This window comes from Gammaproteobacteria bacterium (assembly GCA_016712635.1).
Classification (GTDB): domain Bacteria; phylum Pseudomonadota; class Gammaproteobacteria; order SZUA-140; family SZUA-140; genus JADJWH01.
In genome coordinates this window covers 56754-172096 of record JADJQS010000007.1, presented here as the reverse complement: position 1 = coordinate 172096, position 115343 = coordinate 56754, and the positions used below count along the sequence as shown (strand labels likewise).

The window sequence follows — 115343 nt, the reverse complement described above, 5'->3', positions numbered from 1 at the left end:
GACGTTCGGCGCGCGCGAATGGTTCATGTACTTGCCCATGGTCGATTCGTAGTACAGATCGCCGCCCTCTTCCGGCTGGTACAGATGGATTTCGATCTCCGCCCGGCTGGACGGCGGCAGCGCCTCGAATTCCTCCTCGGAGAGCACGATGTCGAAGATCGGGTTGAACTCCCACACCCTGGTGCCCTTCGGGATGAACTCCTTGGCGAAAACGCCGAAACCGTGAATCGGACTCTTTTCGAGATAAGTCGGTACGATCAGCATGGGTCTCCTCGTGAACAGATGCCGGACACAAACGGCGTCATTGTGGCAGCGTCGCGCCCGGTTGTGAAGGCGTTCCCGGCGGCGCTTGACAAAAATCCGGGCGCGTCGATATATAGCGCGCCATGTCCCACCGTTATTCCAAGGATCCCCGTGTCGACAGCGCGCTGCGGCATTCGATCAAGGACGGGGTGTCCTACTCGGTGATGACCGGCGCCGGCGAGAGCTACTTCGCCGCCTTCGCCCTCTATCTCAAGGCCAGTACGGCGCAGATCGGCGTGCTGGCGAGCCTCCCGCCGCTGCTCGCCTCCTTCGCGCAACTGCTCTCCTCCTGGCTCGGCCGCCGCTGGGGCAGGCGCAGGAACATCATCGTGCTGGGGGCGAGCGTGCAGGGGGCGGCCCTGATCCCGCTCGGCGTGCTGCCGCTGCTGTTCCCGGATCAGGCGCTGCCCATCCTGGTGGCCTGCGCCGTGCTCTATCTCGCCGGCTCGAACCTCGCCGTCCCGCAGTGGGGCAGCCTGATGGGCGACCTGGTGCCGGAACGCCGGCGCGGGCGCTACTTCGCCCGCCGCACCCGCCTGTGCAGCGTCGCATCCTTCTGCGGCCTGATCGGCGCCGGCGTGATCCTCGACCTCTTCGACCGCAACGCCTGGACCATGGCCGGCTACCTCGTCATCTTCGGCATCGCGACCGCGGCGCGTGCGGTGTCGATCTACCATCTCCTGCAGATGCATGACCCGCCCGGCCATGTCGCCGCGCTCGAATCGCCCTTTGGCGTCGGCTTCTGGCGCCGCGTGCGCGGCTCCTCCTTCGTCCGCTTCTCGGCCTTCTTCGCCGCCATTTCCTTCGCGGTCTCCATCTGCTCGCCGTTCTTCGTGGTCTACCAGCTGCGCGACCTGCAGTTCAGCTACCTGGAATACACCGTCAGCATCGCCGTCGTGGTGCTGGCACAGTTCCTCACGCTGAACCGCTGGGGCCGCATCAGCGACGCCTTCGGTAACCGTTTCATCCTGGTCGCGACCGGCCTCATCATCCCGTTCCTTCCCTCGCTGTGGCTGGTATCAACCAACTACCTGTACATCCTGCTGCTGCAGGCGCTCGGGGGGCTGTTCTGGGCGGGGTTCTCGCTCAGCGCCGGCAATTATCTCTACGACCTGATCCCGGGCAACAAGCGCGCGATGTATCTGGCTTTCCACAATGTGCTGGCGAGCGTCGCAGTGTTCTGCGGGGCGATGGTCGGGGCCTACCTCGGCACCCACCTGCCGCGCGAGGCGGTGCTGTTCGGGACGCACTACGAATGGCTGAGCGTACTGTACGGCGTATTCCTGATCTCGACGCTGGCGCGCCTGCTGGTGGCCGTACTGTTCCTGCCGCAGCTGAAGGAGATGCGCACGGCGCGGGCGGCCTCGGTGGGCGGGGTGATCTTCCGCGTGGCGCGCCTGCAGCCGCTGTCGGAACTGATCTTCGATATCATCAGTCCGCGCAGGCGCAGGAAGACACCGTCGGAGGCTATGATCCCGGAGCGGCAGAAAGACGGGGACTAGGGCAGAGATTCATCGTAGCCCGGATGAAGCGGCAGCGGAATCCGGGGAGCGTGGAGTACTCCCGGATTCCGGCGCTGCGCGCCTGCATCCGGGCTACATGCCATGGACCGCATGGATAGCGCGGGTTGGGCTGAGCACAGCGAAAACCAACGTTTCTCCGTTCAATCCAATTGGGCTTCGCGGCGGCGTCAGCCCGCCGCGCGCGAGGTACGCTTGCGCTCGTGTTCCTTGAGCGCCTTCTTGCGCAGGCGGATGTGGTTGGGGGTGACCTCGACCAGCTCGTCGTCGTCGATGAACTCGAGCGCCTGCTCGAGCGTCATGCGGATCGGCGGGGTGAGCAGCAGGTCCTCGTCGGTGCCGGCGGCACGGATGTTGGTGAGCTGCTTGGCCTTGAGCGCGTTGACGACAAGATCGTTGTCGCGCGAATGGATGCCGACGATCATGCCCTCGTACACCATGTCGCCGTGGCCGATGAAGAGGCGGCCGCGCTCCTGCAGGTTGAACAGCGCGTAGGCGAGCGCCTTGCCCGGCGCGTTGGCGATCAGCACGCCGTTGATGCGCTGGCCGAACGTGCCGGTCTTCATCGGACCGTAGTGGTCGAATACGTGATAGAGCAGGCCGGTGCCCTGGGTGGAGGTGAGGAACTCGGTGCGGAAACCGATCAGGCCGCGCGCCGGCACGACGTAGTCGATGCGCACCCGGCCCTTGCCGTCCGGCATCATGTTGCGCAGCTCCGCGCCGCGTGCGCCGAGCTTCTCCATCACGGCGCCCTGGTGCTGTTCCTCGACGTCGACGGTGAGCTGCTCGAAGGGTTCGTGCTTCTCGCCGTCGACCTCGCGCAGGATGACCTCGGGGCGCGACACGCCGAGCTCATAGCCTTCGCGCCGCATGTTCTCGATCAGGATCGACAGGTGCAGCTCGCCGCGGCCGGAGACCAGGAACTTGTCGGGTGCCCCGGTATCCTCGACGCGCAGCGCGACGTTGTGGATCAGCTCCTTCTGCAGGCGCTCGCGGATCTGGCGCGAGGTGACGAACTTGCCGTCCTGCCCGGCGAAGGGCGAGTTGTTGACCTGGAAGGTCATGCTGACGGTGGGCTCGTCCACGCTGAGCGGGGCGAGCGCGTCGACCGCGGCGGGGTCGCACAGCGTATCGGAGATGCGCAGACCGTCGATGCCGGTGAAGGCGATAATATCGCCCGCCTGCGCCTCGGGGATCTCTGTGCGCTCCAGCCCCATGAAGCCCAGGATCTGCAGCACGCGCGCGTTGCGGCGCTGGCCGTCATGGTCCACCACCACCACCGGGGTGTTGGTCTTGATGCGACCGCGCACGATGCGCCCGATGCCGATGACACCGACATAGTTGTTGTAATCGAGCGAACTGACCTGCAATTGCAGCGGGCCGTTGCGGTCGACCTCGGGCGGAGCGACGCGGTCGACGACGGTCTGGAACAGCGGCGTCATGTCGCCGGAGCGCACGTCGGGGGTGAGCCCGGCGTAGCCGTTGAGCGCCGAGGCGTAGATGACCGGGAAGTCGAGCTGCTCGTCGGTTGCGCCGAGACGGTCGAACAGGTCGAAGGTCTGGTTCAGCACCCACTCCGGACGCGCGCCGGGGCGGTCGATCTTGTTGATCACGACGATCGGGTGCAGCCCGCGCGCGAAGGCCTTCTGGGTGACGAAGCGCGTCTGCGGCATCGGGCCGTCGACGGCGTCGACCAGCAGCAGCACCGAGTCCACCATCGACAGCACGCGCTCGACCTCGCCGCCGAAGTCGGCGTGGCCGGGGGTGTCGACGATGTTGATGCGGTAGCCGTTCCATTCGATGGCGGTGTTCTTCGCCAGGATGGTGATGCCGCGCTCCATCTCGATGTCGTTGGAGTCCATCACGCGTTCCTGCACCTCGCCGCGCGTCTTGAGCGTGCCGGACTGCTGCAGCAGCTTGTCGACCAGCGTGGTCTTGCCATGGTCGACGTGGGCAATGATTGCGATATTACGTATCTTCTCGATCACAGAGTGTCACCGGCTGAATGAAAACGGACCATTGTACAGGATATGCACGGAATTTGTATGTCGTCCTCCCGCGCCGGGAACCGTACATGGGGTTGGATGGCGGAAATGCTCGGGAAATTAGGCGGTAGGAAGATTGGTGCCTACGATTGAAAAGGCGTAAAATGCCCCCTTGCAGTCCCGCCCGGGCGATTCCCGGGCTACAGTACTAGACGGTCCCGGCGGGCCGGACACACCGTGCGGACCCCATCCCATCCACCCTATCGCCAGGAGTCGCAACCATGACCCAGCAAACCCTCATCGCCGGCCTGCTCGGCGCCCTGCTCATCACCGCCTGGCCGCTCGGCGCCAGCGCGCACACCCACCTGGAAAAATCCGATCCCGCCGACAAGGCCTCCCTGTCGGCGGCGCCGGCATCTGTGCAACTGTGGTTCTCCGACAAGGTGGCGGCGGAATGGAGCAAGATCGTGGTGACCGACGCCGCCGGCAAGCGCGTCGATCAGGAGAAGGTCGCCGTAGACGAGACCGACCCGAAACACATCCGCGTGGACCTGAACCCGATCACCTCCGGCAAGTACAAGGTCGACTGGAACGTGATCTCGGGCGATGGCCACCGCGTCAAGGGCAGCTTCTCCTTCAGCGTGCAGTGACCGCGCGCCCTTGACGTTCGAACTGTTTCCCTTCGCGGTCACCGCCCTCGACCGCGCTGCGCTCGCGCTGGTGGCCGGCGCGGCAGCAGTCTGGATCTACCTGCTGCCGGCGCAAGCCGGGCGCGGCGGCGCGGGCGAACCTCTGCCCCTGCTGTTCCTGGCGCTCGCGCTGCTCGCCGTAACGGGCGCCGGCGATCTGCTGTCACGCACCGCCTCCCTCGCGGACGTCAGTCTCGGCGAGGCCTGGCCTTACCTGGGCCGCGCCCTCACGAACAGCGATTACGGCGCCTTCTGGCAACTGCGCGCGGCGGCCTGGGCGGTACTGCTGGTGCTTGCACTGATCATCGCGCGCCGCGGCGCAGGGCCCCCCGCGGCCTGTGGGCTTGCGGCCGGCGCTGCGGCGATCATCTTCGCGGCAAGCGCCACCGGCCATGCCGGCGACGGCGGCGCCTTCACCCTGCCCAACCTGGTCAATGTCGTGCATGTCGCCGCCGCCTGCCTGTGGGGCGGCAGCGTCGCTGTCTACGCCCTGCGCGTGCTGCCTGGCCTGTGCCGGCCCGGTACACCTGCGCAGACCCTCGCTGGCAGCGCCGCGCGACTGTCCATGCTCGCCGGCGCGGCGCTCGCCGCGGTGCTGGCAAGCGGCGTCTACAATGCCTGGCGCCAGCTGCCGGACTGGCCGGCGCTGTGGGAAAGCGATTACGGGCGTGCGCTGCTGATCAAGCTCGCGGCGGTCGGCGTGATGATGGCGATCGGGGCCTGGAACCGCTTCCGCATCGTGCCCGCGATCGAGGCGCGGGCGCGGCGGCCGGAGGCTGGACCGGACGACGGCGCCATCCCCGCGTTCCGCTTCCTGCGCGTGCTGCGTATCGACACGGTGGTGTTCCTCTGCGTGCTGGCCGGGGCCGCGCTGCTGGGCATGCAGACGCCGCCGGCGCATTGACCTGCGCGGCTGTCCCGGCCGCGCGCGCATACGCATGATTCTGGAGATACCGGAGACCGCGGCGCAGCGCGGTTATCCCGCAAACAAAAACCCCCGCTTGCGCAGCGGGGGTTTTTAAAGGACTACATACAACACATTTTAATTATTTATCTAGCTTGACCTGCGTCGCCTGCAGTCCCTTGGGTCCCTTCTCCACCTCATACGTCACCGCCTGACCTTCGGCGAGTGTACGAAATCCATCGCCGACAATCGCGGAAAAATGCACGAACACATCCGCACTGCCGTCCGAAGGAGTGATGAAACCGAAACCCTTGGATTCATTGAACCACTTCACTGTTCCTGTAGCCATGCAAATATCCCCTATCACTATCAACCATATAATTTACAAATCATGCGAGGTAGTTGACAGAAAGACCACGAAAACGCGCCTCTGAACCGAACCTGGATGAATTGTAATGCCGGGCAATATATCCCTTTTATTATTTGGAGCACTACCAAATATACGCGATAGAAACCGCTAGGACAAACACCCGAGATGAAAAAATTCGAGTGCACGGCGCATCGAGTCTGCATTTTGACACCCGGCGCGATACCCCTGCACGCGCTAGTCCGCGCGCGCGCCGGGCCGTCCGCGCAATAACTTGGTTTTCCCACGAAGTTTTTTCTGGTCCAGGCGCCTTTCCCGGGCGCCCCGGGTAGGCTTGGTAGGCACACGTTTCCTGCGCGGCGCGGCGACGCTGCGGATGAGTTCGCCCAGGCGGGCGAGCGCCGCCTCACGGTTGCGCTCCAGACTGCGATGCTGCTGGGCCTTGATCACCACCGTGCCCGCATTGCTGATGCGGCTGTCGTCCAGCTGCAGCAGGCGCTGCTTGTAGCTGTCCGGCAGCGACGATGCCGCGATGTCGAAGCGCAGGTGCACGGCGCTCGCCACCTTGTTGACGTTCTGCCCGCCGGCGCCCTGCGCACGGATCGCGCTGATCTCGATCTCGTGCGCGGGGATGGTCACCTGGGCGGAGATCCGCAGACCCGCGTCCATCCGCCTCGTCCGCAGTCCCGCGGATCCCGATCAGGCCTGCCTTAGCATGGCGTAGAGCTTGTCCTTGAGCAGCAGACGCTTCTTTTTCAGGTCCTCCGTGTAACCGTCGGATGGCGTCTCGATCTCCTCCTCGATCCGGTAGATCTCCTTGTCGATGTTGACGTATTCATCGAACAGCTTGGCGAAACGGTGATCGTTCAGCTTGAGCTGGTGGATCTGCTGTTTGAATTCGGGAAACTCTTCGTCAAGCCGATGGTGCTCACCAAACATAACTCTCCTCCTGTGCGGAATCATAAACCTTATGAAGCCTGATGATATCGCTTCCGGGGCCAAAGCAAAACCGGGCGCTCGCCATGCGGCCTGCGGCGGCGTTCATTGACAGCGGAATCCGGCGGGTGTCACACTGCCTTTCATGAGGTTCCGCGCCGGCACATCCGCTCTACAAACCCCCGCCCTCCCGCTGTGGGTCGTACGATGCGCCGCGGCTGCACGCCGGAGGTGCGGACTGACGTCTTGATGCATTAGCAGATACACAGCCACATGATCAGGGCCGCAGTTCCGCAGGGAACCGCGGCCTTTTTCGTTTTGCCAGGAGCGCATGCGGACATGTCGATACACGCCGCCTATCTCGGGATCATACTGATCTGGTCAACAACGCCGCTCGCGATCAAGTGGAGCGGCGAGGGTCCGGGCTTCCTGTTCGGGGCGTCCGCGCGCATGGTGATCGGAGCGGTGCTGTGCCTGCTGATCCTGCGCCTGCTGCGCATGCGGCTGCCCTGGCACGGCGCCGCGGTGCGCAGCTACCTGGCGGCCACCGTCGGCATCTACGGTGCGATGGTCTGCGTCTACTGGGGCGCCCAGTATGTGTCCTCGGGAATGATTTCCGTACTGTTCGGGCTGACGCCGATCGTGACCGGCGTCCTCGCCGCCTGCTGGCTCAGGGAACGGGCGCTGACGCCGGCGAAGATCGCCGGCAGCATGATCGGCCTCGGCGGTCTGTGGCTGATCTTCGGCGGCGAACGTATCGGCGCCGAAGCGGGCCCCGGCCTCGCCGCGGTGCTGGCCTCGGTATTCCTGCATTCCCTCAGCACGGTGTGGGTCAAGCGCGCCGGCGCCGGGCTGCCCGCGTTGACGCTGACCACCGGCGCGCTGCTGTTCGCCCTGCCATGCTATCTGCTGACCTGGCTGCTGCTCGACGGCCACCCGCCGCCCGAGCTGCCGCGGCGGGCCGTCCTCTCGATCACCTACCTCGGCGTGTTCGGATCGGTGGCGGGTTTCATCTTGTATTACTACGCGCTGCAACGCGTCACGGCGGCCCGCATGGCGCTGCTCCTGCTGGTGACGCCGGTGATCGCGCTGCTGTTCGGCCATTTCCTCAACGGCGAGACCTTCGGCGCAAGGGAGATCGCCGGCGCGGCACTGATCCTGTCCGGACTGCTGTTCTATGAGACGGGAGAGCGGTGGATCAGGCGCCCGGCAACAACGGACCCTGACTGACGGCGAACAGAAAGCTGGGCGACAGGACCAGCAGATAGAGGTGAACCGGTTGTTTGACCATGGCCTGCTCCTCGCGACATCTTCTGTTATTTACCCTCTGATGCGGGGTTGAATATCCGCCCCCGGCCTCCCCCCTCGGAGGGGGAAGAGGAGAGGTGGGGGGGAAGCCGGGACGGATAACCGGTACGCGACCCGCCCCGCCGGAGGCGGGCCGCGGAATTACGTGTTGTGCTGCGCGATACTGCTCACTCCTCCGCGGCGGATTCCGCCGCAGCGACGATGATGTCCGAGGCGGCGAGACAGCCGGTCAGTTCAAAGCGGCCGTAGACGTCCGCCGCCAGGCCGTCGCTCAGTTCGTCGAGGGCGACGGCATCGCTGGTCTGGGCCCCGCCGCCGTCAGTGCCGGTCAGGAAGATGTCCGCATTGTCCTTCACGCGCACGCACACGTCGCCCTGGGCGGTGCCGAGCAGGGTGAAGGTGCCGTTCGCGCCGTCGAGCGCGCCCAGGGTGCCGCTGAGTTCAGTCTCGGCGCTCGCGGTGTCGTTGACGAAGACCACCGCGGCCTGCAGCTCCGGCGTCGCACCGGTCGGCACGCCGAACACCTTCACGCCGAAACCGGCATTGATGTCGTCCAGCGCCAGCTCCGTGCCCGAACGGGTGAACACGCGGGCGCCGTCCAGCGCCGTGACCGTGATGTTGGCGCCCGTATCGAATCCGCCGCCGCGCGTGACGTCGAGGGCGAATTCTCCGGTGCCGGCGTCGTACTCCGCGGTGACCGCGCCCCTGACGCTGGCGAAGTCCTCGTCTGCGCCGACCGCGATGACCTGCGCCTGCATCGTGAAGGCGTCGTCACCGGCGCCCCGCACCAGGCGGCCGAACACGGTAACCTCGGCGGCGTCGGCCACAGCGGCGAAAGTCGCCGCGCCGAGCGCGGTGAACACCGCGGCATCCGTCGCAGCGGCCACGTCGATGCAGCGCGACTCGTCATCCACCCCGACTGCGTTGTTGCCGTTCGACCGGTCGCCCCGGCCCCATTGGCCCCAGCGGCCGTTGCGATGGTGGCGGAAGGTGGTGCGCGTGCCGCACAGGCTGAAGGTCTGCGCGTCGGAATCGACCGCGGCGATCGTGCCCTCGAGCCGCGCATAGCGGCCGCGCACCGCGCCCGAGACGATCTCGACGAATACCACCGGGCGGAAGCGGTACCTGCCGTTGCCGAGCCGGATGGCCTGGATGGATTTGTCCGCGTCGAGGTCGAGCTGCAGCACCAGCGGTTCATCGCCCGAGACGATGAAGTCCATGCGCGGATTGAGGTCTACCGTGCCGTTGGCGGGCAGTTCGGGTTCGACCGTCTCGACGACCGCGCCCGACTCGTCCAGCCTGACCAGTTCGAGCGCGGTGATCGTGAAACGGATTTTGTGGTAGATGCCGGCCGGGGCGTCGACCAGGCTGAATACCTCGGCATCGTCGCTCAGGTCGAGCAGGTCGACGGTGCGCTCACCGGAGAACACCACCGCGGAGGCGCCGTTGTCGCCGATCAGTTCGATCTGCGTAATGGTCAGATTGACCTGGTCGTAGTTCGAGGCCGGCCCGTCGGTCAACAGGACCGCGACGCTGCCGACGCCGTTGCTGGACGCCGCATCCTCATCCGATCCGCCGCCGCAGGAGGTGATGAACATCCCCGCCAGCAGTGCCAGCACGGAGATCCACGCCAGCGTCCACCATTGTTTTGCCCTGATGCGCATGTAGCTGTACAACCCCTTGAAATTTATTGGCTATGTCCCGGCCGGCGGCCGCCCCGCCCTGCGTCATCGGCAGTTCGTGCGGCGCGTCACTCTCTGGGTATAACGCAACGCGCCGGAAAAGGGTTCCCGGCGCGCGACGGGTGGAATGCGCGGGCCGCAGGGCCGGGTGTACGGGCAGGCTACGCCAGGCGCCGGGCGCCCGGGCGCGAGGGAAGGCGATCAGTCCGCGCCGGAAAAGGACAACAGGGTGGTGAACAGCTCCCGGTCGAGCAGGTTTTCGATTTCGTCCAGCGCGCGCTGGTGGGCGATCCCGGGATCCTGCGCCGAGGACTTGATATCCCAGCGGTGCGAACCGCGCACCCGGCCTTCCGGATCGCCAAGGACGATCTCGAGACTGCCGGTGATCCAGTACCATCCTTCCCGCAGTCCGAGGTCTTCGAGTTCGAGCACGGCCGCCAGCGCATAGTCGGCCGCACCCTCTTCCACCACGGTGAAGCCGGCCTCGCCGAGGGCGCCGGAGAGGGCGACCGTGACCGCCTGTGTCTCGTCACCCGCCGCGCCGGGACGGATGCGCAGCCGGGCGATGAGGGCGTTGCGGTCGTTGCGCAGCAGCGCGAATGACCGCTGCGCCGGCATGCCGTGCCCGGCGGGATCGACCGTCTGCAGCAGCCGCTGCACGGCATCGCGCTCGAGCTGGCTGCGCATGGCGCGGTCGGCGGCCGCGATCGCCGCGAGCGGGTCGCCGGCCGCGCGCGCGTGCGCGATCCCGGCACCGACGGCATCGTCGAGCATCCGGAGATCCGACTGCAGGGACTGCATGGCGGAGGCGCGCGGCAGCACCGCGAGGGCGTGGTCGACGGCGCCCGCGGGGTCGCGCCAGGTCTCCGCGATCTGCACCCCGCGCACGATCTGATCGGCGCGCGTCGTGATGCTGCGCGTGACGTCGAGCCGCATGCGCTCCTCCGCGGCGCCGGGCGCGCGCGCATCCGGACGGTCGAGGGCAAAGGTCTGCACGTCCGAGGTCTCGACCCTGATCTCGACCGCGAGACCCTTGGCGAGGTCGGCGCGCGCGCGGTCGATGGCGTCGTTCAGGTTGTCCGCCGATCCGCGACCGAGCAGGTAGGCGTCTGCGGGATAACGCGCCGCCGCGCCGCTCACCCAGTCGGGTGGCGCCACGGGCGCGGGCGGCGTCGACGCGCACGCGACGAGCGCGGCCAGTCCGAGCGCCGTTAGTGTCTTCATCACGGTAGTCATTGCACTCTTCTCCGTTCGATTCGGTAGGGCGGCGGGTCGAGATCGCCTGTGCTCACCCGGTGCAGCGAGATGAAACGCTTCTCCCCCGGCGCCAGGTCGACCGCGAAGTCGCGCGCCGCGGCGGCGCCCGCGCCGTCGAGTTCGACGCGCACCTCGTGGCGACCGGGGGCGAGCGGCAGGCGCGCCAGGTAGATGCGGTTGGGCAGCGTCGACCAGCTGCGCGTATCGGCACGCTCGCTCACCACGCCGGCGATGTTCACCATCACGCCGAGGGCGTCGTTTTCCTTGTCCGCCTTTTCGCTCGCCTCGTGCTTGAGGGCCGCGCGGGCGACGGCACGCGCGAGCATGAGCGGCTGCTCGCGCTCCAGCGCGGCCGTCGCGGCGGCGGCGACGTCCACGCCGAGCGCGGTCACGGCGGCGCGGCCGTCCGCGCTCAGACGCGCCCCGGTCACGCGTGGCGCCCGGTATTCGTAATAGGGCATGGAGACCGTTACCAGCAATCCATCTCTCGTCGTCGCGCCGACCAGGGTATCGCGCTTGACCGGCGCGAGCCCGCTGTGGAGCAGGAAGATCAGCTCGCCATCATCGTCCCGCGGACCCGGCGACTCCTCCGCCAACCCGAACTCGGCGCGGTATCGCCGCAGCTCGTCCGCCATGCCGCCCACGCGGGCGGCCATCCGCACCAGGTCGCGGCCAAGCGGGGCCGGGACCGTGCCGCCGTCGCGGTGGTAGGCGGCATAGGCCTGGCGGTAGGCGATCATGGCATCATCATACTGCCGCAGCGATTCGAAGATCATCCCGCTCAGATAGCGCGCGAACCCGGCGCAGCCGCGGTCCTCATCCTGTCCCAGCAGGACATCGAGCTGGAGGATCTCCACGCGGGCATCCTCGGGCCGGCCCAGCTCCAGGTAATCGAGTGCGGCATAGACGTGCAGCAGGACACGCTCGTAGGGCGCGCCCGTGTAGCTGCGCATCATGTCGTTGACGGCAAGGGCGCCGGCCTGCTCGCTGACGCTCACCGCTTCCATGCGCTCGATCGCTGCCTTGGCGCGCTCAAAGGCGGCGCTGCTGCCCGCGAAGTCGCCCGCCATGCGCTGCAGCATCGCACGGTTGAGATCGTACAGCACCGCATCCCGCGCATTCCCGCCCGCGCGCTCCCCCAGCGTCCGCAGGGCCCCCGACAGATCGCTCGCCGCGATCTGCCGCTCCATCTCCCCGACCCAGTCGCCGTAGGTGGCGCAGCCGCTTAATGCGGCAATCAGCAAAACCGTTGGCAGACGGAGCAGGAAAGACATGTCTTTGGAAAATCCGGAAAATGGTGAAGGGTGAGGCGTTAGGCGTGAAGCGGGAGAACCCCGGCCGCGTCCTTAACTCCTCACACCTCACGCCTCGCTCCTCACGGATCTTTTCAGAGGCGCAGCCCCGGCTTCGTCACCAGCTTCTTGATCTTCTTCTGCCCCACCCACACCTTGCGGTTGTCGGCGAGGCTGATCAGGGTGAGGTCGACCTGGTAGTAACGCACCTGCTGCTTGCCCTCGGTGTCGAGGATGGTGCTGATGTCTCCCTTGAGCATGAAGTCCGCGCCGAGCTCCTGGCCCATGGGCTTGCGGGTCTCCTCGCTGGCGTTCAGATCCTGGTCCTTGCGCTCCGCGCGGATGTCCGCGCGCTCATCGCGCGAGGCGACGAAATCGACCCTCCCGGAATTGATGATCTCGCGCTCGAGGTCGTTGACGAAGGTCACCACGCTGATGTGCTCGTGGCTGAGGTTGCGGATCTCGCCGACGATGACGGCGGGACGCGCGCCCGCGTGGCCCTGGCTGAAATCCCCCACCCAGCGGTGCGACAACACGTCGCGGATCATCTCCTCCGACACCAGGCGCGAATCGGTGTCGTTCCATTTACCGCTCAGGTCAACCGCCTCGCCGGGTTCCATGCGCTCCACCTTGGTGGCACACCCTCCCAGCACCAGCGCCGCCAGCAGCGCCGGCCCCATCGTTCTGAACATCGCCTTCATGGTTTCTCCTTCGCCATGCCGTCAAAAATATTGTCGCCCCGCTCCTGGATATGATCCCGCAGGCCGGCGTTCATGTCTTCCACCCGCCCCAGGGTGTCCTTCACCTGCCCGATGTCAAGCTCGGCGAGCGCGTAGATAACGCCGGTCTTCTCGTCGCGCCAGCGGCCGATGATGCGGCTGCCGGCGAGGTTGACGCGGGTGATGTTCTCGATCTGACGCGAGATGCTGGCGGCGAGCAGCGCCTGGTCGCCGCTGCCGCTCGCCGCCGTGTAATCGTGCGACGCCACGTCCATGTAGGAACTCAGCACGCGCGCCAGTTCCGCCCGGGCGCGGTCATCGGCGGCCGAGGTCTGCAGTGAACGGTCTCCCATCGGCGGCGCGGATCCGACCCCGTGGAACAGGCGCCCGTCGCGCGTCTTCAGGATCGCGGTCCCCTCGTTGACCCAGTCCGGGGCGCCCTTGATGCCGAGGTCACTCTCGACCTGGGTCGGGCCGGTACCGGCGCAGCCGGCAAGCAGCGCGGCACCGAGCACCGCGACCGCCAGGAATATTTTCTGTCCCGCTTTCATCACCTTCTCCTCAGTCGCGCCGACGTCTCCGACGCACACCCGACACTATGGGCGGACGCCTGCAAATATTCAAGCCGTGGCGGGGCGCGCAAGGGACTAGATCAGGTTGCGCAACATCAGTTCGCGCGGATGGGGATCGAGGTAATACTGGCGCTCGATGTAGCCGTCGGGATGCCGCCGCAGGTGGTGCCGCAGCAGGGTCAGCGGAACGATCAGCGGGATCCTCCCGCACCGGTACTCCTCGAACACCTCCAGCAGCTCACGCCTGTCCTCCGCGTCGAGCTTGTCCTTGACGAAGCCGTAGATGTGCTGCAGCACGTTGGTGTGACTCCCGGCGCGCGCGGGTTTTTTCAGCGCCGCCATTATGGCGCCGAGGTATTCCCGCCCCAGACCCGGTATGGGGCGCGCGCCGGCCTGTGCGACGAGTCGCCCGAGCGCGCGGTAGGCCGGCTCGTCGTGGGCCAGCAGGATGAATTTGTGGCGGGTGTGGAAATCCACCAGCCCGGCCGCGGTGAGGCCTCCACGGCCGAGCTGCTGCCAGCGGTGATAGACGAACACCCGCTCGACGAAATTCTCCCGCAGCACCGGGTCCATCAGGCGTCCCTCCTCCTCCGCCGGCAGCTCCGGGCACTGCGCCATCAGAGTGCGGGCGAAGATCCCCGCCCCGTCGCCCGGGACAGGCTGGCCCTCCTCACTGTATCGCCGCACCCGTTCCATGCCGCAGCTCGGCGAGCCCTTCTTGAACAGGTAGCCGCTGATGCCGTCCAGCTGCGCGGCGAACCGCAAGCCGCAGTCGGTCAGCGCCGCGGTCACATCTCGCGTCGGATCATCGACACCGCGCGCGCGGGTGCCGTCCGGCGTCGCCACCAGACGGATCGGGGGACGGGGTACACCGAGCCCGATCGCCACCTCGGGACAATAGGGACGGAACTCGAATACCTGTCCCAGGGTCTCGGCGATGTAGCCGTTGTACTTGTGGTTGCCGTCGAAGCGCACCGTCTCCCCGAGCAGACAGCTGCTGATGCCGAGGGTGATGCGGGGGACATCCGGCGCCGGCGTATCCCGATTGTGTTCCATGCGCATATCATGGCCGTTTCCGGCCCCGGCCGACAAGCGATGCCCGCGCAACGCTGCGCCCTGGCGCGCGCCGCGGTCGAGGCATTTTGGGCTATGATGTCGCCATGGGACAGCCGCCATTTCATCCCGCCGTCACGCGCTGGTTCGCGCGCACACTCGGGGAGCCGACCCCGGTGCAGGCGCTGGCCTGGCCCGCGGCCCGGTCCGGACGGCACACCCTGATCGCGGCGCCGACCGGTTCGGGCAAGACGCTGGCCGCCTTCCTGGCGGCGATCGATGCGCTGGTGCGCGAAGGTCTGGAACGCGGGCTGCCGGACGAAACCCGCGTGCTCTACGTCTCGCCTCTGAAGGCGCTGTCGAACGACATCCGGAAAAATCTCGAGCAGCCGCTCGCCGGCATCCGCGACGCTCTGCTCGAGAGCGGCCTGCCCGACGTGCCGGTGCGCGCGTGGGTGCGCACCGGCGACACGCCGCAGGGCGAGCGCGAGCGCATGCGCCGTACGCCGCCGCACATCCTCGTCACGACGCCGGAATCGCTGTTCATCCTGCTGACGTCCGAGTCGGGGCGCGCCATGCTCGCCACCGTACGCACGGTGATCGTCGACGAGATCCACGCCCTCGCCGGCAACAAGCGCGGCGCCCATCTCGCGCTGTCGCTGGAACGGCTGGCCGCCTTGTGCGACAAACCGCCGGTGCGGATCGGGCTGTCCGCCACGCAGAAGCCGATCGAACGCATGGCGGAATTCCTCACCGGCGAACCGGCGACCGCCTGCGCCATCGTCGATACCGGCCACGTACGCCGGCGCGACCTCGCGCTCGAAATCCCGGGGTCGCCGCTGGAGGCGGTGATGGCGGCCGAGGTGTGGACGGAGATCTACGACCGTCTGGCGGAGCTGGTGCGGGCGCACCGCACCACGCTGATCTTCGTCAACACGCGCCGCCTCGCCGAGCGCGCGGCGCGCCACCTCGCCGAGCGCCTGGGCGAGGACGCGGTCACCGCCCATCACGGCAGCCTCGCGCGCGAGCACCGCCTCGACGCCGAGCAGCGCCTGAAGGGCGGCCACCTGCGCGCGCTGGTCGCGACCGCCTCGCTCGAGCTCGGTATCGACATCGGCGAGGTTGACCTGGTATGCCAGCTCGGCTCGCCGCGCTCGATCGCCACTTTGCTGCAGCGCGTCGGCCGTTCCGGACACGCCGTCGGCGGCCTGCCCAAGGGACGCCTGTTTCCGCTCTCGCGCGATGACCTCGCCGAATGCGCCGCCCTGCTCGACGCGGTGCGGCGGGACGAGCTTGACCGGATCAACATCCCGCGCGCGCCACTCGACGTGCTCGCGCAGCACATCGTCGCCGAGGTGGCGAGCCGGGAATGGGAGGAGGCGGCGCTGTATGAACTGGTGCGGCACGCGCAGTCTTATCATGACATGACGCGCGCGGATTACACCGCCGTGGTGCGCATGCTGGCCGACGGCTATACCACGCGGCGCGGCCGGCGCGGCGCCTACCTGCATCGCGACGCGGTCAACGGCCGCCTGCGCGCACGGCCGGGCGCGCGCCTGACCGCCGTCACCAACGCCGGCGCGATACCGGACCAGTTCGACTACGACGTGATCCTGCAGCCGCAGGGCCAGTTCATCGGCACCCTGAACGAGGACTTCGCCTTCGAGAGCCTGCCGGGCGACATCTTCCAGCTCGGCAGCACGTCGTATCGCATGCTCAGGATCGAGCAGGGCAAGGTGCATGCGGAGGACGCCAGGGGACAGCCGCCGAACATCCCGTTCTGGTTCGGCGAGGCGCCCGGTCGCACCGACGAACTCTCGCACGCGGTGTCGCGCCTGCGCGCGGCGCTGGCGGAAAAATTCGATGAAGGAATCGATTCCGCGCGGCACTGGCTGATCGATACACTGCGGCTGGAACCCGCCGCGGGGCAACAGCTCGCCGATTACCTCGCCACTGCACATGCGGCCCTCGGCGCGCTGCCGACACAGCGACAGGTGATCCTCGAGCGCTTCTTCGACGAGGCGGGCGACATGCACCTCGTCATCCACGCGCCGTTCGGCGCACGCATCAACCGCGCGTGGGGGCTCGCGCTGCGCAAGCGCTTCTGCCGCAAGTTCAACTTCGAGCTGCAGGCCGCCGCCACCGAGGACAGCATCGTGCTGTCGCTCGGCCCGACGCACAGTTTTCCGCTCGCCGAGGTCGCCGGCTATCTGCGCGCGCACAACGCACGCGAGATATTGGTCCAGGCGCTGCTCGCGGCGCCGATGTTCGGTACGCGCTGGCGCTGGGTGGCCAACACCGCGCTCGCGGTGCCGCGCAACCGCAACGGCAAGCGCGTACCGGCGCCGTTCCAGCGCGCGGATGCCGAGGACCTGGTCGCGCTGGTGTTCCCGGACCAGCTCGCCTGCCTGGAGAACATCGCAGGTGACCGCGAGGTACCGGATCACCCTCTGGTGACCCAGACCCTGAACGACTGCCTGCACGAGCTGATGGACGTCGACGGCCTGGTGCGCGTGCTGGCCGGGATCGAAGGGGGAGAGATCCGCGTGCTGGCGCGCGACCTCGCCGCGCCCTCGCCGCTCGCGGCGGAGATACTGACCGCGCGCGCCTACGCCTTTCTCGACGACGCGCCCGCCGAGGAACGCCGCACGCTCGCGGTGCAGCAGCGCCGTTTCATCGACCCCGCCGACGCCGCCGATCTCGGCCGGCTCGACGCCGCCGCCATCGCGCGCGTGCGCGCCGAGGCCTGGCCGGAGGCGGCGACACCGGACGAGCTGCACGACGGCCTGGTGCTGCTCGGTTTCCTGCGCGAAGAAGAAACCGTGCACGAACCCGCCTGGCCCGCCCTGTTCGCCCGCCTGGCGGAGGATCGCCGCGCGACGCGCGCGACCGGCGCCGACGGCGCGGTGCGCTGGGTCGCCGCGGAGCGCCTGGCAGAACTGCTCGCGCTGCATCCCGATCCCGCACGCAACTCGCCCCCGCCATCGCTCCCGTGATCGAGGACGGCGAGCAGGCACCGACGCCGGAACAGGCGCGGCTCTCGCTGCTGCGCAGCCGGCTGGAGGGCTGCGGGCCGGTCACCGCGGCCGCCCTCGCGCGGGACCTGGGCCTTCGCGAACCCGATCTGCACGCCGCGCTCGCCGAACTGGAGCAGCAGGGCTTCGCGTTGCAGGGACGTTTCACCCCCGGCGTCCTGGAAACGGAATGGTGCGAACGGCGCCTGCTCGCGCGCATCCATCGCTATACCCTGAAACAGCTGCGCAGCGAAATCGAGGCGGTGGCGCCGGCGGACTTCATGCGCTTCCTGTTCCACTGGCAGCGTCTCGACGATCCCGGTGAAGGCATTGAGGCGCTCGCCGCGGCGCTGATGCAGCTCGAAGGCTGCGCCGCGCCGGCCTCTGCCTGGGAGGCGCACATCCTGCCCTCGCGCATGAAGGGATACACGCCGGATGAGCTCGACCGGCTGTGCGCCAGCGGACGATTCGCCTGGTTCCGCCCGCTCGCGGCGCGGCAGGCTGCGAAGGAAGGCAGGCCCGTCGCGCCGACGCTGCGCGCCGCGCCGATCGCCCTGGTACCGCGTTCGAGCCTGCCCTTCTGGCGCAGGGCGGAACCGGTCGACGGGGCGGCGATCGAACTGTCCGCGTACGCGCGCGCCGTGGCGGAGGTATTCGCGCGTCACCCGGCGGCGTTCTTCGAAGACCTGCTGCAGCACAGCGGACTGCTGCACACCCAGCTCGAGGCGGCGCTGGCCGAACTCGCGGCCGCCGGCCTCGTGAACTGCGACAGCTTCGCCGGGCTGCGCGCCCTGCTCGCACCGCAGCACCTGCGCCCCGGGTACAACAGCGGTCGGCGCCGCCGCCGCGCCCACGCCCCCGGGGTAGAGCACGCCGGACGCTGGGTATGGCTGCCACCGGTGCGTCTGCAGCCAGGCAACATCAAGGAAACGGCGGCATGCGAGCATATCGCCCGTGCGCTGCTCCGGCGTTACGGCGTGGTCTTCCGCCGTCTGGTCGCGCGCGAGGCCGGCGCGCCGGCCTGGCGCGAACTGATCCAGGTCTACCGCCGGCTGGAGGCGCGCGGCGAGATCCGGGGCGGCCGTTTCGTCGACGGTTTCAGCGGCGAGCAGTACGCCCTGCCCGAGGCCGTCGGCGCCCTCCGGGAGGTCCGCCGGCAGGGACGCAACGGCCTCATGATCAGCCTCTCCGGGGCCGATCCATTGAATATGACCGGGATAATCACCCCCGGGGACCGTGTCCCGGCACAGACGGCCAATCGGGTGCTGTATCGTGACGGCATGGTGATTGCAGGCGCAACGGGCGGGAAAGCCGTATATACAGAGCAATTCACGGAGGGGTTGGAGGCGCTAGCACCCCGCTCGCGTGAACCCCGTGTTTTGTAGTACACTTCAGGTGCTTGCGTGGCCCAGGGTGGACGACGTGCATCAGCCGCAGAATCGGGTACCGAAGATCGCGTTAACGCTCGGATTGTCCGCACTATTTCTTTGTGCTGCGCCGGTCAGGGCCGAGTTCACTCTGAACTGGAACGCCGACACCGCGAATCCCGTTTTCAGCGGCACCACCGTCTTCCAGACGGATGAGGGCGGAAATGATGCGCTCTTTGCCGATCAAACCCCATTTGTCTATGAACGCGTGCTGGATGGCACCACGCCGTATTATCATCTGATCGTCGGCGATCCGGCATCCGGGTTTGCGCAGGAAGTCTACATCCAGGCAGGCTTTTTCGGCCAGACGGGCGGTTCGTGCCGCGGGCCGATCAACTGCAGCGGCACTGCCAGCCCGATCGGCCCGGACCATTCAGCCAGCGTCGGTGATACCGCCGTCGCTTTCGGATTTGAAGGTAACGGATTCGACCCCCTGGCTTCAGACGCGGTCTCCAGCGGAAACAGCAGCGGCAATCCCTCACGGGTCCAGATGCGCCAGCTCGTCACCGACGGTGATCTGACCGTCGATTTCGTCAAGGACAGGTACGCGGAAAAACCCTCGATTACGAACATCATCGATGCCGCCGACCTGAACGCTACGCTCATCATCGATTCCACCGGCAACCCCCTGAGCAGCGCGGCGACCGCCTCCGCCGTCACCAACACGGTGGAGTTGCGCGGACCGAACCTGCCGGAGGATGTGAGCCCACCTGGCGGAGGGCCGTCGTCGGTGCGCTTCGACATGTCCACCGACGCACAGAATTCCTCGGTCACCGCCGGCATGTATTCCTATACCGCGGGCAGCGGCGCGGGGGGCAGCAGCGGCACCTACAATTATGCCGACCCCACCCACAACAGCGCCAACATCAACCCCGACTGGAGCAGCTACTTCGATCACGGCGAGGCCAATCCCTGGGCCTATCCGGACAACCGTCCTGCGCCGTAGGCATCGCCCCACCCGCGGTTCAACCGAACAAACTCCCCCGCACCCGCCGCAGATCGGGCAAAGGGTAATTTCCCAGATTCTCGACCCGGCGCCGGATCAGCTCCTCAAGTCCGCGCTGTGCCAGTTCATGCCCGCCGGACGCCGCCCGGCGCAGCCAGAGCTCCGCCTTGGCATCCTGCCGCATGACGCCGATGCCCTGCGCGTACATCATGCCGATGTGGTACTGGGCGTCGCCGTGGCCCTGGCGCGCCGCGTGAAAAAACCATTCCATCGCCGCATAATAATCGCGCGGCACGCCGATACCCTCCATGTATAAGGTGCCGAGCAGATATTGCGCATCGGCGTATTCGGCTGCGGCGGCGGTAAGCAGCCACTCGACGGCCTGCTCCATGTCACGCCCGACACCGCGGCCATTCAGATAGGCTAGCCCAAGCTCATACTGCGCCTCGACGACGCCGCCCGCCGCGGCCCCGGCATACCATCCGGCCGCCGCCGCGGCATCCACCGTGACGCCGGCGCCATAGGCGTACATCCGCGCGAGCTTGTATTGGGCACCAGGCAGCCCTGCCTGCGCCGACATCAGGATCCAGTCGATCGACCGCACGACGTCCTGTTCCACTCCCACACCCGACTCATACATCAGGCCGAGCGTAAGCTGGGCTTCGGTATGTCCATTCTCCGCGGCAAGGCGGAACCAGCGGGCCGAATCGGTGAAATTCTGCGCGACCCCGTCGCCGTTCAGATAGCGGTTGCCGAGCTGGTACTGTGCGCTGGCAGAACCATGCACCGCCTCGGCCAACGCGGCCTCGACAGACAATGTCGCGTGTTCGGCCGCGGACGCCCGTATCGTTATCAGGAAGATCACTGCACATTGGATGAACAGAACCGAACGCCGCATAACCATGCCCCTGCCGCGACAGCCGGACGGACGATTCATTAGAAGGGACGAAAGACCGGCCGGCTGACGGCCGCCCCTGATCGAGATATCGGCACTATCGAGGCAATGTTTACCCGGCGCCGAGCCGATCAGGATGGATCCGCGGCGCGATCATGCCCGGCGGGAACGGAGGTGACTGCGCGGGACATCTGCCGCGTACCAGTGGCGGGAAAATCAGCCGGTGGCTGTGCGGATGTGATCCAGCTTGTGCCGGTGTGTCAGGCGATAGAAGCGGCGCAGATCCTTCATCAGGCCGGCGCCCCGGTTCACCAGATAGCGCCGGCGCAGCCGACCGCAATAAAGGCCGGCGAAATGATTCGCATGGCGGTAGCGGCGTTGCTCGCCTTCGTCCAGCCTGACGTCGAACACCGGACTCGCGAAGAGCCGCTCATGGATCTCGCGCGGCACGTGCAAACGGCGCTGTTGCGCCAGCAGGAACAGCGCGGCAACGAATTTGTCTACCTCCGCCTGCAGCTCCAGCTCGAACAGACTGATGCTGCGCCCGTGGCGGGCGTTCCAGATCAGGTAGAGGAAGTGACTCACCCCTTCCAGCGCCGACCAGAATGCGGCCAGGTTGCCGTCGTTCAGGCTGCGGATAGGGTCGTTGGAGGACAGCACCTCGATGACGGCGGGATCCAGATAAAGCGACACATGCAGCTCGTCCGCCTGCTCCTGCACCAGCAGCTTTTCAGGTATCCCGCGCGCGCGGGGTCCGTTGTCCAGCGTAACCGCCAGCTCGGAATCGGTGATGAGGAAACGGTCGACATCGCAGTCGCCGGAGACGTCGATCTCGTAGATACGCTCGAGATGACGTTGCAGGCTGTGCAGGCACGATGCCGGCATGGCGCGCTCAGTGCCGCACGGCTTCCGTCACCAGCGCATGTCCGCCAATACCCAGCTGGCGCAGCCGCCGTTCGGCGCTCCGGCTGCCGGTGCGCAGCCACAGGTCGTAGATTTTCAGGATATCCGCGTTACTGCGCGGCTCGGCGCCGTCGCGCACGTGCGCGAGCGCGAGGACGAATTCGGAAAAGTTGCGCGACAGCTCGGTGAAGATCTCGCAGAACACCTCCCCCCGGGTCGTTCCGCGCATGGAGTCGGAGAGATAGCCGTAGGCATTGCTGCCCATGGCGATGTAGTAATCGACGTCGACCAGCCTGCGCTGCAGGCTCTCCGAAAATACCCCGGCAATGAACAGCGCGATGTCACCCAGGCGCTGCACCACCCGGTTGCGCTGCTCGGGATGCGGGAGTTCGAGCGCCTCGGCGTACATGACAGCGAGCGGCTTGAGCTCCAGTCCGTCGGGAGTTTGCTCGTAGAGGCGGTCGGCGCGCTGATAGACGGTCAGCAGGTTGACGATGTAATAGACCGTCTCCACTGCCGCATCGACACCCTGGGTGGTCAGTGCGTCGTCGATGGAGTGTTGAAAATATTCTCGCAGATCCGTCCCGGTGATGAGACGCTCGGAATGCGGGTGACCAGCCATCAGCACACCTCCCAACAGCCATAACGATGCAGCCTGATCCTATATCGGTCGCCCTGCGTCCGTACTCGAATGCGCAACGGCCGCATAGTTATATATAACTCAAATCAAACTCCCGGGTAAGCTGACCAAACCGCTGATTAACTGGTATAATTCGCCGACTTTCTGCCTGGGCAAACGCTGAAACAACAAAGGGGACGGAGCCAGGCTCCATCCCCTTTTGACTTCCCGCATACCGGCGCGGAGCGGATCAGAATTCGTACACCAGGGTGGTGGACGTTTCGGTGTCCGTCATGTCGATGTCGGGCGGAACATCGGAAGTATGGGTGATCCTGACGCCAAGCTTGGCCGCGAGATTCCCCACGACCTGCGCCGAGAGGGTGGACAGGGAGCGGGTCACGGTGAGCCCGCCGCCGCCTTCGCCTTCCAGCTCCTGGGTAAACGTGGCGGAAGGACTGATGCGCCACTCGAGCAGACCGGCGAGACGTACGATGCCGTCATCCTCGCTCCCGCCCGTAGCGCTCAACTTGTCCTGGCGCGCACCCAGACCGGCTTCGGCGTTCAGCGTAACGGTCTCGCCCCGCAGCAGGCGACGGCCATAACCGAGCGTTTCACTGGCGCGATAGTCGTACCCGCTGAACTCATCGTCTTCGTAGTTGATCAGGCCGAACAGATAACTCGCCTCGCTCAGGTTGCGCTCTGACTTTCCGGAAACGGTCACACGATCGGCATTGGTCTCGTCATTGTCGCTGCCTTTCAGAAGATCGAGTTTCGCCGTGTTTTTCCAGGGTGCGGCCCCGTAGACCAGCGTGGTTTTGGCACTGATCGTCTCGGTCTCGGTGTTGCCCGTCGTGGAAACGAAACCCAGGCCGGCGTCACCGCTCCACCCCGGCGGCGTCTCGTCCTCGGCGTGCGCCGGGGAAATGCCCGCCGCCGAAACCATCACTGTCATCATCGTCACCGCTGCAGCTGCAAGCTTCATCACATACTCCTGTTTGTTTCATATACCCGGAATCCCCGGACACAGGGGGAGGCACGTGCGCCGCGAACCGCTCTGCGGACACGAGCATGGGTTCAGTGCCCGGAGGATCCCGTTCGCGGGGAAACGCTGCGCTCAGGCATCGCCCCTTGCGGTGCGCCGGCTCGGGGGTGGCGCCGTTGACCAGCTGCAGCGCGAACGGTTTGCTCATCTCTCCGAAGTAGATTGAGCGGTGCGGGAAAGGAATCTCGATGCCTTCGCGATCGAAGGCTTTCTTGACGCGGCGCAGGTACTCCCTTCCCACATCCCACTGCTTGATGGGCAGGGTCTTGATGCGGCCCTTGATATTGACGGCGGAATCGGCGAATTCGTCCACGCCGAAGATCTCGATGTCCTCCACCATGAGCGGACCGAAAGCTTCATCCTGTTTCAGATCCGCTCCGACGCGGCGCATCACGTCCACCACCCTGTCGGTGTCCTCCTTGTAGGCGACGCCGACCGTAAACACATAGGCCGACCATTCCCGCGTCACGTTGGCGAGTGTATTGATGGTGCCGTTGGGAAACACGTGGACGACACCGGACAGGTCGCGCAGCACGATGGTGCGCAGGTTGATCCTCTCCACCAGCCCACCGGTCCCGTTGACTATCGCGACGTCCCCCACGCGCACCTGATTCTCAAGGATCATGAAGAACCCCGTGATCAGGTCACGCACCAGATTCTGTGCGCCGAAGCCGACGGCCAGGCCGACGACGCCGGCGCTCGCCAGGATCGGCGCGATCTCCACGCCGACCTCGCGCAGTATCATCAGGATCAGCATGACCCATATCACGATGATGGCTGCCTGGCGGACCAGCTTGGCGAGCGTCTCCGCGCGCTTGACCGCCTCGCCCATGAACTCGCCCTCGCCCTTCGCCCGCTCAATCAGCATGGCCTCCATGCGGCGCAGCCCGATCTTGACCGCAGTGAGCGCGATCCAGCCGATGACCAGGATCAGGGTGATCCGGAATGACGAAAACAGCATCGTCTCCCAGCGCACCTGACTGATCAGTTCCATGATTTTCTCCATCGCCTTCCTCCCCGGGCGAAACCAGTGCCCGTCACGGTGCGCGATCTTGCGGGAACGCGCAACTGCGGTTCATATTACGCGATGGTGGCGGGAGATTGAACCCTAGCGGGGAATACAGCCCGGCACGCGGACACAGTATGATAGTCGCGATCAGGTGTCCGCGGCTGATCCACACCGGTAATAATGCGGGAACGCCGCGAGACGGACGATACGGGAGGCATGATGGCGACACTGCAGTTTCTGGGCGCGACCGGACAGGTAACGGGCTCCTGTTACCTGATCGAGACCGCGCGCTCGCGCATCCTGCTCGAATGCGGCATGTTCCAGGGCGACGCACAGACCGAGGAGGCCAACCGGCGCGCATTCGCCTTCGACCCGTGCGACATCGACGCGGTGATCCTGTCGCACGCACATCTCGACCATTCGGGCCTGCTGCCGCGGCTCACGCGGGAAGGCTTCCGCGGACCGGTCTACGCGACGCCCGCGACACACGACCTGGTGGCCCTGATGCTGAAGGACGCGGCCCATCTGGAGGAAAAGGACACCGAGTGGGAGAACAAGATCCGCCGCCGCGCCGGCAGGCAGGCCATCGCCCCGCTTTATACGCTCGCCGACGTGGAGACGGTGCTCGGCCTGCGCCACCCTGTCTCCTACGATATCCGCCACCGGCTGTCCCCCGACCTGGAGTTCCGGTTCCGCGACGCCGGGCACATCCTCGGCTCGGCCATCGTCGAATTGTGGATCAGGACGGATGGCGACACGAAGAAACTGGTCTTTTCCGGCGACCTCGGCAACAGGGATTCCTTCCTGCTGCGCGATCCGGCCAAGGTCGACGAGGCCGACATCGTGCTGATGGAGTCAACCTACGGCGACCGCGATCACCGCCCGACGGCCGAAACCGTGGAGGAATTCAAACAGGCACTGAAGGCCGCCGCGCACAGCGGAGGCAACGTGCTGATACCCGCGTTCGCAGTGGGTCGCACGCAGGAGATCCTCTACCTGCTCGGGCAGTTCTATCAGGCGGACGAACTGCCGCAGCGCGCGGTATTCCTCGACAGCCCGATGGCGATCGCGGCGACCGAGATCTACCACGACCATATGACGCTGTTCAACCGGGAAGAGATCGCCGAACTGCACCGCGCCGATGCCGCCAACCTGCATGCCTGGCTGCCGGTGCTGCGCACCTCGCGCTCGGCCGAGGAATCCATGGCGATCAATCAGATCACCGGGGGTGCCATCATCATCGCCGGCAGCGGGATGTGCAATGGCGGACGCATCCGCCATCACCTCAAGTACAATCTGTGGCGCGCCGAGGCGCACGTGATCTTCGTCGGTTTCCAGGCCCGGGGCACGCCGGGGCGCGCACTGGTCGACGGCTCGCAGCAGATACGCCTGCTGGGAAACGAGATCGCGGTGAAGGCGCGCATCCACACCCTCGGAGGATTCTCCGCCCACGCGGGTCAGCGGCAGTTGCTCGACTGGACGCGCGGCTTCGCGGCGCAGCGGCCGCGCATGTACCTGGTACACGGGGAAACGGAAAAGGCCGCCATATTGCGCGACCGCATCCGCGAGGAGACCGGGCTGGAGGCGCGCCTGCCGGAACCGGGCGAGCGCATCGACATATAAGGCGCCGCCCCGCCGCGGCGGGCAGAGCGGCGCCAGGCTGCCGGCCCAGACTATTTCAGGCGTTCGATCCCGAGCGCCTTCAGCATGTACTTCTCGTATATGGGCTCCGAGGTCCCCTTCTTCATCTTGCGGATGAAATATTTCTCGAAGGCAATCTTGGCTACATGCACCCACTTTCCCTTCTTAAACCAGTTGACGTTGCGCGGCGGAATCTGCGGCAGCGCCACGAAGGCGGCGCCGGTATCGCCCATGTCGGCCAGGCAGATGGCGTTCCAGGTGCCCGTATGCGTGGGAGAACGGCCCGTCAGCTCCTCCTCGATGTTGTGCACGATGGCGGTGACCATCGACTCGATCATGTACCCGGTCTTGGGCGTGCCGGTCGGCACCGGCGTCTGCTCGACCGGAGGGATCGCGATGCACACGCCGGCGGAGTAGATGTTCTGGTACTTGGGGCTGCGCTGGTGCTTGTCGACGATGACGAAGCCACGCGGATTGCACAGCCCTTCAACCCTGGCCACCGCGTCGACGCCCTTGAAGGCCGGAAGCAGCATGGAGAACTTGAAGTCAAGCTCATGTTGCTTGATAACCTGGCCCGCGTCGTTGTGCTCGTCGATGAACATCTTGCCCGCCTCAACCCGCGTCACCTTGGCGTTGGTGATCCATTTGATGTGACGCTCGCGCATCTCGCTCTCAAGCATGCCCTTGGAATCGCCGACGCCGCCCAGCCCCAGGTGCCCGATGTAGGGCTCGCTGGTGACGTAGGTCATCGGCACCCTGTCGCGCTGCTTCCGCTTGCGCAGGTCAGCATCGACGATGAAGGCGAACTCGTAGGCCGGACCGAAACAGCTTGCCCCCTGTACCGCGCCGATCACGGCATGGCCTGGGTTCCGGAGGAACTCCTGATAGGCGCCGTAGGCCTTCTCGGCGTGGTCGACGGTGCACACGGATTGGGTATGACCCTCGGGTCCGATGCCGGGAATCTCGTCGAAGGACAGCTTGGGACCGGTGGCGATGATCAGGTAGTCGTACTTTACGGTCTCCCCGCGCGAGAGCCTGACCGTGCTGCCAGCGGCATCGATCTCGGTGACGGAGTCGGCGATGAAATCGATGCCCTTGCGTTCAAGGTATGGACGGATCGGAAACGTGATATCGGGGCGCTTGCGCCAGCCGACGGCGATCCACGGATTGGAAGGGACGAACTGGAAGTAATCCGTCGCGTTGATTACGGTGATCTTGTGCGACTTGTCCAGCGCCTCGCGCGCCTCGTATGCTGCCGGCATGCCGCCGGTCCCCGCACCCAGAATGACGATATGCGCCATGTGTCAGTCCTCCTTCGTCTCAGTTGCAACCATGATGCCGCCGTAACCGGCGCCTTCCGTCAGTCGAGCTTGCACGTCGATTCCAGCCACATCGCGTTGATGACGCCCAGCGCAACGGCGAGACTGACCCCCAGTATCCATGTGAAATACCACATACGAAGACCTCCTTCAATAAAGCGAATGTCCCTTTTCCTCGATCGAGCGTTCCGTCACCTTGCCGCGCATCACCCGGTAGACCCAGCTCGTGTAGGCGATCACGATCGGCAGAAAGAGCAGCGTCGCCCAGAACATCCAGGTCAGGGTCAGGTGGCTCGAGGTGGCGTCCCAGGCCGTCAGGCTGTGTCCGGGCCGGGTCGAGGACGGCAGGATGAACGGAAACATGGATAATCCTGCGGTGAGTATCACACCGGCGAGCGACAGGCCGCTGAAGACGAAGGCGGTACCGGGCCTGTCCCTGGCGGACAGCACCAGCGCCAGGACTGCACCGGCCACCCCGAGCACGGGCGCAAGCATCATCCACGGATAGCGCGCGTAGTTCTCGAACCAGGCGCCTGCCGTGCGCTCTACTGTCTTGCCGAGGATGCCGGGCATGGCGTCCGCTGCCGGCATGGCCACCAGGCGGTAGCCCTCCACGCCCATATAGAGCCAGACGCCGGCGAGCAGGAACGCCGCGATCATCACGCCGCCCGCGAGGCGCGCGGCCGTCTTGGCGCGCGCATAGATCGTCCCCTCGGTGCGCAGCTGAAGGTAGACGGCGCCGTGCATGATCAGCATACTCAGGCTGACGACGCCGGCCAGCAGTGCGAAGGGATTGAGCAACCCGAAGAACGAACCGGTATAACTCGAGCGCAGCATGTCATCGTAATGAAACGGCACCCCCTGCAGCAGGTTGCCGAAGGCGACACCGAAGACAAGAGCCGGGACCGCCCCGCCGGCGAACAGCGCCCAGTCCCATGCGCTCCGCCAGCGCGGATCCTCCAGCTTGCTGCGGTAATCGAATCCAACCGGCCGGAAGAAGAGCGCGAACAGGACCAGCAGCAGCGCAACGTAAAACCCGGAGAACGCCGCGGCGTAGACGGCCGGCCATGCGGCGAACACCGCGCCGCCCGCGGTAATGAACCACACCTGGTTGCCGTCCCAGGTGGGGCCGATGGAATTGATGATGACGCGGCGCTCCGTATCGGTCCTGCCGAGGAACGGCAGCAGGGTGCCGACCCCGAGATCGAAGCCGTCGGTGAGTGCAAAACCGATCAGCAGCACGCCGACGAACAGCCACCAGATCAGCTTGAGCGTTTCATAGTCGAATATCATTGCCGTATCCCTCAGATGTCCCGCTGCGCCTGCGGCTGGTAGGCCATGGCCGCCCCCCCGCCGCCTGCTTCTTCATGGTAGCGGCCGGTCTTCAGCGAGCTCGGGCCCAGCCGCGCATACTTGAACATCAGATAGAGCTCGACGATCAGCAGCAGCGTGTAGAACCCTATGAACCCGGACAGGCTGAAGATCAGGTCCCCGGTCTCGAGGGTCGATGTCGCAAGGTGCGTCGGCAGCACCTCACCGATCGCCCAGGGCTGGCGGCCGTATTCCGCGACGAACCAGCCCGCCTCGGCGGCGAGCCAGGGCAGGGGGATACTGTACAGCGCCGCGCGCAGTATCCAGCGCTTCTGCTGCACCTGGCGCCGCGCACAGTAGTAAAAGGTGACCACGAACAGCAACAGCATCAGGAACCCCACCGCCACCATGAACCTGAAGACCCAGAACATTGGCGCGACGCGCGGGATGGACTCGAGGGCCGCCTGTTGGATCTGCGCGTCGTCCGCCCCGACTACATCCGCATGATACCGCTTGAGCAGCAGCCCGTAGCCAAGGTCGGCCTTGTATTCCTCGAAGGTATCCTTGACCGCGGCGGAATCGTCGCCGGCGCGCAGTTTCTGCAAGGCGTCATAGGCGATAATGCCACCGCGGATGCGCTGCTCGTTGGCGGCGATGATGTCCTTGATGCCCGTGATCTCCTCATCCACCGACCGCGTGGCAATCAGGCCGAGGGCATAGGGTATTTTCACGGCGTAATCGGTGGTCTGCCGTTCCTGGTCCGGAAAACCGAACAGGGTGAACGCGGCGGGAGGCTCGTGCGTCTCCCATTCGGCCTCGATCACCGCAAGCTTGGTCTTCTGCACCGCGCCGATCTCGTAGCCGCTTTCGTCGCCCAGCACGATCACGGAGAGAACCGACGCAAGGCCGAACGCCGAGGCGATGGCGAATGAGCGCCGCGCGAAGGGCAGGTCGCGCCCTTTCAGCATGTAATAGGCGCTGATGCCGAGCACGAACATGGCGCCGGTCACGTACCCCGCGGCGACCGTATGTACGAACTTCACCTGTGCCACCGGATTGAAGAAGATGTCCGCGAAGCTCGTCATCTCCATGCGCATGGTCTGATAGTTGAATTCCGCGCCCGTGGGAAACTGCATCCAGCCGTTCGCGATCAGGATCCACAGCGCGGACAGGTTCGAGCCCAGCGCGACCAGCACCGTCACGGCCAGGTGCCCGCGTTTGCTCAGGCGGTCCCAGCCGAAGAAGAACAGGCCGACAAAGGTCGATTCGAGAAAGAAGGCCATCAGACCTTCGATCGCGAGCGGTACGCCGAAGATATCGCCGACGTAGTGTGAGTAATACGCCCAGTTGGTACCGAACTGGAATTCCATTGTGATGCCGGTGGTGACACCGAGGGCAAAATTGATGCCGAAGAGCTTGCCCCAGAAGCGGGTCATGTCCTTGTAGATCTCCTTGCCGGTCATGACGTACACCGACTCCATGATCACCAGGATCCAGGCCAGCCCGAGAGTGAGGGGCACGAACAGGAAGTGATACATCGCGGTTATGGCGAATTGCAGGCGGGAGAGATCAACTACCGTTTCACTTATCATGGCTGGGCGCCCCTGTGCGCTGAAGATTCAAGGTCCGGATGGACGCCGATGAGCGCCGCGGACACACCTTTGTCGTCGAGATGCTCGTCCAGGGGATGACTGAAGAAGAACCACAGCGCCCAGATAAACAGCAGCTTCACGATCAACGTGGCGGTGATTTCAACGGCGAGGGTAAACCCGCGCGACGGTGCGCCCTGCGTGGCACGCGGGCGATGCGTAACTAGGCTGGTGCGCTCCACTCCCGTCTCCTTGTCCATCGCCGGCACTATCAAACGTCGGCGCGGAGTCCTGTTCCCCAAGACTGGTATTCGTTCCCTTGCAAGGAGAGCAATCGGCGAGCCAACACTAGCACATGACCCGACAAAACGAAGGCTTTATCCGGTTGAAAATGTCTACTATATGATTTTACTAATATAAATTTAGCGCCATCAGATCCGCGCTCCGCGAGGGCACGCCGCGAGGGGCGAATTTCGAGCTGGATCACGCATCAATAATCTGCCAGAATCGTCATTTGACACATATTGCACTGACAAAATTGTCACACCATGGTTCGCGCGACCCGCAAGCTTCCGGACATCAACGCACTGCTCGACGGCTTCGCCGAACCTGCCGTGCTGATCGGCCGCGATTACCGCATCCTGGCGGCCAACCAGCGCTACCAGGCCCATTACGGGGTCCCGCAGCGGCACGGCCCAGGTTCGCACTGCTACGAGGTATCACATCACTTCTCCCGCCCGTGCGACGAGGCGGGGGAAACCTGTCCGCTGCGCAACAGCCTCGCCACCGGGCAGACGCAGCGCGTGTTGCACCTGCATTACACCCAGAAGGGCGAGGAACGCGTCGCGGTGGAGACCATGCCGATACGCGACGCGCACGGTGAGGTCGCCTATTTCCTCGAGATCCTGCGCGAAAGCGGCGTCGGCGGCGCGCCAGCTGGCGAACAGCGCCTGGTGGGTAGGTCGCCCGCTTTCCTGCGCATGCTCGGGCTGGTCGAGCGCGCCGCCCCGAGCGACACGGCGGTGCTGCTGCTGGGAGAGTCCGGCACCGGCAAGGAGATGGTCGCGCTGGCGCTGCACGAGGCAAGCCGGCGCGCGGGCGGACCTTTCGTCCCGGTGGAGTGCTCGGGCCTGACCGAATCGCTGTTCGAAAGCGAGTTGTTTGGCCATGAAAAGGGCTCTTTCACCGGCGCCCACGCGCGCAAGACCGGGCTGGTGGAAGCCGCCCACGGCGGCACCCTGTTCCTCGACGAGGTGGCCGACATCCCGCTGTCCCTGCAGGTCAAACTGCTGCGCCTGCTGGAGACGCAATCCTACCGCCGCGTCGGCGGCACCGAGGCACGGCAGGCGGAGTTCCGCCTGATCTGCGCGACCCACGCGGATCTGCGGCAGGCCGTGCGCGAGGGTCGTTTCCGCCAGGATCTCTATTACCGCATCAGCACCTTCCCGATCGCGCTGCCGCCGTTGCGCGATCGGGGCGAGGACCTGGAACTGATCGCGCGCTCCCTGCTCGACCGCCTGAATCGCAAGCGGCACCGTCTGTCCAAAACAGCGCTGGCCTGCCTGAGAAATTACGACTTCCCGGGCAACGTGCGCGAGCTGCGCAATATCCTCGAACGCGCAGCCCTCCTGTGCGACGGCGAGGCGATCGGGCCGGAACATCTGCCAGAGGAGTGCCGCTGCAGCGAATCCGGGGAGAGGGGCGGCCGGGCGTCATCGTTCAGCGGGCCGGTGCTGCCGCTGGAACAGATTGAACAACAGTATCTGCACTGGGCGCTGGCGCAGCACGACGTCGACAAACGCGCGCTGGCGAAGCTGCTAGGCCTGAGCGAACGCTCCCTCTACCGCAGGCTGAAAGAACTGAAAGGGAATCCCCGGGAATGAAGTCCCGCCGGGACGCGGGACGGTCGTGCCAGATGCCTCACCCCCGGCCAGCCGTCAGTAGCGCCCACCAGCGGACCGGCGCAGTCGTCATTCAACCTTGATCTGAACTACGCCCCCGACGACCCGTACCGGATGGGTTCCGAGCGGCTCGTAGGCGGGCGGCGCCTCGACAGCGCCGGTGCGGATATTGAACTGGGCACCGTGCAGCGGACACTGGATGCGGTCGCCGAGAATCATGCCGTCGCACAACTCGGCGTAGTCGTGCGTGCAGACGTTATCGATGGCGTAGTAGCTCCCGTCGAGGTTGACGACTGCGAGCAGCCGGTCGTCGACGATCACCGCCTTGCACTGCCCGGCCGGAATCTCGCCCGCCTGGGCGACGTCACTCCACTCGCTCATCCGCCGGTCTTAGCCCCATCACAGCAACCCCAGCTGCAGGCGGGCAGCCTCGGTCATGCGGTCCTGCGTCCAGGTCGGCTCCCACACCAGCTTGACGGTGACCTCTTCCACGCCTTCGACCTCGCGCAGGCGCGCCTCCACCGTGCCGGGGAAGGTCTGCGCCACCGGACATCCCGGCGCGGTCAGGGTCATCTCGACGTACAGCGTGCCGTCCGCCTCGTTGACGTCGAGGGTATAGATCAGGCCGAGCTCGTAGATGTTGACCGGGATCTCGGGGTCGTAGATGGTGCGCAAGGCCGCGATCGCGCGCTCGCGCAACGCACCGCTCGACGCCGCATGCGTTTCTGACGCCGATGTGGCGGGGTCAACCTGCCGCCTGTCCGCGCTGAACGGATTGACGGCCTTAATCTTGATGTCCTTGAGAAGATCGCTCATGGTTCATTCGGTGGAGATGCCGCCCTTCTCCTCCTTCAGCGCAGCGAGCAGCGTGTGCCACGCCAGCGTGGCGCACTTGATGCGCGAGGGAAATTCCTTGACTCCGGACAGCACCTCCAGCTTGCCGAGCGCCGCCGCATCCTTCTTGGCCTCCTCACCCATCATCATGGAATGAAAGCGTTCGAACAGGGCCTCGGCCTCCGCGCGTGTCTTGCCCACCAGCGTCTCGCTCATCAGCGACGCGGTCGCGACCGAGATGGCGCAACCGGAACCGTCGAAGCTGACGTCCTCGATCTCCCCCTTATCGCTGAATTTCAGGTAGACCGTGACCTTGTCGCCGCATAGCGGATTGAAACCCTCCGCGTGGCAGCTCGCGTGCGCCAGCTTCCCGAAATGCCGCGGATTGCGGTTGTGATCGAAAATGACTTCCTGGTAAAGATCCTTCAGTTCGTTCATCACCTGAACATCTCCCGCACCTGCTGGATCGCCTCGAGGAGGGCGTCGACCTCGGCACGCGTATTATAGAGCGCAAACGATGCGCGCGTCGTGCCGTTCAGGCCGAGGCGCGTCATCAGCGGCATCGCGCAGTGATGACCCGCGCGCACCGCCACCCCGTGGCGGTCGAGGATGGTGCCCACATCGTGGGTATGCACGCCGTCGAGCAGGAACGAGGCGATACCGGCCTTGTCGGCGGCGGTGCCCACCAGCCTCAGGCCAGGGACCTCGCGCAGGCGGGCCGTCGCATAGGCCAGCAGATCCTCCTCGTGGCGTGCGACGGACTCCAGGCCGACCCCCTGCAGATAATCGATCGCCGCGCCGAGTCCGATCGCGCCCACGATGTGGGGGGTGCCGGCCTCGAACTTGTGCGGCAGATCGGCATACGTGCTGCGCATGAAACTGACCTCGCGGATCATCTCGCCTCCGCCCTGGTACGGCGGCATCGATTCCAGCAGCTCCGCCTTGCCGTACAGCACGCCGATGCCGGTGGGTCCATAGAGCTTGTGGCCGGAAAAGGCGTAGAAATCGCAATCCAGTGACCGCACATCCACTGCCGCATGCGGAATCGCCTGGGCGCCATCGATCAGTACACGTGCGCCACGGGCATGGGCCAACTCTACGATGCGTGCGACCGGGTTGATCGAGCCCAGCGCATTCGAGACATGGGTCACCGCCACCAGGCGGGTGCGCGGACCCAGCATGCGCTCGAACTCGTCAAGACGCAGTTCGCCCGCATCGTTCACTGGCGCGACCTTCAGTACCGTGCCAAGGCGCTCGCCCAGCAGCTGCCACGGGACAATATTCGAATGGTGCTCCAGCTCGGTGATCAGGATCTCATCGCCCGCCTTCAGATGGGCCTGGCCGAAGGAGGCGGCGACTAGGTTGATCGCCTCGGTGGTGCCCCGCACGAATACGATCTCGCGATCCTCGCGTGCGTTGATGAAGCCGCGCACCTTGCCGCGCGCCGCCTCGAAGGCGTCGCTCGCGCGCTCGCTGAGATAATGCAGCCCGCGATGAACGTTCGCGTAGTCATCGGTGTAATGGCCGCGGATGGCATCGATCACCGCTGCCGGTTTCTGCGCCGAGGCGGCGTTGTCCAGATAGACCAGCGGGCGACCGTACACCTGCTGCTGCAGGGCGGGAAAGTCGCGCCGGACCCTTTCCACGTCGTAGGCGGCGTTTGCTGTATTCATTCTCTGCGGGTTGCTGCTCATCCTGGTCACCAGCGGCGGATCACACGGTTCCGGCGGATACGATCAATGCATCAGGCGGGTAGCGAGCAGCTTCTCCGCCCACTCGCGTACCGGCGCCGACCCCATCCTGCCCACGACGTCCTGCGCAAACGCCGCGACCAGCAGCCGGCGCGCCAGCGGCTCGCCGATGCCGCGCGCGCGCAGGTAAAACAGGACATCGGGGTTGAGCTGGCCGACTGTCGAACCGTGACTGCATTTGACATCGTCGGCGTAGATCTCAAGCTGCGGCCGCGTATCGACCTCGGCATCGTCGGACAGCAGCAGGTTATGGTTCATCTGCTGGGCATCTGTCTTCTGCGCGTCCTGCCGCACCACGACATGCCCGCTGAACACTCCGCGTGACTGACCGTCGAGCACACCCTTGTACAGCTCGCGGCTGATGCAGCGCGGCACCCGGTGCTCGACGAAGGTGTGGTTGTCGATATGCTGGCGTCCGCGTCCCAGGTACAGGCCGTTCAATACGCATTCACTGCCCTCGCCGCCAAGTACGCCGCGCAGGTCGTTGCGGATCAGACGGCCGCCCGCGGCAATGTTGTGCGATACATAGCGGCTGCCCTCCGCCTGTTCGACGTGCAGGCCGGCGAAATGGTACGCGCCGCCGCCCTCTGCGTTCAGCTTGTAATGCTCGAGCGCGGCGTTGCGCCCGAGCACGCAGCGGGTGGCGACATTGCACAGGGAGGGCGCGTCACCCACACTGACATAATGCTCGACGACGGCTCCGCGGCTGCCGCGCTCCGCGACCACCGAGTTGCGCAGATAGGTCGCCGTCGGCTCCGTCCCGCTCGATATGAAGAGCAGATGCACCGGATGATCGATCTGCGCATCCGGGGCAAAACGGACATAGGCGCCGTCGGACATGAACACGGTGTTAAGCTCGATGAACCCGCGCGGCTCCTGCAGCGGCTGGGTCGAAAGCATCCCCTCCACCGCAGCACCGTCCTGTTCCAGCACCTCGCGCAGGCTGCGCACCACGACGCCGTCCGGCAACCCGGACAGGTCGGACAGCGCGGCGCTGAAGCGACCGTTGACGAACACCGCCAGCGGCAGACCAGGGACATCGAACAGGTGCGCGGCGATGTCCGCGCGCTTCAGTCCGTCCTGCCGGCCGGAAGCCGATGCCGGCACGAAGACCTGCCTGAGCAGCGGCGCCACGTTGGTGTATTTCCAGTCTTCGTCGCGCGGCGTGGGATAACCGCGCTCGGCAAAACGCTGCAAGGCAGCCTGACGCAATTCGCGCAGCCAACCCAGCCCCTGCCCGGGCAGCTCGCTGTGCAGGCGCTGGTAATCTTCACGATATCTGGCGGCGGTTTCCGGCATGGCCTGTCCCGGCATTAGCTTGCGGCAAGCGACCGGTTGCTGGCGGGTTCGCGCTCAAGCCAGGCATAGCCCTGCTGTTCGATCTCCAGCGCCAGCTCCCGACCACCCGATTTTGCGATCTGGCCCGCGGACAGGATGTGTACATGATCCGGCACGATATACTCGAGCAGGCGCTGGTAATGCGTGATGACGATGAACGAGCGCTCCGGCCCGCGCAGGGTGTTCACACCGTCAGCCAGCAGCTTCAGCGCATCGATATCGAGCCCCGAGTCAGTCTCGTCGAGGATCGCCAGGCGCGGTTCCAGCACGGCCATCTGCAGGATCTCGTTGCGCTTCTTCTCGCCGCCCGAGAACGACTCGTTGACCGAGCGGTAGAGGAACTCCTCACGCATGTCCACCAGCGCGATCTTCTTCTTGACCAGCGTAAGGAAATCCATCGCATCGAACTCGGGTTCGCCGCGGTGGCGCCGGATCGCATTCAGGGATTCCTTCAGCAGGGTGACGGTGCTGACGCCCGGAATCTCCACCGGATACTGGAACGCCAGGAAGATGCCTTCCCGAGCGCGCTCCTCCGGCTCCATGGCCAGCAGGTCCTTGCCGCCGTAGCTGAATTCATCGGCGCTGACGCCGTATAATTCGCGTCCGGCGAGCACCTGGGCGAGCGTGCTCTTGCCGGAACCGTTCGGGCCCATGATGGCGTGCACCTCGCCCGGACGAATCTCGAGGTCGATGCCGTTCAGGATCTGCTTGTCGCCGACGGACGCCCGCAGGTTTCTGATCCGCAGCACCTTCGCACCGGTAACCGTTGCGGCATGTTCGCGCTTGTTCATCCCACCGCCCCTTCGAGACTGATATTCAGCAGCTTTTGCGCCTCGACGGCAAATTCCATCGGCAGCTTCTTGAACACCTGTTTGCAGAACCCGTTGACTATCATTGAAATCGCGTCCTCGCGCGACAGCCCGCGCTGCATGCAGTAAAACAGCTGGTCGTCGCTGATCTTGGAAGTGGTGGCCTCGTGCTCGACCTGGGCGGTGCGGTTCTTGACCTCGATGTACGGAAAGGTGTGCGCGCCGCAGCGGTCGCCGAACAGCAGCGAATCACACTCGGTATAGTTGCGCGCACCGTCCGCGCCCTTGAGGATCTTGACCAGGCCGCGGTAGGCGTTCTGGCCGTGACCGGCCGAGATACCCTTGGAGATGATGGTGCTGCGCGTGTTGCGGCCGATGTGGATCATCTTGGTGCCGGTGTCGGCCTGCTGGTAGTTGTTGGTCAGCGCCACGGAGTAGAACTCGCCCACCGAGTTGTCCCCTTGCAGCACCACGCTCGGGTACTTCCAGGTGATCGCGGAGCCCGTCTCGACCTGGGTCCAGGAGATATGCGAATTGACGCCGCGGCACAGGCCGCGCTTGGTGACGAAGTTGTAGATCCCTCCACGGCCGTTTTCGTCGCCCGGATACCAGTTCTGCACGGTGGAATACTTGATCGTCGCGTTGTCCAGGGCGACCAGCTCCACCACCGCCGCGTGCAACTGGTTCTCGTCGCGCATCGGCGCCGTGCAGCCTTCGAGATAGCTGACGTAGGCGCCTTCGTCGGCGATGATCAGCGTGCGCTCGAACTGGCCGGTGTTGGCCGCGTTGATGCGGAAATAGGTGGACAGTTCCATCGGGCAGCGCACGCCGGGAGGCACGTAGACAAAGGAGCCATCGCTGAACACCGCGGAGTTCAGGCTGGCAAAGAAATTATCCCCGGTCGGCACTACTGTCCCGAGATATTTCTGCACCAGCTCGGGGTGCTCGCGCACCGCTTCGGAGAACGAGCAGAAGATGATACCCAGCTCGGCCAGTTTTTCCCGATAGGTGGTGGCGATCGACACGCTGTCGAACACTGCATCCACGGCCACGCCCGCCAGCATCTCCTGCTCGCGCAGCGGGATGCCGAGCTTTTCATAGGTCTCGAGCAGCTTGGGATCGATCTCGTCCAGGCTCTTGGGGCGATCCTTGTCCTGCTTCGGCTGCGAGAAATAGCTGATACTCTGATAATCGACCGCGGCATAACGCACATGTGCCCAGTCCGGTTCCTTCATGGTCAGCCAGTGACGATAGGCATTGAGGCGCCATTCCAGCATGAACGCGGGCTCGCCCTTCTTGGCCGAAATCCGGCGCACGACCTCCTCGCTCAATCCGGGCGGGAAGCTGTCCTGCTCGACATCGGTGACGAACCCGGCGGTATACTCCCGGTCGATCAGATGTTCGAGATTCCGGCTTGTCTCAGCCATGGGGCTCCGCTATTCCAAAAGAAAATCAATGATTAGAGTGAAAATATAATTCAAATCAGAAAGATATTTCGCGCAACCTGAACGTCACAATATAATACTTGACTGAATTGGTCAAGTATTTAACCCGCGCACCAGTATTGTACCGATAATATACCGCTTTTATAGCCTGTGTTTCGACGCCGGCCTGACCCGTCAGACCCGGGAGCCCGATGGGAAAGCCCGGGAGCTATACCAAAGCAACGCTTTTGATCTGGGCGTACAGCCGCATGCCGGGATGTAGCGCCAGTTGATGCGCGGAGAATGCGGATATCCGCGCCAGCACGGCGATCGATTCATCCACCTCGAGCCTGACCAGTCGCTGTGCCGGGGCGGATCCCGCGGCCTGAACGGCGCCGACGCGCGCCGGCAGGACATTCAGGATGCTGGTGCGGTCCGGCCTGTCCAGACACAGACTGACGTCGCGTGCCTGGACCTTCACGCGCACGATCTGCCCGGCGGGGACGGACATCAGGGGGATGCGCAACCGCTGGCGCGCCACCCTCAGGGTGGTGAGGTGATGTTCGCGGTCGTGATCGATCACCTCCCCTTCCAGCAGGGTGGCGGCATCATCGCGCGCGCTTAGCGGCAGATCGAGCCTGGCCAGCAGGTCGTTGATCGGACCGGCGGCCACAATCCTCCCCGCGTCCAGCAGCAGCATGTGGTCACCGAGGGTGAGCACCTCGTCCAGATGGTGGGTCACATACAGCATCGGAATGGCCAATGTCCGGTTGAGCAGCTCAAGGTACGGAAGGATGTCCCGCTTGCTCGTCGCATCCAGCGCGGACAGCGGCTCATCCAGCAGCAGCATGCGCGGCCTGCTCAACACCGCCCGCGCGATCGCGACGCGCTGACGTTCTCCGCCGGACAGGCCGTCGACATTCCTGGCGAGCAGCGCCGCGATCCCGAGCAGCTCTACGACACGCGCCGTCTCGTCCGTTCCCGCGCCGCTGCGCACGGCGGCATAGCGCAGGTTGCCCCGCACATCGAGGTGCGGAAACAGCTGCGCGTGCTGAAACACCATGCCGACGCGGCGCATGTGCGGCGGCACGAATACGCCGCGCCGGTCATCGAGCCAGACTTCGCCGGCCAGGCTCAATGCGCCGCGCGCGCGCTCCAGGCCGGCGAGGCAGCGCAGCAGGGTGGTCTTGCCGCTGCCGGACGCGCCGAATACCACGGTGACACGATCCGCCGGAAGTTCGAACGCGGCGTCCAGACGGAATCCCCCGACGTCGAACCCGAGCCGCGCCAGCAGGGTCATGGCAGCCGGACCGGCAGGGAGCCCCTGACACGGTACACCAGCAGCAGCAACAGGAAAGATACGAGCAGCAGACCAGCGGAGAGGTAATTGGCGTTGGCGTATTCCAGGGCCTCCACATGGTCATAGATGGCGATGGACAGCACCTGCGTCTCGCCCGGGATATTGCCTCCCGATCATCAGGACCACGCCGAATTCTCCCAGGGTATGGGCGAAGGTCAGTGAGGCCGCGGTGACGAAGCCGGGAACAGCCTGCGGCAGCACCACGGTGACAAAGCGGTCGAGCGGTCCCGCGTGCAAGGTCGCCGCCGCCTCGATCGATTCCCTGCTGACCGAGATGAAGGCCTGTTGCAGGGGCTGGATCATGAAGGGCAGCGAATAGATCATGGACCCGATGACCAGACCGGCAAAGGTGAACGCGAGGGAATATCCGCCGAACAGACGCGCCACCTGCCCGCCGGGGCCGTCGGGCCCCAGCAGCAGCAAGCAGTAGAAGCCCAGCACCGTGGGCGGCAGTACCAATGGGAGGGCGACCAGGGCATCGACCACCGGCCTGAAGCGCGTCCGGGTGCGCACCAGCCACCAGGCCAGGGGCGTGCCCAGCGCCAGCAGCAGGAACGTGGACAGCGCCGCGAGCCTGAGGGTCACCCACAGGGCTGCGATATCGGCGGAGCTCGGCGTCGGAAAGTCCGCGATCATAAGTCCGTTTCACCGTTCCGGATGCGGGCGGTGTGGAGGCGAGTCAACGCGCATACACCACCCGGGGTGGCCGCCCGCTCTGTCAACGGGAATCCTCGACAAAGCCACGGTCGCCCGTACGGGTCTCCACCAGCTCGCCGTTCTCGAACACGAGGATGCGAAGAAACTGCGTCGGACCGAGATTGTAGGTCCACTCCTCGATGCGCTTGCGAACGAGCCGGGCGGGTCCGTGTCTGAACGCCTGCAGAACTTCCTTGTGGCGGGTGTCTACCAGCAACGGAGCGCCGCACCTCATCTGCACCGAGAAATCGCTGGTGCCGGCGCTGAAGCGGTCCAGTTCGCACGCGCCAGGGTCGCCGCTCTCAGGGAGGCCGCGCTCGCCCGAGGTCACTGCCGTCAGTCTGCCGTCTTCGAACAGCAGGATGCGCATGAAGCGCTGCGGGCCGAGGTTGTACAACCAGCGTTCCTTCTCGCTCGTCACATGATAGGACGAGTAGGTGTCCGCTCCGTCCATGTATCCCTCCGACCAATTCGTCTTCCAGTCGGGCGCGCCGCATTTGATCAGGACCTCGGCCTTTGAATCGCCTTCGTCAACGAGGGAGCCGCCGCACCTGAACGCGTGGACTGGGGATGAAACCGGCAGCAACAGCGCGGCGGCGAACGCCGCACCGGCGAGGCGTGAAAGTTTGATCGCATACACCGACATGCCGTGTCTCCCATGCGCGGACAGGCCGCCGCACGCGCCATTTGATCCCGACGCGGAAACGGAACACTGTCTATTATAGGCCCGAACCGAGACGGCGCAGCGGATCCTGCCGGTAAAAGGATCTGAGCTGCGCATACACCTCGGGATACATATCCTGCACCAGCCCCGGCGTCTCAAAAAAATATTCGCTCAGCACGGCGAAAAATTCCGCGGGATGCTCCGCCGCATAGGGATCGATCGCGGTATCCCCTCCCGCGTCCAGGCGACCGTTCATGTCCTCGAACGCGGCGCTGAACACCCGGTTCCACTGGTCTGCATCCACTCCGCGCGGCAGCGGCGGGAACCCGTTGGGCTGCCCGTTCAGCATGTCGAGCTTGTGCACGAGCTCGTGGATCACCACATTGTAGCCGTCGCAGCGGCCCGAGGCCTCGACGTCGGCCCAGGACAGGATCACCGGACCGTATTCCCAGGACTCGCCGCTGCGCACCTCGTCCCATTCGTGCACGATCCCCGCTTCGTCCACATCCTCGCGCCGGTGGACAAACTCGCCCGGGTAGACGATGACGGTCGACCAGCCGTCATACCAGCCCAGACCCAGGCGCAGGATCGGCAGGCACGCCTGCGCGGCAATGCACAGACGCATCGAAGGCGTGAGCACCAGCCCATGCGTGGTCTCAAACGATTTTTCGTGAAGAAAGAGCGTGGCCAGTTCACGCAGGCCGGCCAGCTCGTCGATATCGAGTCCGTCCAGCACGGGCAGGCGCGCAATCGTCGCGGACCACAGCCCGTCATCAAGGGGGGATTGCCGGAGTACCCGGCGCCGGCGCCAGTCACGCAGCGAGAACATGCTTCATACACCAGCCAGGAATGTGCGGGGCGACTTCATGAGATCAACAGCGACCGCGGCGGTTTACGCACGGCGTACCCGCGTTCTCAACATAGCAGCTCATCCGGGCATACGCCACCGCCCCGGGGACGCCGCGTGATCGTGAAGTATATGCAGGCGCGGGAGTAACGTCAGTCGGGTGCCGAGGCGGCGGAGCTGAAAACCTCAACGGCGGAACGCCGTACCAGAAAGACCACCGGTAGCAGACCGGCGAGCACCAGGGTAATGGCGGGCAGCGCCGCCCGCTCCCACTCCCCTTCCGAAGTCATCTCGAAGATGCGCACCGCAAGGGTGTCCCAGCCGAAGGGGCGCAGCAGCAGTGTCGCCGGCATTTCCTTCATCACTTCAACGACCACCAGCAGAGCGGCAGTCAGCAGGCCGGGCCGCAGCAAGGGGAGATAGACTCGCCGCATCAGCTCCGGCGGGGTGGCGCCCAGGTTGCGCGCGGCCTCAAACATACTGGGGCGGATGCGCGCGAATCCGCTTTCGATGGGACCGAACGCCACCGCGAGAAAACGGACCAGATAGGCCAGCAGCAGGACAATCACGGTGCCGGAAAAAATGCGCAGCGAGAAATCGCCGCCGGCGGCCTGCCACAGGGCGCTCACGATGCGGTCGACCCCGGTGAAGGTGAGCATGATGCCGACGGCAAGCACCGTGCCCGGCAGCGCATACCCCAGGGTCGCGACCGATACCAGCGATCTTGACAGGCGATCGCGATGGAAGCGGCGGACGTAGGCCAGCAACAGGGCACCGGCGACCGTGATGACGGCCGCCATGCCGCCGAGGGCCAGGGTGTGCAGCAAAAGTTCAAGATAGCGCGCGGTGAAGTCCGTCCCGATAACTTCCCAGGCCCAGCTCAGGAGCTGTAACACCGGGACCAGGAACGCGATCGTGAAGACCGTGCCCGCGGCCGCCAGCGCCAGCCAGCGGCGCACCCCGGCAAGTTCATAGCGCTGTGCGCGGGCGTTCGGCGCGGCCGCGTGATAATGAGCACGCCCGCGCAGGCGGCGCTCGCCCAGCAGGACCAGCGCCACGAACAGGAGCAGCAGGGTGGACAGTTGCGACGCAGCCTGCAGGCTGAAAAGGCCGAACCAGGATTTGTAGATGGCGGTGGTAAAGGTGTCATAGTTGAAAACCGCCACCGTGCCAAAATCGGCGAGGGCCTCCATCAGGGCGAGCGATACGCCGGCGACGATCGCCGGGCGCGCCATCGGAAGTACGGCGCGGGAAAAGCCGCCCCACGGACCGAGGCCAAGCACGCGCGCGGCCTCCATCGTCGTCCGGCCCTGGGTGAGGAAAGCCGCGCGGGCGAGCATGTAGACATACGGATAGAGCACCAGCACCATGACGGCGATCACGCCGCCGCCCGTCCGGACCTCGGGGAACCAGTATCCATGCGGGCCGAAGGCCTCGCGCAGAAAGGCCTGCAGCGGCCCGGAAAAATCGAACAGGCCCAGCATAACAAAGGCGGATACATAGGCGGGGATGGCCAGCGGCAACATCAGGGCCCACTCGAAGAACCTCCGTCCGGGGAACTCGCACATGGCGGTCAGCCAGGCCAAGCCGACACCGATGATCAGGACACCGGTGGAAACGCCGAGGGCAAGGATCACTGTGTTGCGCACGAGCCTGCCGAGCACTGTTTCCGTCAGGTGGCGCCATACCTCTGGCTGCGGATCGAGCCATGAGGCCAGGATCACCAGCATCGGGATGGCCACCAGCGTGGCCAGTGCCACGGCATACAGATACCAGGGTCTGAATCGAGCCCCGCGCTCCGCACGCTGCGGGGCGAAGACGGACGGCAGCGGCGATGAACCGGTGTCCGCCACAGCAGGTCAGCGATACCCTGCGCGGTCCATCAGCATGACGGCCTCCGCCTGCCGGCTGCCGGCGACGGTCACGTTGATGGAGTCCTGCTTGAAGCTGCCCCAGGCGGCTACCGCGGGATCCGGTTGCACCGCCGGGTTGGCGGGATACTCGAGATTCAGGTCGGCGAACGCCCCCTGGGCCTCCCCGGTCGACAGCCATTCCAGCAGCCTGACCGCCTCTGCTCGGTGCTTGGCATGGCGGGTGACCCCGGCGCCGGAGATGTTCACGTGCACGCCGCTGCTGTCCTGGTTCGGCCAGAACAGGGCCAGCTTGATGGCGGGTTGCTCGCGCTGCAGGCGCCCGAAATAATAGGTGTTGACAATACCCACATCGCACTGCCCGGCGGCGATGGCCTCCATCAGCTTGGTGTCATTCGCGAACGGACTCGTGGCAAGGTTGCCCACCCACCCGCGCACCACCTGCTCGGTCTCCCTGGGGCCAAGTCGCTCAAGCATCATCGCGACGAGGGACTGGTTGTATACCTTCTTAGAGGTCCGCAGGCACAGGCGGTCCTTCCACTTGGGGGACGCGAGATCCTCGTAGCTCGTCAGCTCTGAAGGTTTTACCCGCTCGGTGCTGTAAACGATCGTGCGTGCCCGCACCGACAGGCCGAACCAGCGGTTCTCCGTGTCGCGCAGGTGCGCGGGTATGTTGGCGTTGAGCACGGCAGAGTCTACCGGCGCCAGCACGCCCTCACGGGCGGCCAGCCAGAGGTTGCCTGCGTCGACGGTGATCAGCAGGTCGGCCGGGGTGTTCTCGCCCTCGACCTTGAGCCTCTCCAGCAGCGGACCGGCCTGATCGGTGATGAAGCGGATCTCGACGCCGGTCTCCTTGGTGTAGGCGTCGAACAGCGGCTTGATCAGGCTTTCATTACGCTCTGAATATACGATCAGTTCGACGGCACGGGCCGGCGCCGCCGCCAAGAAGACCAGCATGAGAACGAACGCGGATGCCGCCGTACGTCTCATCCGGCTGAACAGCCTGCCCGATGCGAGCGCGGACTTGTCGTCGCACGGATTCAAAGGGTCAGCCAGAGGGTGATTCAGACATGCCTTCATTAATACCTCGCCTGTTATAGCCAGATTATACGGTTTATACGGTAACGATAGCGCGGAACACCCGCATGCGTGCGACGGCGCCCCGCAGAGCGCCGAGGCGAGACGGATTGAATGCAGGCATTGGAGGAATAAATGAAACTGCAATCGCCATTATCCGATCGAATCACTCGGGATAGTGCCCGCCGGTTCGGATTCGTGCGGTGCTATGCAAGCGCTCAGACGCCCAGGCGCGGACTCCCGCCCCCATCCGATATCGCCTGCTGGAGCACCTTGCTGGCGTGATCCAGGCATCGCCCGCAACAGGTGGCCACCTTCAGCTGGTTCCCGAGGGCCTCCATGGAGCAGATGCCCCTGCCGGCGGCCTCCTTGATGTCACGATCGCTTACCGCGTTGCAAACGCATACGTACATCTGTTCCCCTTACCCCGAACTCATAAGATCTGAATGATTGTGCAACAATAATACAAATGATAATGGTTTTCAATAATTTCGTTATCGCCGCGGAGTAACAATAAATATTATTAATTATCAATATGATACATACGAACAGGCGTCGACGAGGCGTAGACACACTGTTATAATTCTGCGGAAGAAGTGTATAACTCAAACTGCCCGGTTCAACCAGGCATTTCCGGGAGAAAGGCTATGCAAGGCGACACCAAGGTAATTCAGCACCTGAACGCGGTTCTGAAGGAACAGCTCACAGCCATCAACCAGTTCTTCCTGCACGCGAGGATGCTCGGCAACTGGGGACTGGACGATCTCAATGAGCGTGAGTACAAGCAGTCCATCAAGGCGATGAAACTCGCCGACGGTCTGGTTGGACGCGTACTGTTTCTGGAAGGCCTGCCCAATCTGCAGGATCTGGGCAAGCTGCTGATCGGGGAAGACGTTCCCGAGATACTCGCCAACGATCTCACGCTGCAGGCGGGGCTCCGCGCGAGCATGCAGGGCGCCATCGCCTATTGCGAATCGATCCAGGATTACATCAGCCGCCAGCTGCTGGAAGAGCAACTGGACGAAACCGAGGAACATATCGACTGGATCGAGACCCAGCTCCGACTCATCGACAGCGTCGGGCGGGAAAACTACCTGCAATCGATGATGTGATGCCGGCATAATTCAACGAGGGGAATATCGTGTCATGAAGGGTAACAACAAGGTCATCACGCAACTCCAGAAGCTGCTGCGGGGCGAACTCGCGGCGCGCGATCAGTACTTCATCCACTCACGCATGTGCCAGGACTGGGGGTTCGCCAAGCTCTACGAGCACATCAATCACGAGATGGAGGAAGAGACCCAGCATGCCGACGCCCTGATCAGGCGCCTGCTGTTCCTGGAAGCCACGCCGGACCTGTCCAAGCAGGATGCCCTGAACGTCGGCCAGGACGTGCCGCAGATACTGAAAAACGACCTGCAGCTGGAATACGACGTGATCAAGGCGCTGCGCAAGGCCATGTCGGTCTGCGAAGCGGAGCAGGACTACCAGACGCGGGATATCCTCAAGGGCATGCTGGCCGACACCGAGGAAGACCATGCCTACTGGCTGGAACGGCAACTCGGCCTGATCGAGAAGATCGGCCTGGAAAACTTCCTGCAGAACCAGATCTAGCCGGCTGCGTGCAGGCTTCCTAGCCGGAGCGGACCGGGGCCGCGCTGCATGTGGTTATCCCAGTGCGCGTCGGACGGACCCGCGCCTTCCAGCGCCGTCATGACGGCGCCCGTCACGTCGTAGAGATACAGCCCGCCGCGGCCGCTGCTTAACAGGAACTCCCCCGCCCGCATGCCCGCCGCAATGCCGCAGCCGTCCATGACGCGCGCCTCGCCGGCGTATTCCCCGCCCTCCGCCGACCAGAACGTCACCACATTGCCCTGCGGCGAAGACACCGCTATCCAGCGGCCGGAGGCATCGGCGCAGACGCTGCCGCAGTAGTTCCGCATCTGGTCGAGCACCGCGGGCGGGGCTTGCAGCAGGCGCATCCCCCCCTCTCCCGCGCGGTGCATCGCCACCAGGGGTGGCCGGTCCCCGGGCGACCCCTGGTACTGCATGGCAACAAACACCAGATCCGGCGCCGGCACGGCCAGATGGCGCAGGCTGAGCTGGTGCATGGCGGGGGGCAGGCGGTGCTCCGACAGCATCCGGCCCGTCCCGGCGTCGAGATAGATCAGCGACGACGTCATCGTGTCCAGGTTGAGTTTGGCGCGGCCAAAATCGGGATGGGTGAGGATGCCGCCGTTGGCGACCACCAGCACCTGCCCGCCGCGGCAAAGACGGAGGTCATGCGGCTCGATGCCACAGGTGCCGAATTCATCGACCTGGCGGTAGCCGTCCGCGACATCGCGCACACCGATGACGCCGCGCTCCCCGTCGTAATCGATCTCGCTGGTGTACAGCCGGCGGCCGTCCGCCGAGAACAGTCCGTGGCCGGAGAAATGGCGATCCTGCCGGCTGTTCAGGCTATGGATCACCTCACCGGTGGCAGCATCAAACACGACGAGGAAACGCCCGGGACGGCGCGCAACGAGAACCGCCTGCGCGGAATCGGGCCGCAGCGCTATGCCGTGCCCGCGCCCGGGCAGCGGAAGATCATAGGCCAGCTTCCCGGCGGAATCGAACGCACTCAGGAAATACTGTTCCAGCCCGCCGGAACGGGCGCTGATATACAACCCGGTGGACGACACCGCAGCGGGTGAAACGGCGGCCAGGCCGCGTCTGGCGACTGGGAGCAGTAATGTGCCCGCCAACGTTCTCAGAAAGACGCGCCGTTTCATTCCGCTCAATCTCCGTCCAGGCTGTTGAATCCGAGCGACAGGCCAAGGGCGGACGGCAGGGGGCCACCCAGGAGGCGCTTCAGCTCGCTCGCCGCGGCCAGCAACTGCTCCACCGACTGGCGCTGTCCCGGGGACTGCAACGCATCGTAGAGCGGCTGCTTGATGTCCCGGGCTGCGTGCAGCGTACGATCAAAGGCCCGCCGGATCTCCCGATCCAGCGCCGCATTCTCCTTGTGCGCCTTGAGAGGCGCGGAATACGCGGTCAGGTACAGCGACTCCGCCGCCTCCAGGTTGAGGACGATATTGCGCAGGGAACGGCGGCTGCGCCAGGATTCGGCGCGCCGGGGATTCGCCTCGGCGGGCGTCGACCCCAGCGGCGCCAGCAGCTTCTGATCTACGATGAACTGCAGCGAGGTGTACAGATTGTTCAGCATCCGGGCGCTGAATTCCTCGCTGGATTCGAAATGGCTGCTGCCCTGCTCGGCCTCCAGCACGTTATCCCGGTAGGATGGTTTCGCCATCGTCCACTCCTGATAGACGTCCGCAGACATCCGCGCCAGGTTGTGGGCAATGGCCTCGAGCAGCAGGCAGGGATACGAATCCTGGCCCTCGCCGCCAAAGCGGGTGGCGTCGGCGTCGCCGCCGTACAGGAGACGCTCGAATGCGCTCAGTCCCTGCAGGGCGACGCTCGCGTAGGGGAATTTGTCCTCCGCCAGCTGTGCCGTATCCCGCTCCGCCAGCGCCTTGCTCAACTGCCGCTCCGCGGTATTGTGCTTGTCCGGCCAGAGCTGGAAGCGGTTGTAGCGCAGGTAGAGCTCCACCGGCCCGAAACGGACATGCTGGATTTCCATCCAGGCATCCATCGTGTCCTGGTATGCGGCGCGGACATCGGCGAGGCCCGCGTCATCCGGAGCCGCGCAGAATTTACGACTGTGTTCTTCGAGCTCCGCCGTCGCTGCGGCCAGATGCTGATAACGGGGAACGATGTGTTCATCCACGAGGACGCGGTTGAGCGCCGGCCACGGCGAATCCGCCAGCACGACGGCGGGCAGCAGGAGGCACAACGCCGTCTGCATCAGGAGGATTATTCCGCGCGCTGTCACCGGCATGTTCAGAGCGATTCCACGAAGCGGATGAGGCGTTCGCGCTCGCCGCGAGAGAGGGCCGCCGCCGCGTCGCGCGAACGTTGCGCCTCACCCCCGTGCCAGAGCACGGCCTCGATGAGGGTTCGCGCGCGGCCGTCGTGGAGATAATTGGCACGCTCGCTGACCACCGGCGTCAGGCCGATTCCCCACAGCGGGGCCGTGCGCCATTCGCGGCCGTCGGCATCGGCTTCCGGGCGGTTGTCCGCGAGCCCTTCACCCATGTCGTGCAGCAGCATGTCGGTATAAGGCCAGATGAGCTGGTTCGACTGCTCGGGAAACGCGGCGTCGGTCCGCGTGCGGTACTGCGGACTGTGGCAGTCCGCGCATCCGCTCTGATAAAAGATCCGCTTTCCTTCCAGTACGTCGGGGTGAGCGTGATCGCGCCGCGCCGGCACCGCCAGATTGCGCGAATAGAACGCGACCAAGTCTGTGACCTGGCGGCCGGCCTCGAGGTTGTCGTACTGCGGGCTGTTGCCGTTCGGCGCCGCGAGGCACGCGGCCTGGCGTTCGGTGCATTCGCCCGCGCCCGCCGGGAAGAGCGGCACCGAGATGCCGATATCGCCGTTGAATGCCGCCTGTCCCTGTTCATTGACGGTCGCGGCGCCGGCCTTCCAGCCGAAGCGGCCGAGCATCACCTCCCCGCGCTCCGCGCTCCAGACGCGGTTCGGCCGGCCCGAAATGCCGTCGCCGTCGCCATCTTCAGGGTCGGCGGCGGCAAGGATGTCGCGCTCGTCGATCATCTCCAGCAAGCCGAGCCCGATCATGGGCGGGGCCACGCGCGGCGACAGCATCGTTACGGGATGGAGCGGGCCGTACGCCAGATCGGCCACACTGTACGTCGGCTTGCGCAGTGACACCACGGTACCGTCCTTCAGCGTCACCGGCACCTCTTCGTACTCTATGTGCATCTGCCCTTCGGGTTTTACGCCCTGCACGGCGAAGTTCTGCAGCTGGGTGCCGTACGTCGGTTCCGGAATCACACTGACCCTGTGTTCCTCCAGCAGGCGCCGGTCCGCCTCCGTCTGCGGCGGAATGCTGAGGCGGAGAAACATTGAAACGGCCGCCTCGCCGGGACCGACGGGCGGATGACCGCGACCGTCCTTTACATGGCAGTTCTGGCAGGCGCGCGCGTTGAACAGTGGCCCCAGCCCGTCCGCAGCCTGGGTGGATGACGGCGACGTGACCCATAAGCGCCGGAAAAATCCGTTGCCGATCTTGAAATCCAGTTCGCGCTCGAAGCTCATGTTGGCCGAGGCGTGGGAGAACGCGTTCCGGTTGACCATCTTGTGGTGAGTGGCCTCACCCCCGGGTATGTCCTCACCCGGTTCCACGCGGGTGAAATCCATCGGAGGGGCCTCCGGCTCAAAGCCGGCGGTAACCACTGAATGCATGACCAGCAATCCGGCCAGCAGATAATACTTGAGGCGATTCATCGGATATCCCTGCTCCTGAACGGCATGGGCCGGCCACGATGGCCGGCCCATTTCAGACTGGAGAGTATTACTGCCCGATTGTCTCCGGATTGTCCAGACTGTCGGAACCCTCGAACTCGATCGGGGTGATGTCCAGGGCGGTCACCGCCTTCTCGATCAGCTTCGTCTGGTCCAGCAACGCGTCGATCGCGGCCATCACCATGGCGTTGCCCTCCTTGTTGCCCTCGCCGATCAGCTGGTCGTAATGCACACCCTTCTTCTCGGCGCTGTCGACCAGCACCTGCATCCTGGCCAGGGTCGCGTCCAGCCCCTTGCGCAGGGCCTTGTCCGCGTCCGGGTTCTTTGCAGCCACCAGCTCGGCGATGCTCGGTCCGCTCAGCCTGGAGCCGTCGACGCGGACATAGCTGCCGGTATAGACGTTGCGGATGCCCATGGCATCGTAATAATGCGAGAAATGCGTGTTGTCGCTGAAGCAGTCGTGTTCCTCTTCAGGATCGTGCAGCATCAGGCCAAGCTTCATACGCTCGCCGGCCAGCTCGCCGTACGACAGGCTGCCCATGCCGGTGAGGATGGCGGCCACGCCCTGGGCGCCGCCGTCGACCACCGCCGCGCGGCCCTCGCCGCCCTTGGCCCACTGCTTTGCCATCCAGTCCAGGTCATCCACCAGCAGGTCTGTCGCGGCCTTGAGGTATGCGGCGCGGCGGTCACAATTCCCGTGGGTGCAGTTCTTCGGATCGAAATCCGTGGCGGGACGCATCCCGGCGCCGGGCCCGGTGCCGTTCAGGTCCTGGCCCCAGAGGAGGAACTCGATGGCGTGATAGCCGATCGCCACATTGGACTCGATCCCGCCCGCCTCCTGCAGGCTGCCGATGACATCCTTGGTGATCTTGCCCGCGTCGATATGCTCGCCGCCCACCATCAGCATCTTGCTGGCGACCACGTTCGCGGCGTAGAAGGGATTCTCGTCCGATTCAGTGCCGTAGTTCGCGTCCACATAATCGATCAGGCCCTCGTCCAGCGGCCAGGCGTTGACCTTGCCCTCCCAGTCGTCGACGATTGCGTTACCGAAGCGATAGGCCTCCGTTTGCTGGTACGGCACCCGGGCCGCCTTCCACGCCGCGCGGGCGGCCACCAGGTTCTTCTCGGTCGGCTGCCCGATGAACTTCCCTACCGCCTTCTGCAGGGTCTGCGCCGTCGCGAGCGAATCCTGGTACATCGCATGCGCCAGATCGGCGTAATGTTCCAGCACCGCCTGCTGTGTAGTCATGGCCGAGGCCTGCCCGCCAAGGCACAGACCGGCAAGCAACACTAAGGTCCTCTTCATGTATGTTCCTCCTGGTTCGACAGCCGATTGTTAGAGAAATCCGCGCGCCGTACGGCCGCGCGCGGCGGGAACCTGGCCATAGCCAGCAACCATGGCGCCAGTATTGACGCCGCCGACGCGGCGGCTAGGCATGAAAATAATAATACGAACAATTATCAAACACAAAGGATTCTTTTTTCCGCCGGACACGTTACGGCGAACGGAAGGATGCGGACGGAGCGGGATACCGGCGCGGCGGTGCGGATGCGCCGCGGAAGGAAAAAACCGGAAATGGCCGGATGAAACGGGGGCGGCGAGGACACCGGCAACAGCCGCGACAGGCCCGGGAATGGCCTATCGCGGCATGCGGGCGGGGTTTACTGCAGCAAACTGCGCAGCATCCATGCGGTCTTCTCGTGAACCTGCATGCGCTGCGTCAACAAATCGGCGGTCGGTTCGTCGTTGGCCTTGTCGACGATGGGAAAGATCTCGCGGGCGGTACGTGCCACCGTTTCCTGGTCAGCGACCAGCTGGCGAATCATGTCTGTCGCCTCCGGCTGGCCGGTCTCCTCCCGGATCCGGGTCAGCTCCGCGAATTGCTTGTAGCTTCCCGGCGCGGGAACCCCGAGGGCGCGGATACGCTCGGCGATGGCATCGACCGCCAGCGCGAGCTCGTTGTATTCCTGCTCGAACATCAGGTGCAGCGTATTGAACATGGGCCCGGTGACATTCCAGTGGAAATTGTGCGTCTTCAGGTACAGGGTATAGGTATCCGCCAGCAGTTTTGATAGCCCGTTGGCAATGGCCTTGCGGTCATTATCGTTGATGCCGATGTTGATCTGCATCGATTTTGCGTTCATAAAGACTCCTCCAGAGGTTATTGCCTGATCAGTCCGTTCTCACGCATGCCTGAGACCTTGCGTCCAACATAAGACCTATTTAGACATATAACAAGCCTCGCCACGAACGAAGCATGCTCCCATCGCCACACAAATGACCCGGGCGACCGGTTGACATTTTAATGATAATGATTATCATTTGTCTCATGCCGTACCGTCGTACCGAGACCGAACATGCGCTACCAGATCGACGCCTGGCTGGATAAAGGGGATCCGCATCTCTGCATCACCGACGCCGATTCGGGCGTGGTGCGCCTGCAGTGGATCTACCATCGCGACAAGCATACGGAACCCGATTGTCCCGAGGGACCGGCCTGCGCGGGCTGCTCTGCCCTGCACTGCCTCATCAACCACCTGTTCCTGCTCGCCTGCGCCGACAAACTTTCCGATTCGTGCAAGATCGCGCCTGCGAGTGAAACGGAGGCGGACCCGGACACGCCGGTCCCGCGCCTCCGCGCCGCATCGGGCCACCACCCGAACGGCTGACGGGCAGCGCGATAGCCGGCCGGCGATGCCGCGGGTTCTCCGCGGTCCCCGGCCACAGTCCGGCCGGACGCGGCATGACGCGTGCCGCATCGCCCGCCTCCTTGGGAAGCACAATGCCGATGTGATATATATCCCGGGATGATCCGGAGCTTACACGTTTATCGTAGTCACATGACGAGAACAAAGGCGGTCCCGTGAGCCGAAATCAACCGGCGGCCATTGCGGAGAGCCTGCGCTATGCGCAGATGATCCACCAGGGGGGGCAACTGGATCAGGCGGCACTCCTCTACCGGGAGATCCTGAAATCCAGCCCCTCCCACTTCGACACGCTCTGCATGCTGGCCCTGCTCGAGTTTCAAAGCGGGCGCAGCGATGAATCCCTCCGCCTGCTCGACCGGGCGCTGAAGGTCAATCCGCGGTCCGCCGTCGTGGTCACCAACCGTGGCAACGTGTTGCTGGCGATGAAGCGGTACGCGGAGGCGTTGTCGAGCTACGATCGTGCGCTCGCGCTCAATGCCGGTTCCGCCGAGGTTCATTTCAACCGCGGGGTGGTGCTGCGGGAACTCGCGCGCGACAAGGAGGCGCTGGCCAGCTACAACCGCGCCGTGGCGCTGAAACCCGAGTATGCCGAGGCGTACAATAATCGCGGCATCGTGCTGGAACTCCTGTCGCGCCCGGAAGACGCCATTGCCAGCTATGACCAGGCTCTGGCGCGCAAAAACGGGTTTTATCAGGCCCTCTACAATCGCGGAAACGCCTTGCGCACGCTCGAACGCTACGAGGAGGCGCTGACGAGCTACGATCGCGCGCTCGGATACTATCCCAATTACACAGAGGCCTGCATCAACCGCGGCAATGTGTTGCGCGAGCTGCGAAGACTGGAAGAAGCCCTGGCAAGCTATGATCGCGCGCTCACACTCAACCCGTCCTATGGCGAGGCACTGCTCAACCGCGGCATCGTCCTGAATGCGCTGAACCGGCACGAAGAAGCGCTGGCAAGCCTCGACCGCGCCCTGGCGCTCACCCCGGACCACGTCGACGCGCTCTACAACCGGGGCATAACGCTCAGGTGCCTGAACAGGCTGCCGGAGTCGCTGCTCGCGTTCAACCGTGCCCTGGAACTCAGGCCGGACTATACCGAGGCATTCATAGACCGCAGCGTACTGATGATGCACCTGAGACGTTTCGAGGATGCATACGCGGACACCTCCCGTGCCCTGGCGCTCGATCCCGGGTATCCGGAAGCGCACTTCTGCGAGGCGGTATACCGCCTCGTCAGCGCGGACTTCGCGCGCGGCTGGGAAGAATATGAATGGCGCTGGAAGGTGAAGGAGGCTGGCGTGGCGCGGACATTTGAGCAGCCACTGTGGCTGGGCAGGGAGGATCTCGACGGCAAGACCATTCTCATCCACGCCGAACAGGGCCTCGGCGACACCCTGCAGTTCAGCCGCTATGTCCCCCTCGTCGCCGGACTGGGGGCCCGCGTGATCCTGGAAGTACAAGCGCCGCTGGAATCCCTGCTCGCGCGGCTGCCGGGTGCGGCACAGGTCATCTCCGCAGGCGACCTGCCGCCCGCCGCTGATTTCCACTGCCCGCTCATGAGCCTGCCGCTCGCATTCAACACTGATCTCCGTACGATCCCGGCCGCGATCCCGTATCTGCACGCCGACCAGGTACGCGTCGAGGCCTGGCGGGCCCGGCTCGGCCGGCCGGAGAAAATTCGGATCGGGCTCGCGTGGTCCGGCCGACCCGCGTTCAGAAACGACTACAACCGCTCCATCCGACCGACTGACCTCCTGCCGCTTCTCGAGGGGGACGGCACGTTCGTCAGCCTGCACAAGGAACTGCGGGATCGTGACCGGGATCTCTTCGCGTCCTGTCCGCAGATCAAGCATTACGGTGCTGAGCTGAACGATTTCGACGACACCGCCGCGCTGATCGAAAGCCTGGACCTGGTAATCTCGGTCGACACTTCCGTTGCCCATCTGGCGGGTGCGCTGGGAAAACCGACGTGGATCCTGCTGCCCTATACGCCGGACTGGCGCTGGCTGCTGGATCGAGAGGACAGCCCTTGGTATCCCGGTGTCAGACTGTTCAGGCAAACCCGGCCGGGCGACTGGGACAGCGTGATCCGGCGCATCACCGGGGAACTGAGCAGGCTGTAGTCGATGTCATCCGGCGGGATCACTGCTGATGCCCCTCCTCCAATCGATCTCCGGCATGGCTCATGTTATTCTGCGCACAGCACATGCATTACACCCCGCAATCCCCGGCGCAGGCAGGAGCACAAAACCATCATGACACCGACAAGACGCCCGATCGCCTTCATCCTCGTCTCCTCCAATCACGGCACGCTGATCGTCAACCGCCATGATTACAGGATGATCAACCCGAAGCAGGGCTTCGGCGTGGGCTACCAGGTCCTCACTACCTCAAGCTTCGACCATGACGAAGTCAATTTCGCACTCGCGCTGCTGCTGAAGCGCAGGACGCACTTCGGCGACGGGGTCGTGGCGCTGGATTGCGGGGCCAACATCGGCGTGCATACCGTCGAGTGGGCGCGCCTGCTCCATGGCTGGGGCACCGTGCTGGCGTTCGAGGCGCAGGAAAGGATCTACTATGCCCTGGCCGGCAACGTCGCCATCAACAACTGCCTGAACGCGACCGCCACACTCGCGGCGGTCGGCGCCGAAAACGGAAGGATCAGGATTCCGGCCCCCAATTACCTGATGCCGTCCAGCTTCGGCAGCCTTGAGCTGAGGCAGAGAGAGAACAATGAATTCATCGGGCAGGAGATCGACTACTCCGATGCGGGAACGACGACGGTTGAACTGATCACCCTGGATTCCCTCAATCTTTCCCGCGTCGACTTCATCAAACTGGACATCGAGGGTATGGAGCTGGAGGCGCTGGCCGGCGCGGCAGACACGATCAGGCGGTTCAGACCGCAGATGATGATCGAAACGATAAAGACCGACAGGGAGAAACTGTTGCTGCTGCTCCAGCAGATGGGCTACGTGATCTATCCGATGGGGATCAACGTCCTGGCCATCCACGAATCGGATCCGACCAGCAAGGAATTATCTATCGAGGGAGGCGGCCTCCGCCTGCGGTAAATCCGCGGCCAGCCCTTTCGTTCACGGCGCGGGATCCGGTGACACAATCGGGAGATCCAGGCTGGAACACGCACGCACGACCGTCCGTATCGCCTCCGCACGGGGGAAAACCTGGCGGCATGCCAGCACCACGCGCCGCGTGGGCCGGGGCGCGGCGAAATCGAGCGCCTTGATAAGCGGATTCGAATACTTCGGGGTCAGTGCCGTGGCCGGGAGGACCGAGATCCCCATGCCCGAGGCCACCATGTTGCGTATCGTCTCCAGCGAATTACCCTGTTTACCCGAAGCGGGCGCGCGCGCGAATTCGTGGCACGCACCCAGGACCTGGTCGCGGAAACAGTGGCCGATGCTGAGCAGCAGGAGGTTCTGCGCCGCCAGCTCTTCGGGTCCGATCACGCGGCGTCGCGCCCAGGGATGCCCGGCCGGCACGATGACGCGGAACTCCTCATCGTAGAGCGGGGCGATATCGATGCCCGCGGCCTCGTACGGCAGGGCGAGGATGGCGGCGTCGATGAGCCCGCTCTTCAGCATCTGGTCCAGATTGGCGGTCAGGTTCTCCTCGATATCGAGCGGCATCTGCGGCGCGAGCCGGCGCAATCCGACCACCAGGTCGGGCAGCAGGTAGGGCGCGACGGTGTGGATGATGCCGAGGCGGAAGGTGCCGGCCAGGGGATTCTTCCCCTGCTTCGCCACCGCCTTGATGCGTTCCGCCTCCTCCAGCGCGCGGCGCGCCTGGGCAACCACCTGCGCGCCGATCTGGGTCACCAGGATCTCGTGCTTGCCGCGTTCGAAGATCAGCACTCCGAGCTCGTCCTCGAGCTTCTTGACTGCCGCACTCAGGCTCGGCTGGCTCACGAAGCAGCGCTGCGCCGCGCGCCCGAAGTGGCGTTCTGCGGCGACCGCGATGATGTATTTCAGCTCCGTCAGCGTCATGGCCCGATGATCCCGCCCGAATCAATCGATAGGTAATGTCTATCGAAGCAATCCTAACATAGTATTAGCCGCGTTTGCGACGGCCTCCTATAGTGGACCGCGAGCACCGAATTTCGGGCCTGTATCACTTAACCATTACCGCTTACAAAGGAGATTGTCTGATGTTACAGAATCATGAAGGCCAGCGCGTCCCCCAGGTCAGCTTCCGCGTGCGCGAAAACAACGAGTGGAAGACCGTGACGACGGACGATATATTCAAGGGCAGGACGGTGGTAGTGTTCTCGCTGCCGGGGGCATTCACCCCCACCTGTTCGTCCACCCACCTGCCGAGATTCAACGAGCTGGCGCCGGCATTCTTCGCCAACGGCGTCGACACGATCGCGTGCATCTCGGTCAACGACACGTTCGTGATGAACGAGTGGGCCAAGGACCAGGAATCGGAGAACGTAACGCTGATTCCGGACGGCAACGGCGAGTTCACCGCAGGCATGGGCATGCTGGTGGACAAGTCGGATCTGGGCTTCGGCAAGCGCTCCTGGCGCTACTCGATGCTGGTGAAGGACGGCGTCGTGGTGAAGATGTTCATCGAACCGGAGAAGCCCGGCGACCCGTTCGAGGTGTCGGATGCGGACACCATGCTCGGCTACATCAACCCGAAGGCGAAGAAGCCCGACCAGGTGGCGGTCTTCACGCGGGAAGGATGCCAGTACTGCGCCAAGGCCAAGGCCATGCTGACAGACCTCGGCTATGATTACACCGAGATCCCGCTGGCCCACAACGTGCGCAGCAAGGTGATCGGCGCGGTCACCGGCCAGAAGACCGTACCGCAGGTGTTCATCAACGGCGAACTCATCGGCGGCCACGAGGAACTCGAGCGCTGGGCGAAGCGGGCAGCGTGACGGAGGAGGTTACGGCGGCCGCGAATGTGGCCGCCGCAACTCCTGAACCATTTCAGACGAGAGGGAGTTACATGAAGGAAATTGAAGTCGACGTCGCCGTCATCGGCGCGGGGACAGCCGGTCTCGCCGCCTACAGGGCCGCAGTCGCCGCAGTCAGGCGCGCCGTCGTCATCGAGGGCGGCCCCTACGGCACCACGTGCGCCCGTGTCGGCTGCATGCCGAGCAAGCTGCTGATCGCGGCCGCCGAGGCGGCGCACATTCCGGCCCGGTGGCCCGAGTTCGGCATCCGGCTGGAGGGAACCGTCGCCGTCGACGGACCCGCTGTCATGGCGCGGGTGAAGCGCGAGCGCGACCGCTTTGTCGGCTTCGTCCTGCAGGGAGTCGCGGGCATCCCCGACGCGGACAAGGTCCGCGGTTACGCCCGCTTCGAGGACGACCACACACTGAAGGTGGACGACCATACGCGCATCCGCTGTGCGCGGGCCGTCATCGCCACCGGCTCGTCACCCGCCGTCCCGCAGATGTTTCGCGGGCTGGGAAGTCGCGCCGTCGTCAACGACGACATATTCGCCTGGGACGATCTGCCGAAATCGGCGGCGGTATTCGGACCGGGCGTCATCGGGCTTGAACTCGGACAGGCGCTGCACCGGCTCGGCGTGAAGGTGCTCATGTTCGGCAAGGATCACCTGGTGGGACCCTTCACCGATCCCGAGATACGCGCCTATGCGACGCGCGCCTTCCAGGACGAGTTTTACCTCGACGCCGACGCAACGATACACGCGCTGGACGCGGTCGAGGGCGGCGTGGCCGTGCAGTATGACGACCGCGCGGGCGAGACGCGCCGTGACATCGTGGAGTACGTCGTCGTCGCCACCGGGCGCGCGCCGAACGTGCGCAATCTCGGCCTGGAGAATACCTCGCTCGCCCTCGACGCACGCGGCGTGCCGCTGTTCGACCGGCAGACGATGCAGTGCGGCGCCAGCCATATCTTTATCGCCGGCGACGCTGACAACGATCTTCCGCTCCTGCACGAGGCCGCCGACGAGGGGCGCATCGCGGGCGCCAACGCCGCGAGCCATCCCGCGGTCCGGCCGGGCCTGCGCCGCGCGCCGCTGTCCATCGTGTTCTCGGATCCGCAGCTCGCGGTGGCGGGCGCCCGCCATGCCGATCTCGCGCCGGGCAGTTTCGTCACCGGGCGCGTGTCGTTCGAAGACCAGGGCAGGAGTCGCGTGATGCTGCGCAACAAGGGATTGCTGCACGTCTACGCCGACGCACACAGCGGCCGTCTGCGCGGGGCGGAGATGATGGGGCCGGACGCGGAACATCTGGGGCACCTGCTCGCCTGGGCGATCCAGGCCGGCCTCACGGTCGAACAGACGCTCGAGATGCCGTTCTATCATCCGGTGATCGAGGAAGGTCTGCGTACCGCCCTGCGGGACGCCCAGGCGAGGCTGCAGGAGGCCGGCGATCAGGCGCGGCGGCGCACCGCCTGAGCCTCGCGCCCCGTGTTCACTCGCCGGCCGGCGCCGGTGGCATTATGATGCGACAGCGGCGCCGTGTCCACCGCAGTGCGGCTAGCGCGGACACACCCCTTCGCGCAGCCAGACGCCGCGTCCCTCGCAGCGCAGCAGTCCGTCCCCGCTGCACACATACTCCCCGAGGGCGTACTTCACGTCGTTGAAAAAGCAGAAGCCTTCCTCCAGCTCCAGATCGGGCGACATGAACTGCTCGGGTGAACGGACGAAGATGGGGGAAGTGCGCGCCTCGGGATCGGGCGCCCCCACCTGCTCGGGTTTATGTGTCTTCGTCATGGCTGGCTCCTGTGCTGCGCCTGCAAGAAACCCCGGCAGACAGCCCGCGCAGCGGGACGCCCGGAGTACACAGTACCTGCCCGGACTAATAGCGCCCGTGAATCTTTGAAACGTAGTTGACCAGCTCCTGGCTTTCATCCCGCATGCGCAGCAGATTGGAATGGGTGATGCGGAACAGCGCGCGCATGACCTTGTAGACGATGTGCGGATGCCGGTCGAGCAAGGACTCGAAGGCGGCCGGGGTCATGGTATACACCAGCGTCTCACCGCTGGCGCGCAGCGTGGCCTTGCGCGGGGTGCGGTCCACGAAGGCGCGCGTGCCCGCGCATTCGCCGGTTTTCATGGTGTATACCACCAGCTCCTGCCCGAGGATGGATCCGATGACGGAAAGCCTCCCCTCCATCAGCACGAACAGCGTGTTCTCCATCTGCCCCTCGGATACCAGGAGCTCCTGGTCATGCAGGCGACGCACCCCCATGACGCCGGCCAGGACGCGGCACTCCTGCTCGTCAAGTTCCTCGCCGATGGTTGATGCGGCGAGAAGCCTGGCGTCCGCTGCTTCATTCGTCATATACGTTATCTCCCCCACGATGGTTACCCAGAGCGGGAGATTCTAGATGAAATCCAGGCGCCGCAGTACTGCCAGTGATGCAAGGGGCGCCGGAACGCCAATACCCAAGCGGAGGGGTCAGGAATCGAGCCGCCCATGCGCGGCAAGGCGCAACGCTCAGTGGCTCACGCGCGTCGTGCCGCCGACTGTGAGCACACGCACGCGTTCACCTACGGTGAAGGTCTCCTTCGGCGTCTCCTCCTGCACCACGGCGATCACCTTGCCGCTCTCGAGACGCACGGTGACCTCCACGCCCTGGCGCTTGGTCGCCTGCTCCTCCACCGCCGCGCCGGCGATGCCGCCGGCCACCGAACCCAGCACTGAACCTATGGCGCTGCCGCGGCCCTCTCCTACCGCACCGCCGGCGATGCCGCCGACGATGGCGCCCGCGCCCGCGCCGATCGGCGTCTTGGTGCCCTCGATGACCACGGGCCGCACGAATTCGATCACACCGATCTGCACCTGCTGCGGCCGGCGCGCCTCGTCGCGGGAATACGACTCACCGGACAGCGTCGATGCACAACCCCCCGTGAGCAAGGCGATAAGCGCCAGAGCGACACAGGTAAATCCGGATTGAATATTCATGGCCTCGACCTTCCCGACAGATTGTCGCTAAAGTTTTCAATGCATCCCTGGCCGCCAACGGCCTTCTGTCATTTTATCAGGCATCACCGGCTGGACCTACACAACGCGAAGCCGGCAGGAGCGGGACTCAACCGCCGCCCGCATGCACGGCGTATCCCATCCTTCTCATCATGTCTCCATTGATCTTCTCGAACAGATCGAGCTGCGGCTCGCTGATGCACTGGCGCCAGTCGGTAGGCTTCCGCACCCAGATCAGGGCGATGTCCGCGATCCGGTCCCGGTCGGGCACCTTGCGCGCGAGGATCCTCAGGCCCAGATACCGGCTGATCTCCTCCAGCACGAGCGGCAGATTTTCCGCCATATCCTCGTACCGCAGCAGCAGGGTACCGGCGCGCTCCCACGGCCGCCACGCCGCGAGGTGATCGGCCCAGGTACCGTACTGATGCCTGCCCTCGATCAGCTCGTCCAGGGTGATCTTCCGGTGGGTAAACTCCCACAGGCTGATGCTGGCGGCCCTTCCGTCCCGCACCACATAGATCGCCGGCGTATCGTCCGCCGGGTATTTGTGGGTCTTGACCGCCTGTATCCCCTTTTTCCCGGACCAGTTCTGCAGCCCCCCGGGGGCGATCTCGACATGGCCGACATACTTTTCCAGGGTCTTGGCGCCGAGCAGGTCCTGCTGGTAGACGCTGGCGGAAGGCAGCTTGAAGCAATGCCAGAGGATCGTGCGCAGATAGGTGTTTCCGCTGCGGGGATACGACGCCAGCATGATGAGCCGTTTTTGCATGACCGTTCCCGCTGCTGCCGTGGATCAAAACCTGATCACAAGGGTAACACGGGCGATGCTGGCGAGGAGACGGAAAATTTGCTTAAATGGCGCCTGCATGTGCACCGGCAAGACACCGCTTCTTCGCGGACCGCGCATCGGAGCCCGTGTCGCCTTGACCAGCCTCCCGCAGCCATAGAGCCCGCCAGCCATCATGGAACAGACGCGTCACTCGCTGTTGTCCTCCTGGTTTCTGTTCATCGTCTCGTTCGTCGAAGGCGGCGCCGTCATGGCCGTCGAGATCACCGGCGCCAAGCTCGTCGGCCCCTACTACGGCAGTTCGCTCTACGTCTGGGCGGCGGTGCTGGCGCTGACCCTGGGCGGCCTCACGACGGGGTATTTCCTCGGTGGAATGGTGTCGCGGCGTTTCCCCTGCAAGCGGACCCTCTACCTCATCATGCTGGTGTCCGCGCTGCTGGTACTGCTCATGCCGTGGAGCGCGCGCCTCGTCATGACGGCGACACTGGGTCTCGACCTGCGGCTGGGCATCACGCTGTCATGCCTGGCGTTCCTGTTTCCGCCGCTGATCTGCTTCGGCATGGTCTCGCCCCTGATCATCCGCCTGGTGACGCCCCACGACAGCCGGGTCGGCCACGCCGCCGGAACGGTCTACGCGGTGTCCACCGTCGGCGGCATCATCGCCACCTATGTGGTCGCCTTCTACGCCATCCCCGACGTCGGCATGCGGGAAAGCCTGCTGTTCACGGCGGCGATGCTCGGGCTGTTCCCCCTGCTCTATTTCTCCGGCGTCGAGCGGCGGATCACGGGCGGGTGAGGACGGCGCCGCGGCGCCCTACTCGAACAGCGGGATGCCCATCTCGAGAAAGGGCCGGGTGAAGATCCGGTGATAGCTCGCGCGCCAGATGGCCGCCGCCTCCAGGTTGAGCTTCTCCAGGATCGGCTGGTTGTCGCGCAGCACCATGGCCTGTTCCAGGTCGAGCAGCGCCGGATCGATGAACAGCTCGGGCAGCGATCGCACCTGGCCCCCGATTACCAGCGGCGCGCGCGGCCGGGTGAAATCGACCGCGCCGAGCGTCGCGATGTAGATGTTGTTGCGCGTATCCTCGTTGGCGCCCGTCGGGACCAGACTCACCTCGTAGCCGGCCGCGAGCAGGGTCTTGTAGATGGATCTCGCCCCGTAACCGGTCGGCCCGGTCAGGAAACCGGTATAGCTGATCACGACGAAGCCTCCGGGATTCAGCCGCTGCTGCAATTCGCGGAACGTCTCCAAGGTCAGCATGTGCGCCGGCGGAATCTCGGCCTGGTAGACGTCGAAGATGATCAGGTCATAGCGCTCGCGCGTGTTGCGGAGGTAGTGGCGCCCGTCGTCGACAATGACCTTGCTGTCGCCCGCGAGACCGAAATAGCGGCGGGCGATGTCGGGGACGCGCTCGTCGAGCTCGACGCTGTCAACGCTGTGCCCGATGGCCTGCATATTGCGCGCGGTCATGCCGCCGCCCAGCCCCAGCAGCAGTACGCGCGCGCCCGGCGGCAGCACGCTGCCGATGGTCTTCAGGTAATGCACGTACTCCCACACCGCCTGTCCCGTGTCGAGGTTGACCCAGGTCTGGCCGGCGCGGTTGACGAACAGGATCCGGTCGTTCTTGTGGGAGCGGCCGTCGGGTGTGGTGTACGAAACGTCCACCACCTTGAGCTGGCCGAGCAGTCCCTCGGACTGATAGAGCACCCTGACGCCGGGGTGGGGTTTGTCCGCCGCGCCGGGCATCAACAGCAGCACCAGCGCCAGCGGATACAGCAACGCGGGGTAATGCCGCAGGCGCAGCAGCAGGACGAAGGGCAGGATCGCGAGCACGATGCCGGCGGCGACCGCCGTCCGCGTCAGGCCGAAATCCGGGATGAGGTAAAACCCCGCGGCGAAGGTGCCCAGGATGCCGCCCACGGTTGATGTCGCGTAGACCATGCCCGTTACCCCGCCGGCATCGGCGACGTCGCGGGACAGGATCGAGATGATCAGCGGCGTCGTCGCACCGAGGAGCAACAGCGGTGGCAGGAGATAGAGCGAGGTCGCGAGCAGTATCGCCCTGACCGCTCCCATCCCGTCGAGGGCGACCATCAGCGTATGCGCAAGGGTCGGCATGAGCGCGATCAGGAACGCCGCGACCAGCAGGAACCAGTACACGAGCTCCGTGCGCCGGCGGCGGTACGACAGCAGGCCGCCCAGGTAATAACCGAGTGTCAGGCTGATGAGCGTGACGCCGATGATCGCGCCCCACACATAGAGGGAATTTCCGTATTGGGGTGCGAGCATCCTGGCACCGACGAGTTCGGCGACCATCACGGCCGCGCCCTCGGTGAACGCCAGCGTCAGCAGCAGCCGCGGCGCAGCGGACGCCCCTCCACCGCTCACGGAGAGCCACCGCCGCCTGGAAACCGCCTTCGATTCGACGCCTTCGCGCATCATGCCGCAACCATCGCCTCGCCCGCCGGACGCGCCCCTCGACGGGACGGACCACCCGCAAATCCAGTGGCTATACTAGCACAGCAGCCCGTAAAATATGGACGTGCAGACACAACAATCACGGCGGTCCCGGCACCGCGATGCCGCCCTGACCGACTGCGCCGCCCGACCCACAGGATCATGCTGAACGTCACGCAAACCGCCGTTTCCGATTCCGCCGCGACGACCTCGCGCAGTGTCCCGAGGCGATGCGGGTCCGGATGGCGCCCCGGCTCCGGCAGACCCCGCCCGTGAATACCGTCGAGGCATTCCGGCAGGCGCAGGCGCTGCATCGCGCAGGCCAACTGCCCCAGGCGGCCGCATTGTACCGCGGGATCGTTCAGGCCGAACCGCATAACTTCGATGCGCTGTGCATGCTCGCGCTGCTGGAATACCAGTTCGGCCGCGGCGAGGAATCCCTGCGCCTGCTCGACCGCGCGCTCGCCGTAGATCCGTCCTCCGTCAACGCGATCTGCAATCGCGGCAATGTTCTGATGGCCATGCGCCGGCATGAGGAGGCCCTGGCCAGCATGGATCGCGCACTCGCATTGCAGCCCGGCATCGCCGAGGTCCACTTCAACCGCGGCGTGATCCTGCAGGCGCTGATGCGGCAGCAGGAGGCGCTGGCCGCATACGAACGGGCGCTCGCGCTGAAACCCGGCTACGCCGAGGCCTGGCTCAACCGCGGCAACGCGCTCGAGACCCTGTCGCGCACAGACGAGGCGCTCGCCTCCTATGAGCGCGCCGCGGCGCTCAGGCCCGAACTCGCACCGGTGCATTTCAATCGCGGCAACATCCTGCGCAAACTCGGCCGCAAGGAAGAAGCCCTGGAGAGTTATGGCCGGGTCCTCGCGCTCAAACCCGATTATGCCGAGGCATGGAACAATCGCGGCAACGTCCTGCGCGAGCTGAACTGTCCGGAAGCGGCGCTGCCGGACATCGAGCGTGCGCTGGCGCTCAGACCGGAATACGCCGATGCCTGGCTCAATCGCGGCATCATCCTCGACGTCCTGTCCCGGCGCGAAGAGGCGCTGGACTGTTTCAGGCGCGTCATCGCGCTGCAACCGGATCACGCCGAGGCGCATTATTGCATCAGCCTGCAGCGCCTGCTGAACGGGGACTTCAGGCAGGGCTGGGCGGAATACGAGTGGCGCTGGAAGGTGGCTGACACGGGAATCCCGCCCGACTACCCGCAGCCGCTGTGGCTGGGACGCGAGGACCTTGACGGCAGGGGCATCCTGCTCCATGCCGAGCAGGGATTTGGCGATACGCTCCAGTTCTGTCGCTACGCGCGGCTCGTCGCGGATCGGGGCGCGCGGGTGATCCTGCAGGTGCAACCCTCGCTGGCATCGCTGCTGGCCCGCCTGGCCGGGCCGGCACAGATCGTCGCGCAGGGCGCGCCGCTGCCGCCGTTCGATCTCCATTGCCCGCTGATGAGCCTGCCGCTCGCCCTGGGTACGGACCTGCAGTCAATACCCGCCGGCATTCCCTACCTGAGCGCCGACACTGCGAAGGTCGCCGCATGGCGCACGCGGCTCGGGACTGGAAACACGCCGCGCGTCGGACTCGCATGGTCCGGTCGCCCAACGCACAGGAACGACACGAACCGCTCCATCCGCCTCCAAGAGCTCGCCCCGCTGCTCGATGCCGGAGCGACCTTCGTCAGCCTGCAGAAGGAAGTACGGGAGGAGGATCGCGCAAGCCTTGCGTCCATGCCCGGGATCAGGCATTTCGGCGACGCGCTGCAGGATTACGACGATACCGCCGCGCTGATCGAATGCCTCGACCTGGTCGTCACGGTCGATACCTCCGTCGCCCATCTCGCCGGCGCGCTCGGCAAGCCGGTATGGATCCTGCTGCCGTCGAATCCGGATTGGCGCTGGCTGCTGCAGCGCGAGGACAGCCCGTGGTACCCGACCGCGCGGCTGTTCCGGCAGGCGCGTATTAACGACTGGAACAATCCGATATCGAACGTCGCCTCGGCACTGGTTGAGTTTCTTCGGCACGTTCGGCCACGGCGCGTACCACCTTCCTGATCTGGCGGGGATGTATTCAGCAGCCCGGAACCGCTGAACCCCGGCTTATCACTCGAACAAGGCGTCGTATTTCCGCCCGTCAAAGAACGCCTTCATCGTGATGATCCTGCCGTCCTCGATGGAAGCCCACAATGCCACGTCGATGGAACTCAGCTCCGCCATGCGCACCTCGAAGTTGACGATGACGCACACCTCGGCGCCATCGGCAAACATTCGCCTCGTTTCGAGTTTTTCCAGTATGCAGCCCAGGCGGGAGATGTCGACGATGAACGCATCGGGATCGCTGAACACGGAAAGCGGGCTGGAATAGACAAAGCCATGGTCAGACAGGCAGGCGCGCGCCCGCGAGAAATCACGCCCGGCCAGGGCATCGAGAAATTCCCGCAGGATCGAGGATGCGTCGGCCTGACTCATGAATATCTCCCGAGATGGCTAAACCTGTTCCTATTATCACGCCGAAGAAGCGCCGCGCCAATCATCGAACAAAATACGCCACATTGTGATACGTCTGATGATCAGACAATTACTGATCCCGCCTGCTCACTGCAAAGGTGGCTTGCGGTGAAATATCAGACGCTATCTCACTGGACGGAACGGCAGATCACCACAGCACGGCGGTACGAACAGACACTATCGACGACACGATCGATGCGATCCGTCGCCGAGCGGGTATATTTCAAGACAATAACTCCGGCGCACATAAATACTCTTCCTCAGTACAGATAGAGCGCGCCGGCCTCAGGGGCGCCGTTATCAGCCTGTTCGCCGTCGGGTCCGGTTGACGCACCATCTTCCGAAGTAGCCGCGACCGCCAGTGTCGCACCGTCGCCGGAGATCGCCAGCACATTCCCGAAGCCGTCCGACGCTTCGGTGTTTGAGGCCTTGACATAGGCCTGCTGGGACCATCGACGCCGCCGCGGGTAAATACATAAACGGCGCCCGCATCGGCCGCCGCGTTGCTCGATTGATCTCCATTGATACCCACAGACGCACTGTCCTCGCCCGGAGCTCCCACGGCGAGAATATCACCGTCAGCATTCAGTGCGACCGAGCTGCCAAAGTTGTCGTTTATGTTTGTATTCGACGCCTTGATATAGGCCTCCTGAGACCAGTCCGTAACGGCACGGGTGAAGACATAGACCGCGCCGGATAACTGGGCAAAAGCACCTAACTGGGCATCCACGACGTTGATCCCTGTCGCCTCGCTGTCTTCATAGATCGCCCCTACCGCCAGCGTATTACCATCAGCGGCGAGCGCCACCGCTGACCCGAAGCTGTCTCCCAATTCTGCATTGGAGGCCTTGATGTAGGCCTCCTGATCCCAGACCGTAACCGCACGGGTAAAGACATAGACAGCGCCGGAAAAATCCGCGTCGTATGTGGGTGGAGTCTGGTTGATACCCGTGACTTTGCCGGACTCACGCCATGCGCCGACCGCCAGGGTATCGCCGTTTTCGGAAAGCGCGAGAGCGTTCCCGAAATTTTCCCCCGTGGAAGCCACCTCACCTATCTCGTTAAATGTCGACGGGCGCGTATTCGAGGCCTTGATGTAGGACTGATGGGACCAGGTATTGACCAGGCGCGTAAACACGTACACCGCGCCGCTTCCATCGGCACAGTTGGTATGGACACCCACTGTGGTACAGTTCTCCGTATCGTTCAGCGAATCAATACCGGTAGCCGCACTGTCTTCCCCGATTGCGGCGACAGCCAGGGTGTCTCCATCGTCTGAAAGCGCCAGCTCGGCCCCGAATCTGTCCCCGGCCTCGGTGTTCGAGGCCTTCAGATAGGCCTGCTGCGACCAGACGCCGGCCGTGCGTGTGAAAACGTAGGCCGCGCCGCTGTTTGTGGCGCAATTGATCGGAACGCCGGCACTGCAGTCATCGATCTCGTTCCCGCCGACGTCGGTCGCCGCGCTGCCTTCCCCCGGCGCGCCCACGGCCAGGGTGTCACCATCGCCGGAAAGCACGAGCGCACTGCCGAACAAGTCCGAGGCCTGGGCATTCGACGCCTTGATGTACGCCTGCTGTGACCAGGTACCGCCCGCTTTGGTAAAGACATACACCGCGCCCGCGCTGGCCGCCGTGTTGTCTGTTTCAACACCACCAATTACCGCTGCCGCGCTGTCCTCGCCGGGCGCGCCCACGGCGAGCGTGGCGCCGTCGGCGGACATCGCAAGCGCGGATCCGAAACTATCTAACGTGTTCGTGTTCGATGCCTTGATATAGCCGACCGCCGCCTCCAGCGTCCCGCTCACGTTCACTGGCGCCGAATCCACGCAATCCCCGCCATTACAGGCCTGCAGGATATAGCGGGCGTTGACCCGCCCCGGCAGGAAGACCACCAGGTCGTGGCTGACGGTATCGGCGGCGAGGGTGTCGATCTGGGTATAGCCCGAGATGCCGTCAGGATCCTCCAGCAGTTGATACCCGGTCTCGCCGGTGGTATCCGTCCAGGTGAAGCGGAAGGTCTTGATGCCCTCGAGTTCCAGATTCAGAACGGGCGCACAGTCGACGATGACGCCGGAGACATCGGCACCGCTGAGCACACCGGTGTTATTCGAAACGGCGCAGACCTGGCCGACGGGCTGGAACAGCACGGCCACGCTGTAGCCGGCGCCGTCGGCGAGCGCCGTGGCAAAAACGAAGGCGCCGTTGGCGGAAACCGACAGGGTATCTCCGCCATTGTTCTGCAACTGGACGGTTCCGATCAGGCCGCTGACCGTGCCGCCGACGGCGTAGCTGTTGATGCAAACCACGGCCACAGCGTCGACGTCCGCCCCGCCGAGCGTGCCGCTGCCGTTGGACACCGAGCAGATCTGCTCATCGGGCTGGGTGAACACCGTGACGGCGTAAACAGTGCCGTCGGTGATCTCCACCGGAAAGGCGAAACTGCCGTCAGCGCTGATTGTCAGATTGTCGCCGCCGTTGTTCTGCAGGACCACCGTGCCGCTGAGGCCGCTGACCGTGCCGCCCACCGCGTAGGTGTTGGTAGTGCAGGCAATACTGATGCCGGTGACATTCGCCCCGTTGACCGTGCCGGTGTTGCCGGCCGGGACACAGGTCTGATTGGGGCCGGTCGGCTGCGTCAGCACGGTGGCGTTGTACGCGCCGCCGTCGGCGACCCTCGTCGCAAAGGCGAAGCCGCCGTTGATCGAGACCGGGAGATCGTCCACGCCGTTGTTCTGCAGGGTAACCGTGCCGTCGAGCCCGCTGATCGTGCCGCCGACCGTGTAGGCCGTGAGACAGGTGACGCCCACGTTCGAGACCCCCGACCCGCCGAGCGTGCCGGAGCCGTTCGACACCGAACAGACCTGCCCTGCCGGCTGGGTCTGCACCGTGACGTTGTAGGCGGAGCCGTCGGGAACGGCCGTCGGGAAGGTGAATCCGCCGTTGGCGGAGCGGGACAGGGCGTCACCGCCGTTATTCTGCAGCACGATCGTCGTGCTGGCGGCGAGGCCGCTGATCGTGCCGCCGATCGTGTAGGTATTGGTGACGCAGGTAATGCTGATGTCCGTGACGGCGGAACCGCTGACCGTGCCCGTGGCATTGGCGGCGACACAGGTCTGGCCCGGTCCGCCTGGCTGGGTGACCACGGTGACGTCGTAGGCGGCGCCGTCGGCGACGCCCGTCGCAAACGTGAAATCCCCGTTGGCGGAACGCGCCAGGGTGTCGCCGCCGCTGTTCTGCAATTCCACCGTGCCGACAAGCCCGCTGATCGTGCCGCCGATCGTGTAGGTGTTGGTGGTGCAGCTGACCGTGATGCTGGTGATGTCGGCGCCATCGACCGTACCCGAACCGTTGCCGACGACACAGGTCTGGTTGGGATTGACGGGATGTGCAAGCACCGTGACATCAAAGTCCGCGTCATCGGCGAGTTCCGTTGCAAAGGTGAAAGCGCCGTTGGCGGAGCGCGACAGGGTATCGCCGCCGTTGTTCTGCAATTGCACCGTGCCGGCCAGTCCGCTGATCGTGCCGCCGATGGAGAAAGACGTTTCCTCACCGCCGCCGCCACCTCCTCCGCCGCCGCCGCCGCAGGCCGCCAGGGAGAGCAGGGACATCACCGCAACACATCGGATGAGCAGGCTGGTCATAGGAGGCCGTCTTTCTTGAGAAGCTGTTGTAAACGTCAGCGCTAACTTCACGTCTTACCGGAAGAATCGACTGAAGTATCGAGATCCGTGTTCCATATTACACGATAAACACGGACCGCCGTTCCGATGATCTACGCCACTGGATCTACGGCCATTTTTCCTCCGGGCACGCCCCGTCCGGACTGCGCCCCGGCTTCCGGATCCGATGGCGCCTTGGATCCGCCACCCCCGGCCATGACGAAAGGGTCAGACGTGGGCGATGATCGATACCCCGGTGTCGATGGATTCGCCGGCATCCCCGCGATCGCACCCGGGCGCGATCTCTCCGGTGACCGGCCGACTCGCCGCAGGCCACCACAGGGAATCTGACCGCGGATGACCGGGCCGAGTTCCGGCGTCGGGAATGTACGGGCACAATTCGTTTGAGCGGCGCCTGGGTCGCCGGCAAGGAACTCAACCGGGATCGTCGGATAAAAAGACTGCAGGAGGATGCGCGCGCACCGGCGCGTCAGCACAAATCAGCCCGGTGTGACGACCGTGATTGGTATCAACCTGACCGGGATCGACAGCGGCCCGGATCGAAATCAAGGAGTGGCGTCCCCAAGGGGATTCGAACCCCTGTTACCGCCGTGAAAGGGCGATGTCCTAGGCCGGCTAGACGATGGGGACCTGAGGCAAGAATTTACGCGTTGCGCGGGAGGCCGGCCGGTTTTACCCGGGTGGCCGGATTGGTGGAGCTAGGCGGGATCGAACCGCCGACCTCTTGCATGCCATGCAAGCGCTCTCCCAGCTGAGCTATAGCCCCGCCCGCGAACAAGACGCGGACTTTAAGGCATCGCCTCCCGTCCTGTCAAGGAAAGAAACGCCGCCGGAAAACTCCCGGCCGCTACGATCACGCTTGCCGATCAAGGTGTTAAGGAGGACACCTCAGTCCGGGAGCGCACAGGATGATGGCGGTCCGCGGTACGCCGTTCAGTCCGCCTGGCCGGCGATCTTCGCCCAGGTGTCGCGCAGTGTCACGGTGCGGTTGAACACCGGCTGCGCGCCGTGGATATGGGCCGGGTCGAGGCAGAAGTAGCCCTCGCGCTCGAACTGGAAGGCGTCGCCGGGGCGGGCCGCGCCCAGGGCCGGCTCGACCAGGCTGCGGGTCAGGGTGTGCAGCGAATCGGGGTTGAGGAAGTCGGTGAACTCCTTGCCCTCCTCCCGCGCCGCGTCGGGCAGCGGGTGCGTGAACAGGCGGTCATAGAGCCGCACCTCGGCCGGGATGCCGTGGCGCGCCGACACCCAGTGGATGACGCCCTTGACCTTGCGCCCGGCGGGATCGGCGCCGAGCGTCGCCGCGTCGTAGCTGCAATGCAGCTCGACCACCTCGCCGCCGTCCTTGATCACCTGCTCGCAGCGGATCACGTAGCCGTAGCGCAGCCGCACCTCGCCGCCCGCGACCAGGCGCTTGAACTTGCCGGAGGCCTGCTCCATGAAGTCGTTGCGGTCAATGACGATCTCGCGGCAGAACGGCACGCGGCGCGTCCCCATGGCCGGATTCTGCGGATGGTTCAGCGCCTCGAGCTCCTCGACCCGGTCCCCGGGGTAGTTCAGGATCACCACCTTGAGCGGGCGCAGCACCGCCATGCGGCGCGGCGCATTCGCGTTGAGGTCGTCGCGGATGCAGTCCTCCAGCAGGCCCATCTCGACGATGTTGTCCGCGCGCGTCACGCCGATGCGGGCGCAGAATTCGCGGATCGAGGCCGGCGTGTAACCGCGCCGGCGCAGGCCGGCGATGGTCGGCATGCGGGGATCGTCCCAGCCCTCGACGAAACCCTCGTCGACCAGCCGCGTCAGGCGGCGCTTGCTCATCACCGTGTACTGCAGGTTCAGGCGCGAGAACTCGATCTGCTGCGGGTGGCACGGGATGGTGATGTTGTCCAGCACCCAGTCGTAGAGCGGGCGGTGGTCCTCGAACTCCAGCGTGCACAGCGAATGGGTGATGCCCTCCAGCGCATCCGAGATCGGATGGGTGTAATCGTAGGTCGGATAGATCACCCAGGACTGGCCGATGTGGTGGTGCGTCACGCCGTGACGGATGCGGTACAGCGTCGGGTCGCGCAGGTTGATGTTGGGCGCGGTCATGTCGATCTTCGCGCGCAGCGTGCGCGCGCCGTCCGGGAACTCGCCGGCGCGCATACGCGCGAACAGGTCGAGATTTTCCGTTACCGAACGGTTGCGCCACGGGCTGTCCTTGCCGGGCTCGGTCAGCGTGCCGCGGTAGGCGCGGATCTCCTCGGCGCTGAGGTCGCACACATAGGCCTTGCCCTGCCCGATCAGCTCGACCGCGAAGCCGTACAGCTTCTCGAAGTAGTCGGAGGCGAACAGCGGCTGCGCGTTCCAGCGAAAGCCCAGCCACTGCACGTCGCGCTGGATCGCCTCGACGAATTCGACGTCCTCCTTGCTCGGATTGGTGTCATCGAAGCGCAGGTTGCAGGTGCCGCGGTAATCCTCCGCCACGCCGAAGTTGAGGCAGATCGACTTGGCGTGCCCGATGTGCAGGTAACCGTTCGGCTCGGGCGGAAAGCGCGTGGCGACCTTGCCGCCGTGCTTGCCGGCCTGGATGTCCGCCTCGATGATCTGGCGGATGAAATTGACGGGACGCGGTGTTTCGCCCTCGCTCATGTCAGTGCGCACCTTCTGTTGATTCGGAACCGTGGTGGTCGATCCAGGCGATAGCGCGGTCGATGCGGCGCAGCACCGCCTCGCGGCCGATCAGCCACAGGGTCTGGTCGATACCCGGCGTCGCGCCGCGGCCGCTGACCGCGACGCGCAGCGGCTGCGCCAGCTTGCCGAGCTTGATCGCCAGCGCCTCGGCCGTCGCGATCACCGCCTGATGCAGCGGCTCGGGCGTCCAGGACTCCAGCGCGGCGAGCGCCGCACGCACCTGGGCCAGCGGCGCGCGCGCCGCGGCCGTCAGGTGTTTCTTCGCGGCGTCCGCCTCGTAGTGGGCGAAGTCCTGGTAGAAATAGGCGCTGATCTCGGCCATCTCCTTCAGCGTCCTGGCGCGTTCGCGCTGGACCATGACCACGTCGCCGAGGTCCGGGCCGCCCTGCGCCGGGTCGATCCCGAGGCGGCCGAGCTGCCAGGCCAGCTGCGGGGCGATGTGCCCGGGGGGGCTCTCCTTTATATAATGCTGGTTGAGCCAGAGCAGCTTGCCCGTGTTGAAGGCGGTGGCGGAGTTGTTCACGTCCGTGATGTCGAACAGGCGGATCATCTCGTCCAGGGTGAAGACCTCCTGGTCCCCGTGCGACCAGCCGAGGCGCACCAGGTAGTTGAGCAGGGCCTCGGGCAGGAAGCCTTCCTCGTGATAGGCCATCACGCTCACCGCACCGTGGCGCTTCGACAGGCGCTTGCCGTCCTCGCCGAGGATCATCGGTACGTGGGCGTACAGCGGCGGCTCGGCGCCGAGCGCGCGCAGGATGTTCATCTGGCGCGGCGTGTTGTTCAGGTGGTCGTCGCCGCGGATCACGTGGGTGATCTTCATGTCGTAGTCGTCGACCACCACGGTGAAGTTGTAGGTCGGCGTGCCGTCCGAACGGGCGATGATGAGGTCGTCGAGCTCGCTGTTGGCGAACACCACGCGGCCGCGGATCCGGTCCTCGACCACCACGGCGCCGTCGAGCGGGTTGCAGAAGCGGACCACCGGGCTGATGCCTTCCGGCGGCGGTCCCTTGCGGTGGCGGCACAGGCCGTCATAGCGCGGCTTCTCCTTGCGCGCCATCTGCTCCTCGCGCAGCGCCTCGAGGCGCTCCTTCGAACAATAGCAGTGATAGGCCTTGCCGGCGGCGAGCAGTTGCCCGATCACCTCTCTATAGCGATCCATGCGCTCGCTCTGCGCGAACGGGCCCTCGTCCCAGGCCAGCCCCAGCCACGCCATGCCCTCGAGGATGGCGTTCACCGAGGCAGCGGTCGAGCGCTCGATGTCGGTATCCTCGATGCGCAGGATGAAGGTCCCGCCGTGGCGGCGGGCATAGAGCCAGCTGAACAGCGCGGTGCGGGCGCCGCCGATGTGCAGGTAGCCCGTGGGACTGGGTGCGAAGCGTGTGCGAACGGTCATCTTGGCCAAGGACCCCGAATAAACGGGGTATTCTAGCAGGACTGCGCGATTTGTGGACCCGGCCCGGGGAATTTGACGCCCGCCCGCCGGAGCCCGTAAAATCCCCGTTCCCCTCGGCGGGCGATTAGCTCAGCGGTAGAGCACTGCCTTCACACGGCAGGGGTCGCAAGTTCGAACCTTGCATCGCCCACCATATAGATTATTCAGAACTTTTCATGCGTTATAACTAGCCTGACACGGGCATCCCGCCCGGAAATCCTCATTGTCACAGGACCTGGCGCAATGAGGACACAATCATGGCAACAATCCGGACGCGTCTAGAGGCGCTCCATGCCCGGATCCGCCGCCAAGGTCAGGGATACCCTCCATCCTCTACTTTCAATTGGGTCATCCAGGTCTGATAATCCATCGGACACATAAGCATTCAGCAGATCAACGGAATAATGTCTTTATACATACAATAAAAATCGATGAAAAATTTTGTACAAAGAATAAAGAAACTCAAGGCGCTTTTAGTCAAGGCTTCCGACCATAAAAGTTATCCGCGCCAGATCTACGAAATCATCCAGCACAAGCTGGTCATCAACGTCAATCCGATTGATTACTACCTCAACGAGTTTTATCGGGAAGGTAAAACGCTTGAGGAAAAAAGCCGCTACGTCATATTGGGCGGCTCGCGCTATTGGCCTTATGAGAACACACCCTTCAAGTTCACCATCACATTGAGCAATAAATACATACAAAAGACCCTGCTCAAAGGTTTTAACTTACCAACGCCCGCGATATTGGCAATCGTCGGTGACGATCATGCCATTAAAACCCGGGATCAATTGAATGATTTTCTTGATGCCAACGAGCAGGATATTGTTATCAAGCCTGTTTCTGGCGCACAGGGGAAGAACATCCTCGTCGCCACCAAAAAAGAAAAACAGTATTTCCTGGCGGATCGGCCTGTCACATACGATGATCTATGGGGCCATCTTAAAGGGAATCTGAAAAATGATTACCTGATTGAAGAGAAGGTAAACAACCATCCCTCGATGGCACGAATCAATCCGTCCTGCCTCAACACTTATCGCGTCATAACCATCAAAACCAATGACAACAAATGGCATTTCGCCGCCTGTTCTGCAAAATTCGGCCAAGGGGGGAGTTTCGTCGACAATGCCATGTCGGGGGGAATATTAGTGGGGCTGGATCACAACGGGATCTCGACCAATGCCTATGATGCATTGCGCAATCAAAACATAACGCATCATCCGGATACTGGCGCATGCCTGACAGGCATCAGGTTTGAAGGTTATCAGCAGGTCAAAGAACTCGCCCTGCATGCATCAGAGAAATTTTTCTTCATGGGGACTATCGGATGGGACATTGCCTATACCGATAAAGGCGCCATGATCATCGAGGGCAATACCTCATATTCGGGCCAGTTGATGCAGTCAGGCAGAGACGGAATGATCACCGATGAAATCGCAAAGGGATTAAGGCAACATCACGCCTTCGGCCGCTGGGACAAGACGAAACTGTATCCCAGGTGGTCTCGCAAACCCTGGTGGTCATGGAAAAGATAAAATGATTATGAAGTTTTGTAATCGGTAAACTACTGCCTTTATCCGGCCGCGGCCGCAAGTTCGAACCTTGCATCGCCCACCAGTAGAATTACCTGCATAGACTTGTACCTGTCCTGGCGTTTTGTACGGAACGGATATCGAAATCCTCGACGAGGACATCGTCCACGCCGTAAAGCCCTGCCTCACTATCGTTCTATACCCGCTTCTTTCCGAACAGATATTTCATGAACCCGAACGGAAACGCCAGGGCGTACAACGCCCGGTCTTCCATATCGGAAATCTGTCGCCCCAATGGCGTGCCACACATAAACGAAAGATATACATAGCGCCTGGCGCAGGACAAACGCTTGGGAAAGGCATAGTACGCCTTCTGGTCGTTCAGTATTTCCAGATAGTACTGGCGATAGCCGCAGGGATTCCGGCTCTTTTTGTCCCCCCACGATTGGGTGATGCCATCAGCCCGATACTCCTTGAGCTGCAGCACTTGATTGACATGCATGAAGCGGTAACGAAGGGCGATGCGGCTCCACACCGTGGAGGGCGGCACGTGCTTCTCGCCCGGGAAGCGGGGAAAGGGAAATTGTTTCAGCACGGAGGTCCTGATCACATTGAACTTGTCGCCGGTAACCCCGTGGCGCTGCCGCATTTCAATGAAATTCCCCAGCATCTCGTCGCGCGGATAGCGCGTACCCAGCAACCGTCCCGTCGCCAGATCCGCGCTCAGGCCTTCGATGCCGGCACAATCGGGGATCGAGGCGACGGCCTGCCAGTGTCGGCGGACGATCGATAAGGCGTTTTCCGCAAGCAGGTCGTCCGAATTGAGCAGGACCGTCAATTCACCTTCGGCGTGGTCGAGCATGGTATTGTGCGCCGCGGTCTTGCCCTGGTTTTCCTGATAGATGTACTTGACGGGGAATGGAACCTGCCCGCGCCATCGCTCGACCAGCTCCCGGGTGTCGTCCGCAGAGCCGTCGTCCACGATCACCACCTCGAGATCGGTCTCGCCCTGCAAGACGATGCTGTCGAGCGTGCGCAGCAGGACATCCGCGCGATTATAGGTAGGAATGAAGACGGTAAAAAATGGCATGCCTAGCGTTCCCTGAGCAGAGCTTCGAATAATTCCAGGTAATCATTCACGCGCAGGTTCACCGAAAAGGAGCGGGAGCGTTCTTTCAGGATCTCTTCCGGCAGCGGGGCATCGAGGATGCGGCGCATGCCATCGGCCAGCGCATGCGCATCCCCCACCGGGACGAGCGGGCCGTATTTTCCGTTGTCGAGGATCTCCGCCGGCCCGCTCGGGCAGTCAGTCGAAACAATCGGCGTCCCCTGCGCCAATGCCTCGGCCAGCACGTTGCCGAACCCTTCCCACAGGGAAGACAGAACGACCCCGTCCGCCCGCCGCATGTAGCTGAAGGGGTTGGATGAGAACCCCGCAAGATCGATGTAGTCAATCAATGCGGCTTCTTCGATCAATGCCTGCAGCCGGTCCCTGAGGCTGCCCTCGCCCAGGATGATCAGACGGACGCGATGCGTGCTGCGGAGCTCGGCGAACGCCTTGAACAGCGTCGGGTAGTCCTTCTGAGGCTCCAGGCGCCCGACCGCCACCAGGACCTTGTCGCCCGACGAAAAGAAGGGGTGGTCCACCGGCTCGCGGCCGCGCTCGACGATCCGGTCGTCTACCACGGCGTTATGTATCGAACCCGCCTTGCGCGGATCGAGTCCCCAGCGTTCGACCATGTCACGCGTCAGGTCGGCCGAGACGCCGACGACCTGGTCGGCAATCCCCAGGCAAAGCCGCAGGGCCAGCGATCGCCGCAGGCGGCCGCCGGCCGGCATGCTGGAAACGGCCTGGGTCAGATTCTCCCTCATCGTCATCACCCAGCGGGTATCGACGCGCGCGACCGGCAGGACCAGGGCGATGGCGGAATTGTAGCGATACCCGGCGCTGAGGATGATATCGGGGCGCTCGCCGCGCAGGTAGCGATGAAGATTTCGGTAGAGCGCCGTGGTTCGATTGCCCAGATTGACGATCCGGATCGCGGCATCGAGCCGGGGATGCGCCAGGGCGCGCGCAGCGGGCGCACTGACCAGCAATTCGACCGTGTGTCCCCTGCGAAAAAACTCGGCGCTGACATTCAGCAGCCAGGTCGTGATTCCGCCATGCCCGCCTTCCCTGTGCAAAAAAGGTGTAAGTATCGCGATCTTCAAACCGGATTCCGTCTACTGGATAACGACCATGTGCTCATCCCTGTTTTCCGGGCCGCGAGAACAAACCGCTAGCTCGCCCCGCACTAGCCGCGCATCGGCATGGCGCCCGGCGTCGGCACATCGTGCACCTTCGGCACGCCGCGGATCGCAGCCCAGCTGACAATGGCATAGCGGATCCCGGACAGTACCGGTTCCGCACTGTGGTAGTAACGATTGTCGGAAGGGAAGAAGACCAGCATCCCCGGCTTCGGGCGGAGCAGGTACCGGAACCTCGGAAAGCTGAGGGCGCCACCCGAATACTCATCGTTGAGATACAACAGCAGGCTGACGTCACGATCAAGAACCTTCTTCCAGGTGGTCGACGACACATCCAGCTGTTCACTGTCCGCGTGCCCCTTGTAAAAACCGCCCGTGCGGTAACGCAGGAGCTGGGGGCTCTCGAACCACTCGATCACGGCCTGTATCTCCGGCTCGACCTTGTCCATCAAGGCCTTGCGTACGAGCTCGTTCAGTTGCGCCTGCTCCGGACCCAGATCGACCTGTTCCGTGACCCTGCCCGGGTCGAGTTTCTTGACCACATTGTTCGTGGTGGTCGCCGCCGTGTCCACGATCATCAGGGGCTCGGCACTCCGCGTATTAGCGTATTCCGTCAGGCGCCGGCATCGGTCGGCATCGAGGTAGTTCTCGATTACGTGCAATCCGTGCGGGGGACGGCGATCCTCCGCCAATGACCCGCAGCATTCCTTGAAACGGAGCCCGCTCCCGCAGAAACACGGGCCGTTTCGTCCCTGATCGAATCCCGAGACGGCGCTCACTTTGACGGCTCAGTGGTTCTTGTCCATGGGAGCTCCGTCTCCGTGCCCCATGCCTTCCTTGCCGTGGCCGGCGTCTTTCTCATCCATCTTGTGCTGCATCTCTTTCGTGCGCTCGACGCATCTCTTCATCCAGTCGTCCAGCTTCTCGCCGGTGACGCCGTGGGATTCGGCGATCGCGCGGCACTCGGACTCGATCGTGGGCTTGTCATCGGCGAACGCAGGCGACGAAAGCGCGAACAGCATCGTAACGGCAAAGATGGATGTCTTCATGGCGAACTCCTCATGGTTATGGTGTCCGCTCACCGCTGGCGGCGGAACTCCCGCTATTCTATCCCGTCCGCCCCGCAGTCCCTAGTGCACCTATTGCAGCCCGAGCGGTCTATCCGTACCATCATCCCAGGCATGGGCAGATGCAGCCTTTCTACCGCGCATTCTAGGAGACGCGAGACGCATGATTCCGTGCTACGTCAGCGGCAAGGGGATGCACGCCACGACGACGACCTGGACGTTCAAGACGCTGGTGATCGAGGCGCTGGAATCCTCGGGCCTCGGTTACGACACCCGCTTCCGCTACTACCGGAAGCAGTTTCCCGACATGGAGCGCGGCGCGCTGGCGCGCCTGATCTGCGATCCCATTGAATACTACGACAGGGACTGGCCGGGCTATCTCGCGGCGCGCGGGGACCGCAGCGACGGGGTCACGGCGGCGACGGAGTTCATGCTGGAACGCGACGAGCGGTTCCGCGCCGGGGCGCGGGCGGCTATCTACTGCTACGACGAGGCGGGTTTCGGCTCCGGCGTCAACACGATGCGGTTCCTCACCGCAGGCAAACCGGTACTGGGTTTCTACAGCGAGGAACGCCTGAGCGGCACGCTCAATCTGTCCAACGTCCTGCAACTCGGCATGGAATACCCGCGCCTGTTCACGCTGCGAAGCTACCGGCGGCCGGAGGAAATCCCTGCCGCGGCACTCGAATGGCTGCGAGGATTCGCGTAGGACGGAGACTTCCGGCCGGGCGGTACCCTTGGACGGGATCGATCCGCCCCCGCATCAGCCGCGTTTCGAGACGTGCTTGCGCTTGAGCTTTTCCAGATGGGCGACGGCCTCTTCGCGGCGCACGAACGGGCCCTGTATGCCCTCCCGCGTCTCCACGTACCACTTGCCGTCCTTATGGTAGTACCGGTTCAGCGTCTGTCTGCGGGTACTCCTGACCGTCCCACTCATTAAGCAGCCCTCTCGTAGACAAAGACGCTGGGATCCCGAAGATCGCGCAACGTATTATTATTGTTATTAGTTGTATATATAACCGCAAAATGCGCGCGCATGCACCGCCTCCTGCGCATGAATGTCGACTTCCTGTCGATTGATCTGCCTCCCCTTCACAACCGCCCCGCCCCGGAACGCGACGGAGCGGATGATTGGGTGCGGGAAGGCGGGGCGTACCGCGGGCGTTCAGCTTCCGTAGATGTTGTCGGCGCCGAGCAGGGAGAAATTGAGCTCGGTCACCGGCTGGTCATTCACCCGCACCGTCTCGAGCAGGGCACCGGCCCCGTCCAGGATCGACAGCGTGCCGTCGGTCGGATTGGGGATAAAGATGCGCGCAATCTCCTGCTGCCGCCGCAGGAAGGCGATCGGCCGCCGGCTGCAGTCAGCAAGGCCGACCTTCAGTTCACCCACGAGGCGCAGCTCGGGCAGGGCCGAGCTGTCGTAGACCAGCACCGAGGACTTCTTCAGGTTCGCATGCTGAACCCCCTTGCCGGTCGCCGCGGTGGTGACGTAGAGACGGCTGCCATCGGGGCTGAAGCGGTAGGTGCTGGGATAGACGTCCGGCAGGTCGAGCCTGGCCACGACTTTCCCCGCGGCGGCGTCGAGCACGATGAGTCGCCCGATGACGTGACCAGGATCCGTCTTGCGATCCGCCCCCTTGCCGATGACGAAGCGGCCGTCGGGCGAGATCAGCAGGTTGCTGCAACCCTTGAACTCGACGCGCGCATCGATCTCGTTGCGCAGCGGATCGATGGCCGCCACGGTGCCGTAGCCGTTGTTGAGGTTGTAGACGCGGCCGCTGACCGGGGAGTACACATTGCCGTGCGGGAAGGCATTGTTCGGGGCCTGCATCGCGCCGTCCTTCTCATGCGCCGGCTCGCACAGGTTGATCGTGCCGTCCACCGCAAGATAGCCGGCCTTGTCCGCCGGGTCGTTGCCGAGGACCGAGATCGTGCCGTCCTGCAGGTTGCTGACGTAGACGCGGCGCGGCATCGCCGGATGGCGCGCGCTCGGCGCGGTAAAACTGGGCACGTGGTGGCCGCGGCCGACGCAAATGGATTTGAGGATCTCGGCCGCGCCGTTCGCGCCCGCCGCCACCACCGTCATGGTCGCACCGCCGCCGGCGCACAGCGGATCGCTGCCGGTCTCCTCGTCGCCGTCGCTGGTGTACCACCAGCGATTGGTGCCGGTCTCGGGATAGGCGTAATGCGCGGCGGTGTCAGGCGGCATCGCATCCGCCGCGCTGACCGCCTTGCTCACCGGATCCATCAGCAGTACGCGCCTGCCGTCCTGCGCAACGCCGAGGTACACCGGCCGGTATCCGGAGGCCTTGCCGCTCGGCGGCGCGGACGGCACCGCATACACCGAAGTCTTGCCGTCCCGGTGCCCGACCACCACGACCTTGCCCGCGCCGCCGCAGTCCAGATGGCAGGCCAGGGACCATTTACCGGCTTCGTTCTGCATGTCCACACACCTCATGATGAAAAACCGGGAGCGCACGCCCCCTGGATGCCGAAGGGCTAGTATAGAAGCAGAATCGGCGGATTTGCAAAGCGGGGAGCCGCCCGGCGCGGACGGCTCACGGTATGTTGTAGCGCCGGCGGATGTTGTGCTCCTCGGCCTCGACCTGGGCGCGGCTCAGCACGATCCTGCGCTTGTCCTCCAGCTCGAGGACGTGATAGTCGCCGTGATTCTCCGCGATCGCGTCCGCGACGTCCTCGAGCCGGCGGATGCCGCGCCCGTTGACCATCGCGACACGGGTGTTCTCCACCAGGCCTCCGTAACCGGCATTGACCTCCGCCTCGAACACGTCGCTGATCACCACGAGTTCCTCGATGCCGTCCGCATCGTTGCGCGGGGTGTCGAAATACCTGCGGATGGTGAACGGGATATCCACCATCGTATTCTGCGGATCGGCGGGTATGTAGTATCTCGGTTCCACGGCCCGGAAGACCAGTCCGCCCAAGACGTAATAGCGCGGCTGGGTGTCGTACTGCGGCAGCGTGGGAATCACCTTGAATTCATGGCTCGCGAGCGTGACCGACGTCTTGATCACCTTGCCGTCGCGCAACACGGTCAGGGGCAGCGACTCGCCCACCTGGCGGCTGGCGATCTCGTAGCCCACGCCGATCCGGCTGTTGTCGCGCAGGGTGATCCTGCCGTCGTTGAAGACGCGGGTGCCCGCGACGGACAGCAGCACGTCGCTGACCTGCAGTATGCCGTCGGCGCCGCCTTCCTGCGCCACCTTGGTCACCATCAGGCCGCTCTGCTCCGGCGCCATGCCGAGAGAGGCGCGCAGGGTCGGGTTCTCCAGCGACTGCGTGCTCACGCCGATGAACGGGACGCCGTCGACCTTGCCGTCCTTCAGGTCGGCGAGAAAGTGCTCGATCACCATGCCCGGCACGAAATACCCGATCGTGCCGGAGAAACGCTGCGTGGCGACGCCGACGCAGTCCCCCGTCTCGTCCGAGAACACCGGCCCGCCGGAATTTCCCATGTTGATCGCCGCGTCCGTCTGCACCAGCAGGTTCTCGAACCCGCTGTGCGCGTAGGACATGATGTCGATGCGCGAGACCACGCCCTCGGTGTATGAGACCTGGCGGCCGCCGATGGCGTAACCCACGGTCACCACCTTGTCGCGCGGCTCGGGCAGCTTGCCGAAACGGATCGGAACGATGCCCTTCGGCAGCGCGCCGGGATTCCTGGGTTTGAGCAGCGCCAGATCGCTCTGATGATTGACTGCGACGCGCTCGGCCTCGATCTTGTCCGCCAGTCCGGGCACCTCGATCTGGATGAAGGTGGCATCCATCACGCAATGCGCGTTGGTCAGAATGCCCTGTCTGATGAAGAAGCCCGAACACGTGCGGCGGTTCGCCTGCTCACGCGCCCAGGGCTGGCGGATGTCCCAGCCCTGGCGCGTGACATAGAGTTTGACGACGGCATTTGAAACGGTGTTGAGATCCACCGCGCGGGCGGGCGCCGCGGGCAGCAGCAGGAATAATGCGAACAGGCCGGGCAGCCAGGCCGCGGCGCCGATCCGGCGGCGGACATTAAGGTATGCGGGCGGATCTTGCGGATGTTTCATGGCGTCCCCTTGCGGTCAGAATGCGGACAGTGGATACAACTCTCCCCGGTGCGGGCCGGGACGCGCCTGCAAATCATGCAGAACATCAATATAGACGGTTGGAGATCGCGGGAAACACACCGCACGGCCGGCAAATTGTAGTGAATAACCGCTGTAGAGACAACGCCGGCATGCTTCGGCCGCGCGATTCCGGCGGCGCGCTGGACCACGTCGACTCATCGTGGGAGAATCCGCCATCCGCTGCACGTGATCCAGACCATGACCAACCGATCGTCGGAAACCGCCGTCGCTGCGCCGGCAAGACACGCCGTATCCCGCGCCTGGCGCGTGTTCGCGGTGCTGCTGCTGTCGTGCTGGCCGCTGCTGTCGCACGCGGAAACCTCGACCGACACCGCACGCACCCTGCTCGACCTCACCGGCAGCTGGGTCGGCTATTCCTGCCTTGCCCTGTTCGTGCTCGCGTATGGCGTCGTCGTGCTGGAGGAGTTCATCCACCTGCGCAAGTCCAAGCCGGTGATGCTCGCCGCCGGCCTCATCTGGATCCTGATCGCCATCGCCTACAGGCAGCAGGGCGATACCGAAGTGGTCGGCGACACGGTCCGGCACCACATCCTGGAATACGCCGAGCTTATGCTGTTCCTGCTCGCCGCGATGACGTATATCAACACCCTGACCGAGCGCAATGTGTTCCTCGCGCTGCGCTCGAAGCTGGTCAACTCCGGTTATTCCCTCCGCACCATCTTCTGGCTGACCGGCATACTGGCCTTCTTCATCTCACCCGTCGCCGACAATATGACCACAGCGCTGGTCATGGCCGCGGTGGTCATCGCCGTGGGCGGCAACGACCGCGCGTTCATCTCGGTGTCCTGCATCAGCATCGTGGTGGCGGCCAACGCCGGCGGCGCCTTCAGCCCGTTCGGCGATATCACGACGCTGATGGTATGGCAGAAGGGGGTGGTGGACTTTTTTGAATTCTTCGACCTGTTCATCCCGTCCGTGGTCAACTGGCTGGTACCCGCCCTGTTCATGTCATTCGCGGTGTCCACACAGCGGCCCGAGGGGCAAGGCGAAGTAACACGCGTCAAGCAGGGTGGCTTCATCATAATCGGCTTGTTCTTCTTCACCATCACGATCACCGTGCTGATGCACAATTTCCTCCACCTGCCGCCGGTAGTGGGCATGATGATGGGACTCGGCATACTCAAGCTGTATGGCTACCGGCTCAGGCGCAGCGAACTGAATATCCCCCACATCGGCGGCCCGGAGGAAGGCGATCTGGACATCACGTCCGGCCGCCCGCGCAAGCCGTTCGACATCTTCATCAGCATGAAACGGGCCGAGTGGGATACTCTCATGTTCTTCTACGGCGTCGTCCTCTGCGTTGGCGGCCTCGGCACGATCGGCTACCTGGCGCTGGCGTCGGAGTTCCTCTATGTCGATCTCGGGCCGACCTGGGCCAATGTACTGATCGGCCTTCTGTCCGCCGTGGTGGACAACATACCGGTGATGTTTGCCGTGCTCACCATGAACCCCGACATGTCGCACGGGCAATGGCTGCTCGTCACGCTGACGGCCGGCGTCGGCGGCTCACTGCTGTCGATCGGCTCGGCCGCCGGCGTGGCCCTGATGGGACAGGCGCGCGGAACCTACACGTTCTTCTCGCACCTGCGCTGGTCCTGGGCGGTTGCGCTGGGCTACGCGGCCAGCATCGCCACTCACTTATATCTCAACACGCACCTGATGTAGCGGTACGCGCGGGCATCAGCGCCCCGCCCCGGACGCGGCCCGCTCGCGCGCCCGGATGAAGGCGGAGTGCGGCACGTGCAGCAGATCCGCGACCTTGCGTACCAGGTGTTCCTCGTGGTGGTCCTTCCCGGCGTCAGCATAGGCGACGCGCCACATCAGCTCGACGATGGCGATCTTCTGCTCGAGCGCGAAGTGCTTGTCGATGAGGTGGGTGAACTGGAACAGCGAGGCGCTCGTCCTCACCTCCAGCTCGGCAAGCTCGATCAGTTCATCCGCCTCGGCGTCGTCCAGCTCGAAGTGCTCGCGCAGCAGTCTATCCACCGCCTCACGCTCGGCGTCCGTCACGCTGAAATCGGCGCGCGTCATCTCGATCAGCAGCGCGGCCGTGGCGAGGCGGAACCGATGTTCGTGGCCGCCCCGGCTGTCGTCGTCCGGCCGGATGCGTTCCTGAAAGAATCGGCTGATCCCCTTGATCATGGTGCCCGCGCCTCAGGCCGGGGCGTCCAGCCGCAGCCACACGCACCTGCCGCCGCTCGCCTTTTCAATCGACTCCAGCCGCTGCGCGTGCATCTCGCACTCCACCGCATTGGCGCGTATTACCGGGAGCGGTGCACGATCCACCGACAGGCGGACGACCGGAGCGTGGCTGACCGTGACCGCCTCGGGCTCCGCCTCCAGCAGCAGGCGGCTCTGCCCGCCGGTCATCGCGAGATATACGTCGGCGAGGATCTCGGCGTCGAGCAGCGCGCCGTGCAGCGTGCGCTCGGAATTATCGATGCCGTAGCGCTTGCACAGGGCGTCCAGGTTGTTCTTCTGGCCCGGATGGCGGCCGCGCGCGAGGGCGAGCGTGTCGACCACGGCGCAGTCCGCCGCGGCCTCGTCCCATGACTGGCCGAGCAGCCCGAACTCGTGGCGGAGGAACCCGAGATCGAACGGCGCGTTGTGAATGATCAGTTCGGCGCCGCGCACGAAGTCGACCAGCTCCTCCGCCACATCGGCGAAGCGCGGCTTGTCGCGCAGGAATTCGCCGGTGATCCCGTGCACCTCGGCGGCGCCGGCGTCGATCTCGCGATCCGGCTGCAGGTACTGGTGGTAATGCCGCCCCGTCAGGCGCCGGCCGACCATCTCCACGCAGCCGATCTCGATGATGCGGTGCCCCTGCGAGGTCTCCAGACCCGTGGTTTCCGTATCGAGCACTATCTGTCGCATCTGGATACTCCGTGTAAATCGATCGCGGGCTGCGCGGCGGGACTCATTCCTCCGCCGCTCCGTCCCGGCTGAGCAGTTCGTCGATCGCCTGATTGGCCAGCGAGTCGGCCAGTTCGTTTTCCGGATGCCCGGTATGCCCGCGCACCCAGTGCCATTCTATGGTGTGGCGTGCGACGGCCTCGTCCAGCCTCTGCCACAGGTCGACGTTCTTCACCGGCTTCTTGTCGGCCGTCTTCCAGCCGCGCCGCTTCCAGTCCGTCATCCACTCATTCATGCCCTTTTTCACATATTGCGAATCCGTGGTCAAGCTGACATGGCAGGGGCGCTTCAGCGACGCCAGGGCCTCGATCGCCGCCATCAGTTCCATGCGATTGTTGGTGGTATGGGGCTCGGCGCCGCGGATATGCTTCTCCTTGCCCTTGTAGCGCAGCAGGGCGCCCCATCCGCCCGGCCCGGGGTTGCCGCGGCAGGCGCCGTCGGTGAATATCTCCACGAGGTCCGTCATGTCGGCCCGCGTCATGTGGTCGGCTTGGCCACGTCCGGCTGCAGCAGGCTGCGCCGCGGCCGCCAGCGCGGCTTGATCGGCGTCAGCGTCGTCACGCGCTTCCTGGCCACAATGACATAGGCGCCGCCGAGATACGGCCACCAGCGATGTCCCAGCCGTTCGAGCCATTCCAGCCGCCGCATCATGACCTCGTGCTGCAAGGGCGGACGGAAAAAATACGAGCGCGCCTGCACGATGTCGAAGCCGAGCAGCGAGAGCCAGTCCTTAATGCGGTAGATGCCGCGAAAGGCGCCGTGCCAGGGCGGCTGCCGGCGCCGGCGCAACAGACGCCAGAATCCCCACAGGCTCCAGGGATTGAAACCCAGGATCACCACATGGCCTTCGGCCACCAGCACGCGCTCGACCTCGCGCAGCACTTCGTGCGCGGACGCGTCGAACTCCAGCGTGTGCGGCAGCACCACCACGTCCACGCTGTCGCTCTGCACCGGAAGCCTGTGCGGATCGGCGTACATCCTGGTGACATGCGCAGGATAGACGCCGCCGGGCTCCACCGGCCAGAGATTGTCGAGGATGACCTGATGGCGTATGCGGCTCGATTCCAGCAGATAGGCGTCCATCGCAGCACCCACCTGCAGCAGGTAGTAGCCGAACAGGTTGGCGAGGATGCCGTCCAGCTCACGCCTCTCCTGCCCGAGCAGGAGTTGGCCGAGCTGCCGCTCATGCCACGCCCGCAGCCCGCGCCCGTCCCGCGCCGGGGACGCCGTATCCTGCTCCTGTTTCATTGGCCTGCTTTCCGCGTCATCCGGGTTGGGCTATCCTAGCCTGCATCTCACCGATCGCTGTCTCACCGGCATGCTCTGAATGCGGACATGATACAGGTAATCCCTGTCCCCGCCCTGCGCGATAATTATATCTGGATGATCCGGACCGCAGGAGACCGCGTGCTGGCACAGGCTGTCATCGTCGACCCGGGCGAGGCGGCCCCGGTGCTCGCCGCCCTCGCCTCGCACAGTCTGCGGCCCGCCGCCATCCTGTTCACACACCATCACCCCGATCACACGGGCGGCATTCCGGATCTGCTGCGACAGTATTCTGTCCCCGTCTACGGGCCGGCTGATCTGCACTTCGGTCCCTCGCACCATCCCGTGCGCGAGGGCGACGAGATCTCTCCGGGCGGGGTGCAGTTGCACGTGATCGAGGTGCCCGGTCATACCCTCGACCACGTGGCCTACTACGGAAACGGCCTGCTCTTCTGCGGCGACACCCTGTTCACCGGCGGCTGCGGGCGTCTGTTCGAGGGCTCCCCGCGGCTGATGCTCGCGGCATTGCAGAGACTGGCCAGCCTGCCGGACGACACGCGCATCTATTGCGGACATGAATACACCCTGGCCAACCTCACCTTTGCCCTGCGGGTAGAACCGGGGAACCGCCGGCTTGCCGCGCGTCTCGCGGAGACCTCGCGAATGCGCAGTCAGAATCTCGTCACCGCCTCCGCCACCCTCGCAGAAGAGAAGGCCACCAATCCGTTCCTGCGCTGCCACACAGCCTCCGTCAGGCAGGCCGCCGAACGGTTTTGCGACCGAACCCTCAGCACGGAGCTCGATGTTTTTGCAATGATCCGCTACTGGAAAGACACACAGTGACGCGCCGCCCGCCGGCGGCCGCACAAGCTGCGAAGGATTTCATCACGCATTGCGCGCCTCTCGGCCGGGACACAGTACGGTCGCCTCCGCCCTGGACTAAGGTTAACTTTGATCAGGCCGATTACCTGTTATACTCCGGGCTCGTTAAAATAATCGCCATCATGAAAAACATCGTCTGCGCGCCAATCCGGAACGGCCTGTTCGCAATCCTGCTTCCTGTCATGACAGGGTGCGCGGCGATGCACCAGAATTCCCTCCGTTCCGCCGATGATTCCGCGCGGGGCAAAACATCCGTGCAGACGGGCGCCGAGGACTTCACGGAAGCGGCGCCCGACGCGTGGAACGCCGTCGACGGTGCCGTGTTCCCGCCCGACCCGGATCACAGCACGCTCGAGACCGATCCGGCACTGGCGGGAGCCGACGGCGCACTGGACGCGGCGGAGGCCTTCGCCCAGGACGCCGGACGGGAGACGCCGGATCCCGCAGACGCGGTGGATCTGTGGGACCGCGTACGCGGGGGCTTCGACTTCCCCCGTCATGACAACCCGCGCGTGCGCGCAGAACTCGAGTGGTACGCCCGCCACCCCGATTACCTCGACCGCACGGTGGACCGAGCGCGCCCCTATCTGCATCTCATCGTCGAAGACCTGGAACAGCGCGGCATGCCGCTGGAGATCGCGCTGCTGCCGATCGTCGAGAGCGCCTATCAGCCGTTCGCCTATTCGCACGGCCGCGCCGCGGGCATCTGGCAGTTCATTCCGTCGACCGCACGCCATTACGGACTCAAGCTGAACTGGTGGTACGACGGCCGGCGCGACATCCTCGCCTCGACGCGCGCCGCGCTCGACTTCCTGCAGTCCCTGCATGATGATCTCGACAACGACTGGCTGCTCGCGCTCGCTGCCTACAATTCCGGCGCCGGCACGGTGAAGCGCGCCATCCTGGCGAATCAGCGCCGCGGCAAACCGACCGATTTCTGGTCCCTGCAACTGCCGGCCGAGACGCGCGCCTATGTGCCCAAGCTGCTCGCCCTGGCCGAGCTCTTCGCCAATCCGGATGAGTATTCGATCGAAATAAAGACGATCCCCGACGCTCCGGTCGTGCGCACGGTGCAGACCGGCTCCCAGATCGACCTGGCCAAGGCTGCGGAGCTGGCCGACACCAGCCTGGACGAGCTCTACCGCCTGAATCCCGGCTTCAACCGCTGGGCGACCGATCCGGACGGACCGCACGCGCTGCTGCTCCCGCTCGACAAGGCGGAGCTGTTCGAGACCAATCTCGCCGCGCTGGACGATGCGGAACGCCTCACCTGGCAGCGCTACGTCATCCGCTCGGGGGATTCCCTCGGGAGCATCGCCGAACGCCATCACACCACGGTCGAGGTGCTGCGCCAATTGAACGACATCAGGGGCAATATGATCCGCGCCGGCAACGCCCTGCTCATCCCGGTCTCGTCGCGCAGCCTGTCCGGTTACGCCCTGAGCCAGGACGAACGCACCAGGAGCGTGCAGAACAGCCCGCGCGAGGGGCGTAAACTCGAGTACGCGGTGCGCAGCGGCGATACGCTGTGGGACATCGCGCGCGCGCACAATGTCGCCGTGGCGCGACTCGCGCAGTGGAACGGCATCTCGCCGCGCGACCCGCTGCGCATCGGCCAGCGCCTGATCATCTGGCAAAAGGGCGGCGCTGATGCGAGCGCTGCCGCCGGCCCGAACGCCCAGCATCCCCTCGGCAATGCCACCCAGCGCATCAATTACGTGGTGCGCAAGGGAGATTCGCTGGCGCGCATCTCGCAGCGCTTCAACGTAAAGGTCTCCGAGCTGCTGAACTGGAACTCCCTGCGCAGGAATGAATACCTGCAACCGGGCCAGAAGCTGACACTCTTCATCGACATCATCAACCAGACCGAAAACATCTGACCCCGCCCCGGCCCCTGCGCCGGGATCCACCGCCCGTCGTTCCGCGTGTTACTTCAAAGGCCCGCACCGGAGTGCGGCGCCGCCCCTCCGGCGCGACCGCGCCCTGTATCCAAGGAACAATACAACCTGTTGTTCCTGAAATAATATTCGCCAGAAACTGGTATTCCATAAATAAGGAACACCCGGATCCGGCCGATACCAAGCTGGAGCAAGCGAAATTCCCCGGAACCTCACGGAATACTGTCCCGAGTGGCCATGCTCCTGCCCGGCCGCAGCCCAAGGTGCGCAAGAAGATCATGGTTGAATTCACACAGGAAAGGGTCAATGTGCAGGATCTCGTGATCGGCATGTACGTCACCCGCCTCGACCGGCCCTGGATCGGCACCCCGTTCCCGATCCAGGGCTTCCACATCAAGAATTTCAACGAGATCCGCACGCTCGGCAGCTATTGCAGATACGTCTACATCGACGTGGTCAAAAGCAAGGTCGAGGTGGCGACGAACCCGAAGCGCAAACCCGCCCGATCGGGACCCAGGGAACCGCGTGCCTACGTCAACCTCAAGACCAACGAGTCAAGCTATCCCAGGACCAGAAGCATCAAGCAGGAAATCTCCACTGCCGGCAATCTCCATCGCGACGTGGCCGCCGCAGTCGACAGCGTGATGAATCAGATCGCAAGCGGCAGGCCCGCGAACATCCCGGCGACGCGCAAGGTGGCAAACAGGATGGTGGACAGCATCCTGCGCAATCCCGATGCATCGGTCTGGATCGCCCGCGTCCGGGACAAGGACACCTACACCTACGGCCACTGCGTGCGCTCTTCAGTCTGGGCGATCTCCTTCGGCCGCCACCTCGGCCTGCGCAAGGAACGCCTGGAGAATCTCGCCATGGGCGTGCTGCTGTCGGAAGTCGGCTATACGCGCCTGCCGACCGAGATCCTGACCAAAAAGGAACGCCTGACGGCGGAAGAACTCGAAGTCATGAAGAAGCACGTCGAGTATAGCGTGGAGATACTGAAGGGCATTCAGGGAATCAACGAGGATACCCTGTGGACCGTGCGCACGCATCACGAGCGCTACAACGGCAGCGGCTTCCCCAAGGGGCTGCGCGGCAACCAGATCCCCCTGCTCGGCAAGATCGCCGGCATCGTCGACTTCTACGACTCCGTCACCGCCCCGCGCTATGACGAAGAGGCGCTGTCGCCGGCGGCGGCCATGGCCCTGCTGCACAATATGCGCGACGAGGAATTCCAGACCGAACTGGTCGAGGAGTTCATCCAGGCCATCGGCATCTATCCCACCGGCACGCTGATCGAACTCAGCACCGGCGAGATCGGCATCATCACCGAGCAGAACGCTGACCGCCGCCTGCGCCCCAAGATCATGCTGATCCTCGACCGTGACAAGCAGCCGGTGAAGAAGGCGGCCGAGATCGACCTCCTGGTCTACACCTCGGACGGCGACGGCAATCCCGTCGACATCCGCCAAAGCCTGCCGGACGGCGCCTACGGCATCGACCTGACCCAGTTCCGCGGAAACATCGTGTCGCGCCTGCTCGGACTCGGCAATACCCTGTTCAGACATTGAGCCGGAATTACGGGTTCGCGGCCGCCGTATTCACCGCGATGACGGCGCACGCGCGATTTACCCCGAGGTTTTATCTCTACTCCCCTCCTGCCGATACAAAAGTCGTAGCCCGAGAACCTGTGCCGACCCGCTGCCCATGCGGACCCGCAGGAAGACGGAATATTTATTAATAACAATAGGATGCTGAACGATGAGCAGCCCCAGCCATGTGATCGACCTCCCTGTTTCTCCGCTGCGTTCCACGGTGGCGGAAGGCAATCTGCTGAACGCGCCGGTGGCGGCTACCCTGATGAACGGCAAGACCATCACCGGGCGCCTGGTCACCCTCGACGGTCCGCAGGCGGTCCTCACCCTGCAAGGCAGTGAAAAGGGGCGCTCCATCATCAAATTTTCCGACCTGCGCCAGCTGAACTTCATCAACAAACATCCGACCAACACCGCCAAGCATCCCCTGATGGAAGAGCACGCCGGCGACGTGTCGATGCCGCGCGCGGTGGAGGATTTTCATGTCACGTTCGTCGATGGACGTTTCCTCACCGGACGCACCCGCGGTTCCTTTGTCGACGAGATCGGCCTGCACCTGTTTCAACTGGTCGGCAGCGCATACATCAGCCGCATCTTCATCCCGGCCCAGGTCGTTAAGAAATACAATATCGGCGAGAGCAAACCCGCCACCGTGCATGCGCATGGCGGCGCCAGGGCGCGCAAGTCCGAACCGGCGGCCGACAAGAAGCCCGCGCTGAAACGGCGCAAGACGGACAGCAAGACCAGCGGACTGGCGCTCAACTCGATCCAGCTCGAACAGGCCCTCGACAAACAGGCGGGGCAGTCCGGCGGCAACCTGCTCGGATCCAAGCAGATCGGCGCCATGCTGGTGGAGGCCGGCATCATCACCGCCGAGCAGCTCGAGGCGGCGTTGAAGACGCAGCAGCAGGACCGGTCGCAGAAACTCGGCGAGATCCTCGTCCGCATGGGAACGGTGTCCGCCCACGACATCTACCGTACCCTGGCCCACAAGTTCAGCCTGCCGTTCGTGCTGCTGCGCAACTTCTACATCGACTTCGAATGCCTCAGCCTGGTGCCGGCGGACGTGGCGCAGAAATACATGCTGGTCCCGCTCGTGATCCATCAGAACCGCCTGGTCGTGGCGATGGACGACCCCGCCAACACCGAGGCGCTTACGCTCCTGCGTTTCATCACCCGCTTCACCATCGAGCCGACCATTGCCACCCGCGAGGACATCAACTGGGCGCTCGGCAAGTATTACGGCGCCGTGACGGCGCCGGCCGCGCCGGCACCCGCGGTCACGGCGGCGGAACCGCCACCCCCGCGACCGGAAAAGATCGCGGAACACGGCGCCGCCGACAGCGTCAAGCCCATCATCAGCTTCGTGGACAACACGCTCCTCGACGCCATTCAGCGCAACGCGGTGGACATTCACTTCGCGCCGAAGCGGGACTACGTCGAGCTGCTGTTCCGCATTGACGGCGCGCTGATCCCGATCCGTCGCTTCAGCAAGGTGCTCTATCCGAAGGTGGTGGACCGGCTCAAGACCATGGGCGGGATGGACCTGCACAAGACCCGCGGCGCCCAGCACGGCCGCGCCTCGATCGTCAACGAGGATCTCATCTACGAACTGCGCATCGCCCTGATGGACGGCGCCGACGGCGCCGAAGCGGTGATCCACCTGCTCAATACCAGCACGCGCCTGCGCACGCTCAACAATCTCGGCCTGAACACGCGGGACGAATTCGTATTCATGGAGGAGCTCAACAAGACCTACTCCATGGTGCTGGTCACGGGTCCTGAAGGCTCGGACAAATCCGCAACGCTGTACGCCGCCATGCTCGCCCTGAAGACGCAGAATCTGCGCATCCTGACACTGGAAGATCCCATCAGCCACCACCTCACCGGCATCGACCAGGTGCAGCTCGAGCGCGGCGCCGGGGCCAGCTACGCGGCCCTCGTCAAACACATGGATCTCAGGAACACGGATGTCGTCATGTTCGGGGAGCTGCGCGACGGGGAGACCGCGGTGTGCGCCATCGACACCGCGCTCGGCAAGCACCTGGTGCTGGGAAAGCTGCACGCCGACAACACCGTGGAAGCGGTCCTGAAGCTGACGCGGATGGGAATCCAGCCGCGCCGGCTCAAGGCATCGCTCCCCTGCGTGCTCGCCCAGCGCGCGCTGCGGCTGAATTGCTGCCACTGCCTGGAGGTCGAGGACGCACCGGCGGATATGCGCCAGGCGCTCGGGGTGGGAATGGACGAGGTCTTCTACCGCAGCAGGGGATGTCCGCGCTGCAACCAGACCGGATACCAGGGACGCACGATGGTCTACGAAATGCTGGAGATGACCCCGGAGATCTACGCCCTGCTGGAAAGCGGCGCGGCCGCGGCCGACATCCGCCAGCAGGCGATCAGAAACGGCATGGTCACGCTGATGGAGAGCGCACTCAGCCAGGCCAGGATGCGCACCGTCTCGCTCGCCGAGGCGTACCGCAACGGCTGAGACACCGGCGCGACATGCGCCGGCGCTCCTTTGCCGGACCGGGTCGCTGCCCACTATAATGGGCGCATCGCCGGCCGCAAGGTAGTCGTCCCGCCGCATGACCGCAATGTCCGATCAACCCGCCAGTCTCGGCATCGCCGTCCTCACCGTCTCCGACACGCGCACGGAGGCGACGGACGGTTCCGGCGGCGTTCTCGTGGACGCCCTGCGGGACTCGGGGCACCGCCTCTCCTCCCGGCTCATCGTCCCCGACGACATCCACCGCATCCGCGCCGCAGTCTCCGCCTGGATCGCCGACGAAGCCGTCGACGCCGTGATCATCACCGGCGGCACCGGCCTGACCGGGCGCGACGGCACGCCGGAGGCCGTGCGCCCGCTGTTCGACAAGGAGATCGAGGGATTCGGCGAGCTGTTCCGGCAGATCTCCCATCGCGAGATCGGCGTCTCCGCGCTGCTTTCGCGCGCACTCGGCGGCATCGCCAACGGCACCGCCATCTTCTGCATCCCCGGATCCCCCAGCGCCTGCCGCACCGCCTGGAACGGCCTGATCCGCGAACTGCTCGACGACAGGGTCAAGCCGTGCAATCTCGCCCGCCTGCGCCCGCGCCTGCGCGAATAGCGCCGCCCCGCGCCATCCCGGAGCCTTCGCCTCGATGTCCGCCCTGAGGAGCGAAGCCGAGACCCTCTACCTGCTGCTCGCACGCGCCGTGACGGTCGCAGGCAGCGAGGAGATCGATATCGGCGCCGCGCTGGGCCGGGTGCTGGCGCAGGAAGTGCGCGCGCCGAGGGACCTGCCCGCCGCCAACAACAGCGCGATGGACGGTTATGCGGTACGCAGTGCCGACCTGGCTCCGGCGGGGGAGACGCGCCTCGCCGTCGCACAGCGCATCCCGGCCGGCGCGACCGGACACGCGCTCGCGCCCGGCACCGCGGCACGGATCTTCACCGGCGCGGCGCTGCCGCCCGGCGCCGATGCCATACTCCCGCAGGAAACGGTGCGGCGCTCCGGCGACGCGATCCTCGTCCCGGCGGGGGGCGGCGCCGGCGGGTACGTCAGGAACGCGGGCGAGGACCTGGCGCGGGATGCCCTCGCGCTCGCCGCAGGCACACGCCTCGGTCCGCAGCACCTCGGCCTCGCCGCCGCGCTCGGCCGTGCGCGCCTGCCGGTGCGCCGCCCCATCCGGGCGGCGATGTTCTGCACCGGCGACGAGCTGGTCGCCCCGGGCGGCGCGCTCGCGCACGGCATGACCTATAACGCGAACGGTCCCATGCTGCACGGGCTGCTCACAGGCCTCGGCTGCGCGGTCGACGACCTCGGCATCATCCCGGACGATCCGCACGCCACCTCCGCCGCTCTGGCGCTGGCAGCCGACGGGGCCGACATCGTCCTCACCAGCGGCGGGGCCTCGGTCGGCGAGGAGGACCATGTCAAGGCGGCGCTGGCGGAACGGGGCCGGCTCGAGCTGTGGCAGGTCGCGGTGAAGCCGGGCAAACCCATCGTCTACGGGACGCTCGGGGCGGCGCATTGTTTCGGCCTGCCCGGCAACCCGGTCTCCCTGTTCGTAACCTTCTGCATCTTCGTACGCCCCTTCCTGCTCAAGCTGCAGGGCAGGACGGACCTCGCGCCGCGCGCCCTGCCCGCGCTGGCCGGCTTTGAACGCAGCAACCCGATCGAACGCCGTGAATACCTGCGGGGCCGGCTCGCCCGCGACGCGGAGGGGCGGTCCGTCGTCAGCATCCATGCCAACCAGAGCTCGGGCGCGCTGAGTTCGACGACCTGGGCCGACTGCCTCGCCGTCGTTCCCGCGCGTGAGACGGTCCGGCGCGGCCAGACCATTGACGTGCTCCCCTATGCAGACCTGCTCTATTGAAACCGCAAGCACCGGGGCATTAGAAATCAACCAGATACATCCATGATCCTCGCGTCATTGCTGAGCTCATGCCGATAAAAACCTCCGCGCCCGCTGCGGCTGCAGCAGGACCCATGCGCGATTTGCCACGCCGGATGAATCACTTGGCTTGCCCTGTTCGGGCATTCTGTCATTATCTGATGTACACAGCTTCAGTGGACACCCAACAATATCAATAACCTGCGCAGAGGACCTTCCGCGATGAATCTCTTTCGAACCAAGCCGATCAACGCCGATATGTACTGCGACACCGGACTGCGGCGCTGTCTGTCCGCCTTCGACCTCACCATGCTCGGCATCGGCGCGATCATCGGGGCCGGCATCTTCGTACTCACCGGGATCGCGGCCGCCACCAAGGCCGGGCCGGCGATCGTGCTGTCCTTCGTGCTGGCGGGATTCGCCTGCGCCTTCGCCGCGCTGGCCTACGCGGAACTCGCCGCCGCGGTCGGGGGCTGCGGCAGCGCCTACGGTTACGCCTACGCAGGGTTCGGCGAGTTCATCGCCTGGATCATCGGCTGGGATCTCCTCCTCGAATACGGCGTGGCCACCGCGGCGGTGGCCATCGGCTGGTCGGGGTATCTGAACAACGCGCTCACCGCCATGGGCATGCCGCTGCCGGTCGAGCTGACGCGCAGCCCGGCGGACGGGGGGCTCGTCAATCTCGCCGCGGCGGCGGTGATACTGGTGCTGGCGGTTCTGCTGGCCGTCGGCATCCACTACAGCGCGCGCTTCAACGCCGCCATGGTGCTGATCAAGCTCAGCGCGATCGCGGTCTTCATCGCGGTCGCCTCCGGCCACGTCGACCCTGCCAACTGGACCCCCCTTCTCCCCTTCGGCTGGGAGGGTGTGGCGGGCGGCGCGGCGCTGATCTTCTTCGCCTACATCGGCTTCGACGCCGTATCGACCGCCGCGGAGGAGGCGGTCAATCCGCCGCGCGACGTGCCGATCGGCATCATCGCCTCGCTCGCCGTATGCACCGTGATCTACATCCTCGTCTCCGGGCTGCTCACCGGCATCGTCCCCTACCACACGCTCAACGTCGCCTCACCGGTGGCGGACTCCCTGCTGCGCCTCGGCCACCAGTGGGCCTCCGCGGTGATCGCGGCCGGGGCGATCGCGGGCCTGACCACGGTGATGCTGGTGTTGTTCTACGCCCTCACCCGGATCTTCCTCGCGATGTCGCGCGACGGACTGCTGCCGCCGGGCATCTCGCGCATCCACCCGGGGACGAAGACTCCGGTCCGCACCATCCTAGCCAGCGGCGTGGCCATGGCCGCCATCGCCGGATTCACTCCGATCGGCGACGTCGCGGAGCTGGTCAACATCGGCACGCTGGCCGCCTTCGTGCTGGTGTGCGGCGGCGTCATCGCGCTGCGCCACACCCACCCCGACCTGCTGCGCCCGTTCCGCAGCCCGTGGATGCCGGTTGCGCCGCTGCTCGGCATCGCCTTCTGCCTGTACCTGATGGCCAGCCTGCCGCTGGTCACCTGGATCAGGTTCGGGGCATGGCTCGCGCTAGGCATGGTGGTCTACTTCATGTATTCGATGCGCCACAGCGCACTGGCGCGGGCACCGCAGCAGGGCGAGGGCTAGCAGCCGGCTTCGTCGGCGGCATCCGCCTCGTAGAGGAAACAGCGCACCGTGTGCGTCGATCCGATGCGGGTGACCGCCGGGTACTCCGCCCGACACTGTGCGGTGGCATGGGGGCAGCGCACGTGGAAATGGCATCCCGACGGAGGCCTGGCCGGCGACGGGAGGTCGCCCTCCAGCCGGATGACCTCGCGGCGGGTCGCCTGCTCGATCACCGGGATCGCCGACAGCAGCGCCTGGGTGTAGGGATGCTTGGGCGCGTTCAGCACGTCGTCGACCGTGCCGTGCTCCACGATGCGGCCGAGATACATCACCGCCACCTCGTCGGCGAGATAGGCCACCACTGACAGGTTGTGGGTGATGAACAGATAAGACAGGCCCATCTCGTCCTGCAGCCGCTGCAGCAGGTTGAGGATCTGCGCCTGCACCGAGATGTCGAGCGCGCTGGTCGGCTCGTCGCAGACCAGCAGGCGCGGGTTCACCGCCAGCGCCCGCGCGATGCAGATGCGCTGGCGCTGGCCGCCGGAAAACTCGTGCGGATAGCGGCGCACGGCGTCGCGCGGCAGCCCGACCTGGTCGAGCAGGGTCTCGACGCGCGCCTTCCGCCGCGCCGCATCCGGCTCCAGGTCGAGCGCGCGCATGCCCTCCTCGATGACGTCGCCCACCAGCATGCGCGGATTCATCGACGAGAAGGGATCCTGGAAGATGATCTGGAAGTCGGAACGGCGCCGGCGCAGTCGCTCACCGCTGAGCTCGGTCAGCTCATCGCCGTCGAACCTGACGCCCCCGGCGGTGGGCCGGATCAGCTGCAGGATGGACTTTCCGATCGTGGTCTTGCCGCAGCCTGATTCGCCGACCAGAGCAAAGGTGCGCCCGCGGCCGATGGCGAAGGAGACGTCGTCCACCGCATAGACATGTCCGACGGTGCGCTTGAACAGGCCGCGCTGTATCGGAAAATGCACCTTCAGCCCGGTCACTTCGAGCAGCGGCGCGGTCTGGTCCGCGATGCGCCGCCGGCTCGCGGCCGTCGCCGCCGCCGCCGCGGCCCGCGCCGGCGGCGGCGCCACCTCGGGATCGAGCAGATGGCAGCGCGCCGCCTGCTGGTCCGATACCCGGATCCAGCGCGGCTCGACCTCCCGGCAGGTCTGCCAGGCGGAATCGCAGCGATCGGCGAAGCGGCAGGAGGTGAACGCGCGCGCGAGCGAGGGCACTGCGCCCGGGATCACGGCCAGGGGCTGGGCGCGCTTCTCGATCTTGGGCAGAGATTCGAACAGCTTGCGGCTGTAGGGATGCTTGGGGTCCGCGAAGAACTGCGCGCGCGCGCTCTGCTCGACGATCTGTCCGGCATACATCACGGCGACCTGGTCCGCCATCTCGGACACCACGCCGAGGTCGTGCGTAATCAGCAGGATGGCCATGCCGCGCTCGCGCTGCAGCCGCCGCAGCAGCGCGAGTACCTGCGCCTGGATGGTTACATCGAGCGCGGTGGTCGGCTCGTCGGCGATCAGGAGGTCGGGTTCGCCCGCCAGGGCGATCGCGATCATCACGCGCTGCTTCATACCGCCGGACAGTTGGTGCGGATATTCGCCCAGGCGCTGCGCCGGATCCGCGATGCCGACCGCGTCGAGCAGCTCCACCACCAGGCGGGTCACCGCGCCGCCCTTCAGGCTGCGGTGGCGGCGCATCGTCTCGGCGATCTGCTCGCCGACGGTCAGCACCGGATTGAGCGAGGTCATCGGCTCCTGGAAGATCATCGCGATGCGGTTGCCGCGCACGCTGCGCATCGCGGCCTCGGGCAGGCGCAGCAGGTCCTCCCCGCCGAGCAGCACGCGGCCGGCGGCGATGCGTCCGGCCGGGACCGGCACCAGACGCATGATCGAAAGCGCTGTCATCGACTTGCCGCAGCCCGACTCGCCCAGCAGCGTGAAGGTCTCGCCGCGGCGGATGCTGAAGCTGACGTCATCGACCGCGCGCACCGCGCCTCCGCGCGTCTCGAAGTGGGTGCACAGTCCTTCGACTTCCAGCAGCAGGTCGCTCATGCCGTTCCGCCCCGTTTACCCGCCCCGCAGCCGCGGATCGAAGGCGTCGCGCACCGCGTCGGAGAACAGGTTCGCCGCCAGCACCAGGGCGAACATGAAGACGAATGCCGCGGCGAGCGACCACCATACGATCGGCTCGCGCGCCATCTCCAGACGCGCCCCGTTGATCATGTTGCCCCAGCTGTCGGTGGAGGGATCGACGCCGACGCCGACGTAGGACAGCACCGCCTCGGCCAGCACCAGCCCGCTGAAGTCGAGCACCACGCTGATCAGCACGATGTGCATCACGTTCGGCAGCAGATGGCGCGTCATGATGCGCAGGCGCGTGACACCGAAGGCGATTGACGCCTGCACGTACTCGACCTCGCGCAGCTTGAGCGCCTCACCGCGCAACAGGCGGCACAGACCGGTCCAGCTCGTGACACCGAGGATCAGACAGAGGAACAGCAGGCGCATGTCGGCCCGCTCGGCGTCGGTCTGGAACAGTTCGGGATGGGTGTCGATGTAGACCTGCAGCATCAGGATGGCGGAGGCGATCAGCAGAACACCGGGAATGGAATTGAGGGTAGTGTACAGGTATTGGATCACGTCATCTATCCAGCCGCGCAGGTAGCCGGCCATGATGCCGAGCAGGATGGCGAACGGCAGCATGACGAGCGTGGTGAGCGTGCCGATCACGAGCGCCGTGCGTATGCTCTTGACGGCCTGGTAGAACACGTCCTGGCCCACCTGGTCGGTGCCGAAGATGTGATACGCGCCCGCGAGCCGCGCCGCCACCGCAGCCAGTACGATGATGATGCCTGCGGTGGACAGTGCTGCGCGCCAGGGGATGCGCGTGCGTCCGGCGGCGACCCGCGCCAGCGCGTGGACGAACCCTTTCGCGCGCGCGCGCGCGATGGCGAACACCACTGCCGCAGCGAACAGGGACCACAACGCCGCCCCTGCCGCGGCACCGCCCAGGGCGCGCCGGGCGATGTCGCCCGCGCGGTCGGCATCCGGATCCTCCAGGTGCGCGCCGCCGTAGCGCAGGCGCGGGTAATCCCACACCGTGCCGCCGTCCGGCCCCTCCACCGCCTCGCGCGCGTAGAGGCGGGTCGCGAAGGGCGCCGAGTAGGTCTTTTCCACGCGCTCTTTCAGCGGCCGCGCGACGATGTCGAGCAGGCTCAGCACCTCGACCGAGTAATAGGTCTCCTGCGCCTGCTCGCCGCGCTGCTCCAGCGCCGGGCGGAAATGCACGGAATCGAGCAGCGCCACCGCCACAAAGGCTGCCAGCACCACCAGGGAGATCACCGCCGCGCGGCTCTCCAGCACGCGCCCCCAGGGCGCGCGCAGATGCTCCCGCGCGCGCGCGTAGAGCGCGAAGGCGACCACCGCTGCGATCAGCAGGAACACCAGGGCGTCGGTCCAGAGGATAATGGGCTTGATCATGCGGATCTGCGCGGATGTTTCATGTCAGTTCAGGCGGACGCGGGGGTCGACCAGGGTGTAGGAGATGTCGGTGAGCATCAGTCCGATGATGTACAGCACCGAGCCCAGGAACACCATCGAGCGCACGACGGCGAAATCCTGCGTCTGGATCGCGTCGATGGTATAACTGCCCAGCCCGGGGATACCGAAGAATGACTCCATGATCAGGCTGCCCATGAACAGCAGCGGCAGCACCACCACCGCGCCGGTCAGGATGGGGATCATCGCGTTCTTCAGCACATGCTTGAACAGCACGGCGGATTCAGGCACGCCCTTGGCACGCGCGGTGCGCACGTAATCCTTGCCGATCTCCTCGAGGAAGATGGTGCGGTACCAGCGGCTGCCGGATCCGATACCGCCGACCACGCCGATCAGCACCGGCAGGATGACGAACTTCACGGCGTCGAGCCCGTCGTCGTAGCCTGATATCGGCACCAGGTGCAGCAGCTTCCCGACCAGGTACTGTCCGGCGATGATGTAGAACAGCCCGGAGATCGACATCAGCACCACCAGGGCCACCACCGCGACGGTATCGATGTAGGTGGCGCGGAACAAGGCGATCAGCAGCGCCACGGTGATGTTGGTGAGGAGGCCGATGATGAAGACGGGAATGGCGAGCGCGAGGCTGGCCCACATGCGCTGCCGGATATCATGGCCGATGTCGCGCCCCGCATCCGAGGCGCCGAAGTCGAACGCGAACAGGCGCAGCGACTTGTCGAAGAAGATGGTGTCGGTAACCTTGCCCATGCCGGCGGCGGCGCCGTTGTAGAGCACCGGTCTGTCATAGCCGCGCTCCTGCTTCCACTGCTCGACCGCCTCCGGGGTGACGTGCTTCATGCCGAGCTGCATGCGCGCCATGTCGTCCGGCGTGTTCACCACGAAGAACAGCACGAAGGTGATGACATTGACGCCGACCAGGATCGGCAGCGAATACAGTGCCCGGCGCAGGATGTAGTTCAGCATGTCAGGGCGTCCGCATGTCGCCGTTCACGGCCGGGGCGCGGTGCTGGCGCCGGACCAGGCCGATCACCGCCGGGACGAGCACCGCGGCGAGCAGTCCGAGCGCGAGCAGCAGCGGCCACAGCAGCGGGCGGTTCCACTCGGCGCGCAGACGCTCGCGCAGCGCCGGGTCGATGCGCCGGTACTTGAGCAGGTTGTTCGCCATCAGATTGGGCTTGGTGGGCGACGACCACGCGTGGTACAGCGCGAAGCTCTTGGGATGGAAGCCCCAGATCCACGGCGCGTCCTCCCGCACGATATCCACCATGCGGTCGATCAGCTCCTGGCGCTGCGGCCCGTCGCTCATGGTCTTCATTTGCTCGAACAGGCGGTCGAACTCCGGGTTGGCGTAATTGGCGGCGTTCTCGCCGTTGTGGCGCACCTTGCCGTTCGGACCGTAGAGCAGGAACAGGAAATTCTCCGGGTCCGGATAGTCCGCATTCCAGCCCCACATGAAGATCTGAGCGCTGCCGTTGCGCATCTTGTCCTGGAACCGGTTGTAATCGGTGTTGCGTATCACCAGCTGTATATTGAGCTTCTCGAACTGCTTGCGGAACCACTCCAGGCGCGCCTTGTCCTCCGGACCGCCGGCGGTGATGTCCAGATTCAGCACCAGCGGGCGGCCGGTCTCGGCATCGACGCCGTCCCCATAGCCCGCCTCGCGCAGCAGGCGGCGCGCCTCATCAAGGGATTTGCGCCGGGCGGCGCCGTTGCTCCAGCCGTAGACGTAGGGATTGATGCCGGCCTCGCCCGCGGCGTGGCCGAAAATCCCCGGCGGTATCGGTCCCTGTGCGGCAATGCCGCGCCCGTTGGCGAAGATCGAGATGAACTCTTCATAGTCGAGCGCGATCGAGATCGCCTGGCGCAGCAGGCGCTGGCGCTCGCTGTAGCCTCCGATCACCGGATCGAGCATGTTGATGCCGGTGTAGAAGATCGACGTACCCACCGCCGTCTGCAGGCGGATGCCCTTCTCCTTCATGCGCTCGGTGAGCGTGGCCTCTCCGCCGGAGCCCATGCGCACCGCCTGGTCGAAGCTGTCGGAGGAAATGCCCGAGGTGTCGTAGTAGCCCTGCAGGAATTTGTTCCAGTAGGGGATGGTTTCCTTCTCCAGGCTGAAGACGACCTTGTCGATGAACGGCAGGCGCTGGCCCGCATCGCCGAGCAGCCCGGCCTCGCGATCGCCGGGGTCGCCCTCGAGCGGATAGTATTCCTCGTGGAAATTCGGGTTGCGCTCCAGCACCATCTGCCGGTTGGGATTGTTCACCGTCAACATGTAGGGGCCGGTGCCGACCGGGTACCAGTCGAGGGTCAGGTTCTTCTCCTCCATGCCGGGGGCGGAATGGAAGCGGTCGGCTTCGGGCGGGATGGGCGCGAAAAACGGCATCGCAAGCCAGTACAGCAGCTGCGGATACTTGCCTTTGACCTTGATGCGATACGTGTAGCGGTCGACCGCCTCGGCGCCCGCGAGCGGATAGCGCTCGAGATCGAGATAGACGGCCTCTCCCCCGGCGCGCGCGCCCAGGTCCGCGTAGGCCCTGGCGAGTTCCGCGGCGTATTCACGCAGCCCCACGATGTACTCGCCCATCAGGCCGAGGATCGGCGAGTGCACGCGCGGGTGCGCCAGGCGCTTGATCTGATAGACGTAGTCGGCGGCAACCAGTTCGCGCGTGCCGGTGCGGGCGAAGTCGCCCATGCTGTGGACATCTGCGAGATCGCGCGACGACAGGTCGCGGTAAACGGGGTTCCCGTCCTCGTCGCGCGCGAATGCAGGATGGGGCTGATACAGTATCCCGGGCCGGATGCGGATCTCGTACACGCTGTACGCAACCTCTGCGTCTGGCGCGTCGGCCGGCAGCGGGCGGCCTTCGCGGTCCAGGTATTGCGGCACCGGCACACCCTCCGCAGTAAGCGGGATCAGCGTGTAGGGCCGCTTCAGGTAATGGTATTGCAGCGGCGGCTCGTAGATCTGGCCGGTGAAGGTCACCTCGTTGGAACTGTAGGAGCGCGCCGGATCGAGATGCTTGGGGCGCTCCTCAAAGCTCGAATAGACGATGTTCGCGCCGGCGTCCGCCGCGGGATATGGATTATTCCAGGGCTGGCCGCCGCAGCCCGCGAGCGCGGCGGCCAGCAGCACGGCCGGCGCCCGCATCGCGCGGTGTGCGCGGTCGCCGCCTTCATTCGATGCTGCGCTGTTCATGCGTGTTCCGACGACTCCGTTCAAATCGGGCGCGACCGCCACAGCTCATGCGTAAATCAGGCAAAACTGCTATCATCGCCGCCAGCGATTCGTCGCGCGCGGCGGTTGGCGCGGGCGTGTCCGCGGATGCTATATTACACGACAATTCGGCATCGGCCGTCATCATCACGAATTTCACAACCACCGGGGTATCGCTATGGGATTTCTCCAGGGCAAGCGCGCATTGATCGTCGGGGTCGCGAGCAACCGCTCGATCGCGTGGGGCATCGCGCAGGCGATGCAGCGCGAGGGGGCGGAGCTGGCCTTCACCTATCAGAATGAAAAACTGCAGAGTCGCGTCGAGAATCTCGCCGCGGAAGTCGGATCCGACATCACCCTGCCCTGCGACGTCGCCAGCGACCAGGACATCGACACCGTGTTCGACCGCCTGGACGACTTCTGGGACCATCTCGACATCATCGTGCATTCGGTCGCCTATGCGCCGCGCGAGGAGCTGGAAGGTTCCTATCTCGACTCCGTCACGCGCGACGGATTCCGCACCGCGCATGAAATCAGCTCGTACAGCTTCGCCGCGCTGGCCAAGTCCGGCTGCCGCATGATGAAGGGACGCAGCGGTGCGCTGCTGACGCTGAGCTATCTCGGCGCCGTGCGCACGATCCCGAACTACAACGTGATGGGTCTCGCCAAGGCCAGCCTGGAGGCCAACGTGCGCTACATGGCGAGCAGCCTCGGACCGGACGGCATCCGCGTCAACGCCATCTCGGCCGGCCCGATCAAGACGCTGGCCGCCGCCGGCATCAGCAACTTCCGCCGCTTCCTCGATTATGCCGAGCAGAATTCGCCCCTGCGCCGCAACGTGACGATCGAGGAGGTGGGGAATGTCGGTGCGTTCCTGTGTTCCGACCTCGCCTCGGGCATGACCGGCGAGATCGTCTACGTGGACGCTGGGTACAACATCCAGGGGATGGCGCTGATCTGACCACTGCGGGGCCGGATCGGTGATTACGGTGACCGTGCGGGATGCGGCCGTCCGCCACCCGCTCCAGGGCAGCGGATGGGTGTGACGCCCGGACGGAGACCGGTCGCGCGTCCGCGTGAGGCGGCGGCGCGGCTGCCGGACTAGAGCCGGTCCTCGAACATCGAGACCTTGGCGCGCGCGCGCAGCGCGGCAAGCAGATCAGAGGCGGTCCGCTGCGCGTAGAGACGCTGCAACTCGCCACGCTGCGCGCGCCGCTCCGCATCCGTCACCGACTCAAGATTGCCGTCGACGACCTCATAGAGGGCGAGCACGGCAAAATCACCGCCGGCGAGCTGGACTCCGCCGAGCGTGGGACGATCCTGCGCGGGCCGCTCCATGGTGAACGCGGTGTCCAGCAGTTCAGCCGGGATTTCGGCGTCCTCCCGACCCATCAGCACCGGCGCCCGCCACACTGCGCCGAATTCCCTCGCGATCGCCTCGACGCCGTCGCCATTGTGCATGCGCTCGCGTATCGCCTTGCCCGCCTCTTCGGCGAGGCGCTGCGCCCCCTGGCGGATCAGTTCGAGACGGATACGGTCCGTCACCTCATCCAGCGGGCGATGTGTGGCCGGCTGCTTCTCGACGATGCGCAGCACCACCACGCGCCCGTCGCCGAACTGGATCGCCTCGCTGTTGTTGCCGCCGTCGATCACGTCCTCGCCGAAGGCCGCCAGGCGGAAATTTTCATTGGCAGCGACGCCGTCGCCCTGGTCGCGGGCGAACAGCCCGGTGGTCTGGATGGGGAGGCCGAGCTCCTCGGAGGCGAACTTCAGCGTGTCGGGATGCTCGTAGGTGAGGTTGGTCAGGTTTTCCGTCAGGTCGAACAGCTGCTCTTCGGCCTGCGTCCTGCGGTAGTCCTCCTCCAGACCGGCGCGCACCTCGCTGAAGGACCGCCTGGAGCCCGGGTTCACATCTTCCACCTCGATGATGTGCCAGCCGAACGGAGTGCGCACGGGCGCGCTGAGCTCGCCCTTCTTCATGGCGAACGCCGCTTCCTCGAACGGGCTGACCATCACGCCGCGGTCGAAGAAGCCGAGCTCGCCCCCGTCCTGGGCCGATCCCTTGTCGTCGGAAAATTCGCGCGCGAGCGCCGCAAACGATTCGCCGGCGGCAATGCGCGCCCGCAGGCCTTCCGCCCGCACACGCGCCTCATCGACGGCGTCCGCGCCGGCGGTTTCCGCCACCTTGATCAGGATATGCCGGGCGCGGCGCTGCTCGCCGACGGCGAAGCTGCCGGCCTGCTCCTCGTAGAGGCGACGCAGAATCTCCTCATCCACCTTGACCTGCTGCTTGAGGCTGTCGAGCGAAAGCTCGACATACGCTGCCTTGACGCGCTCCGGCAACGCGAAACGCTCGAGGTTGTCCTCGTAGTAGCCGCGAATCTCGGCGTCCGACGGCGCCACCCGGTCCAGGTAGTCCTCTGCCTTGACCAGGTAGTACCCGACCTTGCGCTGCTGTTCGCTCAGGCGCAGCCAGCGGTCCAGCTCGTGTTCGGTGACCAGCGCGCTGTCGGCCAGGCCCGCAGTCAACTGCGCCGTCAGCAGGTCGCGGCGCACACCGTCCTCGAACTGCTCCCGCGCCAGACCGGCACCGCGCAGCATCTGCGCATACAGCTCCGGATCGAACTTGCCGTCGCGGTGGAACTGGCTGATGGTGCGTATCTCGCTGCCCACGCGGTCGTCGCTGACGCGGAAACCCGCCTTGCCCGCCGCCTGTACCATAACCTCGGAACTCACCAGGCCGTCGAGCACGGCGCGCTTGATCGCCGCCTCGTTCTGCACAATGAAGTCGCTGCCCAGGATCTGCCGCCGCAGGCCGAGTTCTCGCTGGTACACCTGCTGGAACTCCTGGGCGGAGATGGGACGCTTCCCTACCCTGGCGACCGGCAGTTCGCTGCCGCCCTGAAAGTATTCGTTGACGCCCCACAGGGCGAAGGGGATGGTGACCAGGATGATGATGATCCAGGCGATGACGCCCTTGGCATGATCACGGATGAATTGAATCATGACGAGAGACTCTTCCAGATTTGGTTGGCGCGAGGGAATCCCGGCTCGGGTGCGAGTTCGGTTCGGGATGCTTGCGCGGGCTTATGACGATGATCACTCAAGGGCGCACCCTGTTTGTACCCGTTCAGGGGCACCCTTTCGCGATAACTGGCGGAGTGGACGGGACTCGAACCCGCGACCCCCTGCGTGACAGGCAGGTATTCTAACCGACTGAACTACCACTCCCAAAGATTGCATGGTGGGTGCTGAGGGGATCGAACCCCCGACATTCGCCTTGTAAGGGCGACGCTCTCCCAGCTGAGCTAAGCACCCCGAAAAGACCGCCTATCATATGGCATCCTCGGGTGCTTTACCAGCGTCCCGGCCGGCGCGAGCCGTGCGGAACAAAATGCCCGCCATTTATACCAACCGGCGTAAACCCCTGTCAAGCAAGGCGGTTAAACGCTGCGCGGTCCTGATAACAACAGCCCCCGGACCGGTGAACCGGCCGGGGGCTATCGAAGCGGCATCGCCGCCGCAACGGCTCAGTGCGGACGGATATGACCGCCGCGCTTGGCGCGCGTGGATTTCTTGCGCGGCACGAGCTCGGGCTCGGGTTCCTTCTCCACGATGGGCGACGGCATGTGCTGCAGCGCCGTCTGCCACACCTCGTCGATCCACTTGACCGTGCGGATGTCGAGATTCTGCTTGATGTTGCGCGGGATCTCGGCGAGGTCACGCTTGTTCTCCTCCGGGATCAGCACCACCTTGATGCCGCCACGGTGCGCGGCCAGCAGCTTCTCCTTCAGGCCGCCGATCGGCAGCACCTCGCCGCGCAGCGTGATCTCTCCGGTCATCGCCACCGCCGCGCGCACCGGAATGCCGGTCAGCGCGGACACCAGCGCGGTGCACATGCCGATGCCGGCGCTCGGGCCGTCCTTGGGTATGGCGCCCTCGGGAACGTGGATGTGGACGTCGTGCTTCTGGTAGAAATCCGGCTCCAGGCCGAGCATCGGGGCGCGGTTGCGCACCACGGTCATCGCCGCCTGCACCGATTCCTGCATCACGTCGCCGAGCTGGCCGGTGATGGTGAGCTTGCCCTTGCCCGTCACGACCGCGGACTCGATGGTCAGCAGCTCGCCGCCCACCTCGGTCCAGGCGAGGCCGGTGACCTGACCGACCTGGTCCTGCTCCTCGGCAAGGCCGAAACGGAAGCGCTTCACGCCGAGATACCTGGCCAGGTTGCGCGACTTGACCTCCGTCGCATCGCCGCCCTTCAGCAGGATCTCCTTCACCACCTTGCGGCAGATCTTGGAAACCTCGCGCTCCAGGTTGCGTACACCGGCCTCGCGCGTATAGAAGCGCACGATGTCGCGCACCGCACCCTCGTGGATGCTGAGCTCCTGCTCCTTAAGTCCGTTCGACTGGATCTGCTTGGGAATCAGGTAACGCTGCGCGATGTTGATCTTCTCGTCCTCGGTGTAACCCGACAGACGGATGACCTCCATGCGATCGAGCAGCGGGGCCGGGATGTTCATGCTGTTGGCCGTGCAGACGAACATCACGTCGGAGAGGTCGTAATCGACCTCCAGGTAATGGTCGTTGAAGGTATGGTTCTGCTCGGGGTCGAGCACCTCGAGCAGGGCCGCCGCGGGATCGCCGCGGAAGTCCATCGCCATCTTGTCGATCTCGTCGAGCAGGAACAGCGGGTTCTTGGTGCCGACCTTGGCCAGGTTCTGGACGATCTTGCCGGGCATGGAGCCGATGTAGGTGCGGCGGTGGCCACGGATCTCGGCCTCGTCGCGCACGCCGCCGAGCGACATGCGCACGAACTTGCGGTTGGTGGCGCGCGCGATGGAACGGCCGAGCGAGGTCTTGCCGACGCCGGGCGGGCCGACCAGGCACAGGATCGGACCCTTCACCTTCTCGATGCGCTGCTGCACGGCGAGGTACTCGAGGATGCGCTCCTTGACCTTCTCCAGGCCGTAGTGGTCCTGCTCCAGCACCGCCTCCGCCTGGGACAGGTCGCGGCAGATCTTGGTGCGCTTCTTCCACGGCACGCTCACCATCCAGTCGACGTAGTTGCGCACGACGGTGGCCTCCGCCGACATCGGCGACATCATCTTCAGCTTGTTGAGCTCGGCGTTGGCCTTTTTCTTGGCGTCCTTGGGCATGCCGGACTTCTCGATCTTGCGCGCGAGGTCCTCGATCTCGTTGGGCACGTCCTCGAGCTCGCCGAGCTCCTTCTGGATGGCCTTCATCTGCTCGTTCAGGTAATACTCGCGCTGGCTCTTCTCCATCTGGCGCTTGACGCGGCCGCGTACGCGCTTCTCGACCTGCAGCAGGTCGAGCTCGGATTCCATGATCGCCATCAGCTTCTCGAGGCGTTCGCGCACGTTGAGCAGCTCGAGCAGCGACTGGCGCTCGTCGACCTTGAGCGTCATGTGGGCGGCGATGGTGTCGGACAGGCGGCCGACGTCCTCGATGCTGGCGAGCGACGACAGCACCTCGGGGGGGATCTTGTTATTGAGCTTGACGTACTGGTCGAACTGGTTCAGCACGGAGCGGCCGAGCACCTCGGCCTCGCGCTCCGACACCAGGGTCGACTTCAGCAGCGCGATCTGGGCGATGAACTGCTTGTCGATCTCGATGTAGCGCACGGTCTGGGCGCGCTCGAGCCCCTCCACCAGCACCTTGACGGTGCCGTCCGGCAGCTTCAGCAGCTGCAGGATGGTGGCGATGGTGCCGACCTGGTAGATGTCGTCGGCCGAAGGGTCGTCCAGGGCGGCGCTCCGCTGGGCGACCAGCATGATCTGCTTGTTGCCCTCCATCGCGGTGTCGAGGGCCTGGATCGATTTCTCGCGGCCGACGAACAGCGGGATGACCATGTGGGGATATACGACCACGTCCCGCAGCGGCAGCACCGGCAGGATCTGCTGATCCGCCGGCAGGCGGTCCCGCGCGGTCGTAGTCTGCTCAGTGGATTCGGTAGGCTTGTCTTTCTCCGCCATGTAGCTGTCCTCGGTTGGACTGACCGCGCCCGGGGAGACGACATCCCTTTCCGGTAGCGCCGCGATCAGAGTGGATTCGATAGCCTGTATATGCGGCCGCGCGCCGCCGTATTCAATCGCATGGCCGCCGGCGGCGGCCATCTCGATGAAATATCAAGAATCTTTCCGGCTGAGCGAGGCCTGCTGTTCGCCGCCCTCGTAAATCAGGATCGGCTCGGACACCTCGTTGATCACGCCCTCGTCCACCACCACCTTGGCGACATTCTCCTGCGAGGGCAGCTCGTACATGGTCTCGAGCAGCACGTGCTCAAGGATGGAACGCAGGCCGCGCGCGCCGGTCTTCCGCTCCATCGCCTTGCGCGCGATCGCGGTCAGCGCCTCGGGGCGGAACTCCAGCTCGCAGGATTCCATCTCGAACAGCTTGTTGAACTGCTTGGTGATGGCGTTCTTGGGCTCGGTCAGGATGCGCACCAGGGCGTCCTCGTCCAGCTCGTCGAGTGTCGCGACCACAGGCAGGCGTCCGACGAACTCCGGGATCAGGCCGAACTTGATCAGGTCCTCCGGTTCGACGGAATGCAGCCACTCGCCGACGTTCTTGCGGTCCTCCTTGCTCTTGACCTCGGCGGAGAAGCCGATGCCGCCCTTCTCGGAGCGGTCGCGGATGACCTTTTCCAGGCCGGCAAAGGCGCCGCCGCAGATGAACAGGATGTTCGAGGTATTGACCTGCAGGAACTCCTGCTGCGGATGCTTGCGCCCGCCCTGCGGCGGTACGGAGGCGATGGTGCCCTCGATCAGCTTCAGCAGGGCCTGCTGCACGCCCTCGCCCGACACGTCGCGCGTGATCGACGGGTTGTCGGACTTGCGCGAGATCTTGTCGATCTCGTCGATGTAGACGATGCCCTGCTGCGCCTTCTCGACGTCGTAGTCGCACTTCTGCAGCAGCTTCTGGATGATGTTCTCGACGTCCTCGCCGACATAGCCGGCCTCGGTCAGCGTGGTCGCGTCGGCGATGGTGAACGGCACGTTCAGCAGGCGAGCCAGCGTCTGCGCCAGCAAGGTCTTGCCGCAGCCGGTCGGCCCGATCAGCAGGATGTTGCTTTTGGACAGCTCGACGTCGTCCTTCTTGACGCCGGCTTCCAGGCGCTTGTAATGGTTGTAGACGGCAACCGACAGGATCTTCTTGGCGCGGACCTGCCCGACCACATAGTCATCGAGGATGCGGTTGATCTCGCGCGGGATGGGCAGCTTGCTGCCCTTGATGGTGGAGGATTTCTCCTGCACCTCCTCGCGGATGATGTCGTTGCACAGCTCGACGCATTCGTCGCAGACGAATACCGACGGGCCGGCAATCAGTTTGCGGACTTCGTGCTGACTCTTGCCACAGAAGGAACAGTACAGGAGCTTGTCGCCGTCACTACCCTTGTTGTGCTTGTCGTCACTCATAGCCTACCCCGCTGGTCATGCACACTAGATACTTTATCCCGTCCCTCCGGCATCCGCGCCTGTTCCGCGCGTCCACCGTGCTGTTGCCGCATGCACCATTGCCGCGGGCGACGTCGTCGGCTCGCTCCGCTCAGGCCGCGGCCTGGCGGCTGCTCAAGACCTTGTCTATGAGACCGTACTCGACCGCCTCCGTTCCCGACATGAAGTAATCGCGGTCGGTGTCCACCCGGATACGGTCCATGGGCTGGCCGGTGTGCTTCGCCATGATGTCGTTCAGCCGGTCACGCACGCGCAGGATCTCGCGCGCATGGATGTCGATGTCCGTGGCCTGGCCCTGGAATCCGCCGAGCGGCTGGTGGATCATCATGCGGGAATGCGGCAGGCAGTAGCGCTTGCCCGCTGCGCCGCCGGCCAGCAGCAGCGCACCCATGCTCGCGGCCTGACCGATGCACATCGTGCTGACGTCGGGCTTGACGAACTGCATCGTGTCGTAGATCGACAGACCGGCGCTCACCGAACCGCCAGGGGAATTGATGTAGAAATGGATGTCCTTGTCAGGGTTCTCGGATTCGAGGAACAGGATCTGAGCCACCACGAGATTGGCAATATGGTCGTCGACCGGGCCGACCAGGAAGATCACCCTCTCTTTCAGCAGCCTGGAGTAGATGTCGTAGGCCCGCTCCCCGCGCGCCGACTGCTCAACCACCATCGGAATCAAATTCATGCTTGTCATTATGCTTTCCTATCTCCTTCAGCATATCGGTCGTGCGATATGGGCGCTTTAACGCCTGCATTTTACCCCTAAAACGGCGCCGGAGGCAGGCTTGACACGCAATTTAGCCGCCCGGCGTTCCTCCGCGCCGACCCGGCCCCCGGCCGGGACACCGGAAACAGACGGTCGTCAGAGGGTGCGCCGCTCCTTGAGCAGGGCGTCGAAGGTCGTTTTCTCCTCGGTGACCTGCGCCTGGCCCATGACCCAGTCTACGACCTGATCTTCCAGCACCAGCTGCTCAACGTTGGCAATCCGGTTGCGGTCCGCGTAATACCACTGGATGGCCTCATTCGGGTTCTCGTAGCTCGAGGCCAATGACTCCACCCGGGCGCGCACCTGCTGCGGTTCGGCCCTGAACAGCTGCGTCCTGACGATCTCGCTGATCAGCAGCCCGATCGCCACCCGCCGCCGCGCCTCGGTCTCGAACGAGGGGCGGTTGAGCTTGATCTCCGAGTCCGGCACGCCCTGGCCAAGCAGGGTCTGGCGCGCCTGTTCCATCATGATCTCGGCCTGCTGATCCACCTGCGCGCGCGGGGCCTCGATGGGATTGTTGTTCAGCAGCGCTTCCATGGCGCGGGCCTTGATCTTGGAGCGTATGACGTCCGTCATCTCATCCTGCATCGTGCGGCGCAGCTCCTGCCTGAAGGGCTCGAGGGTGCCGTCCTGGATGTCAAACGAACGCATGAATTCCTCATTGACCTCAGGCAGCCTGAATTCCGACACCGCCTCGACCTTGAGCTCGAAATGGGCAGTCCTGCCCGCCATCAGCCGGGCGGGGTAGTCGTCCGGAAAACGCAGATCCAGGGTCCGCGTATCCCCGCGGACCACGCCGATCATGGCGTCCTCCAGGTCCTTGAAGACGTAGGCGCCGATCACGATCTGCTTTTCCCGCTCACCCACGAACGGCTCGCCATCGATGTTGCCGCTCACCGTCACGCGATCGCCCGCCTGGGCCGGGCGCTCGACCGGAACGGCCTCGGCGCGCTGGCGGCGCAGGTTCTGCACCATATTGTCCACGTCCTGTTCGGTGATCTCGGCCGTCGGCCGCGCGATCGACACGCCGCTCAGCGGCGCGAGCTGAACCTTCTCCATCACCTCGAAGACCGCCTCGTATTCCAGGTCCTTGCCCGGCTCGACCACGCGCTGCTGAAAACGCGGGAAACCGGCGAGCTTGAGATTCTGCCGGTTCACGGCCTCATAGAAAGTGGTACGGGTGATGTCGTTGAGGACGTCACTGCGGACGCTCGGTCCATAGCGGTTCTCCATCACCTTGAACGGGACCTTGCCGGGCCGGAAGCCCTTCAGCTTCACCGTGCGCGACAGGTTCATCAACCGATTCTGGATCTCGCTCTCGATGCGCTCCGCGGGGACCGATACCGTCATCCGCCGCTCCAGGCCCTGCGTCGTCTCTACCGAAACCTGCATGACACAACCTCGTCGATTATGAAAATTATATGATTAATTCACACCCATTAAGGGGCAGCTTCGATCCGACCAGACCGCCGCCAAGGTTTGTCGCCCGTGAATCCCAGTATAAATCGGTATGGTCTGACAAATTTTCCCACAGACGACCCATGCGTGGAAAGGAGCGCCGGCAAAGGAGCTGCCGGCAACCCCGGGATCGACCTTCCTGCCAGGGACCGGATCCGGCACGGATCATCAGGTCAGCCGGTATTATACAAGGTCGGGAATACTGCGGGTGAGCAGGATGCTGCCGTCATGCGGCTGGGCTGAACGGTATGCCGGATCTGCAGGCGCAGCAGACTGCACGGTTGCGCAGCACGCCGCGTGACCCGCGCGCCCAGGATCAGGCCGCCTGCGGCGTTATACCGCGGGCGCCACGGCAGAAACCGCCTGACACAGACATGCGCCGGGGCGGGATGTCAGCGCGCCTGCCACCTTGAGGGAACCCGGCACCGGCTTCCCCGGCCCGAAACAGGCCGGAATCCGGCAGGCGCGCACCGGCCTCGATGCGCGGTAACCCGAGGCTGCCGGCCAGGCGATCATGCGGGAATCGGGAATATCGTTGCCCGTACTCGCCGATCGTGACACGCGCCACGCCATCCGCGATCCACGCCCCCTGGACGAACATCGCCCGCGTGTACCGCAATCACGGCATCAGCCACGTCACGAGGCGGATGGGTTCCAGCCTGTTTCATCCGCCCATGACATTCCAGCGCGGATACCGCTCAAAACCTGTAGCGGGCATTGGCACTGACCTGCAGGCGCACACCGTAGCCGCAGTCCGCCCCTTCATAGCGGCACCATGAAACATAGGTCTTGTCGGCCAGGTTCTTCGCGTCGATGCTGAAATCCCATGGCCCCGTTTCATAACCTACCATGGCGTCGTACAGGGTCACGGACGGCACCTCCGGCGAAGGGCCGCTGCCGAGATCAAAGCCCAGGGTATCACCGGTGTGGCGCACGCCGAGCCCCGCGCGGATGCCGCGGGGAAACTGA

General features: G+C 64.9%; 98 protein-coding genes, 5 tRNA genes and 2 pseudogenes (2 of these 105 cut by a window edge). 29 read left to right on the top strand and 76 right to left on the bottom strand.

What is annotated here, in order from left to right; genetic code table 11:
- Positions 1–264: the 5' portion of an SET domain-containing protein gene (locus tag IPK65_10460; GenBank protein ID MBK8163536.1), read on the bottom strand. The gene continues 114 nt to the left of window position 1, outside the view; the window shows 264 of its 378 coding nt (coding positions 1–264); its start codon is at positions 262–264; the stop codon falls past the left edge of the window.
- Between the two features lie 122 nt (positions 265–386).
- On the opposite strand from IPK65_10460, the gene IPK65_10455 reads away from it, so the two are divergent.
- On the top strand, positions 387–1805 hold the full coding sequence (locus tag IPK65_10455) for an MFS transporter (GenBank protein MBK8163535.1): 1419 nt from the start codon (positions 387–389) through the stop codon (positions 1803–1805).
- 188 nt (positions 1806–1993) lie between these two features.
- On the opposite strand, the gene typA is transcribed toward IPK65_10455, so the two are convergent.
- Positions 1994–3811 carry a translational GTPase TypA gene (gene typA, locus IPK65_10450; GenBank protein MBK8163534.1) on the bottom strand — a complete coding sequence of 606 codons (1818 nt, stop codon included), beginning with the start codon at positions 3809–3811 and terminating at the stop codon, positions 1994–1996.
- A gap of 278 nt (positions 3812–4089) precedes the next feature.
- Between typA and copC the strand changes: the two genes are divergently transcribed.
- Together copC and IPK65_10440 are read left to right on the top strand one after the other, a co-directional pair.
- Entirely contained in the window at positions 4090–4458 is a 369-nt protein-coding gene (gene copC / locus IPK65_10445) for a copper homeostasis periplasmic binding protein CopC (GenBank protein MBK8163533.1), read from the top strand.
- A gap of 10 nt (positions 4459–4468) precedes the next feature.
- Complete coding sequence (locus IPK65_10440; protein ID MBK8163532.1) at positions 4469–5401, top strand: CopD family protein; 933 nt, start codon at positions 4469–4471, stop codon at positions 5399–5401.
- A 142-nt stretch (positions 5402–5543) separates the two neighbouring features.
- On the opposite strand, the gene IPK65_10435 is transcribed toward IPK65_10440, so the two are convergent.
- The 3 genes from IPK65_10435 to IPK65_10425 form a co-directional block, all read right to left on the bottom strand.
- The gene (locus tag IPK65_10435) at positions 5544–5750 is read right to left on the bottom strand and encodes a cold-shock protein (protein MBK8163531.1); all 207 of its coding nucleotides are present in this window, start codon (positions 5748–5750) and stop codon (positions 5544–5546) included.
- Between the two features lie 255 nt (positions 5751–6005).
- Positions 6006–6437 carry an aminoacyl-tRNA hydrolase gene (arfB, locus tag IPK65_10430; protein ID MBK8163530.1) on the bottom strand — a complete coding sequence of 144 codons (432 nt, stop codon included), beginning with the start codon at positions 6435–6437 and terminating at the stop codon, positions 6006–6008.
- A 30-nt stretch (positions 6438–6467) separates the two neighbouring features.
- The gene (locus tag IPK65_10425; GenBank protein MBK8163529.1) at positions 6468–6707 is read right to left on the bottom strand and encodes a DUF465 domain-containing protein; all 240 of its coding nucleotides are present in this window, start codon (positions 6705–6707) and stop codon (positions 6468–6470) included.
- Positions 6708–7043: 336 nt separating this feature from the next.
- On the opposite strand from IPK65_10425, the gene IPK65_10420 reads away from it, so the two are divergent.
- Positions 7044–7934: a DMT family transporter gene (locus IPK65_10420; GenBank protein ID MBK8163528.1), complete on the top strand. Its 891-nt coding sequence runs from the start codon at positions 7044–7046 to the stop codon at positions 7932–7934.
- Between the two features lie 245 nt (positions 7935–8179).
- Here the strand turns inward: IPK65_10420 and IPK65_10415 are convergent, their stop codons facing one another.
- From IPK65_10415 to IPK65_10390, 6 genes are all read right to left on the bottom strand, one after another.
- Positions 8180–9676, bottom strand: coding sequence for a DUF4382 domain-containing protein (locus tag IPK65_10415; protein ID MBK8163527.1), 1497 nt, complete (start codon positions 9674–9676; stop codon positions 8180–8182).
- 219 nt (positions 9677–9895) lie between these two features.
- A complete protein-coding gene (locus tag IPK65_10410) occupies positions 9896–10930 on the bottom strand; it encodes an LPP20 family lipoprotein (GenBank protein MBK8163526.1) in 1035 nt (344 codons plus the stop codon).
- Positions 10927–12225: a hypothetical protein gene (locus tag IPK65_10405; protein MBK8163525.1), complete on the bottom strand. Its 1299-nt coding sequence runs from the start codon at positions 12223–12225 to the stop codon at positions 10927–10929. Before IPK65_10405 ends, IPK65_10410 begins: the two co-directional genes overlap by 4 nt.
- Positions 12226–12338: 113 nt before the next feature.
- Positions 12339–12944 carry a penicillin-binding protein activator LpoB gene (locus tag IPK65_10400; protein MBK8163524.1) on the bottom strand — a complete coding sequence of 202 codons (606 nt, stop codon included), beginning with the start codon at positions 12942–12944 and terminating at the stop codon, positions 12339–12341.
- On the bottom strand, positions 12941–13513 hold the full coding sequence (locus tag IPK65_10395) for a hypothetical protein (protein MBK8163523.1): 573 nt from the start codon (positions 13511–13513) through the stop codon (positions 12941–12943). The genes IPK65_10400 and IPK65_10395 overlap by 4 nt, the downstream gene beginning before the upstream one ends.
- Before the next feature lie 96 nt (positions 13514–13609).
- Complete coding sequence (locus tag IPK65_10390; protein MBK8163522.1) at positions 13610–14590, bottom strand: DUF1722 domain-containing protein; 981 nt, start codon at positions 14588–14590, stop codon at positions 13610–13612.
- Positions 14591–14694: 104 nt separating this feature from the next.
- Between IPK65_10390 and IPK65_10385 the strand changes: the two are divergent.
- Positions 14695–18986, top strand: a pseudogene (locus IPK65_10385) (DEAD/DEAH box helicase).
- A gap of 28 nt (positions 18987–19014) precedes the next feature.
- A complete protein-coding gene (locus IPK65_10380; protein MBK8163521.1) occupies positions 19015–19974 on the top strand; it encodes a hypothetical protein in 960 nt (319 codons plus the stop codon).
- Between the two features lie 19 nt (positions 19975–19993).
- Here IPK65_10380 and IPK65_10375 read toward each other — a convergent pair whose 3' ends face one another.
- The 5 genes from IPK65_10375 to IPK65_10355 form a co-directional block, all read right to left on the bottom strand.
- A complete protein-coding gene (locus tag IPK65_10375) occupies positions 19994–20872 on the bottom strand; it encodes a sel1 repeat family protein (protein MBK8163520.1) in 879 nt (292 codons plus the stop codon).
- A gap of 213 nt (positions 20873–21085) precedes the next feature.
- Positions 21086–21754, bottom strand: coding sequence for a hypothetical protein (locus tag IPK65_10370; protein ID MBK8163519.1), 669 nt, complete (start codon positions 21752–21754; stop codon positions 21086–21088).
- A gap of 7 nt (positions 21755–21761) precedes the next feature.
- Positions 21762–22394 carry a hypothetical protein gene (locus IPK65_10365; protein MBK8163518.1) on the bottom strand — a complete coding sequence of 211 codons (633 nt, stop codon included), beginning with the start codon at positions 22392–22394 and terminating at the stop codon, positions 21762–21764.
- Between the two features lie 247 nt (positions 22395–22641).
- Entirely contained in the window at positions 22642–23334 is a 693-nt protein-coding gene (locus IPK65_10360; GenBank protein ID MBK8163517.1) for a DUF481 domain-containing protein, read from the bottom strand.
- Complete coding sequence (locus IPK65_10355) at positions 23267–24439, bottom strand: mechanosensitive ion channel family protein (protein MBK8163516.1); 1173 nt, start codon at positions 24437–24439, stop codon at positions 23267–23269. Before IPK65_10355 ends, IPK65_10360 begins: the two co-directional genes overlap by 68 nt.
- Positions 24440–24661: 222 nt before the next feature.
- Here IPK65_10355 and IPK65_10350 point away from each other — a divergent pair, with 222 nt between their 5' ends.
- Positions 24662–26065 carry an MBL fold metallo-hydrolase gene (locus IPK65_10350; GenBank protein MBK8163515.1) on the top strand — a complete coding sequence of 468 codons (1404 nt, stop codon included), beginning with the start codon at positions 24662–24664 and terminating at the stop codon, positions 26063–26065.
- A 50-nt stretch (positions 26066–26115) separates the two neighbouring features.
- Here IPK65_10350 and IPK65_10345 read toward each other — a convergent pair whose 3' ends face one another.
- Genes IPK65_10345 through IPK65_10325 form a run of 5 tightly spaced genes read right to left on the bottom strand, consistent with a single transcriptional unit; the run spans position 26116 to position 30562 of the window.
- A complete protein-coding gene (locus IPK65_10345) occupies positions 26116–27384 on the bottom strand; it encodes an NAD(P)/FAD-dependent oxidoreductase (GenBank protein ID MBK8163514.1) in 1269 nt (422 codons plus the stop codon).
- Positions 27385–27443: 59 nt separating this feature from the next.
- On the bottom strand, positions 27444–27539 hold the full coding sequence (gene cydX, locus IPK65_10340) for a cytochrome bd-I oxidase subunit CydX (GenBank protein MBK8163513.1): 96 nt from the start codon (positions 27537–27539) through the stop codon (positions 27444–27446).
- Positions 27540–27552: 13 nt separating this feature from the next.
- Positions 27553–28695, bottom strand: coding sequence for a cytochrome d ubiquinol oxidase subunit II (cydB, locus tag IPK65_10335; protein MBK8163512.1), 1143 nt, complete (start codon positions 28693–28695; stop codon positions 27553–27555).
- A gap of 11 nt (positions 28696–28706) precedes the next feature.
- Positions 28707–30305 carry a cytochrome ubiquinol oxidase subunit I gene (locus IPK65_10330; protein MBK8163511.1) on the bottom strand — a complete coding sequence of 533 codons (1599 nt, stop codon included), beginning with the start codon at positions 30303–30305 and terminating at the stop codon, positions 28707–28709.
- Entirely contained in the window at positions 30302–30562 is a 261-nt protein-coding gene (locus IPK65_10325) for a hypothetical protein (protein ID MBK8163510.1), read from the bottom strand. The genes IPK65_10330 and IPK65_10325 overlap by 4 nt, the downstream gene beginning before the upstream one ends.
- 288 nt (positions 30563–30850) lie before the next feature.
- Between IPK65_10325 and IPK65_10320 the strand changes: the two genes are divergently transcribed.
- On the top strand, positions 30851–32185 hold the full coding sequence (locus IPK65_10320; protein MBK8163509.1) for a sigma 54-interacting transcriptional regulator: 1335 nt from the start codon (positions 30851–30853) through the stop codon (positions 32183–32185).
- A gap of 87 nt (positions 32186–32272) precedes the next feature.
- Here IPK65_10320 and IPK65_10315 read toward each other — a convergent pair whose 3' ends face one another.
- The 14 genes and pseudogenes from IPK65_10315 to IPK65_10250 all read right to left on the bottom strand — a co-directional run bounded on the left by IPK65_10315 (position 32273) and on the right by IPK65_10250 (position 45287).
- Positions 32273–32584 (bottom strand): non-heme iron oxygenase ferredoxin subunit, encoded by a 312-nt coding sequence (locus tag IPK65_10315; GenBank protein ID MBK8163508.1) that lies wholly within the window; start codon positions 32582–32584, stop codon positions 32273–32275.
- Positions 32585–32602: 18 nt separating this feature from the next.
- Positions 32603–33019, bottom strand: coding sequence for an SUF system Fe-S cluster assembly protein (locus IPK65_10310; GenBank protein ID MBK8163507.1), 417 nt, complete (start codon positions 33017–33019; stop codon positions 32603–32605).
- 3 nt (positions 33020–33022) lie between these two features.
- Positions 33023–33475 carry an SUF system NifU family Fe-S cluster assembly protein gene (locus tag IPK65_10305; GenBank protein MBK8163506.1) on the bottom strand — a complete coding sequence of 151 codons (453 nt, stop codon included), beginning with the start codon at positions 33473–33475 and terminating at the stop codon, positions 33023–33025.
- Positions 33475–34710: a cysteine desulfurase gene (locus tag IPK65_10300; protein MBK8163505.1), complete on the bottom strand. Its 1236-nt coding sequence runs from the start codon at positions 34708–34710 to the stop codon at positions 33475–33477. The genes IPK65_10305 and IPK65_10300 overlap by 1 nt, the downstream gene beginning before the upstream one ends.
- A 63-nt stretch (positions 34711–34773) precedes the next feature.
- Positions 34774–36087: a Fe-S cluster assembly protein SufD gene (gene sufD / locus IPK65_10295; protein ID MBK8163504.1), complete on the bottom strand. Its 1314-nt coding sequence runs from the start codon at positions 36085–36087 to the stop codon at positions 34774–34776.
- Between the two features lie 14 nt (positions 36088–36101).
- A complete protein-coding gene (gene sufC, locus IPK65_10290) occupies positions 36102–36875 on the bottom strand; it encodes a Fe-S cluster assembly ATPase SufC (GenBank protein MBK8163503.1) in 774 nt (257 codons plus the stop codon).
- A gap of 38 nt (positions 36876–36913) precedes the next feature.
- Positions 36914–38362, bottom strand: coding sequence for a Fe-S cluster assembly protein SufB (gene sufB / locus IPK65_10285; GenBank protein MBK8163502.1), 1449 nt, complete (start codon positions 38360–38362; stop codon positions 36914–36916).
- Positions 38363–38588: 226 nt separating this feature from the next.
- Complete coding sequence (modC, locus tag IPK65_10280) at positions 38589–39659, bottom strand: molybdenum ABC transporter ATP-binding protein (protein MBK8163501.1); 1071 nt, start codon at positions 39657–39659, stop codon at positions 38589–38591.
- Positions 39656–40355: pseudogene (gene modB, locus IPK65_10275) on the bottom strand (molybdate ABC transporter permease subunit). Before modB ends, modC begins: the two are co-directional and overlap by 4 nt.
- A gap of 82 nt (positions 40356–40437) precedes the next feature.
- Positions 40438–41061, bottom strand: a complete 624-nt coding sequence (locus IPK65_10270; protein ID MBK8163500.1) for a DUF2845 domain-containing protein — start codon at positions 41059–41061, stop codon at positions 40438–40440.
- A 73-nt stretch (positions 41062–41134) separates the two neighbouring features.
- A complete protein-coding gene (locus IPK65_10265; protein MBK8163499.1) occupies positions 41135–41908 on the bottom strand; it encodes a zinc-dependent peptidase in 774 nt (257 codons plus the stop codon).
- Positions 41909–42078: 170 nt separating this feature from the next.
- Positions 42079–43656, bottom strand: a complete 1578-nt coding sequence (locus IPK65_10260) for an iron ABC transporter permease (GenBank protein MBK8163498.1) — start codon at positions 43654–43656, stop codon at positions 42079–42081.
- 129 nt (positions 43657–43785) lie between these two features.
- Positions 43786–44787 (bottom strand): extracellular solute-binding protein, encoded by a 1002-nt coding sequence (locus IPK65_10255; GenBank protein ID MBK8163497.1) that lies wholly within the window; start codon positions 44785–44787, stop codon positions 43786–43788.
- Between the two features lie 305 nt (positions 44788–45092).
- Positions 45093–45287, bottom strand: a complete 195-nt coding sequence (locus IPK65_10250; GenBank protein ID MBK8163496.1) for a (2Fe-2S)-binding protein — start codon at positions 45285–45287, stop codon at positions 45093–45095.
- Between the two features lie 234 nt (positions 45288–45521).
- On the opposite strand from IPK65_10250, the gene bfr (IPK65_10245) reads away from it, so the two are divergent.
- Entirely contained in the window at positions 45522–45986 is a 465-nt protein-coding gene (gene bfr / locus IPK65_10245) for a bacterioferritin (GenBank protein MBK8163495.1), read from the top strand.
- Between the two features lie 34 nt (positions 45987–46020).
- Complete coding sequence (bfr, locus tag IPK65_10240; protein ID MBK8163494.1) at positions 46021–46488, top strand: bacterioferritin; 468 nt, start codon at positions 46021–46023, stop codon at positions 46486–46488.
- Here bfr (IPK65_10240) and IPK65_10235 read toward each other — a convergent pair.
- From IPK65_10235 to IPK65_10215, 5 genes are all read right to left on the bottom strand, one after another.
- Entirely contained in the window at positions 46485–47648 is a 1164-nt protein-coding gene (locus IPK65_10235) for a DUF1513 domain-containing protein (GenBank protein MBK8163493.1), read from the bottom strand. The two genes, bfr (IPK65_10240) and IPK65_10235, sit on opposite strands and share 4 nt — an antisense overlap.
- Positions 47649–47653: 5 nt before the next feature.
- Positions 47654–48724 (bottom strand): imelysin family protein, encoded by a 1071-nt coding sequence (locus tag IPK65_10230; protein MBK8163492.1) that lies wholly within the window; start codon positions 48722–48724, stop codon positions 47654–47656.
- A 35-nt stretch (positions 48725–48759) separates the two neighbouring features.
- Positions 48760–50226, bottom strand: a complete 1467-nt coding sequence (locus IPK65_10225) for a thiol oxidoreductase (protein MBK8163491.1) — start codon at positions 50224–50226, stop codon at positions 48760–48762.
- A 67-nt stretch (positions 50227–50293) separates the two neighbouring features.
- A complete protein-coding gene (locus IPK65_10220; GenBank protein MBK8163490.1) occupies positions 50294–51550 on the bottom strand; it encodes a peptidase in 1257 nt (418 codons plus the stop codon).
- 356 nt (positions 51551–51906) lie between these two features.
- Positions 51907–52389 carry a DNA starvation/stationary phase protection protein gene (locus tag IPK65_10215; GenBank protein MBK8163489.1) on the bottom strand — a complete coding sequence of 161 codons (483 nt, stop codon included), beginning with the start codon at positions 52387–52389 and terminating at the stop codon, positions 51907–51909.
- Between the two features lie 213 nt (positions 52390–52602).
- Here IPK65_10215 and IPK65_10210 point away from each other — a divergent pair, with 213 nt between their 5' ends.
- The 3 genes from IPK65_10210 (at position 52603) to IPK65_10200 (ending at position 56030) form a co-directional block, all read left to right on the top strand.
- A complete protein-coding gene (locus IPK65_10210) occupies positions 52603–52914 on the top strand; it encodes a hypothetical protein (GenBank protein MBK8163488.1) in 312 nt (103 codons plus the stop codon).
- Between the two features lie 194 nt (positions 52915–53108).
- A complete protein-coding gene (locus IPK65_10205; protein ID MBK8163487.1) occupies positions 53109–55079 on the top strand; it encodes a tetratricopeptide repeat protein in 1971 nt (656 codons plus the stop codon).
- A 132-nt stretch (positions 55080–55211) separates the two neighbouring features.
- A complete protein-coding gene (locus IPK65_10200) occupies positions 55212–56030 on the top strand; it encodes an FkbM family methyltransferase (GenBank protein ID MBK8163486.1) in 819 nt (272 codons plus the stop codon).
- 21 nt (positions 56031–56051) lie between these two features.
- On the opposite strand, the gene IPK65_10195 is transcribed toward IPK65_10200, so the two are convergent.
- Complete coding sequence (locus IPK65_10195) at positions 56052–56963, bottom strand: LysR family transcriptional regulator (GenBank protein MBK8163485.1); 912 nt, start codon at positions 56961–56963, stop codon at positions 56052–56054.
- Between the two features lie 161 nt (positions 56964–57124).
- Here IPK65_10195 and IPK65_10190 point away from each other — a divergent pair, with 161 nt between their 5' ends.
- Both IPK65_10190 and IPK65_10185 read left to right on the top strand, forming a co-directional pair.
- Entirely contained in the window at positions 57125–57862 is a 738-nt protein-coding gene (locus IPK65_10190) for a glutathione peroxidase (protein MBK8163484.1), read from the top strand.
- Positions 57863–57933: 71 nt separating this feature from the next.
- On the top strand, positions 57934–59355 hold the full coding sequence (locus tag IPK65_10185) for a dihydrolipoyl dehydrogenase (GenBank protein ID MBK8163483.1): 1422 nt from the start codon (positions 57934–57936) through the stop codon (positions 59353–59355).
- A gap of 81 nt (positions 59356–59436) precedes the next feature.
- On the opposite strand, the gene IPK65_10180 is transcribed toward IPK65_10185, so the two are convergent.
- From IPK65_10180 to IPK65_10165, 4 genes are all read right to left on the bottom strand, one after another.
- Positions 59437–59673, bottom strand: a complete 237-nt coding sequence (locus tag IPK65_10180; protein ID MBK8163482.1) for a hypothetical protein — start codon at positions 59671–59673, stop codon at positions 59437–59439.
- 85 nt (positions 59674–59758) lie between these two features.
- Positions 59759–60244 (bottom strand): cyclic nucleotide-binding domain-containing protein, encoded by a 486-nt coding sequence (locus IPK65_10175; protein ID MBK8163481.1) that lies wholly within the window; start codon positions 60242–60244, stop codon positions 59759–59761.
- Positions 60245–60400: 156 nt separating this feature from the next.
- On the bottom strand, positions 60401–60868 hold the full coding sequence (locus tag IPK65_10170; protein MBK8163480.1) for a hypothetical protein: 468 nt from the start codon (positions 60866–60868) through the stop codon (positions 60401–60403).
- A gap of 127 nt (positions 60869–60995) precedes the next feature.
- Complete coding sequence (locus tag IPK65_10165) at positions 60996–61655, bottom strand: sulfotransferase domain-containing protein (protein ID MBK8163479.1); 660 nt, start codon at positions 61653–61655, stop codon at positions 60996–60998.
- Positions 61656–61848: 193 nt separating this feature from the next.
- On the opposite strand from IPK65_10165, the gene IPK65_10160 reads away from it, so the two are divergent.
- Positions 61849–62469 carry a fused MFS/spermidine synthase gene (locus tag IPK65_10160; protein MBK8163478.1) on the top strand — a complete coding sequence of 207 codons (621 nt, stop codon included), beginning with the start codon at positions 61849–61851 and terminating at the stop codon, positions 62467–62469.
- A gap of 18 nt (positions 62470–62487) precedes the next feature.
- Here the strand turns inward: IPK65_10160 and IPK65_10155 are convergent, their stop codons facing one another.
- Entirely contained in the window at positions 62488–64116 is a 1629-nt protein-coding gene (locus tag IPK65_10155) for a fused MFS/spermidine synthase (protein MBK8163477.1), read from the bottom strand.
- A gap of 257 nt (positions 64117–64373) precedes the next feature.
- Here IPK65_10155 and IPK65_10150 point away from each other — a divergent pair, with 257 nt between their 5' ends.
- Positions 64374–66188 (top strand): glycosyltransferase family protein, encoded by a 1815-nt coding sequence (locus IPK65_10150; GenBank protein ID MBK8163476.1) that lies wholly within the window; start codon positions 64374–64376, stop codon positions 66186–66188.
- A gap of 48 nt (positions 66189–66236) precedes the next feature.
- Here IPK65_10150 and IPK65_10145 read toward each other — a convergent pair whose 3' ends face one another.
- The 6 genes from IPK65_10145 to gltX form a co-directional block, all read right to left on the bottom strand.
- Positions 66237–66602: a nuclear transport factor 2 family protein gene (locus IPK65_10145; protein MBK8163475.1), complete on the bottom strand. Its 366-nt coding sequence runs from the start codon at positions 66600–66602 to the stop codon at positions 66237–66239.
- A 262-nt stretch (positions 66603–66864) separates the two neighbouring features.
- Positions 66865–70248 carry an FG-GAP repeat protein gene (locus IPK65_10140; protein MBK8163474.1) on the bottom strand — a complete coding sequence of 1128 codons (3384 nt, stop codon included), beginning with the start codon at positions 70246–70248 and terminating at the stop codon, positions 66865–66867.
- Positions 70249–70873: 625 nt separating this feature from the next.
- A tRNA-Glu gene (locus tag IPK65_10135) sits at positions 70874–70950 on the bottom strand.
- 60 nt (positions 70951–71010) lie between these two features.
- A tRNA-Ala gene (locus IPK65_10130) sits at positions 71011–71086 on the bottom strand.
- A 167-nt stretch (positions 71087–71253) separates the two neighbouring features.
- On the bottom strand, positions 71254–72948 hold the full coding sequence (locus tag IPK65_10125; protein MBK8163473.1) for a glutamine--tRNA ligase/YqeY domain fusion protein: 1695 nt from the start codon (positions 72946–72948) through the stop codon (positions 71254–71256).
- A gap of 1 nt (position 72949) precedes the next feature.
- A complete protein-coding gene (gene gltX / locus IPK65_10120; protein ID MBK8163472.1) occupies positions 72950–74383 on the bottom strand; it encodes a glutamate--tRNA ligase in 1434 nt (477 codons plus the stop codon).
- 118 nt (positions 74384–74501) lie between these two features.
- Here gltX and IPK65_10115 point away from each other — a divergent pair.
- Positions 74502–74576: transfer RNA gene (locus IPK65_10115), tRNA-Val, on the top strand.
- 277 nt (positions 74577–74853) lie between these two features.
- On the top strand, positions 74854–75957 hold the full coding sequence (locus IPK65_10110; protein MBK8163471.1) for a hypothetical protein: 1104 nt from the start codon (positions 74854–74856) through the stop codon (positions 75955–75957).
- Between the two features lie 193 nt (positions 75958–76150).
- Here IPK65_10110 and IPK65_10105 read toward each other — a convergent pair whose 3' ends face one another.
- The 4 genes from IPK65_10105 to IPK65_10090 all read right to left on the bottom strand — a co-directional run bounded on the left by IPK65_10105 (position 76151) and on the right by IPK65_10090 (position 79250).
- On the bottom strand, positions 76151–77044 hold the full coding sequence (locus tag IPK65_10105) for a glycosyltransferase family 2 protein (protein ID MBK8163470.1): 894 nt from the start codon (positions 77042–77044) through the stop codon (positions 76151–76153).
- A gap of 2 nt (positions 77045–77046) precedes the next feature.
- Positions 77047–77694, bottom strand: a complete 648-nt coding sequence (locus IPK65_10100) for a glycosyltransferase (protein MBK8163469.1) — start codon at positions 77692–77694, stop codon at positions 77047–77049.
- A 554-nt stretch (positions 77695–78248) separates the two neighbouring features.
- Positions 78249–78980 carry a 2OG-Fe(II) oxygenase gene (locus IPK65_10095; protein MBK8163468.1) on the bottom strand — a complete coding sequence of 244 codons (732 nt, stop codon included), beginning with the start codon at positions 78978–78980 and terminating at the stop codon, positions 78249–78251.
- 9 nt (positions 78981–78989) lie between these two features.
- The gene (locus IPK65_10090; GenBank protein ID MBK8163467.1) at positions 78990–79250 is read right to left on the bottom strand and encodes a hypothetical protein; all 261 of its coding nucleotides are present in this window, start codon (positions 79248–79250) and stop codon (positions 78990–78992) included.
- A 181-nt stretch (positions 79251–79431) separates the two neighbouring features.
- Between IPK65_10090 and IPK65_10085 the strand changes: the two genes are divergently transcribed.
- Positions 79432–79977: a hypothetical protein gene (locus tag IPK65_10085; GenBank protein ID MBK8163466.1), complete on the top strand. Its 546-nt coding sequence runs from the start codon at positions 79432–79434 to the stop codon at positions 79975–79977.
- Between the two features lie 54 nt (positions 79978–80031).
- Here IPK65_10085 and IPK65_10080 read toward each other — a convergent pair whose 3' ends face one another.
- The 3 genes from IPK65_10080 to IPK65_10070 all read right to left on the bottom strand — a co-directional run bounded on the left by IPK65_10080 (position 80032) and on the right by IPK65_10070 (position 83332).
- The gene (locus IPK65_10080) at positions 80032–80205 is read right to left on the bottom strand and encodes a hypothetical protein (protein ID MBK8163465.1); all 174 of its coding nucleotides are present in this window, start codon (positions 80203–80205) and stop codon (positions 80032–80034) included.
- Positions 80206–80433: 228 nt separating this feature from the next.
- Entirely contained in the window at positions 80434–81711 is a 1278-nt protein-coding gene (locus IPK65_10075) for a hypothetical protein (GenBank protein MBK8163464.1), read from the bottom strand.
- A 115-nt stretch (positions 81712–81826) separates the two neighbouring features.
- Complete coding sequence (locus IPK65_10070; protein MBK8163463.1) at positions 81827–83332, bottom strand: trypsin-like peptidase domain-containing protein; 1506 nt, start codon at positions 83330–83332, stop codon at positions 81827–81829.
- Positions 83333–83590: 258 nt separating this feature from the next.
- Here IPK65_10070 and nhaD point away from each other — a divergent pair, with 258 nt between their 5' ends.
- Positions 83591–85078, top strand: coding sequence for a sodium:proton antiporter NhaD (gene nhaD / locus IPK65_10065; protein MBK8163462.1), 1488 nt, complete (start codon positions 83591–83593; stop codon positions 85076–85078).
- Positions 85079–85093: 15 nt separating this feature from the next.
- On the opposite strand, the gene IPK65_10060 is transcribed toward nhaD, so the two are convergent.
- Genes IPK65_10060 through IPK65_10045 form a run of 4 tightly spaced genes read right to left on the bottom strand, consistent with a single transcriptional unit; the run spans position 85094 to position 87574 of the window.
- Positions 85094–85555 carry a TerB family tellurite resistance protein gene (locus IPK65_10060; protein ID MBK8163461.1) on the bottom strand — a complete coding sequence of 154 codons (462 nt, stop codon included), beginning with the start codon at positions 85553–85555 and terminating at the stop codon, positions 85094–85096.
- 12 nt (positions 85556–85567) lie between these two features.
- Positions 85568–86287, bottom strand: coding sequence for a DNA polymerase III subunit epsilon (gene dnaQ / locus IPK65_10055; protein MBK8163460.1), 720 nt, complete (start codon positions 86285–86287; stop codon positions 85568–85570).
- A 43-nt stretch (positions 86288–86330) separates the two neighbouring features.
- Positions 86331–86792, bottom strand: a complete 462-nt coding sequence (rnhA, locus tag IPK65_10050; protein MBK8163459.1) for a ribonuclease HI — start codon at positions 86790–86792, stop codon at positions 86331–86333.
- An 11-nt stretch (positions 86793–86803) separates the two neighbouring features.
- Positions 86804–87574: a methyltransferase domain-containing protein gene (locus IPK65_10045; GenBank protein ID MBK8163458.1), complete on the bottom strand. Its 771-nt coding sequence runs from the start codon at positions 87572–87574 to the stop codon at positions 86804–86806.
- An 87-nt stretch (positions 87575–87661) separates the two neighbouring features.
- Here IPK65_10045 and gloB point away from each other — a divergent pair, with 87 nt between their 5' ends.
- The 7 genes from gloB to IPK65_10010 all read left to right on the top strand — a co-directional run bounded on the left by gloB (position 87662) and on the right by IPK65_10010 (position 97955).
- On the top strand, positions 87662–88435 hold the full coding sequence (gene gloB, locus IPK65_10040; protein MBK8163457.1) for a hydroxyacylglutathione hydrolase: 774 nt from the start codon (positions 87662–87664) through the stop codon (positions 88433–88435).
- A 293-nt stretch (positions 88436–88728) separates the two neighbouring features.
- The gene (locus tag IPK65_10035; GenBank protein MBK8163456.1) at positions 88729–90354 is read left to right on the top strand and encodes a LysM peptidoglycan-binding domain-containing protein; all 1626 of its coding nucleotides are present in this window, start codon (positions 88729–88731) and stop codon (positions 90352–90354) included.
- 296 nt (positions 90355–90650) lie between these two features.
- Positions 90651–91940 (top strand): HD-GYP domain-containing protein, encoded by a 1290-nt coding sequence (locus tag IPK65_10030; GenBank protein ID MBK8163455.1) that lies wholly within the window; start codon positions 90651–90653, stop codon positions 91938–91940.
- 190 nt (positions 91941–92130) lie between these two features.
- Entirely contained in the window at positions 92131–94452 is a 2322-nt protein-coding gene (gene tadA / locus IPK65_10025) for a Flp pilus assembly complex ATPase component TadA (GenBank protein MBK8163454.1), read from the top strand.
- 106 nt (positions 94453–94558) lie between these two features.
- The gene (gene moaB / locus IPK65_10020) at positions 94559–95071 is read left to right on the top strand and encodes a molybdenum cofactor biosynthesis protein B (protein ID MBK8163453.1); all 513 of its coding nucleotides are present in this window, start codon (positions 94559–94561) and stop codon (positions 95069–95071) included.
- A 34-nt stretch (positions 95072–95105) separates the two neighbouring features.
- Positions 95106–96323, top strand: coding sequence for a molybdopterin molybdotransferase MoeA (locus IPK65_10015; protein MBK8163452.1), 1218 nt, complete (start codon positions 95106–95108; stop codon positions 96321–96323).
- A gap of 240 nt (positions 96324–96563) precedes the next feature.
- Positions 96564–97955 carry an amino acid permease gene (locus IPK65_10010; protein MBK8163451.1) on the top strand — a complete coding sequence of 464 codons (1392 nt, stop codon included), beginning with the start codon at positions 96564–96566 and terminating at the stop codon, positions 97953–97955.
- On the opposite strand, the gene IPK65_10005 is transcribed toward IPK65_10010, so the two are convergent.
- Genes IPK65_10005 through IPK65_09990 form a run of 4 tightly spaced genes read right to left on the bottom strand, consistent with a single transcriptional unit; the run spans position 97952 to position 104606 of the window.
- Positions 97952–99991 (bottom strand): ABC transporter ATP-binding protein, encoded by a 2040-nt coding sequence (locus tag IPK65_10005; protein ID MBK8163450.1) that lies wholly within the window; start codon positions 99989–99991, stop codon positions 97952–97954. The genes IPK65_10010 and IPK65_10005 overlap by 4 nt on opposite strands.
- Positions 99992–100006: 15 nt before the next feature.
- The gene (locus tag IPK65_10000; protein ID MBK8163449.1) at positions 100007–101419 is read right to left on the bottom strand and encodes an ABC transporter permease; all 1413 of its coding nucleotides are present in this window, start codon (positions 101417–101419) and stop codon (positions 100007–100009) included.
- A gap of 24 nt (positions 101420–101443) precedes the next feature.
- Positions 101444–102421 (bottom strand): ABC transporter permease, encoded by a 978-nt coding sequence (locus IPK65_09995; protein ID MBK8163448.1) that lies wholly within the window; start codon positions 102419–102421, stop codon positions 101444–101446.
- A 1-nt stretch (position 102422) separates the two neighbouring features.
- Complete coding sequence (locus IPK65_09990) at positions 102423–104606, bottom strand: ABC transporter substrate-binding protein (GenBank protein ID MBK8163447.1); 2184 nt, start codon at positions 104604–104606, stop codon at positions 102423–102425.
- 244 nt (positions 104607–104850) lie between these two features.
- On the opposite strand from IPK65_09990, the gene IPK65_09985 reads away from it, so the two are divergent.
- Complete coding sequence (locus IPK65_09985; protein ID MBK8163446.1) at positions 104851–105633, top strand: enoyl-ACP reductase; 783 nt, start codon at positions 104851–104853, stop codon at positions 105631–105633.
- Positions 105634–105773: 140 nt separating this feature from the next.
- Here the strand turns inward: IPK65_09985 and IPK65_09980 are convergent, their stop codons facing one another.
- The 9 genes from IPK65_09980 to IPK65_09940 all read right to left on the bottom strand — a co-directional run.
- Complete coding sequence (locus tag IPK65_09980; protein ID MBK8163445.1) at positions 105774–107678, bottom strand: SurA N-terminal domain-containing protein; 1905 nt, start codon at positions 107676–107678, stop codon at positions 105774–105776.
- Between the two features lie 148 nt (positions 107679–107826).
- A tRNA-Asp gene (locus IPK65_09975) sits at positions 107827–107903 on the bottom strand.
- A gap of 11 nt (positions 107904–107914) precedes the next feature.
- Positions 107915–107990 (bottom strand) — tRNA-Val (locus IPK65_09970).
- A gap of 212 nt (positions 107991–108202) precedes the next feature.
- Positions 108203–110668, bottom strand: coding sequence for an endopeptidase La (gene lon / locus IPK65_09965; GenBank protein ID MBK8163444.1), 2466 nt, complete (start codon positions 110666–110668; stop codon positions 108203–108205).
- Between the two features lie 153 nt (positions 110669–110821).
- Positions 110822–112111 (bottom strand): ATP-dependent Clp protease ATP-binding subunit ClpX, encoded by a 1290-nt coding sequence (gene clpX / locus IPK65_09960; protein ID MBK8163443.1) that lies wholly within the window; start codon positions 112109–112111, stop codon positions 110822–110824.
- A gap of 130 nt (positions 112112–112241) precedes the next feature.
- The gene (gene clpP, locus IPK65_09955; GenBank protein MBK8163442.1) at positions 112242–112847 is read right to left on the bottom strand and encodes an ATP-dependent Clp endopeptidase proteolytic subunit ClpP; all 606 of its coding nucleotides are present in this window, start codon (positions 112845–112847) and stop codon (positions 112242–112244) included.
- 165 nt (positions 112848–113012) lie between these two features.
- Positions 113013–114308, bottom strand: a complete 1296-nt coding sequence (locus tag IPK65_09950) for a trigger factor (protein MBK8163441.1) — start codon at positions 114306–114308, stop codon at positions 113013–113015.
- A 382-nt stretch (positions 114309–114690) separates the two neighbouring features.
- Positions 114691–114993 (bottom strand): hypothetical protein, encoded by a 303-nt coding sequence (locus tag IPK65_09945; GenBank protein MBK8163440.1) that lies wholly within the window; start codon positions 114991–114993, stop codon positions 114691–114693.
- 79 nt (positions 114994–115072) lie between these two features.
- A protein-coding gene (locus tag IPK65_09940) for a TonB-dependent siderophore receptor (protein ID MBK8163439.1) crosses the window boundary here: on the bottom strand, positions 115073–115343 show its 3' portion. Its footprint extends 1868 nt past the window's final position; 271 of the gene's 2139 nt are visible here — the last part of the coding sequence; its start codon lies beyond the right edge, outside the window; its stop codon occupies positions 115073–115075.

What these genes read in the sequence shown, in the direction of transcription:
- IPK65_10350 (MBK8163515.1), top strand. Translation starts at nt 24,662, where the DNA reads ATGGCGACACTGCAGTTTCTGGGCGCGACCGGACAGGTAACGGGCTCC.
- IPK65_10250 (MBK8163496.1), bottom strand. Translation starts at nt 45,287, where the DNA reads ATGTACGTATGCGTTTGCAACGCGGTAAGCGATCGTGACATCAAGGAG.
- IPK65_10455 (MBK8163535.1), top strand. Translation starts at nt 387, where the DNA reads ATGTCCCACCGTTATTCCAAGGATCCCCGTGTCGACAGCGCGCTGCGG.
- IPK65_10265 (MBK8163499.1), bottom strand. Translation starts at nt 41,908, where the DNA reads ATGTTCTCGCTGCGTGACTGGCGCCGGCGCCGGGTACTCCGGCAATCC.
- IPK65_10075 (MBK8163464.1), bottom strand. Translation starts at nt 81,711, where the DNA reads ATGCAGAACGAAGCCGGTAAATGGTCCCTGGCCTGCCATCTGGACTGC.
- IPK65_10185 (MBK8163483.1), top strand. Translation starts at nt 57,934, where the DNA reads ATGAAGGAAATTGAAGTCGACGTCGCCGTCATCGGCGCGGGGACAGCC.
- IPK65_10080 (MBK8163465.1), bottom strand. Translation starts at nt 80,205, where the DNA reads ATGAGTGGGACGGTCAGGAGTACCCGCAGACAGACGCTGAACCGGTAC.
- IPK65_10405 (MBK8163525.1), bottom strand. Translation starts at nt 12,225, where the DNA reads ATGTCTTTCCTGCTCCGTCTGCCAACGGTTTTGCTGATTGCCGCATTA.
- IPK65_10085 (MBK8163466.1), top strand. Translation starts at nt 79,432, where the DNA reads ATGATTCCGTGCTACGTCAGCGGCAAGGGGATGCACGCCACGACGACG.
- IPK65_10415 (MBK8163527.1), bottom strand. Translation starts at nt 9,676, where the DNA reads ATGCGCATCAGGGCAAAACAATGGTGGACGCTGGCGTGGATCTCCGTG.
- IPK65_10420 (MBK8163528.1), top strand. Translation starts at nt 7,044, where the DNA reads ATGTCGATACACGCCGCCTATCTCGGGATCATACTGATCTGGTCAACA.
- copC (MBK8163533.1), top strand. Translation starts at nt 4,090, where the DNA reads ATGACCCAGCAAACCCTCATCGCCGGCCTGCTCGGCGCCCTGCTCATC.
- dnaQ (MBK8163460.1), bottom strand. Translation starts at nt 86,287, where the DNA reads ATGCGACAGATAGTGCTCGATACGGAAACCACGGGTCTGGAGACCTCG.
- IPK65_10045 (MBK8163458.1), bottom strand. Translation starts at nt 87,574, where the DNA reads ATGAAACAGGAGCAGGATACGGCGTCCCCGGCGCGGGACGGGCGCGGG.
- sufD (MBK8163504.1), bottom strand. Translation starts at nt 36,087, where the DNA reads ATGCCGGAAACCGCCGCCAGATATCGTGAAGATTACCAGCGCCTGCAC.
- IPK65_10270 (MBK8163500.1), bottom strand. Translation starts at nt 41,061, where the DNA reads ATGTCGGTGTATGCGATCAAACTTTCACGCCTCGCCGGTGCGGCGTTC.
- IPK65_10410 (MBK8163526.1), bottom strand. Translation starts at nt 10,930, where the DNA reads ATGACTACCGTGATGAAGACACTAACGGCGCTCGGACTGGCCGCGCTC.
- IPK65_10260 (MBK8163498.1), bottom strand. Translation starts at nt 43,656, where the DNA reads ATGCTGGTGATCCTGGCCTCATGGCTCGATCCGCAGCCAGAGGTATGG.
- IPK65_10365 (MBK8163518.1), bottom strand. Translation starts at nt 22,394, where the DNA reads ATGGCTGGTCACCCGCATTCCGAGCGTCTCATCACCGGGACGGATCTG.
- IPK65_10005 (MBK8163450.1), bottom strand. Translation starts at nt 99,991, where the DNA reads ATGAGCGACCTGCTGCTGGAAGTCGAAGGACTGTGCACCCACTTCGAG.
- IPK65_10210 (MBK8163488.1), top strand. Translation starts at nt 52,603, where the DNA reads ATGCGCTACCAGATCGACGCCTGGCTGGATAAAGGGGATCCGCATCTC.
- IPK65_09990 (MBK8163447.1), bottom strand. Translation starts at nt 104,606, where the DNA reads ATGCGGGCGCCGGCCGTGCTGCTGGCCGCCGCGCTCGCGGGCTGCGGC.
- rnhA (MBK8163459.1), bottom strand. Translation starts at nt 86,792, where the DNA reads ATGACGGACCTCGTGGAGATATTCACCGACGGCGCCTGCCGCGGCAAC.
- IPK65_10300 (MBK8163505.1), bottom strand. Translation starts at nt 34,710, where the DNA reads ATGAATACAGCAAACGCCGCCTACGACGTGGAAAGGGTCCGGCGCGAC.
- IPK65_10425 (MBK8163529.1), bottom strand. Translation starts at nt 6,707, where the DNA reads ATGTTTGGTGAGCACCATCGGCTTGACGAAGAGTTTCCCGAATTCAAA.
- IPK65_10170 (MBK8163480.1), bottom strand. Translation starts at nt 60,868, where the DNA reads ATGAATATTCAATCCGGATTTACCTGTGTCGCTCTGGCGCTTATCGCC.
- IPK65_10180 (MBK8163482.1), bottom strand. Translation starts at nt 59,673, where the DNA reads ATGACGAAGACACATAAACCCGAGCAGGTGGGGGCGCCCGATCCCGAG.
- IPK65_10110 (MBK8163471.1), top strand. Translation starts at nt 74,854, where the DNA reads ATGAAAAATTTTGTACAAAGAATAAAGAAACTCAAGGCGCTTTTAGTC.
- IPK65_10090 (MBK8163467.1), bottom strand. Translation starts at nt 79,250, where the DNA reads ATGAAGACATCCATCTTTGCCGTTACGATGCTGTTCGCGCTTTCGTCG.
- cydX (MBK8163513.1), bottom strand. Translation starts at nt 27,539, where the DNA reads ATGTGGTATTTCACATGGATACTGGGGGTCAGTCTCGCCGTTGCGCTG.
- IPK65_10305 (MBK8163506.1), bottom strand. Translation starts at nt 33,475, where the DNA reads ATGAACGAACTGAAGGATCTTTACCAGGAAGTCATTTTCGATCACAAC.
- arfB (MBK8163530.1), bottom strand. Translation starts at nt 6,437, where the DNA reads ATGGACGCGGGTCTGCGGATCTCCGCCCAGGTGACCATCCCCGCGCAC.
- IPK65_10030 (MBK8163455.1), top strand. Translation starts at nt 90,651, where the DNA reads ATGGTTGAATTCACACAGGAAAGGGTCAATGTGCAGGATCTCGTGATC.
- IPK65_10125 (MBK8163473.1), bottom strand. Translation starts at nt 72,948, where the DNA reads ATGAGCGAGGGCGAAACACCGCGTCCCGTCAATTTCATCCGCCAGATC.
- IPK65_09995 (MBK8163448.1), bottom strand. Translation starts at nt 102,421, where the DNA reads ATGCTGAACTACATCCTGCGCCGGGCACTGTATTCGCTGCCGATCCTG.
- IPK65_10105 (MBK8163470.1), bottom strand. Translation starts at nt 77,044, where the DNA reads ATGCCATTTTTTACCGTCTTCATTCCTACCTATAATCGCGCGGATGTC.
- IPK65_10330 (MBK8163511.1), bottom strand. Translation starts at nt 30,305, where the DNA reads ATGATAAGTGAAACGGTAGTTGATCTCTCCCGCCTGCAATTCGCCATA.
- lon (MBK8163444.1), bottom strand. Translation starts at nt 110,668, where the DNA reads ATGGCGGAGAAAGACAAGCCTACCGAATCCACTGAGCAGACTACGACC.
- sufB (MBK8163502.1), bottom strand. Translation starts at nt 38,362, where the DNA reads ATGGCTGAGACAAGCCGGAATCTCGAACATCTGATCGACCGGGAGTAT.
- IPK65_10100 (MBK8163469.1), bottom strand. Translation starts at nt 77,694, where the DNA reads ATGGTCGAACGCTGGGGACTCGATCCGCGCAAGGCGGGTTCGATACAT.
- IPK65_10235 (MBK8163493.1), bottom strand. Translation starts at nt 47,648, where the DNA reads ATGAAACGGCGCGTCTTTCTGAGAACGTTGGCGGGCACATTACTGCTC.
- cydB (MBK8163512.1), bottom strand. Translation starts at nt 28,695, where the DNA reads ATGATATTCGACTATGAAACGCTCAAGCTGATCTGGTGGCTGTTCGTC.
- IPK65_10255 (MBK8163497.1), bottom strand. Translation starts at nt 44,787, where the DNA reads ATGAGACGTACGGCGGCATCCGCGTTCGTTCTCATGCTGGTCTTCTTG.
- IPK65_09985 (MBK8163446.1), top strand. Translation starts at nt 104,851, where the DNA reads ATGGGATTTCTCCAGGGCAAGCGCGCATTGATCGTCGGGGTCGCGAGC.
- IPK65_10355 (MBK8163516.1), bottom strand. Translation starts at nt 24,439, where the DNA reads ATGGAGAAAATCATGGAACTGATCAGTCAGGTGCGCTGGGAGACGATG.
- IPK65_10155 (MBK8163477.1), bottom strand. Translation starts at nt 64,116, where the DNA reads ATGATGCGCGAAGGCGTCGAATCGAAGGCGGTTTCCAGGCGGCGGTGG.
- IPK65_10060 (MBK8163461.1), bottom strand. Translation starts at nt 85,555, where the DNA reads ATGATCAAGGGGATCAGCCGATTCTTTCAGGAACGCATCCGGCCGGAC.
- gloB (MBK8163457.1), top strand. Translation starts at nt 87,662, where the DNA reads ATGATACAGGTAATCCCTGTCCCCGCCCTGCGCGATAATTATATCTGG.
- IPK65_10310 (MBK8163507.1), bottom strand. Translation starts at nt 33,019, where the DNA reads ATGAGCGATCTTCTCAAGGACATCAAGATTAAGGCCGTCAATCCGTTC.
- IPK65_10070 (MBK8163463.1), bottom strand. Translation starts at nt 83,332, where the DNA reads ATGAAACATCCGCAAGATCCGCCCGCATACCTTAATGTCCGCCGCCGG.
- bfr (MBK8163494.1), top strand. Translation starts at nt 46,021, where the DNA reads ATGAAGGGTAACAACAAGGTCATCACGCAACTCCAGAAGCTGCTGCGG.
- IPK65_10140 (MBK8163474.1), bottom strand. Translation starts at nt 70,248, where the DNA reads ATGTCCCTGCTCTCCCTGGCGGCCTGCGGCGGCGGCGGCGGAGGAGGT.
- gltX (MBK8163472.1), bottom strand. Translation starts at nt 74,383, where the DNA reads ATGACCGTTCGCACACGCTTCGCACCCAGTCCCACGGGCTACCTGCAC.
- IPK65_10160 (MBK8163478.1), top strand. Translation starts at nt 61,849, where the DNA reads ATGGAACAGACGCGTCACTCGCTGTTGTCCTCCTGGTTTCTGTTCATC.
- IPK65_10225 (MBK8163491.1), bottom strand. Translation starts at nt 50,226, where the DNA reads ATGAATCGCCTCAAGTATTATCTGCTGGCCGGATTGCTGGTCATGCAT.
- IPK65_10360 (MBK8163517.1), bottom strand. Translation starts at nt 23,334, where the DNA reads ATGGTTTCGGCGGCGGGCATTTCCCCGGCGCACGCCGAGGACGAGACG.
- moaB (MBK8163453.1), top strand. Translation starts at nt 94,559, where the DNA reads ATGTCCGATCAACCCGCCAGTCTCGGCATCGCCGTCCTCACCGTCTCC.
- IPK65_10145 (MBK8163475.1), bottom strand. Translation starts at nt 66,602, where the DNA reads ATGAGTCAGGCCGACGCATCCTCGATCCTGCGGGAATTTCTCGATGCC.
- IPK65_10220 (MBK8163490.1), bottom strand. Translation starts at nt 51,550, where the DNA reads ATGAAGAGGACCTTAGTGTTGCTTGCCGGTCTGTGCCTTGGCGGGCAG.
- clpX (MBK8163443.1), bottom strand. Translation starts at nt 112,111, where the DNA reads ATGAGTGACGACAAGCACAACAAGGGTAGTGACGGCGACAAGCTCCTG.
- IPK65_10320 (MBK8163509.1), top strand. Translation starts at nt 30,851, where the DNA reads ATGGTTCGCGCGACCCGCAAGCTTCCGGACATCAACGCACTGCTCGAC.
- tadA (MBK8163454.1), top strand. Translation starts at nt 92,131, where the DNA reads ATGAGCAGCCCCAGCCATGTGATCGACCTCCCTGTTTCTCCGCTGCGT.
- IPK65_10200 (MBK8163486.1), top strand. Translation starts at nt 55,212, where the DNA reads ATGACACCGACAAGACGCCCGATCGCCTTCATCCTCGTCTCCTCCAAT.
- IPK65_10230 (MBK8163492.1), bottom strand. Translation starts at nt 48,724, where the DNA reads ATGCAGACGGCGTTGTGCCTCCTGCTGCCCGCCGTCGTGCTGGCGGAT.
- IPK65_10395 (MBK8163523.1), bottom strand. Translation starts at nt 13,513, where the DNA reads ATGAAAGCGGGACAGAAAATATTCCTGGCGGTCGCGGTGCTCGGTGCC.
- IPK65_10390 (MBK8163522.1), bottom strand. Translation starts at nt 14,590, where the DNA reads ATGGAACACAATCGGGATACGCCGGCGCCGGATGTCCCCCGCATCACC.
- IPK65_10165 (MBK8163479.1), bottom strand. Translation starts at nt 61,655, where the DNA reads ATGCAAAAACGGCTCATCATGCTGGCGTCGTATCCCCGCAGCGGAAAC.
- modC (MBK8163501.1), bottom strand. Translation starts at nt 39,659, where the DNA reads ATGACCCTGCTGGCGCGGCTCGGGTTCGACGTCGGGGGATTCCGTCTG.
- IPK65_10195 (MBK8163485.1), bottom strand. Translation starts at nt 56,963, where the DNA reads ATGACGCTGACGGAGCTGAAATACATCATCGCGGTCGCCGCAGAACGC.
- IPK65_10190 (MBK8163484.1), top strand. Translation starts at nt 57,125, where the DNA reads ATGTTACAGAATCATGAAGGCCAGCGCGTCCCCCAGGTCAGCTTCCGC.
- nhaD (MBK8163462.1), top strand. Translation starts at nt 83,591, where the DNA reads ATGACCAACCGATCGTCGGAAACCGCCGTCGCTGCGCCGGCAAGACAC.
- IPK65_10175 (MBK8163481.1), bottom strand. Translation starts at nt 60,244, where the DNA reads ATGACGAATGAAGCAGCGGACGCCAGGCTTCTCGCCGCATCAACCATC.
- IPK65_10015 (MBK8163452.1), top strand. Translation starts at nt 95,106, where the DNA reads ATGTCCGCCCTGAGGAGCGAAGCCGAGACCCTCTACCTGCTGCTCGCA.
- IPK65_10370 (MBK8163519.1), bottom strand. Translation starts at nt 21,754, where the DNA reads ATGCCGGCATCGTGCCTGCACAGCCTGCAACGTCATCTCGAGCGTATC.
- bfr (MBK8163495.1), top strand. Translation starts at nt 45,522, where the DNA reads ATGCAAGGCGACACCAAGGTAATTCAGCACCTGAACGCGGTTCTGAAG.
- IPK65_09980 (MBK8163445.1), bottom strand. Translation starts at nt 107,678, where the DNA reads ATGATTCAATTCATCCGTGATCATGCCAAGGGCGTCATCGCCTGGATC.
- IPK65_10215 (MBK8163489.1), bottom strand. Translation starts at nt 52,389, where the DNA reads ATGAACGCAAAATCGATGCAGATCAACATCGGCATCAACGATAATGAC.
- IPK65_10375 (MBK8163520.1), bottom strand. Translation starts at nt 20,872, where the DNA reads ATGCGGCGTTCGGTTCTGTTCATCCAATGTGCAGTGATCTTCCTGATA.
- IPK65_10325 (MBK8163510.1), bottom strand. Translation starts at nt 30,562, where the DNA reads ATGGACAAGGAGACGGGAGTGGAGCGCACCAGCCTAGTTACGCATCGC.
- IPK65_10315 (MBK8163508.1), bottom strand. Translation starts at nt 32,584, where the DNA reads ATGAGCGAGTGGAGTGACGTCGCCCAGGCGGGCGAGATTCCGGCCGGG.
- IPK65_10345 (MBK8163514.1), bottom strand. Translation starts at nt 27,384, where the DNA reads ATGGCGCATATCGTCATTCTGGGTGCGGGGACCGGCGGCATGCCGGCA.
- IPK65_10150 (MBK8163476.1), top strand. Translation starts at nt 64,374, where the DNA reads ATGGCGCCCCGGCTCCGGCAGACCCCGCCCGTGAATACCGTCGAGGCA.
- IPK65_10435 (MBK8163531.1), bottom strand. Translation starts at nt 5,750, where the DNA reads ATGGCTACAGGAACAGTGAAGTGGTTCAATGAATCCAAGGGTTTCGGT.
- IPK65_10400 (MBK8163524.1), bottom strand. Translation starts at nt 12,944, where the DNA reads ATGAAGGCGATGTTCAGAACGATGGGGCCGGCGCTGCTGGCGGCGCTG.
- IPK65_09950 (MBK8163441.1), bottom strand. Translation starts at nt 114,308, where the DNA reads ATGCAGGTTTCGGTAGAGACGACGCAGGGCCTGGAGCGGCGGATGACG.
- IPK65_10010 (MBK8163451.1), top strand. Translation starts at nt 96,564, where the DNA reads ATGAATCTCTTTCGAACCAAGCCGATCAACGCCGATATGTACTGCGAC.
- IPK65_10000 (MBK8163449.1), bottom strand. Translation starts at nt 101,419, where the DNA reads ATGATCAAGCCCATTATCCTCTGGACCGACGCCCTGGTGTTCCTGCTG.